Consider the following 115343-nt stretch of genomic DNA (forward strand, 5'->3'; position numbering starts at 1 on the left):
GTGTCCGCTTGTCTGCGTCTCCGGTAAGGGGGGTTCTAAGGTTTGTTCCAAATACCCGCAACCCCTTTTTTCGGATTATTGCACTTTTTCTTCATTTCCTGAATTTTGACTTAAAATCAGCATGTTGATTGGCAAATGATGCGCTGTCTTTGGGTGTTTGGGTACGATTATTGCTCTTACCAAAGGTAAGGGTCGGGATCTTTCTGGGAACCTTTTGAGTTATCCACAGATCGCGCCGCGACTCGACGCTTCTGGGCGACCGTTTGCGCCAACATTCCGGCCTAGATTTGGGTGAATCGGCCTGGAATCGCAGCAACCCGCCAGAATCAAATCAGATTGCCTGCCGTTTTCGGCGTTTTGGCAGCCGCAGCGCCAGCAAACCCAGAATCACAGCCATGTAGAGCAGCGGTTCGACCTGAAACCCTTTGACCAGCCAGATAAAGTGAACCCCGCCCAGGATCACAGCCAGATAGGTCAGCTTGTGAAGGGTCCGCCACTTCGGCCCGAGCTTGCGGATCGAATAGCTGTTCGATGTAACTGCCAACGGCACCAGACACAGAAAGCCGGCCATGCCGATGGTGATATAAGGACGCTTGATAATGTCCGCCCAGATCTGGCTGAGGATTCCGATATCCAGAACCAGCCAGACCAGCAAATGCAGCGATACATATAGAAAGGCCATCAACCCAATGCATCGGCGGAACTTGATCAGGTTCAAACCTGCGTATCTGCGCAAAGGTGTGATCGTCAGCCCGACAATAAGAAGTTGAAGGGCAATCTCCCCCAGCTCATGTTCGAGCGCCTTGATGGGCTCTACGCCCAAACCGCCGGTTTGCGCCAGATACAACAACCACGGCACGGGCAGAACACATAGTATATAGACAGGCCATGTCGGGACCTTGCGGACAAATCCGTTTACCTGATCCACGATATGCGCCACGCCGCCTGCCTTGCCTTAAGTGTCTTTGGTCAGGTCCATGCCAGCATAAAGCGCTGCCACGTCTTCCTCGTACCCGTTGAACATCTCGGTCGGGATGCGTTTGGAAAACAGACCACTGCCAATTGCCCGTTCGGTCGCCTGCGACCACCGCGGGTGATCGACCTGCGGGTTCACATTACTATAGAACCCGTACTCGCGGGCATTGGCCTTGTTCCAGCTTGTCGGGGGTTGGGTATCGGTCAAGGTGATACGCACCACAGACTTGATCGATTTATAGCCGTATTTCCACGGAACAACCAAACGCAGCGGCGCGCCGTTCTGTTTCAGGATGTCTTTGCCATAGACGCCTGTCGCCATAATCGTCAGCGGGTGCATCGCCTCGTCCAGCCGCAAGCCTTCGACATAGGGCCAATCCAGAACCGGATAGGCGACGCCGGGCATCTCGTCCGGGCGCAATGCGGTTTCAAAGGCCACATATTTCGCGCCAGACTGGACGCCCGCCATATTCAGCAGATCGGCCAGTTCGAACCCGTTCCAGGGGATCACCATCGACCATGCCTCGACACAGCGGAATTTATAAAGCCGCTCTTCGATGGTCATCGCCTTCATGATGTCTTCGAACGCATAGGCACCGGGTTTGTCGACCATGCCGTCAAGTTCGACCGTCCAGGGATCAATGGTCAGTGCATCCGCATATTTGGCCGGATCATCCTTGCCGGTGCCGAACTCGTAGTAGTTATTGTAGGAAGTGATTTCCTCAAAGGTGTTCGGCTCCAACCCTTCGGGTGCCGCGCTGGCGCTGCTGCTGATCCCGGCCAAACCGATCCCTGCCAATGCCCCGCCCATGATCTGCCGTCGGTTCATGAACAGCCCCTCGGGGGTCACGTCTTTTTCTGTCAGCGTATTGATCCAGCGGTTGGCCATTCGGGCGCTCCTTACATCTATATATACAGTAGATAGCGCCCGGATCGGGATCGACCAAACGGTAAGCGGCGACATTTCAGCAATCACACCTTATTGTCACCAAAACGCAAAAGGGCCGCAGCAAATGCCACGGCCCTTTCTTACTGTATATATAGTGTCGCTTAGTGAACGGTCGCGTCATCCGGTTTTGGCCGGTTGCTGGCCGCCACCCGATCACCGATGATCAGACCGTCGGCACCTGCCGACACGGGGATCAGATCACCATCCATCACATCCCCGGCCAGGATCATCTCGGCCAGCGGATCCTGAAGCGCGCGTTGGATCACCCGCTTCAACGGCCGCGCACCGAACACCGGATCATATCCTTCATCCGCGAGCCATTGCCGCGCGCCGTCGTCCAGCTGAAGCTCGATCTTGCGACCGGCAAGACGTTTCAGCAAACGGCTGATCTGGATATCGACGATCCCGTTCATGTCAGCACGCGCCAACCGGTCAAAGATGATCGTTTCGTCCAGACGGTTCAGGAACTCGGGCCGGAAGTGCCCGCGCACTGCGTCCATCACATCGCGTTTGGCCTGATCCATATCCCCGCCTTCGGGCAGTTGGCTTAGCGCTTGCGCACCAAGGTTGCTGGTCAAAACGATCAGCGTTTGCTTGAAATCGACCTTGCGACCCTGACCATCGGTCAGCACACCATCGTCGAGAACCTGCAACAGCACGTTGAACACATCGGGGTGCGCCTTTTCGACCTCGTCGAACAACACAACCTGATAGGGTCTGCGCCGCACGGCTTCGGTCAGAACGCCGCCTTCGTCATAGCCGACATAGCCGGGAGGGGCACCGATCAGGCGAGACACGGCGTGTTTCTCCATGAATTCGGACATGTCGATCCGCACCATCGCGTTTTCGTCGTCGAACAAGAACTCGGCCACGGCTTTGGTCAGCTCGGTTTTACCTACGCCGGTTGGCCCAAGGAACAAGAAGCTGCCCAAAGGCCGCGCCTCGTCGTTCAGACCGGCCCGCGCACGGCGCACCGCGTTTGCTACGGCTTTGACCGCTTGGTTTTGGCCAATCACACGGTTGTGCAACTGATCTTCCATGCGCAACAGCTTGTCACGTTCGCCTTCCAGCATCCGGCCAGCAGGAATACCTGTCCAGCGTTCAACCACGCTTGCGATCTGGTCGGGGCGCACGGCCTCTTCCACCATCACGTCGGTTTCGCTTTCCTCGGCCTCGCCCAGCTTACGCTCCAGATCAGGGATCACGCCATAAGACAGCTCTCCGGCCTTGGCCAGATTGCCTTCGCGCTTGGCGATGTCCAGCTCGGCCCGCGCACGGTCCAGCTTTTCCTTCAGCTCGCGCGCGCCCTCAAGACGGTCACGTTCGCCCTGCCATTGCGCAGTCATCGCATCGGCTTTTTCCTGAAGATCGCCCAGCTCTTTCTCAAGCTTCTCAAGGCGATCTTTGCTGGCGACGTCATCTTCTTTCTTAAGCGCCTCAGCTTCGATCTGAAGCTGCATAATCTGACGGTCCAGCGCATCCAGTTCTTCTGGCTTGCTGTCGACTTCCATCCGCAAACGGCTGGCGGCCTCGTCCATCAGGTCAATCGCTTTGTCAGGCAGGAAACGGTCAGTGATATAGCGGTGCGACAGCGTTGCCGCCGCCACCAGCGCAGAGTCGCTGATCCGCACACCGTGGTGCAGTTCGTACTTCTCTTTAATACCGCGCAGGATCGAAATGGTGTCCTCGACCGTAGGTTCCTCGACCATGACAGGCTGGAACCGGCGGGCAAGGGCCGCATCTTTTTCGACATACTTGCGATATTCATCAAGCGTTGTGGCACCGATACAATGCAGCTCCCCGCGTGCAAGCGCTGGCTTGATCAGGTTGGCCGCGTCCATCGCGCCCTCGCCTTTGCCCGCACCAACAAGGGTGTGCATTTCATCAATGAACAAGATCACTTCGCCAGCGGCCTCGGTCACTTCGGTCAGAACGGCCTTTAGGCGTTCTTCGAACTCGCCACGGTATTTGGCGCCGGCAATCAATGCGCCCATATCCAGCGCCAACAAACGTTTGTTGCGCAGGCTTTCGGGTACGTCACCATCGACAATCCGCAGGGCCAGACCTTCGGCAATCGCTGTTTTACCAACGCCGGGTTCCCCGATCAGAACCGGGTTGTTCTTTGTACGACGGCTCAGCACCTGCATGGCGCGGCGAATTTCTTCGTCCCGGCCAATAATAGGGTCGATTTTACCTTCGCGGGCACGTTCCGTCAGATCAAGGCTGTATTTCTTCAGCGCTTCATAGCCTTCTTCGGCGCTGGCGGTATCCGCCGTCCGACCCTTGCGCACATCATTAATGGCAGCGTTCAGCGCTTGCGCCGTCACCTTACCACTGTCCAATGCGTCCTTTGCACCAGATTTCACCATGCACAGCGCCATCAAAACGCGTTCAACGGGCACAAAGCTGTCACCGGCCTTCTTGGCCAGCTCTTCCGCCTCGGCCAAAACCTTGGCTGTTGTATTGTCCAGATATACTTGGGCCGCGTCGCCCGACACTTTGGGCATCTTGCCCATCGACAGGGTTAAAGCTTGGACAACTGCGGGTGCATTACCGCCAGACGCGGTAATCAGATTGGTTGCCAACCCTTGATCGTCATCCATCAACGCTTTGAGAAGATGCTCTGGCATCAGCCGTTGGTGGCTCTCTCTGGTCGCGATGGTCTGCGCTGCCTGAATAAAGCCACGCGATCTCTCCGTGAACTTGCTCAAGTCCATGGTTCTCTCCTTTTCAGTTAAGCGCCCTATGATTTTGACGCCTGAATATCAGCACGTCAGTTTGTGGGCCTTGACCTAAATCAAGTATCTCAAGCCGGTGGTTTCAAGAGGCTCGCTGTATAATACGCAGTTTTTAGTCACGAATTCGAATTCGCGGCTTTCCGCCGGTGTGGATGGGGCAATTGGAACTCTTTGGGCCGCAGTACCGTTTTTATCGCAGAAGACAACGGACCATCCCATCGCACTGATGACAGGTGCTGGAACCAAAAAGGTACGAGACATGCAGACCCGCCCAGTTCAAATGACCGATGTAATCTACAACGCAGCCGAGCAATGCTTTGAGGCATTGGTAACCGTCCACGATATAGACGGCTCTCGCAAATATGCCTGTTCGATCAACGCGCCAATTTCGACGTCCTTCGCGGATGCCGCAGCGGGCTTGCGCAAACAGGCCGAGCGGCGTCACGCGACCCGCAGCGGAATGTTCAGCGAATTGCAGTTTCAATCCACCCCGCCGCGTGGTGGACGGCAGCGTTTCGATCCGAAAACATGGCTTGCGCATATTGCTAGCCTGTCGGGCCTGCGCGCGGCCTGAAACGTTTGATCGGCGGCGCGATACCTGCACCGCCAGAAACCGCACCTGCCTTTTCCGGTTTGCATTATAATGGACATGGGCAGCCTGACACCGTAAAGCACAACCGTTTGCCCCTGCCCGACAACCGGAGTGCCCCCATGTCAGATGATCGCCTTATCGTTGCCCTTGATGTTCCTCACGCTGTCGCGGGGTTGGAGCTGGCGCAAAAGCTCGGCGATAGCGTCGGGTTTTATAAAATCGGGTTGGGGATGCTGACCACGGGTGGGCTTGGCCTTGCCAATGAACTGATCCAAGAGCACGGCAAACGCGTCTTTCTGGATATGAAGCTGTTCGACATTGGCGCAACTGTCGAAGCGGCGGTACGCGGGCTGGCCCAGTTCGATCTGGATTTCCTGACTGTCCATGGCGACCCCCATGTTGTGCGCGCCGCGATGGAAGGTGCCGCAGGATCGCGGACCAAAATCCTTGCCGTGACGGTTCTGACATCGCTGGACCGCGCAGACCTTGATGCGGCATTGATCCAGCAAGGCGACATTCCCGATCTGGTTGCCACCCGCGCCGGTCGCGCGTTCGAGGCCGGTGCAGATGGTATCATCGCTTCGCCGCAAGAAGCGGCGCTGATCCGGGCGCTGCCACAGTCGCAGGGCAAGCTGATTGTCACCCCCGGTGTACGCCCCCAAGGTGCGGCCTTGGGCGATCAAAAACGTGTCGCGACCCCGCATCAGGCCATCAAAGACGGCGCGGACCATATCGTGGTCGGCAGACCGATCTGGCAAGCAAGCGATCCAAGCGCCGCAGCACGCGCCGTACTGGCCGAATTGCCTTAATCCCGCCACCTTTAATCGTTGACTGTGCTTAATGGGTAACAGACCCGGCTTTACTGTCGTAATACGGGAATTCTGCCTTTGTAACCCAAGAATGATATGGCAACCTTACTTTGGTGATACTCCCCGACGAACTGGTTCTTCCTGATGTTCGTCACCTCCCCCCGCTGGTTGCGGGGGGCTCTTTTCCTCCCCCCTCCCCGCGCGTCTTTAAACGACCCCCTCAGATCATCTGTGACATGCCGACGAAAGCGCCGTTGCACGCCGCAAGAAGCTGCAGCCGACGCATACCTCAGCGCGCACGGGCCCCTTCCGCCGATAACGCAATACACTATATACTTAAGTATAAGGCCAACGGGCGCGCCCCGACGCGCCATGTTCAAACCCGACGGCCTGCGGTATGTTGCCAGCACCGTCCCTAAGCCCATATATCCCTTATGCCCGCAGTTTGCCGCGATTGCCTGACCCAGATATCCCCCGCGCGCCGATGTTCGGCTTGCGGCAGCCCCCGTGTGATGTCTCATCCGGAACTGTTTGACCTGTCCATCGCCCATATGGATTGCGATGCCTTCTATGCCTCCGTCGAAAAGCGCGACAACCCTGCGTTGAACGGAAAACCTGTCATTATTGGGGGTGGACGACGCGGCGTCGTCTCGACCGCTTGCTATATTGCGCGAATCAAAGGCGTTAGGTCTGCCATGCCAATGTTTCAGGCGCTCAAGCTTTGCCCCGAGGCGGTGATCATCAAGCCGCGCATGGAAGCCTATGTCGAAGCATCCCGCGCCATCCGCGCGATGATGGAGGAGCTGACCCCCGCCATCCAACCTCTGTCGTTGGACGAGGCATTTCTGGATATGACCGGCACGACCAAACTGCACGGCGCACCGCCTGCCGTCATGCTGGCAAAACTGGTACGGCGGATGAAGACCGAGCTGGGCCTGACCGGATCAATCGGGCTGTCCCATAACAAGTTCCTGGCCAAGGTCGCGTCTGATCTGGATAAGCCACATGGCTTTTCAATCATCGGCCAAGACGAGACGATGGCATTTTTGCACGACAAACCCGTAAGCATGATCTGGGGTGTCGGTGCCGCCACGCTGGCATCGTTGAACAAGGCGGGCATTCAAACATTTTCCGACCTGTTGCGGTGGGAACAAACCGATCTGATCGCGCGGTTTGGCGGCATGGGCGACCGTCTGTGGCACCTTGCGCGCGGCCAAGACAAACGCCGCGTTTCATCCCATGAACCGATGAAATCAATCAGTAACGAGACCACCTTTCACGACGACACATCGGACCCAGAGCTGCTGGACGGCCATCTGTGGCGCATGGCGCAAAAGGTGGCGGACCGCGCCAAGGCAAAAAACCTCGCGGGGCGCGTTGTGGTCCTCAAGCTTAAACGCTCGGATTTTTCGCTGATCACACGGCGTGTGTCACTGTATGATCCGACACAATTGGCGGACCGCATTTACCGCACCGCACGCGGGTTGTTTGATCAGTTGAATGATCCCGGCCCCTATCGCCTGCTGGGTTGCGGGATTTCGGACCTTAGCGACGCCGATGGCGCGGACCTGTCTGGTGACCTGCTGGACCCCGACGCCAGCCGTCGCGGCAAGGCGGAACGGGCGACGGATGCGATTCGCAACCGCTTCGGTGACAAGGCCATCGTCAAAGGCCGCGCGCTGCGCTGATTACTCGGCCGCCAAGGGGACGCGCCCCTGCCCGATCAACGCAATCTCAGCCACAACCGTTTGCAGCGCCTTTTGCACATCCTCGAAATCGTCATTCGGCTGCACGAGGGCCTCGTTCATATACAGCGACCGATCCAATTCGATCTGAACCGCATGCTGCCCGCGCAAGGGGCGCCCGTAAGCCTGGGTAATATAGGCCCCTGCGAAGGGCGTGTTGCGCGTGACATTGAACCCCGCGCTGGTAAATGCGGCCTCGATCCGGTCCACCACATCACTGCTTGCAGCCGCACCGAAACGATCGCCCAGCACGACATCTGGCCGCTTCATCCCTTGTCGTGCCACGCTATCTACCGCCTCGTGAGGCATGGAGTGACAATCAACCAACACAGCCTGACCATGATGCTGATGCGCATCATTCAGCAGCCGCTGCAACATCGCATGGTAGGGCCGCCAATAGGTATCGATACGTTTTTCAGCCTCTTCCAGCGTGATTTTCCCACGATAAATCGCACGGCCATTCGCAACGACACGCGGAATCACCCCAAGGCCGGATGCCACGCGCGGGTTATGCCCCTGCCGGCGCACCCCCTCGATCAGCGCGGGGTCCAGCTCCTCGCTGGCGCGGTTCAGGTCAATATAGGCGCGCGGTGCACCGGCCATCAAAAACGGCGCACCATAATGCGGAGCAGCATTAAACAGCACATCAACGAAAGCATCCTCGGACGAGCGGATCGTATGATCGTCCAAAACGGTGGATTTCAGGAAAGAAGCACTGTAATTGCGCCCCGAATGCGGGGATGCAAACACCACACAAGACAGGTTCTGCTCGGGGTGAATGACGTCGTATGAGGGGTGTGGCATGAAGGGACCTTTCAAAAACCATACTAGCGCAAGTTTTTACAAAGCCAAAACCCCTTGATCATACCTGCGACTCTATTTATAGCCCCCCTATCGGCGCGGAAATTTCGCGCCCCGTTTTTGTTTGGGGCGTCGGTTTTCGTGTTACATAGGGGGTGATTAGCTCAGCGGTAGAGCACTTCGTTGACATCGAAGGGGTCACTGGTTCGATCCCAGTATCGCCCACCACCTAATTCATTGGCCTCGCAATCGCGGGGCTGCCCGCAACCCGGCGCTGGCCCGCGCCACGACACAGGAGAACGACCATGAAGGTTCGCAATTCGCTCCGCTCGCTCAAGAACCGGCACCGTGACTGCCGCGTTGTGCGTCGCAAAGGCCGCGTTTACGTGATCAACAAAACGCAGCGCCGGTTCAAAGCCCGCCAGGGTTAAGAACTGCTTGCAGACAATTAGAAAAGGCCGCTCCTTCGGGGGCGGCTTTTTTGTTTGGGGGATATGGCTTTTAGGCTGCCCTTCCTGTCGTCCGCCCCCAACACCATAATCAGGCGCATGTGACCGAACCGAAGCGGGCAAACATACCGTTTCGCCATATTTGTGATAAAATGCTTCTGTCAAATTTGTGGAACATTCCTGATGAACGACGTAAGCGTGCGAAGAATTGATACCTTGGTATTGCTGCTTACCGGGGCAGTTCTTGCCTATTCAGCCTTGATTTTCATGTCCGCCTATCTGTCCGGATCGGACATGGGCGCATGGGTGTGGAACCGCCATCAAAACCTATTTTCGTGGTATTCCCGCCCTGTATTCATCGTCCCCGCCGCCTATTATGCGTATCGGCGCAAACTCTGGCATATTCTTGGGTTCATGGCACTTCTTCTGACCAGTTTATTCTGGTTTGATGCGCCAACCACGGTACCCCCAGAGGTGCGCGAATACCTGCAATGGGAAGAGCAGTTGTTTTTCACCAACGACAACAAATTGCCTCTGATCGCGCTGACCGTGGGGGCCACGCTCTTTCTGTTCTTGCTGTTCTACGCGTTTTGGCAACGGAACGTTTGGTATGGTCTTGCGCTCATCAATGCCGGAACGCTTCTTAAAATCGCCGTCAGTATCAGCTTGGGGCAAGAGGCGGGTTCGGCGGCCATCGCACCATCACTCAGCAGTTTACTGGTAATCAATCTGATCGCGTGGGGCGTTTATCGACGTACACGCGGCAGTGAACGCCCCTTGCGCTCCCCCTCACACAGCCTAGGTTCTGCACCAGACATAAATGACTGAACCGAGAGGGACCTCCATGACTGATCTGCCCGACTATACACCCCCTGCCGTCTGGGAATGGGAACAAGGCAACGGCGGTAAATTCGCCAATATCAACCGCCCCGTTGCTGGCCCAACCTCGGAGAAAGAGCTGCCCGTGGGCAAGCATCCGATCCAGCTGTATTCGCTGGCCACGCCCAACGGCGTCAAGGTCACTGTCCTGCTTGAAGAGCTGCTGGCCGCTGGCCACAAGGGCGCGGAATATGACGCATGGCTGATCAACATCGGCGAAGGCGACCAGTTCGGGTCGGGTTTCGTTGACGTGAACCCGAACTCCAAAATCCCCGCGATGATGGACCATTCCGGCGACAAACCGCAGCGTATTTTCGAATCCGCATCGATGATGTTGCATCTGGCCGAGAAGTTTGGTGCGTTCTTGCCCAAAGACCCAAGCCAGCGTACCGAATGTATGTCCTGGCTGTTCTGGCAAATGGGCAGTGCGCCCTATCTGGGCGGTGGTTTCGGGCATTTCTATGCCTACGCGCCGGTCAAAATCAAATATTGCATCGACCGTTTTGCGATGGAAACCAAGCGCCAGTTGGATGTTCTGGACCGTCACCTTGCCGACAATGAATATATGGCTGGCGAATACTCCATCGCTGATATGGCGATCTGGGCATGGTATGGTCAGCTGGTGTTGGGGCGTCTGTACGAAGCGGCCGAGTTCCTTGACGTCGCGTCGTATAAGAACGTCGTGAAATGGGCAGAAAAGATCGATGCGCGTCCTGCCGTCACGCGTGGCCGCATGGTGAATCGCCCCTTTGGGGAGCCTGAAATGCAGCTGCACGAGCGTCATGACGCCAGCGATTTCGACACAAAAACCCAAGACAAAATCGGGTCTGATTCCTAAGAATACTGCGTTTTGCCGCCCCTTCGGTGGCAAAACGCGCCCTACTGTTTTACTCAAGAATACTTGATTGTAGAGGTCAAATCTGTTTCTTACTTAAATTGTAAATTTACTAAAACAGATGGATATACTCATGACCCTGACAAAAACCGCTTTTACAGCCGTGCTTTTGGCCTCAGTCGCCATGCCCGCTTTTGCCGAGGGACAGTTGAACCTGTATTCCTCGCGTCACTACGACACAGATGAAAAACTGTATTCCGACTTTACCGACCAGACCGGCATCACCATCAACCGGATCGAAGGCAAAGCCGACGAACTGCTGGCCCGTATGGACGCCGAGGGCGCGAATTCCCCCGCAGATGTTATGATCACGGTGGATACAAGCCGTCTGGCCCGCGCCAAAAACATGGGTCTGCTGCAACCCGTCGACAGCGACATTCTTGAGGATCGTATCCCGGCCAACCTGCAAGACAGCGACAACAACTGGTTCGGCTTTTCGCAGCGTTCGCGGATCATTTTCTATGCCAAAGACACCGTAGATACGCCGCCAATGAACTACCTCGACCTGGCCGATCCTGCGTATAAGGGCAAAATCTGCATCCGGTCGTCCACGAACTCGTACAACCAGACGCTGCTGGCGGCGCTTGTCACCCACCACGGTGAAGAAAAAGCAACCGAATGGGCGCAAGGCGTAGTCGACAACATGGCACGCGCACCCCAAGGCGGTGATACCGACCAACTGCGCGGCATTGTGTCGGGCGAATGTGAAATCGCTGTCTCCAACTCCTACTACTTCGCCCGTGCGATCCGCACCGACGTTTCAGGCGTCAGCGCCGATATCGCTAAAATCGGTTGGGTTTTCCCAGACCAAGACGGCACAGGCGCACACATGAACCTGTCCGGTGCAGGTGTCGCGGCCAACGCGCCAAACCGTGACAACGCGGTGAAGTTCCTTGAATACCTGTCCTCCGACAGCGCGCAGTCCTATTTCTCGGCCGGGAACGACGAATTCCCAGCGGTCCAAGGTGTGGAACTGGCTGACTCGGTCGCCAAGCTGGGTGAATTCAAAGCGGATGAGGTGAACCTGTCGGAAGTGGCAGAAAACATCCCGACTGCACAAAAGATCTTTAACGCGGTTGGCTGGGAATAACCCACGCCCCCTACGGCTAAAGAACAAAAGACCGCGTCGAAGCATCTTCGGCGCGGTCTTTTATTTTTCGGCCCCGGCGGCGGCAGGAACCATCAGATACTCTTAAAATCTTAACGCTGCCGCCCGACCTGCCGGCAGATCAAGATCACCGGCAGCAAGCCCATCGCCACGATCACCAGCGACGGCACTGCAGCACCTTCTAGACGTTCATCACTGGCCAGACGGTATGCCTGCACCGCCAGCGTGTCATAGTTGAACGGCCGCATGATCAACGTCGCGGGCAGTTCCTTCATCACATCGACAAAGACGATCAATAGCGCGGTCAGCAGGCTGGGCGTCAGGATCGGCAGATGCACCCGGCGCAACGTGCCAATCGGCGTTTCGCCCAACGACCGTGCCGCCGAATCCATATTGGCATGCACCATGGCCTGCCCGCCCTCATACGCGCCCAAGGCTGCCGCCAAAAAGCGCACCATATAGGCCGCGACCAATAGCCAGATCGACCCTGTCACCAATAGCCCCGTCGAGATATCGAAAGTGCTGCGCATCCACGCATCCAACGCGTTATCAAACGCCGCAAACGGCACCAGCAGCCCCACCGCGATCACACCGCCCGGCACGGCATAGCCCAACCGCGCCACATAGGCCGCGCCGTTGGAAAGGGTGCCGGGGCGCAACCGCTGAAAGAAGCCTACACAAACCGCTGCCGCCACAGTGACGACCGCCGCAACCCCTGCCAACGTGGCCGAGTTACGGATAAAGCCCATATAGCGGGGGCTGAGCAGATCCTGTTCAGACCCAAGCCCCATGAACACCAAGATCACCACCGGCAGCACCGCGCCAAGCAGCACCGGCACACCGCAGGCCACAAATGCCACCGCCGCCCGCCATCCGGTCAATTGCACCGGCGGCATTGCCACGGCGCGGCGCGAAGGATCGTGGTACTTCGCCTTGCCGCGCTGAATGCGCTCAAGCATCGCAAGCAGCAGTGCAAAGCTGAGCAAGCAAAGCGCAAGCTGCGCAGCCCCTGCCCTGTCAAACAGGGAAAACCAGCTGGTGTAGATGCCCGTGGCAAAAGTCTGGACGCCGAAATAGGCGACAGTTCCAAAATCGGCGATCGTCTCCATCACCGTCAGCAACACACCACCCGCAATGGCCGGGCGCGCCAGTGGTAGGCTGACCTTGTAGAACGCGGCCCAGGCACTGCTTCCCAAGGCACGTGCCGCCAGAAATGTCGTAGCTGACTGCTGCAAAAACGCGGCGCGGGCCAGAAGATATACGTAAGGGTACAGCACCAAGATCAGCATCAGGGCAGCACCGCCCAGTGATCTGATCTCGGGGAACCAATAGTCGCGCGGGCCCCAGCCTGTCACATCACGCAACACCGTTTGCACAATGCCCGGATGGTCCAAGACATGGGTATAGGCATAGGCCAGCACATAGGCCGGAAAGGCCAACGGCAGCACCAGTGCGATCTCGAGGATTTTCACGCCAGTAAAGCGGGTCATCGTGACAAGCCACGCGGCCCCAACCCCCACCGAGAACGTGCCCAAGGCGACAAAAATCACAAGAAGCAGCGTCGTCCCGGCATAGCCCAGCAAAACCGTATCGACCAAGTGCCGCACAGTGTCCGTGCCCCCGACCAATGCGGCCAACACCACTGCAAGCATCGGCAAGGCGCAGGCGGCCGCAATCATGACCGCAACCGTCGCAAGCCCCCGCAACCCGTCACGTGGGGCTTTGACGACAAATTCAGCAGGGGGTTTCTGGTGCATGGTCATAAATTCGGTTTCGACTATTCTAGTCGAGAATACCAGCGGGGTGCGCAAAATTATCGCAGCGCGTGGTGCGACGTGGTGCCGCCTTCGGCGAGGATATTTAAGAGCCAGAGAAGCGGAGCGGGCTCAGTCGTAGCTGCGTTGGTCTTCGATCACGAGGCCGTCTTTGGGCAGGGTGTCGGGGGCCGTGATCACGATTTTGCCTTTGAGTTTCAGCACATTGACCACGGTTTGTGCGTAGGCATCGGCATCGCCGCCGTTGGATTCGATGTGGACGGTCATCACGTCTTGTTCACCGGCACGGCTGGCGACGACGCGGGCTTTGGTGATCTCGGGGTGGTGATCGACAAGGGCGGCGACCTGTTCGGGGCGCACGAACATGCCTTTGATCTTGGTCGTTTGATCGGCGCGGCCCATCCAGCCTTTGATACGCATATTGGTGCGGCCGCAGGGCGATGTGCCGGGCAGGATGGCACTTAGGTCACCGGTGGCAAAGCGGATCAACGGGTAGTCGGGGTTAAGCGTGGTCACGATCACTTCGCCGACTTCGCCAGCGGGCACGGGATTTCCGGTGCCGGGGGTGACGATTTCAACGATGACATTCTCGTCGACGATCATCCCTTCCATCGCTGGGCTTTCATAGGCGATGTTGCCCAGATCGGCGGTGGCATAGCTTTGCAAACAGGTGATGCCGCGGCCCGAGTAATAATCGCGCAAGGACGGAAACAGCGCACCGCCGCCCACGGCGGCCTTGGTGATGCCAAGGGTCACGCCCATCTCATCGGCTTTTTCGAGGATGATCTTGAGGTAGTCTGGCGTGCCTGCATAGGCGGTGGTGCCCACATCACGCGCGGCGATCACCTGCAGCTCGGTCTGGCCGGTTCCGGCGGGCAGAACAGCAGCGCCCACCGCCTGCGCACCGGATTCAAAGATCATGCCAGCGGGGGTCAGGTGATAGCCAAAGCAGTTGTGCACGATATCGCCTGCGCCGATGCCAACCGCATGCAGGAACCGGCCCATGCGCCACCAATCAGGCGCGTTCGACGACGGTTCGTAAATCGGGCCGGGTGATTGGAATACATGGGTAAAGGCGTGCGCAGGCTTGGTCGTGAAGCCGCCAAAGGGGGCCGAAGCCGCCTGTGCCTTGCCAATCTCGGACTTGCGCAGCACCGGCAAAGCGGCCAGCGCATCGGCGCTTGTGATGGTCGCAGGGTCAATGCCGTCCAATGATCCGGCATACCCGGTCAACGCTTTGGCGCGGGCGATTTGGGCGGGCAAAGCCTGCGCCAGATCGGCGGCGCGCGCCTCGGGGCTACGGGTTTCGAGCTGATCAAAGTGGGACGTCTGTGCCATGTTGCTTACTCGCAATTCATATGAAGTTCAGGTTGGCGGCAAAGGTCGGATCAGCTGAGCCAGCGTTTGCGGCGGCGGTAGCTGCGCACGTCGCGGAACGATTTGCGGCCTTCGTCAGACATGCCCAGATAGAATTCCTTAACGTCCTGATTTTCGCGCAGATCAGCGGCAGGGCCGTCCATCACCACACGACCGGATTCAAGGATGTAGCCGTAATGTGCAAACCGCAGGGCCACGTTGGTGTTCTGTTCGGCCAGCAAGAAGGTCACGCCTTCGTTCTCATTAACCGATTTCACAATCTCGAAAATCTGTTCAACAAGTTGCGGCGCGAGGCCCATCGATGGCTCGTCCAGCAGGATCGTTTCGGGGCGGGACATCAACGCGCGGCCAATCGCACACATCTGTTGTTCGCCACCCGAGGTATAGCCCGCTTGGGATTTACGCCGTTCGCGCAGTCGTGGGAAATAGTCATACACCATCTCAAGATCACGGGCGATTGCCGCCTTGCCGTCGTTGCGGGTATAGGCCCCGGTCAGCAGGTTCTCTTCGATGGTGAGGTGTTCAAAACAATGCCGGCCTTCCATGACCTGTACGACACCGCGCTTTACCATCTCGGCTGGGTCCGAGCTGTGCACTGGTTCGTTGCGGTATTTGATCGACCCTTTGGTGACCTCTCCGCGTTCGGAATGCAGCAGGTTCGAGATCGCCTTGAGCGTTGTCGTCTTGCCCGCGCCATTGCCGCCCAGCAAGGCCGTGATGCCGCCCTTGGGGACTTTCAGGCTCACGCCTTTGAGCACCAGAATGACCGAATTATAGATCACTTCGATATTGTTGACCTCAAGAAGGGTCTCGACCTGCGCGTCGGGCGTTGGGGTGGCGTCCAGCATGGGTGTCTCTTTCATAGATGGCGGTTGTCGGGATGCGGCGACGGTGCCGCCGCATCCCAAGTCAAAGGCTTAGCTTAGCAGCCCGGCGTGATACCGGATTCAGCTGCGAATGCGGCCGCGTCTTCTGCGATCAGCGGTGTCAGCACGTCTTGGTCAGACTGTTCGTAGCCTGTGATCAAGCTCCAGCTGTCGGCAGCAGCATCCCACTGGGATACAGCCACGAGGCCGTTACCGCCGTGGTTTTCACAAGAGACTGAGAACTCGGGACCAAAGTTAGGCAGGCCCAATCCGGCCATCTTCGCTTCGGTGATCTCCAATGCTTCCATACCGTCACGCATTTGTGCAGGTGTCAGCGCCTTGGTGTTGTGGATGCCTTGGGCTGTTTTCGCAGCTTCGGCAGCCAGCATCGCCGCGTAAAGACCACGGTTGTACAAAGCTGTACCGATTTGGTCGCCTGCACCGGCCGCTTTGCCCGAACCAACGACATATTTCTGGATGTCGTCAAATACCGGGAAGTCATCGCCCACGTTGTGGAACGTCAACGCTTTGTAGCCGTTGGCTTTTTCGCCAGCAGGACGCACGTCGTTTTCAGAACCGGACCACCAGATGCCCATGAACTGGTCCATTGGGTAACGGATGTTTGCGGCTTCTTGAACGGCAACCTGGTTCATAACGCCCCAGCCGTACATGATCACATTGTCCGGCTTTTCACGACGGATCTGCAGCCACTGCGATTTCTGCTCCTGACCGGGGTGGTCGACGGGCAGCAAGGACAGTTCAAAACCGTGCTTTTTGCTCAGCTCTTCCAGCGTGCGGATTGGTTCTTTGCCATAGGCAGAGTTGTGGTAAACCAGTGCGATCTTTTTACCGTCAAGGCTGCCACCGTTCACGTCCAGCAGATGCTTGATCGCAACCGATGCGCCATCCCAATAGTTCGCAGGATAGTTAAAGACGTTCTTGAACACGGAACCGTCTTTGGCAGATGTCCGGCCATAGCCCATCGAGTGGACAGGAATGCCGTCAGCTGTCGCTTTGGGGATCAGCTGATAGGTGATGCCTGTGGACAGCGGTTGATAGACCAACGCGCCTTCGCCCTTGGTGCTTTCATAGCATTCCACACCTTTTTCGGTGTTATAGCCGGTTTCGCATTCGATCATTCGGATCGGCTCGCCACCAATGCCGCCATCGCGCTCATTCAGCAGTGTGAAATAATCCGCATAGCCATCCGCAAACGGAATGCCGTTAGCGGCGTAAGGGCCGGTGCGATAGCTCAGCGATGGAAAGACAAGCTCTGCCATTGCGGGGCCGGCGGCCAGCGTGACGCCAAGCGCCAGTGTGGTCAGTTTCAGTTTCATGTTCATCGGTGTTTCCTCCCTTGGATATGTCCGATCGTGCCGGGTTTTCCCGGTCGTCTGCTTCGGCAAGGTTTCTCCTCCCCCGCCATGTGCCACCCCCTAGTGCGGGAAGGGCCACAATCTCAGTTTTTCCTTGGCCACGCGCCACAGTTGGGCAAGGCCGTGCGGTTCTGCGATCAGGAACACGATAATCAGGCCCCCGACGATCACAAGCTGCAAATGCGCCACGATATCCGTGGGCCAGCCCAGCCAATCCACGCCAACGATTTTCAGCACCACAGGCAGCAGCACCAGAAATGCGGCCCCGGCAAAACTGCCAAAGATCGATCCCAGCCCGCCGATGATGATCATGAACAGCACGAGGAATGATTTCTGAATGCCGAACACTTCGCCGACCTCGACCGCGCCCAGATAGATGGCAAAGAACAACGCCCCCGAGATGCCGATAAAGAACGACGATACAGCAAAAGCGGTCAGCTTGGCGCGCAGCGGGTTCACCCCGATGATCTCGGCCGCGATGTCCATATCGCGGATGGCCATCCATTTGCGCCCCACCGACCCGCGGGTCAGGTTACGGGCCACATAGGCGCTGAAAATCACAAACATCAGACAGAACAGATAGGTCGCCCAGGCTTGGGTATTCGCACCGGTGATGTTGATGCCCAAGAACGTGCGCTCAGGTGCGCTGATCTGGCCCGACGCCGAATAGTTGTAAAACCACGGCACCCGGTTAAACAGCCACACAAGAAAGAACTGCGCCGCCAATGTTGCAACCGCAAGGTAAAACCCCTTGATCCGTAGTGACGGCAAACCGAACAGCACGCCAACCGCCGCTGTGATAAGGCCGGACAACAACACATGTACCAGCATGCTAACATCCGGAAAACTGGTCATCAGCTTGTAGCACGCATAGGCCCCCACAGCCATGAAACCACCGGTACCAAGGCTGACCTGACCGCAATAGCCCACCAGAATGTTCAACCCGATCGCCGCAATGGCATAGATCAGGAACGGCAGGAAAAGCGAGTTTACCCAATAGTCGTTGATCATAAACGGGATCACGGCAATGGCGATGAACAGCACAAAGTAATAGCGATACCGGTCAAACTTGATCGGAAACGTCTGGCTGTCTTCTGCATAGGTGGAGCTGAAATCCCCTGATTCACGATAAAGCATCAGATGCGCCCCTCATTCCAAATGGTTTTATATCCTGGGGTCCGGGGCAACGCCCCGGTCCGACGATTGCCGTGACTACACCCGTTCAATGATCTTCTCCCCAAACAAGCCCTGCGGACGGAACACGAGGAAAATCAGCGCCAACATATAGGCAAACCAGTTCTCAGTCGCACCACCCAAAAAGGGCGCACCGATCAGGAATTCGAACAGTTTCTCACCCACACCGATGATCAAACCGCCCACAATGGCACCGGGGATCGAGGTGAACCCGCCCAGCATCAACACTGGCAGCGCCTTTAGCGCGATCAGCGACAGGGAAAACTGCACACCCGATTTCGTGCCCCACATGATACCCGCCACAAGGGCAACAAACCCGGCCAGCGACCATACAAGTATCCAGATAAAGTTCAGCGACACACCGACCGACAACGCCGCCTGATGGTCATCCGCCACAGCCCGCATTGCGCGACCCTGCTTGGTGTATTGTGCAAACATCACCAAACCGATGACCAGCAACGCCGCGATGATGCTCGCTACGATATCAAGGTTATCGATAAAGAATCCGTAGCCGAGGAACTCGAACGTGGTCTCGTCGATCCATGTGTTGATGCCTTGCGGCAGGCCCACATCCATCGATTTGATGTCAGACCCCCACATCAGATCGCCAACACCTTCAAGGAAATACGCCAAACCGATGGTCGCCATGAACAGGATAATCGGCTCTTGCCCGACCAGATGGCGAAACACAAACCGCTGCACGGCATAGGCCAGCGCGATCATCACCACCATTGTCAGCAAAATCGCCAGAAACGCCGGAACGTTCCAACCAAAGTGATGCACATCGGTGCCAAATATGGCGTTGATCAAGTGGCTAAACGGCACCTGACCGTCAATGATACCGGCCAAGGTCAAGGCCGCGAAAAGCGCCATAACCCCTTGGGCATAGTTGAAAATACCGGATGCTTTATAAATCAGAACAAAGCCCAATGCGACAAGCGCATAAAGCACCCCCGCCATCAAACCGTTCGCGGTTACCTCTAGGGCAAATGCCAGTTGCTCAGGCATATCAGACCCTCCAATTCGCAAAATTTAGGTCAAAATCAGTCATCATGTGCGACCCCCAAATAGGCGTCGATGACGTCTTGGTTGTTGCGCACGTCATGCGGTGTGCCGTCGCCGATTTTCTTACCGTAATCCATGACGACGACCCGGTCGCTCAGGTCCATGACCACGCCCATGTCGTGTTCGATCAGAACAATCGTCGTGCCGAATTCGTCGTTCACGTCCAGAATAAAGCGGCTCATGTCCTCTTTTTCCTCGACGTTCATGCCTGCCATCGGTTCATCCAACAGCAAGATCGACGGCTCGGCGGCCAAGGCACGGGCCAGCTCGACCCGTTTCTTCAAGCCATAGGACAGGCGCGAAACCGGCGTCTTGCGGATCGCCTGAATCTCAAGGAAATCGATGATTTTCTCGGCGACTTCGCGGTTCGCGGTCTCTTCGCGCTCCGCTTTGCCCTTCCAAAGGGACTGCCAGAACAGGCCAGTTTCCATATGGGTCAAACGGCCGGTCATGACGTTATCAAGAACGCTCATCCCCTCGAACAAGGCGATGTTTTGAAACGTACGGGCAATGCCCTGCTGTGCGACCTGGAACGGTTTCATCGGTGCGCGACGCGCGCCTTTGTACCAAACTTCGCCATCCTGCGGGACGTAGAACCCACTGATCACGTTCAGCATCGAGGATTTCCCCGCGCCGTTCGGTCCGATGATTGCGCGAATTTCGCCTTCGCGAATATCCAGCGAAATGTCCTTGATCGCCTCCACACCGCCGAACCGCAGGGTGATGTTTTTCATCTCCATCACCACCGGGCCGATCTGGCGACCATCCGCTGTGACGTAGCCGTCAGCCTGATCCTTCATGCTACACCCTCTTTCCAAATGGTCTTAAAATCCACTGCGCAACCCCTGCGCCCGAACGCGCCGCTCATGATGTTCATGCTGCGGCCTTCTTGCGATTGTCTGCGAATACTTTGGCATCGCGCACTTCCAATGTGGCCGCAATCGACCCCTTGCGCCCGTCCTCATAGGTCACTTCCGTGACCGTGCTGACGGACGGTGATCCATCATAAAGTGCGTTGATGATGTCTTCGAACTTTTCGCCAATCACCTTGCGGCGCACTTTGCGTGTGCGGGTCAGTTCGCCGTCATCAGCGTCCAGTTCCTTGTGCAGCACAACAAAGCGGTGCACCTGACAGCCCGACAGCATCTCGTCTTCGGCGATGGATGCGTTGACCTCTTCCACATGGCTTTGGATCTGATCCATCACCTGCGGATGCCGCGCCAGTTCCTGGTAGGACGCATAGCCGATATTGTTGCGTTCAGCCCAGTTACCCACCGCCGTCAGGTCGATGTTGATGAAGGCCGTGCATTCGTTGCGACCATTGCCAAAGACCACCGCCTCAAGAATATTCGGAAAGAACTTGAGCTTGTTTTCAACGTATTTCGGTGCAAACAGGCTGCCATCGGCCATCTTGCCAACGTCCTTGGCACGGTCGATGATGCGCAGGTGGCCTGTGCTTTCCTCGATAAAGCCCGCGTCGCCCGTGGCGACCCAGCCTTCGGCATCTTTAGTATCAGCCGTGCTTTCGGGGTTTTTGTAATATTCAACGAAAACACCGGGGCTGCGGTAAAACACCTCGCCATTGTCGGCGATCTTCAGCTCGACACCCGGGCAGGTCACGCCAACCGTGTCACTGCGCACTTCGCCATCTGGCTGCGCGGTGATGAACACGGTCGCTTCGGTTTGGCCATAAAGCTGCTTCAGGTTGATCCCAAGCGAGCGGTAGAAATCGAAAATCTCGGGGCCGATTGCCTCGCCCGCCGTATAGCCCACGCGCACGCGGCTAAGGCCAAGCGTGTTTTTCAGCGGGCCATAGATCATCAACTCGCCCAGACCGTATTTCAAACGGTCCATCAAACCGACGGGTTTGCCATCCAGAATGTCCGGGCCAACTTTGCGGGCGACCTTCATGAAACGGTCAAACAGCCATTTCTTGAAACGGCTCGCGTCCTCCATCCGGATCATCACGCTGGTCAGCTGCGTTTCAAAAACCCGCGGCGGGGCAAAGTAATAGGTCGGGCCGATTTCGCGCAGATCGACATGCATCGTATCAGCGGATTCGGGGCAGTTGGTGCAGAACCCGGTCCACATCGCCTGACCCACGGAAAAGATGAAATCGCCAACCCAAGCCATCGGCAGATAGGCAAGGATGTCATCGGTCTGACGCAGCTTGTCGAATTCAGAGGACGACTTGGCCGTCTCGATGATATTGCGGTTGCTTAGCACAACGCCCTTGGGCTTGCCCGTGGTGCCCGAGGTATACAGCATCACGCCGGTGCTGTCGTAATTCAGCTTGGCCTGACGCGCCTTAAGCTCTTTGATATGTTTGTCACGCGCCTTGCGGCCCATGTCTTGCACGGCAACGTATTGGTTCAATGCGCCGTGGTCATATTTACGCAAACCGCGTGGATCTAGATAGATGATGCGTTCGAATTGGGTCAGCTTGTCTTGGACCTCAAGCACCTTATCGACCTGCTCTTGATCACCCGCCACGACAAACCGCGCGCCACAGTGATCCAGCACATAGGCCATTTCTTCGGCGTTGGCGTCTTGGTACAGCGGCACCGGCACGGCCCCGACCATCTCGGCAGCCATCATCGCCCAATATAGATAGGGGCGGTTACGGCCGATGATGGCGATGAAATCGCCTTCCTTGGCACCCAGCTCAAGCAAGCCAAGGGCAAGCGCTTCGACCTCGTCGCGCGTTTGCGACCAGGTCCAGCTTTGCCAAATACCAAATTCCTTTTCGCGATACGCAGGCGCGTTCGCGAATTGCTCTGCATTGCGATGCAGCAACGCCGGAACGGACTGCGGTCCGTCGGCGCTTACAAGCTTGTAAGCCAAATATCTTCCTCCCAAGTCCTGCTCTTTATCGGCAGGTCGATCGCTGGTGCGATTCTGATGTCGTACCATGATGTTGATCGCAGTCTGTGCGTCAACTTATTCTTAATGATTTCTCAATCCTTACGAATTGTTACAGGGTTCATTTTGCCTGCGCGGGCTTTGCGCAGCCCCAAGGATGGTGATAGCCATTGACCGACGAAAGGGGGATCAGATGCAGTTCAACGACACGCAAACAAGCGCGATGACCGCTGCCGGGCTGAACCTGATCGCCCAAGCGTTAACCATTTACGACGCGGATTTAAGGCTGGTCCTGTGCAATGCGCCGTTCCAGCAAATGTTCAATCTGCCGTCCGCGTTTGTGACTCCCGGCGCGACGTTTCAGGAAACAATCACCCATCTGGCAAAGGCCGGTGAATACGGTGACGTGCCCGACGTCGACGCGTTTGTAGCGGAACGCGTTGTTCAGGCCCGCGCGTTTGAACCGCATTATATGGAACGCACCCGCGCCAATGGCCGCACCATTTCGGTCGAAGGATCACCCCTGCCCCAAGGCGGCTGGGTCACCGTCTATACCGATATTTCACGCACCAAGCAGCAAGAGGCGTTGCTGCGCGCCCGCTCCGACGCGCTGTCTGGGCAAGTGATCGCCCATGCCGAAGAACTGGCCGCGACCAACCGCGAACTGGCCGCGATGAACAGTGCGCTGGAAGAAGCCAAGCGCCAGTTGACCCTGTCAGAGGCGCGCACCCGTCTGACCACCGAAATGATGCCCGCACATATTGCGCATGTGGATGCCCAAGGCCGCTATACCTATTCCAACCGCCGCTTGTCGGCGGTGATGCCCGGACGGCCCACCGAACTGGTCGGACACACAATTCGCGAGATTTTGGGCCCCCAAGCCCACGATAGCATCACGCCGTCCTTGACCCAGGCCTATGCGGGCAAACAATCAATTGTCGAGTTTACGGACGAGGCAAGCGCCCGCCGTATCCGTGGTGCCTTCACCCCCGATCACAACGGCGGCGTCTATATTCTGTCGATGGATGTAACCGAAGAAACGCAAAACCGGACCGCCCTGCAACAGACACGGCGGCGCGAATCCGCAGCGCAGGTTATTTCCGGCCTCGCGCATGATTTCTCGAACTTGCTGACGATCATTCTGGGGCTGCAATCCCGGCTGGGCCGTCTTGAGGCCTTGCCCGCCGCCGCCGCCCCCCTGATCGAAGGCACCTTGGCTGCCGCACGGCGTGGCGGTGCCTTGCTCAGCACGATTGCAGATATGACCGGGGCCCGTCCGCTGCGCCCTACGGCCACAATGATCGACAGCATGCTGTCCGACCTCAGCCTGCTGGCCAAACCCACCCTGCCCAAAGCCGTTGAATTGCACATCAACAACCAAATGCCCGATCACCCAGTGCTGCTGGACAGCGGATTGGTGCAAGACGGGTTGCTGAACCTGATCCTGAACGCCCGCGACGCCTGCGGTATGGCGGGTGTGATCACGCTTGAGGTTCGGCTGGTCCATGACACTTGGGTCGAATTCATCCTTCGGGATGACGGGCCGGGGTTTTCCGCCTCCGCACTGGAACATGGCTTTGCGCCCTTTTTCACCACCAAAGGGGCCGAAGGGTCCGGCCTTGGGCTACCTATGGTCTATGATATGACGAAATCAGCCGGGGGCGATTTGCGGCTGTCGAACACACCCAAGGGCGCGCAAGTTACCATGCGGCTGCCCTACCGTATTGCCGTGCCTGCGACGACAGGTTTGGTGCTGCTTGTCGAAGATGCCGACGATCTGCGCGCCTTGGTGCGTGATATGCTGATGGGCATGGGCCACTCCGTGATCGAGGCATCCAGCGCGGACGAAGCGACCGCCCTGCTTGCCGATTTGCCCGATATATCGCTGGTGCTGTCCGACATCCAACTGATGGGAGAGGCCACCGGCCTTGATCTGGCACAACGCTTGGGGCCTGATGCACCGCCCATGGTATTGATGACATCGCTGCCAGCAGATGACCCGTTGTTTCTAAAGGCGCAAACCCTTGCACCCGTCTTGCGCAAACCGTTTGATGTGAAAGATTTGACCGCGCTGATCACGCCCGAAGGAATGGCCGCCCAATGACCCGCCCCCTTGTCACCATTCTGGACGACGAACCAGAAATCCGCAGCCTGCTGGCCGATGTTCTGGAAGAGGCCGGTTTCGACACCCTCAGCTTTGGCCGCGCCCGCGCGTTCGAGGCGGCACTGGCAACCCATACGCCCGATGTTTGCCTTGTCGATCTGTCCCTGCCCGATACCGATGGGCTGACGCTGGTGCACCGCTTGGCGCTAGAGCGCGGCGCAATAGTCATCATTATCTCGGGCCGCGCGCAGGTTCAGGATCGCGTGACAGGACTTGAGCTTGGGGCCGACGATTATATCATCAAACCATTCGATCCGGCCGAGGTTGTCGCGCGCATCCGCGCCCGCATGCGCAGCGTCAAACCCGCGACGAAAACCGGAAACGTTGCCACTTTCAACGGCTGGACCGCCCATTTCGAACGCTATACGCTGGAAGACGAGGCCGGTACCGAAACCACATTCTCTCACGCCGAAGGCGAGGTTTTGCGCCTGTTTCTGGACGCGCCCAAGCGCCTGATCAGCCGCGCGCAGATGCAATCCAGCCTTGGCGGCGTCGCTTCAGAAAGCTTTGATCGCGCCATGGATGTCCGCATTTCCCGCCTGCGCACCAAGCTGCGCGAAGACCCCAAAAACCCGCAACTGATCAAAACAATTTACGGTGCCGGGTACATCTTTTTAGGTGACGTGACATGGACCTGACCCCCTATCAAATGGGTCCTGATGATCCGGCCTTGGCCGATCTGCTGACCCTCATGCAAGACTGCTTTGCCTATATGGAAGGGCAGATCGACCCGCCCAGTTCTCTTGGAACAGTCACCCAAAGCGCCTTGCAAAAAACCGCATCCGAGGCCGAGATTTGGTGCATCGGCACCCCGCCCATTGCCTGCATGGTCCTGACACCCAAACGCAGCAGCCTGTATCTGGGCAAGGTCTGTGTCGCACCAACCCACCAACGTCTTGGCCTCGCGCGCCACCTGATTGATCTCGCAACAGGCCGCGCCCGCGATATGCGGCTCACCACGCTAGAGCTTCAGACGCGGGTCGAATTGATGGACAATCACGCGACCTTCAAGGCGCTAGGGTTCCGCGAACACGCCCGCACAGCGCATCCCGGTTATGATCACCCGACCAGCATCACCATGCGTAAACCTGTCGCCTAACCGCCCAAGACATTACAATTTTTCGTTGCCTTATACGCGACATGACAGCTAGATTCACAAGATGATCGAATGCCTTCTTTACCGGAACAGCACCGCACAACGACGGTTGTTCTACCGCGTTGAAATCGCGATGAACCTGTTCAGCGAAGTATCCGTAATGCGTGAATGGGGATTGGCCGGTGGGCGGCCCAAAGCCGTTGTGCAATGTTTTAGCAACCTACGCGAAGCATCCCGCGCCGCAGACCGTCACCGAAACCGCGCCGAACGGCGCGGCTATCTTCGCGCCTGATCACTGCAGCTTTCGCAAACCCATAAAACCCCACATCTTCTCTGGCTCTAAAATATCCTAGGGAGTTTGAGGGACAACGTCCCTCATCCCCAAAGTGGATCGCATGTGCCCGAAGGGCACTCAATCAGACGACGCTCTATTCGGCCGCAACGGCCCCCGCGATCCCCTCAACTTTCACAGCCGAGTATTTGAACTCAGGGATTTTCCCATAAGGATCCACAGCCGGGTTCGTCAGAATATTTGCCGCCGCTTCAACATAAGCAAAGGGCAAAAACACCATGTCAGGCGACACCGCACGATCCTCGCGGGCCATAATCTCGATCGCCCCGCGCTTTGTCGACAAACGCACATATTCGCCGGGGGCCACCCCAAGCTTGCGCAAGGTGGATGGATGCAGGGAACAGTTCGCCTCAGGTTCCAGCCCGTCCAATACATGCGACCGACGGGTCATTGATCCGGTGTGCCAATGCTCCAACTGACGCCCAGTTGTCAGGATCATCGGATAGTCCTCATCCGGCACATCATCGGGGGCAATGATGCTTGCCGGTGTGAAACGTGCCCGTCCGTCTTGGCGCGGGAAACCATCGCCAAACACAATATCCTGACCCGGGTCCACCGGGCTCAGCGACGGATAGGTCACCGCGCCCTCTGTCTCCAACCGGTCCCATGTAATATTGTTCAGCGATGTCATGTTCAGCTTCATTTCTGCAAACACCTCGCTGGGGTGCGTATAGGTCCAGTCCAGCCCCAACCGTTTGGCCAATTCAACCTCGATCCACCAATCTTCTTTGGCCTCACCGGGCGGTGCCACGGCGGTACGTCCCATTTGCACCTGACGGTTGGTGTTCGTCACCGTTCCCGTCTTCTCGGCAAAGGCCGATGCAGGCAAAATCACATCCGCGAAATTGGCGGTTTCCGTCAGGAAAATATCCTGCACCACCAGATGATCCAGCTGGGCCAAGGCATCGCGGGCGTGGTCCACATCCGGGTCCGACATCGCGGGGTTCTCGCCCAGCACATACAGGCTGCGGATGTCACCATCATGGATCGCATCCATGATCTCGATCACCGTCAGGCCCTTTTTATTGCTAAAATCACCACTTTTCCAAACCTCGGTAAAGGCTGACCGCACACCATCATCCGAAACCGGCTGATAATCCGGCAAGAACATCGGGATCAAACCCGCGTCCGACGCCCCTTGCACGTTGTTTTGCCCGCGCAGGGGATGCAAACCCGCACCCGGCCGCCCAATTTGCCCTGTCATCAACGCAAGGCTGATCAAACAACGCGAATTATCCGTCCCATGAATATGCTGCGACACACCCATTCCCCAGAAAATCATCGCGGCGTTGGCTCCGGCAAAGGTCCGTGCCACATCGCGCAAGACCTCGGCCTCAATGCCGCAAATCTTGGCCATTTTTTCGGGGGTAAAGGTCTTAAGATGCGCCTTCTCGATTTCCCAATTCTCGGTGTAGGCTTCGATATATTGCTGATCAAACAGCTTCTCTTCAACGATCACATGCATGATTGCATTCAACATCGACACGTCGGTACCTGGGCGGAATTGCAGCATATGCGAAGCATGCCGCTTCAACGCTTGACCGCGCGGGTCCATCACGATCAGCTTGCCACCGCGCTTTGCGAATTGCTTGAAAAACGTGGCCGCGACCGGGTGGTTCTCCGTCGGGTTTGCCCCGATCACAATCGCCACATCAGCGTTTTCGATCTGGTTAAACGTCGCCGTAACGGCCCCCGATCCAACATTTTCCATCAGCGCCGCAACCGATGACGCATGGCACAGCCGCGTACAGTGATCGACGTTGTTGTGACCGAACCCTTGGCGGATGATCTTTTGGAACAGATAGGCTTCCTCGTTGGTGCATTTGGCCGACCCGAACCCAGCAACACCGCGCCCGCCGATCTTTTTCATGCCATTGGCGGCAAAATCCAACGCCTCGTCCCATGACGCCTCGCGAAAATGCGTGTGCCAATTGCCGGGGTCCACATTCAAACCCTTCGCTGGCGCATCATCGCGGCGGATCAATGGCTTGGTCAGCCGGTGCGGGTGGTGGATATAGTCAAACCCAAACCGCCCCTTTACGCACAAGCGGCCCTCGTTCGCCGGGCCGTTGATGCCTTCGACATATTTGATCTTGCCGTCTTTGACCTTCAGCGACACCTGACAGCCCACGCCACAGAACGGGCAAATGCTGTCGACTTCACTGTCGAAATCAGCGCGGTCCCCGACCTGATTGTCGTCAACCACCGTCGCCTCCATCAAGGCCCCCGTCGGACAAGCCTGCACACATTCGCCGCAAGCCACACAAGACGACGCCCCCATCGGGTCTGCCATATCAAAGGTAGGATAGCTGTCATGCCCTCGCCCCGACATACCGATCACGTCGTTCACCTGAACCTCGCGGCAGGCGCGGACACATAGGTTGCACTGGATACAGGCATCCAGATTGACCCGCATCGCCACATGGCTGTCATCCAACAGCGGAATGCGCCCCTCTTCCAACTTGGGAAAGCGGCTGGCCTCAACCCCTTCAAGCGCTGCCATATCCCACAAGTGGCTCGACTTATCATGGGCGACATCCTGCGGCGGCTGATCTGTCACCAGCAGCTCCATCACCATCTTGCGTGCATTCTCGGCGCGCGCATTGTTGGTGGTCACCACCATGCCTTCAGCAGGCTCGCGCAGGCACGATGCAGCCAAAACCCGCTCGCCCTCGATCTCGACCATACAGGCCCGGCAATTGCCGTCGGGGCGATAGCCCGGCTCTGGCGTATAACACAGATGCGGTATCTTCAGACCGCGCCCGTTCGCAACTTCCCAAATGGTCATCCCGGCCTCGGCCTCAACCTTTTCGCCGTCCAGCGTAAATGAAATTGTTTCAGCCATTTGGGGTTCCTCCTGCAACGCGCTTGCTTAGCATAGACCGCATCGAAAATCGACGGCAGTCACAATCCCGACGCCCCACCCCGATTTTGCGCCACGGTTGTTTCCGATACGCGTCCCCCCGCTTCTCTGGCTAAAAAATATCCTCGCCGAAGGCTCCGGCCCTTTCAACCGGTGCCAGCCTTCCCTATCAAAGCTGCAACAGCAAAAGGCGCATCAATGTCCCACATCACCCTTATCCGCCACGGCCAAGCCAATTCAGGTGCCACAGACGAGGCAGGCTATGACAAGCTTAGCCCGCTGGGTCACCAGCAAGCCGCATGGTTGGGCGACCATCTGCGCCATTCTCAGACACATCACACCCGGCTTTATACCGGAACCTTACGTCGCCACATTGAGACGGCCGAGGGGATGAACACCGCGCTGGAGCCCGTCCGCGACGCACGCCTGAACGAGCTTGAATACTTCACCCTAGCCACGATTATGGAACAGCAACACGGCGTGCCGATCCCTGAAGATCAGCACGGGTTCAGCACCCACCTGCCGCTGATATTCGAGACGTGGAAAAACGACGATCTCGAAAATCCTCCCGAAAGCTACGCCAGTTTTGAGAGCCGCATTCAATCGGTCCTTGAGGAAATCGCCGAAGGCGACGGGCCCGCGCTTGTGGTAACATCAGGTGGCCTGATCTCGATGGCGATGGCGCAGGCGATGGGGCTGGGGCTGCCGGCGATGTCACGCATGGCCTTGGCCATCATGAACACCTCAATGCATCGGCTTTTCCCGATTGGGGGCCACTGGTCGCCGGTGCTGTTCAACGCGGTGCCGCATCTCGACACGCCAGACCGGCGCACCGCGCAAACCCATATTTGAAAGGTCACGCAATGCTAAAACTCTATTATGCGCCGGGCACGATTTCGATTGCCGTTGCCCTTACGCTGGAGGAAGCAGGGCTGCCTTATGAGGCGGTAAAGGTCGATTTCAAATCGGCCGAGCAAACGGGGCCCGATTATCTGGCGATCAATGCCAAGGGGCGCGTGCCCGCATTGGTGCTTTCAGATGGCACGGTCCTGACCGAAACCGGGGCGTTGCTGGAGTATATCGCGGATGTGGCCCCGTCAGCAGGGCTGATCCCAACGGACCCCGCCCTTGCCGCGCATATGCGCAGCGCAATGTATTATCTGGCCTCGACGATGCATGTCGCCCATGCCCATAAAATGCGCGGGTCCAGATGGGCCAGCCAGCAATCCAGCTTTGACGATATGACAGCGATGGTCCCCCAGACCATGGCCGCCTGCGCAACATATGTGGAAACGCACCTGCTGCGCGGTGACAGCGTATTGGGGCAAAGCTTCAGTATCGCCGATCCCTATCTGTTCGTGGTCTGCACCTGGCTGGAAGGCGACGGTGTTAGCATCGCAGACTACCCAAAAATTCAAAACTTCATGACAAATATGGAGGCGCGGCAAAGCGTCAAAACCATCCGTGAAAAGGCCATGCTATGACAAAAACGCATCTGTGGGTCCGCGCCGAACAGCGCGACAATGAAACCCGTGTTGGTATCACGCCCGAAGGCGCGGCAAGTCTCCTAGAACGCGGCTTTGAGGTCACGGTTGAAGCATCAGATACCCGCGTGATCCCTACGCAAGCCTATGCGCAGGTCGGGTGCACAATTGCACCGCAGTTCAGCTGGCCTGACGCGCCATCCGACGCGATCATCTTTGGCCTTAAAGAGCTGCCCGCCGACGGCCATCCGCTGACACATCGGCACATCATGTTCGGCCATGCCTACAAGGAGCAATCTGCAGGCCGTATCCTGCTTGAGCGTTTCAAAGCCGGCGGTGGCACCTTGTATGATCTTGAATACCTGACCAATGATGACGGCCGCCGCGTCGCCGCGTTTGGATATTGGGCGGGTTTTGCCGGGGCTGCTGTTGCCGTGAAATGCTGGGCCGCGCAGGCACGTGGCGAAGGCGCCGCACCCATTACCCCATCGGCCAATGCGGATGAGCTGACCCAGGAATTACGCACAGCGCTTGCACCGTTAGATACGGACCATCTGGACGCGTTGGTGATCGGCGCGCTTGGCCGGGTCGGCACCGGTGCCTCCGATCTATGCAAGCGGTTGGATATTCCTGTGACCGGTTGGGATATGGCGGAAACTGCCAGTGGCGGGCCTTTTCCAGAAATCCTGAACCATACGCTGTTCTTTAACTGTATCCTTGCCGGTCCGAACACGCCGGTCTTTGTTCCAAAATCAGCGCTCACCGCCGAAAGACAGCTGCGCGTGGTCGGGGATATCGCCTGTGATCCCGACAGCACGTTCAATCCGGTGCCGATCTATAGCGAAGCAACCAGCTGGGAAGCCCCTGCCCTGCGGGTTCATGAAAACCCGCCATTGGACGTCACCGCGATTGATAACCTACCCTCAATGCTGCCCTTGGAAAGCTCTGAGGATTACGCCGCGCAACTGCTTCCCACGTTGCAGGGGCTTGGGGAGAACACAGCGGTTTGGCAGCGGGCGAAGCGGCTTTTCAATGAGCATCTTTTGGATATTTAAGAGCCAGAGAAGCAAGGGATCTGCAAAAGATATAGCGTCGTCGCGAGACGACAGCGTTGGATTGGTCTAACCGAACAGGCGGAAGTACAGCGCGTCCGGCAGCAGCCTTGAAAAGCGGAACAGCAGCGAGAATGCGAAGGGGAAGCTTTTCTTGAACCGGTCGCTGTTCATGTGATCAAAGGTCTGTTGCGCGGCGTCTTCTGGTGTCATCAGGAACGGCATCTTGAAGTCGTTTTTATCTGTCAGTTGCGTTTTTATGAAGCCCGGGTTGATCACCTGTACCTGAACGCCGGTCTTGCGCAGGTCTGCGTACATGCATTCCGCCAGCGACATCGTTCCCGCTTTGGATGCCGTATATCCGATTGATTTTGGCAAACCGCGAAATGCGGTGAGGCTTGATGTGATGACGATGTGACCGGCATTTTTCTGAACCATACCGGGAACGACTTCGCCCATCACCCGGACGAGGCCGGTCAAATTGACGTCGATCATTGTTGTCGCGTGGTCTGCTTCCCATTCTTGCGCGCCGAACGGCCAATAGGCACCGGCCAGATACACGATGCCATCGACATCACCCACGTTTCGGACGGCGGCGCGGACGCTGTCGATATCTTGCACATCCATGGTCTCAAAACTGGCTTTGCCCGGTAGCGCTTTGACCAGCTCGGCAAGTTTGTCCTCTGACCGCGCAGATACGATCACCTCGGCCCCGGCGCGGCTAAGCTTGTGGGCCAACGCCTCTCCCAGGCCCGCGCTTGCGCCGACCAGCCAGTACCGCTTGCCCTGCCACGATTTCATTGCGGTTCCCTTTTGCGAATGGTCGCGACCAGTTCTGCGACTTTGAACCCGAACTTGCGGAACTGGCTTCGGTTGATCAGCGTCCCTTCGGGCGTCAGGTATATCCAATCGACTGTCTGCAACGTATGCCCGCCCACGTCTTCGGGCAGTGTGATCGGATACCGGATTTGTATCGTCGCCCCTGAGTTACACCCCTTGCCGACACCGGGCACATCGGGTGCTGTCGCGGTAAAGTTTCCGTCGTCGCCCATTTGAATGGTCCAAACGCGATCTTGGGTGGATTTGTCATCATAGGTAAAATGTTCATTGATCGTCGCGATATCGCCGTCCCAGTGCACATTGAAATCCGCGACGAAGGTGCTGGTGACCCGCCCCATCGGGCCAAAGATCACACCTTCGCAAACCATCTCTCCGTCCAGATCTTTGCGCATGTCCAGCACGTTCAGATCGTCGGCGTAATCCTCGGGCCCCTGTGCGGGAAAACCGGCAATGAAGTGGCGAGCCAGCATGACGCACATGACGCATCCGGCACCGATCAAGAAGAATACCAAATCCATTACCTCTTGCCCTTTTCAAGTTCGGTTCCGGCCAACAGCCCAATTGCAAGCAGCTTGAGGATGCAGGGAAGCCCTGCATAAAGCCAGATTAATGTCCTAATGGCCGATTGTGAATGAACTGTGGCATCGCTGCTAAATCCGGACATCTGCAGTATTGGAAGTAGCGTCACAGCGGCAAAAGCAAGTGTGAATTTCGACACAAGGGACCAAAGTCCGAAACCTTCGGCCGCAGAGGGTGAAATTGCTGCCATCCGCGCGGCAAACATCGCGGGCAGCAGCGTCAGATCAGCACCAAGCGCCGCACCAGAGCCAATGCACACCAGTGCGAACAACGCAATATCGCCCGCGCTGAGGAACAATGCGCCCCCGAATGCCACGATCGCAAGCACCATTGCGGCCAGCAAAACCGGTTTTGGTCCATGCCGTTCGGCCAAAAAACCCCACAATGGAGCGGCGGCGGCAGCGGCCAGAAAGAACAGCAGCAACAGCGGACCCTCCCAGCCGGGCGCTTGCAAGGCGCTTTCCACGTAGAACAGGAATAAGGTCGAGGATACCGCCACGGGTGCGGCGTTCAAAAGCGCGATCAGCAACAGCATTCGGGCAACGGGGTCGCGCAGAACAATGGCAAAACCCGGCGCTGCTGGCGCATCAACCTGTTGCCATTCGTTGCGCATCATCACGACCGACGCCAATGCCAGCACGGCAAACCCGACGGCAAAGCCCGCAAAGGGCGCACCCATAAATGCGCCCAACCCCACGGGTGCGACAGAGGCCGCGCAAACACCCAGCAAACCACCGGTTTCACGCCACCGCGCCAACGACAGATGCCCCGCGCCGGGCAGGGATGCAGCTTTGGCCACACCTTGGGCATAGGAACAGATCATCAGAAAGCTGAAGGACGAAAACACACCTGTCAGGGTTACCGCGAACCATGCCAGCGGCGGCAGCGGCGGGGACACCGCGAACAGCGCGTACATCGACACGGCCATCAGGCCGCTCGCAATGGCGACCGCCACTCCGCGATGGTCCCTAAGCCGTTCAGAGAGCCGCCCGAGCAAGGGGTCCTGGACCACATCCAACAGCCGCAAACCAAATAAAACAGAGCCCAACGCCGCGAGAGACACCCCGTATTCGTCAACAAAAAACTTCGGCGCATGAATATAGATCGGCAGCCCCGCTGATGCCAAAAGCGCCGCGAACAGCGCATAGGCTGGCAAGTTATGCGGGGCGGCTTGCGTCAACGTGATACGTCCTGCCGGGGCGGCTCGGGGCGTGGTCTGTATCCGCCGCCCTTCCACCACAGCTTGACCGCTTGCCAGTGGATCAACGCCAACACACGCCGCGCGCCAAAGGGTCTGCGAAGCAGTGACCACATGATGCCCGCATTGGTCAGACGATTGCGCTTGCCGGTCAGCGTCGCGATCAGCCCGCCCTCGGACTGCGTGTAATCAATCCAGATGCCCACACGGTCGTCGCGGATGTCAAAGCGAAAGACATAACTCCCCTCGACCGGTTGAAACGGCGACACGTGAAAAACCTTGGTCGCGTGCAGATGATCATCAGGTTTAATTTCAGACAGGTCGTCGTGATGGCAAAGATAGCTGTGCCGGTCGCCAAATGTATTCGACACCTCGGCAATCACTGTGATCAGTGCGCCATCTTGCCTGTGGCACAGCCAAAAGCTGACGGGGTTGAATACATGCCCCAGAATACGCGGCTGGGCCAATAGTTCGATCTTGGTGACACCCGTGATTTGATGCTGCGCCAGGACATCGCGCACCCATGCAGCACCGCGCCCTGCGCCCTTATCCCCGCCATGGTCGATGTCTTGCAACGACGTTACCCCACGGCCATTTCGAGAAAACAACAGCGGCGTTTCTAGCAGCGCATCAGCATCGACCAAAACATAGTCCACCGAATAGCGAAATGCGTTTTCAACGCTGCCTTTGCGCCCGTGATAGGTGACCCCTGCTATATGATCGACGCCAGCCGTCACTCTGCCGCCAGCGGCACCTGGATATCACCCCGGATCGCGCGCACCACGTCGACCGCGCTAGAGAGACCATCCTCGTGGAAGCCGTTTTTCATCCATGCCCCGCAGAACCAAGTATTGTTGGACCCGTTAAATTCACGCACCTGTTCTTGGGCGTTCAGCGCTGCCATATCATAAACAGGATGGCGCAGGGTGACTTGATCATAGATCAGCTCCTCGCGGATCGGCCGTTTGGTATTCAGGGTCACAAAATGCAAATCATCCATGGGAATGGGTTGCAGTGAATTCATCCAATAAGTCAGGTCAATCCGGTCAGACTGCTGGCCCTTATCCTCGCAATAGACCCACGATGCCCATGTCTTACGGCGCTTGGGCATGATGCTGGTATCTGCATGCAGCACGATATCATTCGGTTGGTATTTGACCGCCCCCAAGGCCGCCTGTTCCTGCGCGCTTGGATCGGACAACAAGGCCAATGTGTCGTCGGAATGGGTTGCGAATACCACCTCGTCAAAAGCTTCCCAATCGCCACCGTTCGATTTCACCTCGACCCCGGCGGGCGTGCGGCGCACGGACTGCACGGCGGCGCTTAGACGGATATCAACGCCCTTCGCACCCAGTGACGTGCCCAAGCGGCTAACATATTCCTGCGACCCGCCCTTGACCGTATACCATTGGTGCTGGCCTGTATGGCTTAGCAGAGCGTGGTTTTCGAAAAAGTCGATCATCGAATATGCTGGGAAATCCATGATCTTTTCAACCGGCGTTGACCAGATCGCGCCCGACAATGGCGACAGATAATATTTGCGGAAATACTCGCCCGCGCCCAGCGAGTTTAGAAAACCTGCGATGGTCAGCGTCCGGTCTTTGGCGATTGTGGTGGCGGTATTATTGAACCGCAAAATATCGCTAAGCATGCGCAGGAATTTCGGGTTCGCCAGATTGCGCCGCTGCGCAAAGATCGAATCCATGGTCATCAACGCATATTCCAACCGCCCGCCGTCAATCGACGCGCCAAAGCTCATGTTGGATTTCACGACCGGCACATCCAGTTCGTCAAACAGTGCGGCCAGATGCGGATAATTGGCATAGTTGAAAACGATAAAACCGGTATCGACGGGTTGATCGCCATTTTTGCCAGCCATCTTGGTGCGGGCATGGCCGCCCAGCCGTGCTTCGGCCTCAAAGATGGTGACGTGATGATCGTCTGCCAACATATGCGCGGCCCCCATCCCGGAAATCCCGGCACCGATAACAGCGATTTTACGTGGGCCTGTCAGCATGCCGTGGCGTGGCGGGTCGATGGCTTCAAACGGCATGATGGGGCAAAATCCAATATATTAGGTAACGTGCATGTAGTTCGAAAAAGACCAAGGCCAACACATAAATGAATTGCTGATCAATTATATTGACGGGTGTCCTTATGATGGGGCCAGCACAAAGCTAGGGCGTGCCATCGTGACCGGGCTTGGCCAGTGGCACAATCGTGCTGTCTTGGTCGGAAACTTCTTCAAAATCAAAGTTGTCCAAGCGGGCAGCACGCTTGCCAGCACGTTCCGCGGCTGTTCCCAACCCTTCTAGATCGGCCCGCGCTTGCCCGAAATGAGTGTTCAGCTTGCCCACACGTTCCACGACAATTTCGACATCGCGGTGCAGCATTTTCAACGTTTTGCGAATGGCACCGGCCTGTTCACGCATACGCGCGTCCTTCAGAATGGCGCGCATGGTGTTCAGCGTGGCCATGCAGGTGGTCGGCGACACGATCCAGACCCGCGCGGCAAAGCCCTCGCGCACCAGTTCTGGGAAATTCGCGTGCAGCTCGGCATAGACAGCCTCGGACGGCAGGAACATCAGCGCGCCATCTGCCGTTTCGCCTTCGATGATATACTTGCTGCTGATCGCGTTGATGTGCGCTTTGACAGCGACCCGCATGGCGCGCGCCGCGTCTTTGACCTCGTAATCCGACTTGGCCTTGCGCAGCGCCTCATAGGCTTCCAACGGGAATTTGCTGTCGATCACGATGGGGCCCGGCGGGTTCGGCAGATGGATTAAACAATCGGCGCGCTTGCCCGAGGAAAGCGTCGCTTGCATCGTATAGCTGTCGCTTGGCAAGGCCTTGGACACGATGTCATTCAGCTGGATTTCCCCGAATGCGCCGCGCGTCTGCTTGTTGCTCAGGATGTCTTGGAGAGACAGCACATCGCCAGAAAGTTTGGTGATGTTGTCCTGCGCCTTGTCAATCGCCGCCAGCCGTTCTTGCAGCTGGGTCAGACTGGTTGTGGTTTGCTTGGATGACCCGTGCAGGGTTTCTGTCATGCGTTCCTGCATTTCGGCCAGACTGCGGGCCGACCGCGCAGCGTTTTCGGCCAGCCGGTCCTGCATCTGCTGCTGAACATGGGCCATCCGCGCCTCGATGCTTTGTACCATCTGGGTTTGCGCATTGGCCTGCGTGTCGGACACGGTTTGCAGGCCACCGCGCAATTGTTCCTGCCCCATGCCAAGCTGCTGCACATGGCCACCCATGACCTGCATCTGCCGCGCTAGGGGCTCGACCATCCGCGCCGATCTACCCGCCGCGCGTACCGCCATGATCAATAGGATCACGACCAAGAGTACGAGCACCGCCGCCCCGACCCCGATCAAAACGCGCGGATCATCCAACGCATAGCTTTGCCCGCCGACCTGGATCACCTGACAGTTCTAACCCCAAGTATATCAACAAGCGTTTTGTTGATCGGTTCGGGCATCGGTAAGCGAGTATGGTCAATACTATCCATTCTGGCTGCGAACACTTCAACGTTCACATTTCTCCCATCTACCAACAGTTCCGTGGAAATGTTCCGTCCAGTTCGAATAGCTTCATCAAGAAGAAATTGAGCTCTCTCAAGAGGCAAGCGAACAACGATTTCCGCAAAACCTCCTCTATCCCAAACCTCTGTTTCGCATCCTACGATTGTACGTGTAGGTTTCCTACGATTAATATCTCTATAATAGGGCATCTCAGGTCCTTCCGAACAGCCGTTCAATATCACTCAGCTTCAGCTCAACATAGGTCGGGCGTCCGTGGTTGCATTGGCCGGAATGGGGGGTTGCTTCCATCTCGCGCAGCAGGGCGTTCATTTCCTCGCCGCGCATCCAGCGGCCTGATCGGATCGAGCCATGACAGGCCACGCGGCTTAGGATCGCCTCGATCCTCGCCTGTACGGTGTTGCTTTCGTTTTGGTCGGCGAGTTCGTCAAGGATGTCCAAGATCATCGCCTTGGCGTTCACCGTGCCTAGGATCGCAGGGGTTTCGCGCACGGCAATGGCGCTGCCGCCAAAGGCCTCAATCGTCAGGCCCAGCTTGGCCAGTTCCTCCGCGACATCCAGCAGGCGCGCGCAATCGGATGCCGACAGATCGACAATCTCGGGGATCAGCAACGCCTGTGCGGCGACGCCGTTTTCGGCCATCTGCCGTTTAAGTTTTTCATAGACCAAACGTTCATGCGCGGCGTGTTGATCGACGATGACCATGCCCGTCGCGGTTTGGGCGATGATGTAATTCTCGTGCACCTGACCCCGCGCCGTACCCAGCGGGTAATCGGGGGTCTCTTGCGGTTCTTCGGTCACTGGATCGGTGGGGGTTTCCACCCGGCCCCACGTGCCAGCCGTCTCGGCAAATCCGGGGGCTTGCGCCTGATAGGCGGCAGTGCGCGCGCCTAGCGAAGGGCGGTCCATCTGATAGACGCGCGCGCCCGTTTGCTCGGGCCGCATCGCCCCCAATGTCGCATCTGCCACCGTGGTCGACGCGCGGTGCCCCGCATCCGCCAAGGCGTGACGCAGACCCGATACGATCAACCCGCGCGCAAGGCCGGGGTCACGAAACCGCACCTCTGATTTGGCCGGGTGCACGTTCACGTCCACCAACGTCGGGTCGCAATCAATAAACAGTGCAGCCGCCGGATGGCGGTCACGGCTGAGAAGATCAAAGTAAGCCCCCCGCAGCGCGCCCACCAGCAGCTTGTCCCGTACAGGGCGCCCGTTTACGAACAGATACTGCGCCACGGCAGTGCCCCGCGAATAGGTCGGCAGGGCCGCAAAACCTGTCAGGTGCAGCCCCTCGCGTTCGGCATCGATGGGCAGGGAGTTATCTGCAAATTCGCGCCCCAAGACCTGTGCCAGACGCCCGTGCAGTGCAGCGAACATATCGCCTTGTTCGGCCTCGGCGCGGAACACTTCGCGGCCCGGCCCGTCGCCGGACACGTCGCGCAAAGTGAAGCGCACGAAAGGTTCGGCCATGGCCAGGCGTTTGATGATATCGGCGATGGCCTGAGCCTCGGCCCGGTCGGTGCGCAGGAATTTCAGCCGCGCGGGCGTGGCGAAGAACAAATCGCGCAAGGTGACGACTGTGCCCCCGTTCAGCGCGGCGGGGCGCACGGGGCCGGTCTGGCCACCATTCACGGTAATCTCGGCCCCGTCTTGGCCAGCCACGCGGCTGGTGATGGTAAGCCGGCCAACGGCCCCCAGTGACGGCAATGCCTCGCCTCGGAACCCGAAGGTGTGGATGTTCAGCAGGTCTGATCCGTCGATTTTGGAGGTCGCATGGCGGGACAGCGCAAGGGTCAAATCCCCCGCCGCGATGCCGCAGCCGTCATCTGTCACGCGGATCAGCGTCTTGCCACCGTCGGCATATTCCACGGTGATCTGGCGCGCGCCCGCATCGATGGCGTTCTCGACCAGTTCCTTGACGGCAGAGGCAGGGCGTTCAACCACCTCGCCCGCTGCGATGCGGTTGATTGCCGATTCATCAAGCTGCCGGATAACCGGTGCTACATCGCGTATATTGGGGTTTGGATGTGCCATAACGCTAGAACTAGCATAGTTGCACGCGATTCTGAAAGTGGCAAAGGAGCGGCGCGTGGGTTGGCACCCACCCTACGGGCGCATTGCCGCTTGGTACCATGCAACGATCTGCGCACGTTCTTCGGCGCGCATATAGCTTAGGTTTGCAGGGGGCATCGCGTGGGTCACGCCCGCTTGCAGATATATCTGTTTTGCCGCTTTGGCGATCTGGTGTTCCGTCTCGAGCCGCACGCCCTTGGGGGGCCAAAGCAGTCCGTCCCAAGACGGCTCTGCCGCGTGGCACATGCTGCACCGGCCCATCACAATGTCATGGACCTCATCAAACCCGTCGGCTGCTGCAAAGCGCAGCGCGGGGCCTGATGCTTCCTCGGATTCAGTAATGCGGAACATGGGCGCTGTGGACAGCCAGATGATCGTGATGAACAAAAGCGCTGTGGCCAACCATGTCCATGTGGGATTGCCCGCGCGTGAATGCAGGCTGTTGAAATAATGGCGGATCGTTACGCCCATCAAGAACACCAGCGCCGCGATCAACCAGTTCATTTCAGACGCAAAGGCCAATGGGTAGTGATTGGACAGCATCAAGAAAATCACCGGCAGGGTGAGGTAGTTGTTATGGGTGCTGCGTTGCTTGGCGATCTTGCCGTATTTCGCATCCGGCGTGCGCCCGGCCTTGAGGTCGGCCACAACGATACGCTGGTTCGGCATGATGATGAAAAACACATTGGCCGACATGATCGTCGCGGTAAATGCGCCCAGATGCAGCAGGGCAGCACGGCCGGAAAACACCGAGGTATAGAAATAGGCCATCCCGACAAGGATCACATAGAGGCCGATCATCAGCCGCGTGTTGTTGTCGCCAAATTTGCTTTTGCAGATCAGGTCATAAACGATCCAGCCAAACGCCAGCGACAGCATCGAAATCGCCACCGCTTGCCAAATGGCCAGATCAGCCACCGCCGGATCGACAAGGTAAAATTCAGCGCCCAGATAGTAGACGAGGATCAGCAGCGCAAAACCTGAGAGCCATGTGGAATAGCTTTCCCATTTGAACCAGACCAGATCATCGGGCATCTGCGCCGGGGCTACGAGGTATTTTTGCACGTGGTAGAACCCGCCGCCGTGGACCTGCCATTCTTCGCCATCCGCGCCGGATTTCAAATTCCGGTCACGGTGCAGCCCCAGATCAAGGGCGATGAAGTAAAATGATGAGCCAATCCAGGCGATACCCGTTATGACATGTACCCAGCGGACAGCGAATTCAATCCAAGCGCCCATGGCGGCCATATCGTACATTTTGGAATCCTTGGTTTGGCGGTTGGAATAGGGCCGCCGGGGGCGCGCTTGGTCGAAAGCGCGGATGCCTCCGGCGGGGATATTTAAGAGCCAGAGAAGACAGAAACCCTCTGGCTGGTTTTTTAGTGTGGCAAGCTGCCTTTGGAGCTGCCTGACATCCCGCCTGAGACTTCTTCGGTCGATTCCTCGGCCAGCTCGTTGGGGAGCAGAAGGTTTAGGACGATGGCGATCAGGGCTGCGGGAAGCAGGCCGCTGGTCATCAGGATTTTAAGCGTTGCTGGCAGGTGTTGAACAGCACCCGGTTCCAATTGCAAGCCCAGACCGATGGAGATGGAAATCGCAAAGATCACCATGTTGCGCCGGTTCCAGTTCACATCGGACAGCATCGACATACCTGCCGCGACCACCATGCCGAACATGACGATCACGCCACCGCCTAGAACCTCGATCGGGATTGTGCGGATGATTGCGCCGACCTTGGGCACAAGGCCGCAGATGATCAGGAAGATGGCACCGATTGTCACGACGTGACGGCTCATCACGCCTGTCATCGCGATCAGGCCGACGTTCTGGCTGAAGGAGGTATTTGGCAGGCCGCCAAAGATACCGGCAACGGCAGTTCCCACACCGTCAGCATAGGTCGCACCCTGGATTTCTTTATCCGTCGCCTCCCGGCCAGCACCACCTTTGGTGACGCCCGATACGTCGCCCACGGTTTCAATGGCCGAGATGAACGCCATCAGGCAAAAGCCGATGACTGCTGCCGCCGAGAATTCAAAACCGTATTTGAAGGGGTTCGGCAAGGCAAAGGCTGCAGAGCGGCCCCAGGAACCTGTAATGGCATCAACGGTCAGCATTCCCACGCCAAGCGCATAGAGATAGCCGACGATCAAGCCGATCAGTACCGCCGAGATTGACAGCATCCCTTTGGTGAAGAACTTGATTCCCAAGGTAACGACAATCACCACGAGGGCCGCAGACCAGTTCAGCAGGCTGCCATATTCCGGTGTGCCAATCGCAGGAACACCGCCTGCGGCGTATTGGATACCGACCTTGACCAAGGCAAGACCGATCATTGTGACCACAAGGCCCGTGACGAGCGGCGGCAGGGCAAAGCGGATTTTACCGATGAACAAGCCAAGGAACGCGTGGAAGATACCACCGATAATCACGCCGCCGAACAAGGCAGCAAGGCCATCCACGCCCTTGCCCGCAACCAGCGGGATCATGATCGGAATAAAGGCGAATGATGTGCCCTGAACAATGGGCAGCCCTGCGCCGATGGGGCCAAGTGTAAACGTCTGCAGCAAGGTCGCGACGCCCGCAAACAGCATCGACATCTGGATCAGATACAGCAGTTCCGGAAAGTCAGGTGAATTGGACCCAAATCCGAAACCGGCGGCCCCCGCAACAATAATCGCAGGCGTCACATTGGACACAAACATCGCCAGAACATGCTGGATCCCCAGCGGAATGGCGCGGCTTAGGGGTGGGGTGTAATTTGGATCGCGCAGCTGTTCTGGCGTCCCGATGGCGTTACTAGTCATATGTATTTCCCTCGTTGAAAAGTGGCCGCAATTTTGCGCGGTCCGTGTTTTTTACCTTAGGTCGTGATCGTATAGGGCGGGTCCAGCGCGAATTCGTCAAGGTTTGCGGTATTCCCAATACGGTCAATTACCGCAAATATGCCGGGCGTTGCCAATGGTGTAAGCACACCATGCCAAGTGCCGCGCGCGAAATTTATGCCCTGATGGGGGGCCGTCAGAAAGGCCCGTGGGGTGCCGGGAATACCATCGTTGTCGGGGGCCGCGATGACCAAAAACGGGGCTGCTGTCATGGGAATAAAGGCTTGCGATCCCTCGGGGTGCCGTTCGAGAAGGTCGAGCGTATAAGGCAGGCTGCGTGCTTGGGCGTTAAAAACGCTGATCCCAGCGCGCCCGTCTGTCCCGAAATCAAGCGTCGCCAGATCGTGGTGTCGGCCACATAGCCCGCCATTGATCATTTTGTCGGGGCTGCCAGACGCATCCACAACATCCCCGAACGGCGCAAAGGCGTCCGCCGTCAACGGCTCAACTTTGATAACGCGGCTCATAAGGACAACGGCATGTGGCGGTTCACATCCTTGTACAGCAGATAGCGGAACGGTTCGCTCCCTGTCGCAACGCAAGCTTGGGGGCAGAACGCGCGCAGCCACATGAAATCGCCCGGCACCACGGGCACCCAGTCGCGGTTTAGCAAATAGTCAGCGGTCCCTTGCAGCACGTATAGCCCATGTTCCATCACATGGGTTTCCGCAAAGGGGATCAACCCGCCCGGCTGGAACGTGACGATGTTCACATGCATGTCATGGCGCAAATCCGACGGATCAACAAAGCGCTGCGTGGCCCAAGCCCCGTCGGTGTCTGGCATCGCAGTTTGGGGCACGTCATTGTCGTGGGTCACGAATGCTTGCGGTGTTTGCAGACCCTCTGCCGCGACATAGCGTTTGCGCACCCAGTGAATCCCGCAAGGTACATCGGCGCTGTTCCAAAGGGTCCAATCCGTAGCGGGTGGCAGATAGACATAGGAACCGGGGATTAGATCAAAGGCGTCATCGCCAATGGTCAGACGCGCCGTGCCATGAGCCACAAGCAGCACCGTTTGGGCATCGGGGTCAGGTTCAGGCGTGTCGCTGCCGCCGCCCGCGGCAAGCTCTAGCGCGTATTGTGCGAATGTTTCGGCGAAACCGCTAAGCGGGCGCGCCAAGACCCAGACGCGTGTGTTGGTCCAGCCGGGCAGAAAGCTGGTGACGATATCGCGCTGCACCGACGCGGGGATCACCGCGTAGGCATCTGTAAACACCGCCGTGCTTTCTGGCGATTGCGACTGATCCGGCAATCCGCCGGGGGGAAAGGCATAGGTCATAGCATGGTTTCCAATCGCAAACGTGCGATGCGTTCGACCTGCAGGCAGGCGGTTTCAAATTCGGTTTGACTGTCATTGGATATCCGCGCCTCAAAGTGACGCAGGATCCCGTCCTTGTCGTGATCTTTCACGGCGATGATGAAAGGAAAGCCGTGCTTGGCGACATAGGCCTCGTTCAGTTCAGTGAACTTTTCGCGTTCCGCATCGGTGAGCGCATCCAACCCAGCGCTGCCCTGCTCCGCCGTGCTTTCTGCGGTAAGGCGTTTGGCTGCGGCCAGTTTGCCTGCCAGATCGGGGTGCGCGGTCAGCACGCCAAAGCGTTCATCGTGGCTGGCCGACCGGAACATACGTGCCAATGCGTTGTGAATACCCGCAACGCTGTTATGCGCGGGGCCAAGCTCCAGATCAAAGGCCCGTTCGGCGATCCACGCGGAATGCTCAAACACGCCGCCGAATTTCGCGACAAACTCAGCGCGGTTCATTTGGTCAATCCGCAGGGGATGCTTTGGCGGATGGGTCGCGCGCCAATGGTCTGCGATATCGATGCGGCGCGGGGTCCAGACACCCTCAAAACCTTTGATATAGTCGATAAACCGTTTCAGCGCCTGAATGCGGCCCGGACGACCAACAAGACGGCAATGCAGGCCGACCGACATCATCTTGGCCGCGCCATCGGTGCCTTCGGCATAAAGCGCGTCAAAGGTATCGCGTAGATACGCGTAAAACTGATCGCCGGAATTGAACCCCTGAGGCGTGGCAAACCGCATATCGTTGCAGTCCAGCGTGTAAGGGATAATCAGCTGATCCCCACCGGCAACCTGCATCCAATAGGGCAGATCATCGTCATAGGTGTCCGAGATATAATCGAAGCTGCCTGTTTCGGCGGCCAAGGCAACGGTGTTGACCGAGCTGCGCCCCGTGTACCAACCGCGCGGGGCAGTACCCACAACTTCGCGATGCAGGCGGATTGCTTCGGCGATATCTGCGCTTTCGGTTTCGGCGTTGTGATCCTTGTAGTCGATCCATTTCAAACCGTGACTGGCAATCTCCCAATCCGCATCTTTCATCGCCTCGACCTGCGCGGGGGACCGCGCCAATGCGCTGGCGACGCCGTAAACGGTTACGGGGATATCAGCACCGGTAAACAAGCGGTGCAAACGCCAGAACCCGGCCCGCGCGCCGTAATCATAAATTGATTCCATGTTCCAATGACGTTGCCCCGGCCAAGGGGCAGCGCCGACGATTTCAGACAAAAAAGCCTCTGATGCGGCGTCGCCATGCAGGATGTTATTCTCGCCGCCCTCTTCGTAATTCACCACGAACTGAACTGCGATGCGGGCACCGCCGGGCCATTGCGCATCTGGCGGTGTGGGGCCATAGCCCTGAAAATCACGAGGGTAGCGGTTCATTGTCCTGTCCTTTGTTCAACGCCGTTCACAGTGCATTGCCAAGCGGACCAATTGCAAGAAACCAACCTGCAAAAAATACAAAAGGCTGACCTGTTCAAAAGGTCAGCCCGTTGCCAGATCCGCGCGTATTGGCCCTGCTCGCTTGTTCTTCGGGAATTCTCGGGCGCTGGCCGATCTGATACTCTTCAAACTGGGCGGGGCTATGGCGCTTAATGTGGACAGGGGCCGCTGATATACACGTGGTACGATCAGTCCTGCCGGTCCCCGTCCTAAAGTCACCATTTTATCATGGCGTGCTCGAATGTCGTTATTCTGTTCCCCGGCGCACAAGCCTCGGACTTATTTGGCCCCGCTGGCAGGCGGCGCATCCAATCACTTGTGACATCCATATAAGCCAAGGATGATTCGCGGGTCAAAACAAAAACGAATCAGTTGGGCATTTTCCTTGCTCAACGCGTGTAACTTGGGCGTATGACAGCCATTGACGCTGTTGGTGCGGCCCCTATCCTGCACTGCGAATAACCAAACGAAAGACCGACCCCATGGCTGACGGCTACCTGACGACCCATGTCCTTGATACTGCGCGGGGGATGCCCGCCAGCGGGCTTGTCATCACGCTGTACCGTATCGACGGGGACAATCGTGCCCGCCTTGCCCAGATGGTGACCAACGCCGATGGCCGTACCAACGCGCCGATCCTGCCAAAAGATCAATTTGCCCCCGGCACATACGAGCTGGTGTTCGAAGCAGGTGATTATCTGGATGCCATCGGAACCCCGCCAGAAACACCACGGTTTCTGGATGAAATCCCGCTGCGTTTTGGCATCTCGGACCCTGACGCGCATTACCACGTGCCGCTTTTGCTTTCCCCGTTCGGCTATTCAACCTATCGCGGCAGCTAACAGCGGCGTGACGTTGGGGGCGTTGTGGTTGCAAAACAAGCATCACCCATGTCATTTTGCACGTCTGATTAAACAGGAAGACGCCCATGTCCACACATGTGACAACCCCGACCGACATCGCGCAAAGCCATCTGCCCCAAGTGACAGAGCCGCGCAATCCGGGCATGCCCCTAGACATGGATTGGGTCCGGTCCGTTCAAGTCAACACATCCGCCGTGGAGCGCCGTGCCACCAGCATCGCCGCGCGCAGGTCTGTGAAGAAAGATCACCAAGCCGCATGGCTGCTGCGCGCCATCACCTGTATCGATCTGACGACATTGTCCGGCGATGACACCGCACGCAGGGTTCAGCGGCTGTGCGCGAAAGCACGGCAACCTGTATCCCCGCAATTGATGAAAGCCTTGGGCATGGAGCCGATCACCGTCGGTGCCGTTTGCGTCTATCATGAAATGATTGCCCCGGCGAAGGCGGCCCTTGCCGGCACCAATATCCCCATCGCCGCCGTATCAACCGGATTTCCCGCCGGTCTGTCCCCGTTCGAGCTGCGCATCAAAGAGATCGAGATGAGCGTGGCCGCAGGTGCCGCAGAAATCGACATCGTCATTTCCCGTCGGCATGTCCTGTCGGGCGATTGGCAAGCACTCTATGACGAAATGCGCGCCTTTCGAACGGCCTGTGGCGACGCACATGTAAAAGCAATTCTCGCAACCGGCGAGTTGGGCAGCCTGCGCAATGTCGCGCGTGCATCACTGGTGTGCATGATGGCAGGGGCGGATTTCATCAAAACTTCGACCGGCAAGGAAAGCGTGAACGCCACCTTGCCCGTGACGCTGGTGATGATCCGCGCCATTCGCGACTATTTTGACCGGACCGGAATCCGCGTCGGATACAAACCTGCGGGCGGGATATCAAAGGCGAAAGACGCGATCACCTATTTGGCCTTGATCAAGGAAGAGCTGGGGGATCGCTGGCTACGCCCCGATCTGTTCCGCTTTGGCGCGTCATCGCTACTGGGCGATATTGAACGGCAGCTAGAGCATCACGTGACAGGCAGCTATTCCGCAAGTTACCGCCACGCAATCAGCTAAGCCGCGTGTGGCGGGTGTTGAATTTGAGTATTTGAAAAAGGGTGAAGCCATGAGCGTTTCCGAAATCTATGAGACCATGGACTATGGGGTAGCCCCGGAATCCGCTGCTGATGCCCTGGCGTGGTTGGTTGATCAGGGCAGCCGGTTTGGCCATTTCATCGATGGCGAGTTCACGAAGGCCAGAGATGACTTTGAAAGCCGTAATCCCGCGAATGGCAACGTATTGGCCAACCTAACGCAAGCGACCCAGAGCGAGGTTGATACAGCCGTTGCCGCCGCACGCAAGGCGCAACCCAAATGGGCAAAGCTGTCTGGCCATGAGCGCGCGAAATACCTGTATGCAATCGCGCGACTGCTGCAAAAGCACAGCCGGTTGTTTGCCGTGCTCGAGACATTGGACAACGGCAAACCGATCCGCGAAGCCCGCGATGTGGATATCCCCTTGGCACAACGCCATTTCTATTATCACGCCGGGATGGCGCAGCTGATGGAAAGCGAATTGCCCGACGCGCAGGCGCTAGGCGTATGTGGCCAGATTATCCCGTGGAACTTCCCTTTACTGATGTTGGCGTGGAAGGTGGCACCGGCGCTGGCCATGGGCAATACCGTGGTCTTGAAACCTGCCGAATACACGTCGCTTACGGCCATGATGTTTGCCGACATTTGCCAACAGGCAGGGTTGCCCAAAGGTGTCGTGAATATCGTGACCGGTGATGGCGCTGTTGGCGAGATGATCGTGAACGCCGAGGTAGACAAAATCGCCTTTACCGGATCAACAGCCGTGGGCCGCCGTATCCGCGAAGCAACAGCGGGCAGCGGCAAGGCACTGACCCTCGAGCTGGGGGGGAAATCGCCCTATATCGTGTTTGACGATGCTGATCTGGATTCAGCGGTCGAGGGGCTGGTGGATGCGATCTGGTTCAATCAGGGGCAGGTCTGCTGCGCCGGTTCGCGGTTGCTCGTTCACGAACCCATTGCGGATCGCTTCTATGCCAAACTGCGCACCCGGATGACGAAACTGCGCGTTGGCAACCCGTTGGATAAATCCATCGACGTCGGCGCATTGGTCGATCCCGTTCAGGTACAACGTGTCACTGACTTGGTCGCATCGAACGACGCTGGCGACGTCTTTACCACAGGCGATATTCCAAGCGAGGGCTGCTTTTACCCGCCCACGCTTATCACCGGCCTCAATCCCGCCGACACGTTGATGCAAGAGGAGATCTTTGGACCCGTTCTGGTATCGACCACCTTCCGCACCCCAGAAGAGGCCGTTGCCGTCGCAAATAACACACGCTACGGCCTTGCCGCGACGATCTGGTCCGAGAACATCAACCTTGCCCTCGATATCGCGCCTAAACTGGTTGCAGGCGTGGTCTGGATCAACGGTACCAATATGCTTGATGCCGCAGCCGGGTTCGGCGGCGTACGCGAAAGCGGCTTTGGCCGCGAAGGCGGCTGGGAAGGTCTGGCCGCCTATACCAAGCCGAAAGGCGACCCAAAGCCCCTGAAAACGCCCGCCCCGATGCAAGGGAAGGGTAGCCCAGAGGGCGGCATAGACCGCACGGCCAAGCTTTATATCGGCGGAAAACAAGCGCGCCCGGATGGCGGTCAATCTGCGCCAGTCTGGGGTAAATCCGGCGGGCAGCTGGGCCACATTTCGCTCGCAGGTCGCAAGGATATCCGTAACGCAGTCGAAGCCGCCCATGCCGCGAAAGGCTGGAGTAAAACAACCGGACATCTGCGGGCACAAATCTTATATTACATCGCGGAAAATCTGGCCGCACGAAGCGACGAATTCGCCAGCAGGCTTGATGCCATGCAAGGCGGCAAGTCCGGCGCAAAAGAGGTCGCCGCGTCCATCAGCCGCCTGTTTACCTATGCCGCATGGGCCGACAAGTATGATGGCCAAGTGCACGGTGTCCCCATGCGCGGCGCAGCACTTGCCATGAAAGAACCGGTGGGCGTCATCGGCGCGATCTGCCCGGATGAGGCCCCCTTGCTTGGCCTAATCTCGTGCATGGCCCCCGCCATCGCCATGGGCAACCGCGTCATTCTGGCCGCCAGCACGCCATTCCCACTATCGGCAACCGATTTCGTGCAAGTGCTGGAAACCTCTGACGTTCCGGCAGGCGTGGTTAACGTCCTTACCGGCCCGCACCCGGACCTTGCCGAAACCATGGCGCGCCATATGGATGTCGATGCGGTCTGGGGCTTTGGTGCAGGGCCGCTCAGCGAGTTGATCGAACAGGCCTCGGCGCAAAACCTCAAACGGACATGGGTCAATAACGGCCAAGCCCGCGACTGGTACAGCACATCCGGCGAAGGACATGCATTCCTGCAGGCATCCACCGAAGTTAAAAACATCTGGATCCCCTACGGCGAATAAATCCTGATATCTTCTCTGGCTTATAAATATCCTCGCCGAAGGCACGCCGGACCGCCAAGGTCCGACAAAACATCATGCGGCGCGTCAGCGCCTCAATTGGGTCACGGCCTAGTTGGCGGCCGTCGTCTCAAGTCCCTCGGGCTGGCCGACAACGACAAACGCCAAACCCTCGGGGTCCAGCAGCTCCCCCGCGACGCGGCGCACATCTTCTTGGGTAACCGCATCAACTTTGTCGTTGCGGGTTGCGATGTAATCGATGGGCAGGCCCAGCATCTGCATCCCAACCAGAATACCCGCAATCTGTTGGTTTCCGTCAAACCGCAGCGGATAAGACCCGGTGATATAGGTTTTGGCATCCTCCAACTCTTGTTGGGTAGCACCATTTTCAGCCATCTTTCTCCATTCGTCGCGGATCACGCTGATCGCTTCTGCAATGCGGTCATTGGCCGAACTGACCGACCCTTGGTAGGTCTCAGCCAAATCCATCGGCACCAGATAGGAATAGACACCATAGGTCAGCCCGCGTTTTTCACGCACTTCGGCCATCAGGCGGCTTTCAAACGATCCCCCGCCTAAAATGTGGTTCATCACGGTGGCTGCGAACCAATCGTCGTCTTTCTGCGCAATCCCCTTTTGCGCAAACAGCGCCACGGATTGCGGCGTGGCGAAATCGACAACCGTGACGCCGGACGGAACATTTACCTCTGCACGCGCGGGCAGCGGTGCACCTGTTTCAGGCAGCCCACCCAGCAGATCATCCAGCAAAATGCCCAATGCCTGAGGGGTGATATCCCCCGCGACCCCGATAAAAATACGATCACGGGCCAGCACATCGCGATGGGCCGCAACCAGATCATCGCGCGTCAAAGCCGTCACCGTCTCAACCGAACCATTCAACGACGAACCATAGGGATGATCACCATAAAGCAGTTCATCCATGGTTTTACGTGCAATATCGCCGGGGTCTTTCGCGCTGGACCGGATGCTCGACAAGACCTGACCACGCACGCGTTCAATCGCGTCTGCATCAAAGCTGGGGTTTTGCAGGGCTTCTTTTAACAACGCCACCGATGCATCCTGATTTTCGGTCAGGAACCGCGCCGATACATTCAGCTCATCATCATTGACGCTGAACCTGAAGCTGGAGGCCAAACCCTCCGCCGCCCGTGCGAATTCCCGCGCGTCCATGCTGCCTGCGCCTTCTTCCAGCAGGGCTGTCATCAAATTGATCGCGCCGCGTTTGTCGACCGCATCAAGGGACGCGCCGCCGCGAAACAAGATGTCTAGCGCCACAAAAGGGATGGACGGCTCTTCGACCAGCCAGGCCTTCAGCCCGCCGGGGGATGTGACCTGTTGAATGTTAACCTCGGCCCGGGCGGGCATGGCCACCAGCAGGGTCAGGATAAATGCGTAAATCAGTCTCATTGGGTCACCTCTTCGCGCATCAGCCATCCTGTGACGGATGCCGCTGGGTTAAAAACGTCGCGGGCGGCTTGCATGATGTCTTCGGCGGTGACCGCCTCAAGGACATCTGGCCAGTCGTGCACGTCCTGCACGCTCAACCCGATTGCCAAGGCACGGCCATAACGGTTGGCCACGCGTTCCGCACTGTCGCGCGAGTATATCTGTTCAGCACGCATCTGCGCCTTGATACGCTTAAGCTGTTCAGGGTCGACACCCTCTTTCAGAAAGGTGGAGATGGCGGCATCCATCGCGTCTTCGGCGGCTTCCAACGTCACATCGGGGCGCGGCACCACGACCAGATCAAAGGTTGTGTCATCCAAAGCCTGGCCTTGGTAATAAGCCGAAGAATAGGTCGCCACCTGCGTATCGAACTGCAGTTTTTCAGCCAGATAGGATGTTGTCCCACCCCCCAGTATTTCTGCCAATATCGTCAAAGCGGCTGCGGTCGTTTGATCCCCCGGATCGCGTTCCGGTGCCAGATAGGACCGGCTGACATATTCCTGCGCGACGCGCGGGTCCCGGAAGATAACGCGCCGTTCAGCAGTTTGCGGCGGCTCCTGGGTGCGCAGCCGCTCTGGCAGGTCGGGATTGGCCGGGATCACGCCGTAATATTTATCGGCCAGACGGTGAACCTCGGCTGGTTCTACGTCACCGGACACCACCAAAATCGCATTGTTGGGCGAATAATACAGCCCGTAAAAGCCAAGCGCATCTTCGAGATCAAGCGTGCGCATTTCATGCATCCAGCCAATAACGGGCGTGCCATACCGATGGTTCAGATATTGCGCCGCGCTCATTTGCTCTTGGAACAATGCGCCGGGGTCGTTTTCGGTGCGTTGATTGCGTTCTTCGATGATGACATCGCGTTCGGTTTCGATGTCTTCATGGGTCAGGCGAATGTTTTTCATCCGGTCCGATTCCATTTGCATCATCAGTTCCAAACGGTCAGCGGCAACACGTTGGAAATATGCGGTATAGTCGTAGCTGGTGAATGCATTGTCACGGCCACCATTCTTGGCCACCGTTGCCGAAAATTCACCGGATTCCATTTTATCCGTCGCTTTGAACAACAGATGCTCAAGGAAATGCGCGACGCCGGATGATCCCTTGGGTTCGTCCGCTGACCCTGCCCGATACCAGACCATTTGCTGAACCGACGGGGATCGGTGATCTTCGATGACCACCACCTCCATCCCGTTGTCCAAGGTGAAATGGGTTACGGCCTCATTCTGTGCTGCAACCGCGAACGAGGCAGGCAATAGGAATGAAACGAGCGCGGCAAAAGCCGGAAATCTGATCATGGTTGGTCCTTTAAGCAGGGTCCTGCACGACCTTACTTACGCCACCCCACGGAACGATCAAGAGACCTAACAGATTTGTAATTACGCCGCAGGCATAAGGCGGCAGCAGGACGCGCGTATTAGATCAATCTGCCGGAGGGGCAGAAGGCGTGCGTGCACCCGCATTGCGCCAGCGTTCAGCTTCGGCCGCGGCATCAAGAGATTGCCCACGATAGACCTGATTGTAGCGATCCGTCGAGACGATTTTGAACTGCGTGAACCGCCCCCTGCGTTTGCGGAATTCGGCGTCTGTTTCAGCCAGATCTTGGCGGATGGTAGGTGCCACGCCAAAGCGGCTGGCCTGTTGGACCAAGGCACCGTCGCTGGCCGGAATGCCGCCCGCTGCAGCCTCGGGGCGGCCACCAAAGGCGACGATACCTTCGGCAATGGCGTTGCGATCTGTCAGATTGGCCTGACCGGGCGTCGGCGGTGGCAAATCGGTATAATTGGCGGGCTCAGCCAAGGGTTTTACAGGCTGGACCATGAATTCATCAGGGCCCATGGCCGATCCACGAATGTCACGCAAACCATCGTTGGCACAGCCAGCAAGCGCTAGCGATATCAAAACAAGAGCGGCGACAATGCGCATGACGGATCTCCTTGAGGTCTGCACATACCTAACGCAGGCAGGCGGCCAATGTCACTGGCCTTTTTTAACGGGTTTGTTGGGCGCTGCCTTGGGATCAGAGGTAAAGAATATCAACCCGATCGCGCCCGCAAAGATAAACACATCCGCGATGTTAAAGACGAACGGGTTGTTGATCCCGCAGCAGGACATGTTCAGAAAATCAAGGACATAGCCATATAGCAACCGGTCCACGACATTGGCCAAGGCACCACCAATCAGCAAGCCTGCGCTGACTTTGGCCCAATAACCCATGGCGTGCCGGTAGGCCCAAACCAGAATACCCACACATATCGCGCAGGCCAGCGCGATCAATATCCACCGGCTGGCATCAGACCCATCGCCAAACAGCCCGAAATTGATACCGCGGTTTTCGCCATAGCGAAAATTGATCAGGGGCGGCAGCACATCAATCGTGCGGATACGGCTTAGCTCCATCATGTGGATCACGATGTATTTGCTAAGCTGATCCAGAATAAAGGCAGTGAAACCCGCCCAGAAAATGATACGCATGCCGACCCTTATAGTTGTGCTTTGACCGTTAGTGCCGGAAATGACGCATGCCCGTAAAGACCATGGCCAACCCTGCTTCGTCAGCGGCGGCAATCACTTCGTCATCGCGCATCGACCCCCCCGGTTGGATCAACGCTGTCGCACCAGCCTCGGCTGCCGTGATCAGACCGTCCGCAAAGGGGAAGAACGCATCGGATGCCACAACCGACCCTTGGGTCAACGGCGCGGGCAGGCCCATGACTTCGGCCATGTCCTGGGCCTTGCGTGCCGCAATGCGCGTGCTGTCAACGCGGCTCATCTGGCCGGCACCGACACCGACGGTTGCGCCGTCTTTGACATAGATGATCGCGTTGGATTTCACGTGTTTGGCAACGGTCCAGGCAAACATCATATCGGCCAGTTCCTGATCCGACGGCTGGCGCTTGGTCACGATTTTCAGATCATCCATGGTGATCCGGCCAACGTCTTTGTCCTGCACCAGATAGCCACCCGACACTTGGCGAAACGCCAGCGCCGCGACCGTCGGGTCCGCCAGACCGTTGGTGGTCAGCAGGCGCAGGTTCTTTTTCTTGGCAAAGATCGCTTTGGCATCATCCGTCGCACCGGGGGCGATCACAACTTCGGTAAAGATTTCGCTGATCGCCTCGGCTGTTTCGCCGTCAAGCGTCTGGTTCAACGCGATGATCCCGCCAAAGGCCGATGTTCGGTCACAGTCAAACGCACGGGAATAGGCATCCACCATCGACGCGCCACGCGCCACACCGCAAGGGTTTGCGTGTTTGATGATCGCACAGGCAGGCCCTTGGGCCGGGTCAAATTCGCTGACCAGCTCGTAAGCGGCGTCTGTGTCGTTGATGTTGTTATAGGACAGTTCCTTGCCCTGATGTTGGGTCGCGGTGGCGACGCCGGGGCGGTTCGATCCATCGGTGTAGAACGCCGCCGACTGGTGCGGGTTTTCGCCATAACGCAGGGTCTGCGCCAAGGTGCCACCAACAGTGCGGCGCCGTGGCGTGCCACCAACCTGTGCTGCCATCCAACTGCTGACCGCCGTGTCATAGGCCGCGGTGCGGGCATAGGCAGTTTGCGCCAACCGCTGACGCAGGGCATAAGATGTTTGACCGTTGTTTTCGCCAAGTTCCTTGATCACCACATCGTAATCTTCGACATCGACGATCACATTCACAAAGCCGTGGTTTTTCGCGGCAGAGCGGATCATCGCAGGACCACCGATATCGATATTCTCGATCACTTCGTCGTATTCAGCACCTTTGGCGACCGTTTCCTCGAACGGGTACAGGTTGACCACCACCAGATCGATTGCGCCGATCCCGTGCTGATCCATTGCGGCGACATGTTCATCATTGTCGCGCAGGGCCAGCAAACCGCCATGCACAACCGGGTGCAGGGTCTTGACGCGGCCATCCATCATTTCAGGAAAGCCTGTAACTTCGGATACGTCTTTCACGGCCAACCCTGCATCGCGCAACGCCTTGGCGGTGCCGCCGGTGCTTAGCAATTCGACCCCGTGGGACACCAACGCCCGCCCTAGTTCGACCAGTCCGGTCTTGTCAGAAACAGAAAGAAGCGCGCGGGATACGGGGTGCAGGTCGGGCATAATGGGGTTCCTTGGGTCAGTCTTGGTCATCATACGGATCGTCTAGCGACAAATCTCGCACGCCAATCGCAGTTTCCTGCGCTTTGGACAAGGACCACCTGACCCGCGTCGCATATGCTGTGGCCCGCCCGGCAAGCAAAATTTGCAAAGATGCACGGGGGCGCAAACGATTGCGCTCAAGGTAAACGCTTGGTTCCAAAGACAGTTTATGGGTACCGTCATGGCGGAACACCCAAATCTCTCCGCTTTTTTGCGCCATCGAAATTGCGGCACCGCCCAGATCAAGGGTCGCGTCCACATCCGGATGCAAGTGAAAACGAATCTCGAACGGGATGCCTTTCAGCTTTACCGCATCCATTTCACGGTCAAACTGGCGCTTTTCGGAATCCTTCATGGCCAACAGCATGTCTTCGCCCGCGACGGCGCGACCATCATAGGTCAATTCGATCGTGCGCGCATGGGTCAAGCCAAAGCCTGGGACATATCCGTTGTGCCCGCCCTGAAATTTCGTGCCATCACCGACGGCCTCGATCTCGACAGGGACATATGTCGGGGCTTCAATCAGCGCCTCTTGGCCCGTGTGGCGATCCGGGTCCGCCAATCGTGCACTGGAATACCCCCCCAGTGACAATGTGGAATGCGACGGCGTCGCGCGCCCCGCCCTGCGCCATTCAGCGCCAAAGGATGCGCCCGACCCACAATTAACAATCAAAGGCCTGCGCCCCGATGTCAGCTCAAACGCGAGGGCAGAGGCATGGGCATTCATCGATTCCGCCCCGCTGGGCGGCGTGCTTGCATCAATGATGACGCTGGTACGCCCGGCAGACAGCCGCGCATAGCCCATCGACAATCCGTCGGGCTGCCGCGTTTTGATCTTGGCCGTCGATAGGGCGTGATCCAGCCACCCTTCGGCACCGCGGCCGCCGCCGTGAAAACGGGCCAGACTGCCATCTGAGTGGCGCAGGGTCCGCAAGGTTGGCGCGATGCGTTCGATCGCGGCCATATGTGCCTTGGGCGTGCCACGCCCTGCATCGCTTAGCGCGGCTGCGGCCCAACTGAGCAACATAAACACCTGAAGCAGTTCTTCGGGGTTGCGCGTTGGCAGCCCGCCCTGTTCGTCGATCCGGGCATCGCATTCACGCGCCAACGCCTTGATCGCCGGATCAGCCAGATGTTCCAGCCCTTCCAGCGAAAGCGCCGCGTAAATCAAGCCGGTCAGCGCCTCAAACCGGGGCAATCCGGGGGCTGCTGCCTGCCAACGACGGGATAGGAAATATGTCTGACCCGCCAACGACCGGTAGAAAGCATCGCTTTCATCCTGTTCTACACCGCGCAACATAAACAGGGCATGGTTGATCCAGCGGATCAGACGCCGCCCGGTCAGATCAGGGGTCCAGCCGATACCGCGCCCTTTGCCGAATTGATCGATCCAGCCCCACAGCCACCTTTGGGCCGTTTCGCGCGCTTTTAGATCACCAACAGCAGCCAGATCATCCAGCCATGCGAACCCGTGCAATTCCTCGGCGAATTCCTGATCCGGGATGGCGACATCCCATAGCGACACGGCATCAGGTGCTTGGATTAAGGTGCCCGAAAACAGCAGATTACCCGCAATGAGTTGCCTGCCACGGGCAAAGGACCCAATCGTGCGCGGCTCGGGCGACGACACGAATCCTTTGGCTTGAACGTTCATCTTGGCCGCTGCGCGCGCGTGCCATCGATTTAAAAACTGCGTCTTTCGCGCGTGAAAACTGGTACTCATCATACTGCTGTCCCTGTACGCTCTGGTGGCGTTTGGAAAACCATACGCGCAGATTTCCCCCAAGTCACCGCATTTTGACGGACAGTTATTACAGCCCTGCCTTTTCAGGCAATACCATCAGCCCGCTTTGCGCAAACACGCAATATAAAAGCCGTCCATGCCGCCAAGGTCCGCCCAGTAATCTGGCCGCAACCGTAGCCCCCCCTCGGAGCTGACCCACGCGGGATCAATGCCGTCGATCTCTAACGCCGTACGGTCGACCGACATATCGGGATGACGCTCCAGCGCTTCGTCCACTTGAACTTCGCCCTCGTCCGGCAGCAGCGAACAGGTGCAAAAGACCAAGCGCCCGCCGGGGTTCAGCAAGGACCACGCGTGGTCGATCATCTCGGATTGCAGCTCGATCAGCTCTCCGAATTCGGAGCCGTCTTTGGCATGGGGCAAGTCGGGGTGGCGGCGGATCGTCCCGGTCGCGGAACAAGGCGCATCAAGCAAAATGGCATCAAACTGCCCCTCGAACCGGCGCGCATCAACGACGACGACCTTGGCTGGCAGGTGCACGCGAGCAAGGTTTTCCCGCACCCGCTGCATCCGTGGTTTTGAGCTGTCGACAGCCGTGACCTGCGCCCCTGCGGCCGCCAATTGCATCGTTTTGCCGCCCGGTGCGGCGCATAAATCCAGCACGGCCTCGCCTTTTTGCGGGGCGAGTATTTTGACGGGCAAGGCAGCAGCGGCGTCTTGCACCCACCAGTCGCCCTCGGCAAAGCCGGGCATTGCGGTCACTTGGCCTGCGTCCTTCACGCGCACCGATCCGGTGGGCAACACCACGCCGCCCACAGCCTCGGCCAAGGCTGCCGGGTCTTTCTTGGCCGTCAGATCAAGCGGCGCACCCGCGAAATGGGCAGCTTCAATGCCTGCCATCGCCTCAGCCCCCCACGCTTCGGTCAATGGGCCGCGCAGCCATTTGGGCAAACGGGGGGATCGCAATGCCTCCCACGCCTCGGGCCCTTCGGTGGCGATCTTGCGCAACACGGCGTTGGTCAGCCCCTTGAGGTGGCCCAGCTTTCCGTGGCTGGCGACCAGTTCAACCATCGCATTCACGACACCATGTGGCGCACCGCCTTGGCATAATTCAACCGTTCCCACGCGCAGCGCGTTGCGCACCGTCAGCGGCGGGTATTTCGACAGATGTTTTTGCAACAAGCGATCCGCACGCTCCATCCCGCGTAGGGTGTCCAGCGCAAGCCGCTGTGCGCGGGCGCGATCATCCGGGGGCAGCTTGTCCAAGGCCCCAGAGGCCAACAGCTCGGACATCAGGCTTTCTTCTCCTAAAATCATATCCAGAAGATAAACCGCACTTCTGCGGGCCTGAACGCCGGTATCTGACATGCGAAACGCCTTTTTGCTTTGACCGCCCGGGTTGTCTGAGCGCATGTACGGCGTATATCAAGGGGGCCGTAGCCTCAAGAGGATGAGATGATGACCAAAGCTGGCCAAAAACCGATGCCAAGCCCGCCCCATGATCCCCAACCCATGCCGGAACCCGGCCCGGATTTGCCGCCCCAGCCAATGCCGGGGCCAAATCCGATGGTTGCCCAAGACCTGCCCCCCGCAGCGCAGCGCGCTTTGGCCGAGGCCGCAGAGCGCCGCAAAAAAGCACAAGAAATGGAACTGCCGCCCGAACTAGGCGGCAGAGACGGACCAGAGCCGGTGCGCTATGGCGACTGGGAGAAAAAAGGAATCGCTGTCGATTTCTGATCGACGGCGATTCGAGCAAAGCAAACGTGCAAAGCGTTTAGGGTTGCTTTGAACCTAAGAGATATTTCAGTCGTTCAGACCCAAGACATCCAACATATCATATTGACCAGGTGCTTTACCCTGCCCCCACAGCGCCGCTTTGATCGCGCCACGCGCGAATACCGCCCGATCAGATGCGACATGCCGCAATATGATCCGCTCGCCCGCTGCTGCGAACAACACGTCATGTTCACCGACGATGTCGCCGCCGCGAATCGCCGTAAATCCGATATCGCCCCGTTTGCGCGCGCCTGTAATGCCGTCGCGACCGCGATCCGAAACATCTGCCAATGCCACGCCCCGCCCTTCGGCAGCGGCTTCGCCCAACATCAGGGCGGTACCCGACGGTGCATCAACTTTCTGATTGTGGTGTGCCTCGATGATTTCGATATCGAAATCTTCGTCCAGCGCGGCAGCGACACGTTTTGTAAGCTGCGTCAGCAGATTGACGCCAAGGCTCATATTGCCCGCACGAACGATCACCGCCTGATGCGATGCGGGTTCAAGCTGGGCGATCTGGGCGTCTGTCATGCCCGTCGTGCCGATCACATGAACCGTACCCGCTTGTGCAGCAATCGCGGCAAATTCCAGCGTCGCCTCGGGCGCGGTAAAGTCGATGACCGCCTGCGCAGGGCCAATCGCGGCTTGCGCATCATCGGTCACAATCACCCCCAAGGCTGCACCGCCCATGGCCACGCCAACGTCCTGGCCCACCCAAGGATGCCCCGTACGTTCAACCGCGCCCACCAACTGCACACGGTCATTGGCAGAAACCTGCCCAATCAACATCTGGCCCATGCGGCCCGAAGCGCCTGTAATCGCGATGCCTGGTGTATTGCTCATGCTGTGCTCCTCTTTCATGCTTGGTTTAGCGCGTGGCGACCTGCTTGGCAAAACCTCAGCGACCCCTTAGATGAAGCATATGGCAAAGAACAGAACACATGAGGGCTCCGGCCCCACTCAACGGCAACTCCGCGTCGGCGAAACCATTCGCCGCGCCTTGTCTGATGTATTGGCGCGCGGCGATGTCCACGACCCAGAACTCAACCGGCTGTCAATCACAGTGGGCGAGGTCCGCGCCTCCTCCGACCTAAAGGTCGCGACGGCATTCGTTTTGCCATTGGGCGGCGAAGGACGTGAAGATGTCCTCAAGCTGCTGGCTCGTAACAAAGGCGAGCTGCGGCGGCTGCTGTCAAAGAAACTGGTCCTGAAATTCGCGCCCGATCTGCGTTTTCAACTGGACGAGACCTTTGACCGGATGGACGACACACGGCGCATGCTGGCGCAAGACGTGGTCCGCCGCGATGCAGAGGCACCCGATTCAGACCCAGACGATACGAGCCAAGACGCGTCATGACACGACTGCTGGCCATTGCTGTACTGCTGGGGTGGACAGCATGCCAAGCTGGCGCGGAAACATGCCGGAACGAGATTTACGAGAACAACAGGTATAGTGTCTGCGAGGTCGATCTGACCCGCGATAAGCTGGGCCTGTTCCTTTATGCCGCCGACGGCAGCCCCTATGGCTATTTCAGCACCTTGGATAAGGCGCTGAAAGAACAGGGCAAACGGCTGGGCTTTGCGATGAATGCAGGCATGTATCACGACAATCGCGCGCCGGTTGGCTATTACCTAGAAAACGGCGAACAAGTGCAACGGGTGATCAGCAACGCGGGGCCGGGCAATTTTGGTTTGGTCCCCAATGGCGTTTTGTGCCTGCGTGCGGGCCGCGCCGATGTGTTTGAGACCAAACGCTTCATGCGCCAAGCCCCCAAATGCACAAGCGCCACCCAATCCGGCCCCATGCTGGTAATCGACGGCAAGCTACATCCAAAGTTTCTGAAAGACGGCACCTCGCGCTATGTGCGCAATGGAGTCGGGACCAGCAAGGATGGGAAGAAAGCATATTTTGTGATCTCGAACGGGGTGGTGAACTTTTATGATTTCGGCGTGTTCTTCCGCGATCGGTTAAAGCTGCCCAACGCGCTGTATTTTGACGGTAATATCTCGCGGATGCGCGCACCTGAATTGGGGCGCAATGACATCGGGTTTAGCCCGCTGGGGCCGATTATCGGCGTTGTGGTCGACCAATAGCGTCGCAAAATAAGAACTTTTATGCCTTCGGCGAGGATTTTTTTCCATTTGGAATGAAGTCGGGCTGGGCAAAGACGACTGCGCTTTGATAGGACGCAGCCAAATCAGATAGGGTTGAAAACATGGCGCGCAGACGCAAGGGACGGGATATTTCAGGTTGGCTGGTGGTGGATAAGCCTGCCGGGCCGACATCGACCACTGTTGTGAACAAGGTCCGCTGGGCCCTGAATGCCAATAAAGCCGGACATGCGGGAACCTTGGACCCTGATGCCACAGGGGTGTTGGCGATTGCACTGGGTGAAGCGACGAAAACCGTTCCCTACATCACGGACGCGTTGAAAGCATACGAATTTACCGTGCGTCTGGGTGTGTCGACCAATACCGATGATGCAGAGGGCGAAGTTTTGGAAACCAGCGACCTGCGCCCCGATGACGATGCGATCAAGGCAGCATTGGCGGCTTTCATTGGTGATATTGAACAGGTCCCGCCGCAGTTTTCAGCCGTAAAGGTGGATGGGCAACGCGCCTATAAACTTGCCCGCGAGGGTGAAGCCATGGAGTTGGCAGCGCGGCCCCTATGGGTGGAAAGCCTGTTATTGACGGACCGGCCCGACGCCGATCATGTGACCTTGGAAATGGTCTGTGGCAAAGGCGGCTATGTCCGGTCGATCGCGCGTGATTTGGGGCAGGCCTTGGGATGTCTGGGTCATGTCCGTGAACTGCGCCGCATTTGGTCGGGGCCATTCGAGGCGAGTGACGGCCTGACAATGGAGCAAATCGAAGAGATGGCCCGCACGGATGCATTGGACGCCCATCTGTTGCCGCTTGAAAAAGGGTTGCAGGATTTGCCCGAGGTAAAAGCCACGCCGGAAGGTGCCGTGCGCATGCGCAATGGCAACCCCGGCATGGTGATTGCCCATAACGTGGAATATGGCGACGAGGTTTGGGCGTCCTTTGAAGGGCGCGCCGTGGCCGTTGGTCGTTTCAAAGCCGGTGAATTGCATCCCTCACGCGTGTTTAACCACCCCCAAGACACGTGATCACCCGCCGCCATATCAAAGGCGACGCGCCATCGGTCGCTGTTTATTCGGACTGTGAAAGATACCGCTACAGCCTAAGCCGGGTATGGAATGCGGCTGGGCCCAAGGTCTTGTTCGTGATGCTGAACCCGTCAAAGGCGACGGAGGTGGCAAATGACCCCACCGTGGAAAGATGCGAACGCCGCGCGCGTGCGTTGGGCTACGGTGCGTTTCAGGTGTCGAATATTTTTGCGTGGCGCGAGACCAGCCCACAGCTGATGCGCAAAGCACAAGACCCTGTGGGGGCGGATAATGATGCGATATTGCTGAAAGCCGCGGCTTGGGCGGATACTGTGATTGCGGCTTGGGGCACACATGGCGCGCATCTGGGCCGTGGCCCCGCCGTTAAGGATTTGCTAAGAAATCAACGTGTACCGATGTTCCATCTGGGCCTGTCCAAAGACGGCCACCCAAAACACCCCCTATATATTTCCTATACGCAACAACCGGTTGCCTGGCTGGATTAGGACCGGGTTAACCGTAAAGTAGTTTCGGTTTTGACCTGAGGCCAGGAATCTGGGCATTTCTTGTTGGGGTGATGCGTCTTGCGCGGGTCAATGAAATTGGAATTCTGCAATGTTGTTCTTGGCCGGTTTAATGGGTTTGGTGGCAGTTGGGGCGGCGGCCTTTGTCGACATTAGCCCCGAGGGGGAAGAGGACGATGATTCCTTTTCCGACGATGCGAACGTGGCAAACGGCCTGATACTCTCAGGCAGTACAGGGGCCGACCTATTAAGCGGCGGTGACGGCGATGATCAAATCGGCGGGAACGAGGGTGATGATCTGATCACGGGCCAAGGTGGGGACGATTATGCACGTGGCGGCGCAGGAAGTGATACGGTCAATGGCGGGGCGGGAAATGACGATCTGCATGGCAACGGCGGCGGCGACCTGATCGAAGGGGGCGGTGACGATGACTGCCTGACCGGCCACAATGGCAACGATACGCTGCACGGCGGGACCGGAAACGATTCGCTGATGGGGTCCGCTGGGGAGGACGTGCTGTTTGGCGATGATGGCGACGACACACTGCTCGGTGGCTTGGACGACGACACGCTAACCGGCGGGCTAGGTGCAGACGCCTTGTTTGGCGGTTGGGGTGATGATCTGATCATTGGGGTCGAGGATAACCCTGATGTGGATGGCATTGCAGACGAGGATACCGGCGATTTTCTGAATGGCGGCGGGGGTGATGATACGATTGTCGCGGGCCTGAATGATGTTGTGACAGCTGGGGATGGCGCGGATAGTATTATCATCGGCGATTGGGTCACCGACGGAAATGCCCCCATGATTGAGGATTTCGAACCAGAGGATGACAGCCTGTTGCTGGTTTGGGATGACCGCGGCGTAGAGGATGAGGAGCCCGAGGTTTCAGTCGATCCGGACCCGGAGCAGCTGGATCAAACATTGGTTCGCATGAATGGGGTGATTGTGGCCTCTGTGAAAAGCGCGGATGTGCTGACCGCCGCCGATGTTTCGATTGTCCCGCTCAGTTCGGCCATCGCAGCCGGGCTTGCCCTGAGCTGATCTGCCGCGACTCACTGTTGCAAATAAGGGTTCACCAACTTGCAAACGGCACATCGCAATAAAGTCTTTGCCAAGCATCAAAAACTTTCCTATACGCGCCCATCGCCCGCTGATTCAAAACAGTGGGGGATGCTCCATGGGCCTGTGCTGGACGACATCCCGGCCTGCGCCATTAATTTAACCTTTTGAAAAGGAGACCCCGATGTCGATTACGCTAGAAGAAAAAGCACGCGTCATGAAAGAATTCGGCACCAAAGAAGGCGACACAGGTTCGCCCGAAGTACAGGTTGCCATTCTGTCCTCGCGCATTGCAACGCTGACCGAGCACTTCAAAACCCACAAGAAAGACAACCACGGTCGCCGTGGCCTTTTGAAAATGGTTGCGACACGCCGGAAGCTTTTGGATTACGTTAAAGGTAAAGATGACGCACGTTATCAAGACCTGATCAAACGTCTGGGTCTGCGCCGCTAATTCAGCGCTGCATTCCTATTGCGAATGAAACCGCACCTTGGTGACAAGGGGCGGTTTTTTCGTTTCAACACCCCTGCCCGACCATTTATGCGCCCCCACACATGTATTAGCCCTCCGATGATCCAGAACACCGTCCGCATCCGGCCATTGAGGCCAACAGACAGCGCCCAAGCCGTGCAGGTGTTTTTCGACGCCATCCACCGTGGCACGGCGGATGTGTATTCGGCGTCGCAGCGGCAAGCCTGGGCAGGGACCCGCCCCGACACAGACGGTTGGCGCAACCGGCTTGTCGGTGTGCAAGGCTTTGCCGCCGAAACCGCCGGAAAATTTCTGGGGTTCATGACAATCGACGAAACGGGTTACATCGACTTGGCCTTTGTCAGCCCCGATGCCATGGGTCAGGGCATTGGGCGTAAACTATACAATGCGGTGGAGCACCGAGCCCGAGAGCTTGGCGTGACCGCCCTAAGCACCCATGCCAGCAAAAAAGCGAGACCGTTTTTTGAACGCATGGGGTGGTCGATTGATTGTGCGCAAACGGTTGAAAAGCGCGACGTCACGCTGACAAATTACAAAATGTCCAAGACACTAGCATAAGCATCGCTCCCCTCGCGCGCCGCACTAAAACCTGCGCGCCCGCCCCCTTCAACCGATCAGGAGGGCGGTAAAAGCGGCATTTCGGCACATATACCCCCCAAATCAACGCTTCTCTTCCCATCGCATGCAAACTCCTGTATGGCCGCACAATCTGAAAGCCGGCGCCCGGACTCCAGCGCCCGACAAAGAAGATACCGGAGTCAGGGGGAATATGCCCCCTACGCAAATGGCCCAACGCGGGCCGAAACAGGAAACGTAGATGTTTAATGTAACGACAAAATCCATGCAGTGGGGCGAAGAAACGCTGACACTGGAAACAGGCAAAGTGGCACGTCAGGCAGACGGCTCGGTTATCGCGACACTGGGCGAAACCAGCGTTATGGCCAACGTCACTTTTGCACGTCAGCAAAAGCCCGGTCAGGACTTTTTCCCGCTGACCGTCCACTACCAAGAGAAATACTATGCCGCCGGTAAAGTACCGGGTGGCTTTTTCAAGCGTGAGGCCCGCCCCACCGAGAAAGAAACACTGACAGCCCGTTTGATCGACCGTCCGATCCGCCCGCTGTTCGTCCCCGGCTTCAAAAACGAAGTTCTGGTGATGTGTACCGTTCTGTCGCACGATCTGGTGAATGACCCCGATATGGTTGCTATGATCGCCGCATCCGCTGCGCTGACCATTTCCGGCGCGCCGTTCCGTGGCCCAATTGCCGCATGCCGCGTTGGTTTTGAAGATGGCGATTACATCCTGAACCCAACCGTTGACGACATGCAGGACCTGCGCCTGAAGCCTGAACAGCGTCTTGATCTGGTTGTTGCCGGTACCAAAGAAGCCGTGATGATGGTTGAATCCGAAGCGTATGAGCTTTCGGAAGAAGAGATGCTGGGTGCGGTTAAATTCGCCCACGAACAAATCCAGCCTGTTATCGACCTGATCATCGATCTGGCCGAAGACACCGCGAAAGAGCCGTTTGATTTCCAGCCTGTTGACTATTCGGACCTGTCCGCTGCCGTCAAAGCCGCTGGCGAAAAAGAAATGCGCGCAGCATTCGCAATTGCTGACAAGCAAGAGCGTACAACCGCTGTTGCCGCGGCCCGCGAAACAATCAAAGCAGCCCTGACAGACGAGCAAAAAGAAGATGCGAATCTTGGTTCCGCTTTGAAAAAGCTTGAAGCGTCTATCCTGCGCGGTGACGTTGTTAAGACAGGCACACGCATCGACGGTCGTAAGACTGACGAAATCCGTGAAATCGTGTCCGAGACAGGTATCCTGTCGCGCACCCACGGTTCGGCCCTGTTCACACGCGGCGAAACCCAAGGTCTGGTTGTGACCACATTGGGTACCGGCGACGACGAACAGTTCATCGATGCGCTGCACGGCAACTTCAAATCCAACTTCCTGCTGCACTATAACTTCCCTCCCTACTCGGTTGGTGAAGTTGGTCGCGTATCCGGCCCTGGCCGTCGCGAAATCGGTCACGGCAAGCTGGCTTGGCGTGCGTTGCAGGCGGTTCTGCCGGCCTCCACCGACTTCCCCTACACCATCCGCGTTGTGTCCGAGATCACTGAATCGAACGGCTCTTCCTCGATGGCGTCGGTTTGTGGTGGCTCCTTGTCCATGATGGACGCGGGCGTTCCGTTGAAAGCACCAGTCGCTGGTGTGGCCATGGGTCTGATCCTCGAAGAAGACGGCTCCTATGCGATCCTGTCCGACATCTTGGGTGACGAAGACCACCTTGGCGACATGGACTTTAAAGTGGCCGGTACCGAAGCAGGTATCACGTCGCTGCAAATGGACATCAAGATCGCAGGCATCACGCCCGAGATCATGGAAAAAGCCTTGGCCCAAGCCAAAGCTGGCCGCGTTCACATCCTTGGCGAGATGAACAAAGCACTGTCCGGCGCGGGTGAATTCTCGGTCCACGCACCACGCATTGAAACGATGCAGATCCCAACCGACAAGATCCGTGAAGTTATCGGTTCCGGTGGTAAAGTGATCCGCGAAATCGTTGAAGTGTCCGGTGCCAAGGTCGACATCAACGACGAAGGCATCATCAAGATCGCATCGCCAAACGGCGACTCGATCAAGAAAGCCTATGACATGATCTGGTCCATCGTGGCCGAGCCTGAAGAGGGTGCGGTTTACACCGGTACCGTCGTTAAGATCGTTGATTTCGGTGCATTCGTGAACTTCTTTGGCAAGCGCGACGGTCTGGTCCACGTATCCCAGATCGAAAACCGCCGCCTGAACCACCCTTCGGATGTTCTGAAGGAAGGTCAGGAAGTGAAAGTAAAACTTCTGGGCTTTGACGACCGCGGCAAGGTCCGTTTGTCGATGAAAGTCGTTGACCAGGAAACTGGCGAAGAAGTTAAGAAAGAGGAAGCCGCCGAAGGTTAATCCTAGGCAGCTTTTGAATAATAAAGCCCCGGTGGAAACGCCGGGGCTTTTTGTTGTGAATGGCCAAAGATATCTGGGCTTTGAAAGCCAGCGCAAACGGTCTATTTCAACGCCATGAACAGCCTCATCATCCATATGCCCGGCAGCACAGAACGCCGCCCGAACGCTGACAAACTGCTGCAGGATTTGCCTAACGCGCAGCTTGTTGACGCCGTCGATGGCCGCGACCCTGCCCAAGTGGCCGATCTTCCTGTGTTTCCTGGAAACCTGCACAAGCCAGCCTATCCCTTTGCGCTGAAGGGTGGTGAAATGGGGTGCTTTGCCAGCCACCGGAAATGCTGGCAGATGATCGTGGATAACGGTTGGGACTATGCGATTGTGGCCGAGGATGACGTGGCAATTTCCCTACCCGACATGGCGCGCAGCCTGACGATTATCACCGCCTATATGACCCCTGAAATGTTCATCCGCTTTCCGTTTAAAAACCGCGAGCAAAAGGGCGCTGTCATTGCAACCGATGGCGATAGCCGACTGTTGCTGCCATGTAGGATTGGCCTGCAAACCGGCTGTCAGGTTGTCGGCCGCGCGGCCGCAAAACGGCTGCTGGCGGCATCCACGCAGATCGACAGGCCCGTTGATACGTTTTTGCAGATGCACTGGGTGACAGGTCAGCCGGTCCATACATTGCTGCCCAACGGGCTAAGCGAAATTGCAGGGCAAATCGGTGGGTCCACCATTCAACAAAAAACCCGCACCAACCAGAAGCTGATGCGGGAGATCAAACGTGCGTGGTACCGCACACAGGTTAAGCTACGGCCACAACGGCCGTAGACTGCCCTTAGCTGGGCGCTTTGGTGGTACGCAGATATGGCAGAACCGTTGTGAACTCGCCAAACTTCGCCTTGGCATCCGCGTCAGACACGGATGTCGGGATAATCACGTCATCGCCCACATTCCAGTTCGCAGGCGTGGCAACGCCCTTGCCGGTGGACATCTGCAAACCATCCAAAGCGCGCAGCACTTCGGCAAAGTTCCGGCCCACGGTCATGGGGTAGGTCATCGACAGCTTTAGCTTTTTGTCCGGCCCGACAATGAACACCGCGCGTACGGTCGCGCTGTCGTTGGGCGTGCGGCCATCGGGCATGTACGCCTCGGCTGGCAGCATGTCGAACGCCTTGGCGACTTTCAAATCTTCGTCAGCGATGATCGGAAAACCAGCCTTGGCTTTGGCAAAACCTTCGATGTCGTTTTTCCATTTCTTGTGCTCTTCGGCACTGTCCACGGAAATACCCATCACCTTGGTGTCCCGCTTGGCCCATTCATCGGCCAATTGCGCCACGGCACCGAATTCGGTCGTGCACACGGGTGTAAAGTCTTTGGGGTGCGAGAAAAGGATCGCCCAACTGTCGCCGACCCATTCATGCAGATTGATCGTTCCCTGATCGGTTTCAACAGTCATATCCGGGATAGTATCGTTGATACGCAAAGCCATTTTGAAGTCTCCTGTCGTTGTTAAATTTCATATTCCATATTGTATATATGTCTTTTTCAGACCTGTGAAAGGCCTCACTTGCAGGTGCGACACTGTGGTGACATGGTGTGCGCAAATGGCAAGGGCAACCCCAAGCCAAAAGATCATAAAAGGAGCTCTCGAATGTTAGAGAAACGCGAATTCTACATCAATGGTGAATGGGTTTCCCCTGCAAAACCGAATGATTATCATGTGATTGATCCCTCCACAGAAGAGCCCTGCGCGATTATTTCCCTGGGGGATCAAGCAGATACAGATGCAGCAGTTGCCGCGGCCAAGGCCGCCCTACCCGGCTGGATGGCCACACCCCCCGCGGATCGCATCGCATTGTTGGAAAAACTGCTAGAGGTGTATCAAGCCCGCTCCGAAGAAATGGCAACCGCGATCAGCACCGAAATGGGCGCGCCCATGGAGCTGGCCCGCACATCGCAAATCGGTGCTGGCACATGGCACCTCAGCAACTTCATCAAGGCCGCGAAAGAGTTCAAATTCGAACAGCCCCTTGGCGATCACGCTCCGAACGACCGCATCATCCGCGAAGCGGTTGGCGTTGCCGGTCTGATCACCCCATGGAACTGGCCGATGAACCAGGTCACTCTCAAGGTCGGTGCTGCCGTCGTTGCGGGCTGCACCATGGTTCTGAAGCCGTCCGAAGAAAGCCCACTGGACGCGATGATCTTTGCCGAGATGATGGACGAGGCCGGTTTCCCCAAAGGTGTTTTTAACCTTGTGAACGGCGACGGTGTTGGTGTTGGCAGCCAGCTGTCCTGCCACAAAGATGTCGACATGATCAGCTTTACCGGCTCCACCCGCGCAGGCACGCTGATCTCAAAGGCGGCTGCTGATACGCTGAAGAAAGTGCATCTTGAGTTGGGCGGCAAAGGCGCGAACCTGATCTTTAACGATGCGGATGATAAGGCCGTCAAACGCGGCGTTCTGCACATGATGAACAACACCGGCCAGTCGTGCAACGCGCCAAGCCGTATGTTGGTACAATCGGATGTGTACGACAAAGCCGTCGAAGAAGCTGGCAAAGTGGCCGCACAAGTCACTGTCGGCCCCGCCTCCCAAGAAGGTCGCCACATCGGGCCCGTCGTCAACGAGACGCAGTTCAACAAGATTCAGGATCTGATCCAGAAAGGTATCGACGAAGGTGCACGCTTGGTCGCCGGTGGTACCGGTCGCCCTGATGGTTTGAACCGTGGCTTCTTTGTTAAACCCACAGTCTTTGCCGACGTGACACCCGACATGACCATCGCCCGCGAGGAAATCTTTGGCCCGGTTCTGTCGATCATGAAGTTCGACACCGAAGAGCAAGCCGTTCAGATTGCGAACGACACGGTCTATGGTCTGACCAACTATGTTCAAAGCCAGGATGGCGCACGTCGCAACCGTTTGGCACGCCAGTTGCGGTCCGGCATGGTCGAAATGAACGGCCAAAGCCGCGCAGCTGGGTCGCCGTTCGGTGGGATGAAGCAATCCGGTAACGGTCGTGAAGGCGGTCTCTACGGGATCGAGGATTTCACCGAAATCAAAGCCGTCTCCGGCTGGGCTGCTGAGTAACACGCCTATCGTTTTAGGGGGCCACCTGTAGCGGGTGGCCCCTTTTCTATTGGTCGCGCGCTATGCGGCCAGAGATTTCCTATCCAGACGTCTTTTGTTAGAAACCATCTACATCACATCAGGGGTTCGCGATGATCTACGCACGACTGCACGGCCGGTTGGGAAATCAAATGTTTCAATATGCTGCTGCCCGTGGGTTGGCGGCGCGTCTGGACGTGCCATTCGCCCTTGATACCCGCCGGGCCAGCCACAAGGGCGAAGGCGTCCTGACCCGTGTGTTCGATCTGGATCTAACCACGCCTGAAAACCTGCCCCCCGCGCAGCACGAACGTCCGCTGGCCTACTATGTCTGGCGCGGCTTTGGCCTCGCGCCCAAAATCTATCGCGAGAAAGGCTTGGGCTATAACCCCGCCTTCAACTCCCTGCCTGACGGCACTTATCTGCACGGGTATTGGCAATGTGAGCGATATTTCGAAAACATAGCCGACGATATTCACGCGGCGTTTGTGCCGCGCCACCCGATGACGCCCCAGAATGCGGAAATGGCCCAGCGGATCGCTTCGGGCCCGTCCGTGTCGCTGCATGTGCGGCGTGGTGATTATCTGGCCTTGGGCGCGCATGGCGTCTGCGATCAAGCCTATTACGAGGCTGCCCTCGCTGCCGTCACTGAGGGGCTCACATCACCAACCGTTTATGTTTTCTCGGATGATCCGCAATGGGCCAAAGACAACCTGCCCCTGCCGTTTGAAAAAGTCGTGGTCGATTTCAACGGTCCCGATACCGACTATGAAGACCTGCGCCTGATGTCCCTGTGCCAGCACAATGTCATCGCAAACTCGTCGTTCAGCTGGTGGGGCGCGTGGCTGAATACCAATCCCGACAAACGCGTCGCGGGGCCGGCAAAATGGTTCAACGATCCTAAACTGAACAACCCCGATATTCTGCCCAGCCGCTGGATCACGGTCTGATCATCCCGCAGTTAGAACGGTGCCTTTGATCTGATCTTGGTCGAATGACCGCCTTGCGGATGATTAAACCGCAGCTCTTCTGAATGCAGCATCATGCGCGGGAAATCCAACGCATCACCTGTCGCATAGAACGGGTCGCCCAGGATCGGGTGCCCCAAGCTTAGCATATGCACACGCAGCTGATGGCTGCGGCCCGTTTTGGGCGATAGGCGAACGCGCGCCGTCGTGCCTTCGTTCTTTAAAAGCCGCCAGTCCGTTTGCGCAGATTTACCCGTTTCATGGCACACCATTTGGCGGGGCCGGTTCGGCCAGTCGACGATCAACGGCAGGTCGATGGTGCCGGTCTTTTCCTCGGGGACGCCCCAAACCCGCGCGACATAGGTTTTGCGGGTCATACGTTTTTCAAACTGCAATCCCAGATGCCGCTGGGCATAGGGCGTCAGCGCAAAGATCATTACGCCAGATGTGTCGCGGTCCAATCGGTGCACCAACAATGCATCCGGAAATACCGCCTGCACCCGCGCGATCAGGCAATCGGCAAGATGCGGGCCTTTGCCCGGAACCGACAACAGCCCGGCAGGTTTGTCGACCAACAACACTTCGGCGTCTTCGTGCAAAACCACCAAAGGATCTTGCGGCGGGGAATAATCTGTTTCCATCCCTGTCCGTCTCAGATGTAGAGTGGATTTTCAACCCATCTGTCACAAAGGACCCGCAATGCATCCCACAATTACCAACATGATCGACGTGGTCGCCAAGGGAGAGGCCGATAAAATCGCGCCCTTGCTGGCCGAGGATGTCACATTCATGCCGCCCACCTATTACAAAACATGGACCGGCCGCGCGCCTGTGGCAGCCGTTTTGGGGCATGTGGGCCAGGTATTCAGCGATTTCAAATACCGCCGCATTATGGGCGAGGGCAGCGATTGGGCGTTGGAATTTCAATGCAAGATCGGTGATCTGGATGCCGTGGGTGTCGATCTGATCACACTGGGCGACGATGGCCTGATCGCCAAATTCGAGGTCGCCATGCGCCCGCATAAATCCATCGGCGCGCTGCGCGATGCGATGAATGCACGGGTGATGAAAGACCCCAGTTTCCTCTCCTTCAAAGACGCGTTGTCATAGCCGCGTTAGGGGGCAGTGATCTGCCCCCTTAGGCCCGCCGCATCTGGCGAAACAACGAGATCGAATAGATCACCAGCGCCGCCCAGATCATCGGAAAGGCGATCATCCGCGCGCGGCCAAAAGGTTCATCGAACACCAGTACGGCGCAGAGAAAGATCATCGTCGGCGCGATGTACTGCAGGATGCCGATTGTGGACAAGCGCAACCGCTTAGCCCCGTTGGCGTACAAAATCAGCGGCACCGCCGTGACCAGACCGCAACCAAACAACATCCATGTGTCATAAGGCGACCCTTGGAAGAAATGCGTTTGGCCCGTGGCGCTAAGATAGCCCAGATAGATCAGCGCCGGGATCAACAGGATCAAGACCTCAAGCAGGAACCCTTGGTTCGGACCAATCGGCAGACGTTTCTTGGCCAAGGCATATAGCCCGAACGTTAGCGTCAGACTAAGTGCGACCCACGGGAATTTCCCCGACTCGATCGTCAAGATCGCTACGGCAACAGCCGCCAACGCGATGGCCGCCATTTGCAGTTTGGAAAGGCGTTCACCCAACAGCAGCGACGCCAACAAGATGCTGAACAACGGGTTGATATAATAGCCCAGCGACGCATCCAGCGCGTGCCCCGAATTGACCGCCCAAATGTAGATGCCCCAGTTCAGCGAAATCAGCCCCGCCGTTACACACGCCATCAATAAAGTACGCGGCGACCGAAACGCCTCGCGCAGCGTTTCAGTGCGGCCCAGCAGGATCAGCACCAAGGCCCCCACCGGTACCGACCAGATGATCCGGTGCACCACAATTTCAGCCGCAGGAATATGTGCAATCGCCTTCATATACAGCGGCAGAAACCCCCACAGCACATAGGCCCCAATCGCAAAGCCAAGCCCTTGTGGCGTGTCCTCTGACGTTGGTTTGTGATCGGCGGAAAGCGTGTCTGGATTGCGCATTTGTGTCTCCTACGCGCCTTGCTTACGCGTCAGGGGAACAGACCGCCACCCTCAAACTTTGACGCGTTCCGACGATGGATCATACATCGGTTTCAGCGACACGTCGGCCTTGATCCGCGTCCCTGCGATGTCGATCTCATAGCTTGATGCCAACACCTGAGCCGGTGTCTCAGCCGGACAAGGCACATAGCCCATGCCGACCGCTGCACCCAGATGGTGGCCATAGGCACCCGACGACAGATAGCCGATAATTTGGCCATCCCGCAAAACCGGCTCGTTGTGATAGAGCAGCGGTTCGGGGTCGGTCAGCTTGAATTGCACCAAGCGCCGCTCCAGCCCGGTTTCCTTTTTGCGCAAAACCGCATCACGTCCGATGAACGCTGGCTTGTCGGTTTTCACCGCAAAGCCAAGACCGGCCTCTAGCACGTGATCCTCGCTGGTGATATCATGGCCGAAATGGCGGAAGCCTTTTTCGATCCGCGCACTGTCCATCATGTGCATCCCGCACAGCTTTGCCCCGATGTCCTGCCCCGCAGCCATCATTGTCTCGAACGCATGGGCGGCCATGTCGGCGCTGACGTACACCTCCCACCCCAATTCGCCCACATAGGTCACGCGGTGTACACGTGCGGTGCCCATCCCCAGCTCGATCTCTTGGGCGGTGCCAAAGGGGTTCACCGCGTTAGAGAAATCATTCGGACTGACCGCCTGCATCAGCTTGCGCGCGTTTGGCCCCATCACGGCCAGCACGGCCTCGCCCGCCGTCACATCCGTGATGACCACATTAAAATCACCCTGATGACGACGCATCCACGTCTCATCTGCCAGTCGTGTCGCGGCAGGGGTGACCACCAGATAAGCCGTGTCCGACAGGCGCGTGATGGTGACATCCGCCTCGATCCCGGCGCGGTCGTTTAGGAATTGCGTATAGACGATCTTGCCCACCGGCACGTCATATTGGCCGCCGCCGATATGGTTCAGGAATGCCATTGCATCGCGCCCTTCGACACGGATTTTACCAAAGGACGACATGTCGTAGAGACCGACATTGCTGCGCACGGCGGCGACTTCATCCGCGACGTTGCCGAAAAAATTCTGCCGCTTCCAGCTGTACTCATACTCTGGCGTCTGTCCGGGGTTTGCGAACCAGTTGGCGCGCTCCCAGCCGGCCAGTTCACCCATGACGGCACCATGCTCCAACAGTTGCGCATGAAACGGGGTTCGCCTGATCCCGCGCGCTGTCGCCTTTTGACGGTAGGGGTAGTGGTCAGCATATAGCAGGCCCAGCGTTTCTTTCGCACGTTCCACCAGATAGGTTTTATTGCCCTGAAACGGTTGCATCCGCGCGATATCCACATCGCCCAAATCAAAGGGTTTTGCCCCCTCGTCCATCCATTGGGCCAGTGCCATGCCCGCGCCACCAGCCGACTGGATGCCGATTGAATTGAACCCTGCTGCAACCCAGACATTGTCCATCTCGGGGGCCAGCCCCAGATGATAGGCATCGTCGGGCGTAAAGCTTTCTGGCCCATTAAAGAACGTATGAATGCCCGCCTCTGCCAGCATCGGCATACGGTTTACGGCGGCCTCTAGTATCGGCTCAAAATGGTCGAAATCCTCGGGCAGTTGATCGAATTCAAAACTGTCGGGAATGCCCTGCATCCCCCATGGTTTTGACACCGGTTCAAACGCCCCCAGCATGATTTTGCCGGCGTCGTATTTGTAATACGCGCATTCATCAGGCACCCGCAGCACCGGCAGTTGCTCAAGCCCTTTGATAGGCTCTGAGACGATATAGAAATGCTCGCAGGCTTGTAGCGGAATACTGGTGCCCAACATGCGACCAACCTCGTGACCCCACATGCCCGCGCAGTTGACCACGTGATCGCAGGTGATCTCGCCTTGGGTGCCATCATCCGTTGTATAGGCAACACCCGTCACCCGCCGCCCGTCGCGCAGCGCCTCGGTCGCTTTGACCCGCTCGAATATCTGCGCACCGCGTTGCCGTGCGCCCTTGGCCAACGCTAGCGCGATATTGCCCGGATCGCCCTGCCCGTCCTTGTCCAGATAAACACCGCCCGTCACACTATCGGTGTTCAGATGCGGATAGCGCACTTTGACGTCATCGGGGCCGATCTCCTCGACATCCACACCAAAGGCACGCGCCATCGCAGCCGAGCGAAAGATTTCCTCGCGACGCTCCTCTGTCAGCGCCACGGTGATGGATCCGCAGCGTTTGAACCCCGTGGCGACGCCCGTTTCGGCTTCTAAATCTCCGTAAAGCTCTTGGCTGTACTTGGCCAATCGCGTCATATTCGCGCTGGCCCTGAGCTGCGCAATCAGCCCCGCCGCATGCCACGTCGTGCCCGATGTGAGCTGCTTGCGTTCGAGCAGCACCACATCTTTCCACCCAAGCTTGGTCAGGTGATAGGCGACGGAGCATCCAATGATTCCTCCCCCGATGATAACAACGCGCGCATGAGAGGGAGGTGCCATAAGATAGTCTCCTTAGACGATTGTGTGACCGGCGGCGCGCAGCCGCTCGGCGATTTCTTTGATGTGGGCAGGGCCGACTTCGCAGCAGCCCCCGACGATAGTGGCCCCTTGATCGATCCATCCCATGACATGATCCGCATAAATTTCCGGCGTCAGATCGCGCCGGGCGCTTAGGGTATCGACGGTGGGTTTGTCGGCCAAAAATTCCTGGGTGATCTTTTCGAACCCGTTGGCATAGGCCCCGAAAGGCAGACCAGCGGTTTTCAGAATATCCAACGCGGGCTTGATCGCTTCGGGCGCCGAACAATTGATCAGCAGCGCGGCGGCTTTGCCCATATGCGGCAGCACATCGGCCAACGGTTCGCCGGACCGCAGGCGCGTTCCATCTTGGTCATCGACCGACAAGGCCACCCAAACCGGCAGACCTGTTTCCAGCGACGCATCCAGAATGCTGCGCGCATGCGAGACAGACACGACCGTCTCGCACAAGATAAAGTCCGACATCGGTGCCGTCATCAACGCTTTTTCGCGGTAAATCCTAAACGCTTCATCATAGTCGGGGTGTAGGTCAGGGCGGTAGCTGGCCTTGATCGGGCCAATCGCACCGGCAACACGCGCGCCTTTGAAATCAGCCGCAGCTGCCTTGGCTTCGGCCATTGCCGCGTCGTTCAACTCTGCAAAGCGGCTTTCATACGGGGTGCCGTCCAACCGGTCGCGAAAAATGGCGTAGGTGTTGGTGGTCGCGATGGTGGCACCCGCTGCGAAATATTCGCGGTGCACGGCCTCGACCATACCGGGGTGGTCGATCATGACCTGCGTGCCCCAAAGCGGTGTTGCCTTATCGCCAGCACGGTGCACCAATTCCTGCCCCATGCCACCATCAAGAAGGGTGATTTCTGTCATAACATCTCCATGCAGCGCGGAATTTTTCAAAAATTCCGGCCCGTTTTCTTGCTAAGAAAACGTTCACGCCCGCAAGCGTTCGTTTTCTGGATCCCACAGCGGTTGATCCGCCTGAACAATTGCACGGCACTTGGTGCCGAAGATGTCCACGTAGACCTCCGTTTCGGGCACAGCAAGGTCGGCCCGCAGCATCCCGAAAGCGATTGATTTATTCACGCGGTATCCCCAATCACCCGATGTGGTTTCACCGACGACCTCTCCGTCGTGCCACAGCGTCGACATATAAGGCGCATCCTGATCGCTGGCTTCGACCACCAGCGTGACAAAGCGTTTTGACACGCCCTGTTGCTGTTCATTTTGCAAGGCCGCTTTGCCCGGAAAATCCTGTGATTTGTCCAGTTTCAGGAAACGGTCCAGCCCACACTCCAGCACGGTGTAATCGGTGGAAAGATCCCCCTTCCACGCACGATAGCCTTTTTCCATCCGCAGAGAATTCAGCGCCCACATCCCAAACGGCTTTGCCCCCGCAACAATCACGGCCTCGTAAATGCTGGGCATGTCAGCGTTGGCTGCGTGGATTTCCCAGCCCAGTTCCCCCGCAAAGCTGACGCGCACCAAGGTGCAGCTCACCCCCGCAACGCTCGCGGTTTGATGGGATAGCCACGGCGCAGACAGATCGGCCTGCGTTTTTAACCCTTCGAATAAGCCACGCGAGTGTGGGCCCGTGACGATCAAGGTCGAATAGTCCCGCGTGTGGTCGGCCAACGCCAAACCGGCATCCAAAGCAGGGCGCAGAACGTCGAAATCGTGCCACTGCGCCGAGGCTGCGGTGATCAGCGTAAAGTCATCATCACCATGGCGCAGGCAAGACATTTCAGTCACCATGCGCCCGCGGTCATCGGCGAAATAGGCAAGGTTCATCCGCCCCACTTTGGGCAGGCCGCCGGTGATGCGCCCTCGCAGCCATTCAGCGGCACCGGCCCCGGACAAACTGAAGCGCGAGAACCCCGGCAGGTCCAACACGCCGACATGGTCGCGCACCGCCTCGCATTCCTCGCGAATGCGCTGTGCCCATGGGCCGTTGCGGTCCCATGTCTGGGTTGCCTCTTCGGATACGTCATCGCCCGGCTGCGCGAACCAATTGGCGCGTTCCCACCCGTTATACGGGCCCATCTGCCCGCCAAGGGCGACAATACGGTCATGCACAGGCGACAGTTTTTTGTCGCGGCCCGCAGGCCAAGCGTGGCGCGGGAAATGCATGGCGTATTCGTGGCCATATACCTCCATCGCTTTTTGGTTCGCGTAATCCTGATCGGTGTAGTCAGTATAACGGCGAGGGTCGGTCGCCCACATATCCCATTCGGTCTGGCCTTGGGTGATCCATTCGGCCAGCACCTTGCCCGCGCCACCACCTTGGGTGATGCCAAAGGTAAACACGCAAGCCTCGAATGCATTGGGTACGCCGGGCATAGGCCCAATCAGCGGCAACCCATCTGGCGCATAGGGGATCGGGCCGTTGATCACACGCGATACGCCAGCAGTCCCCAACATCGGCACGCGCGCCATCGCGTCTTCGATATACCATTCCAGCCGTTCCAGATCGTCGGGGTATAATTGGAATGAGAAATCGTCAGGCATCGGATCATCGGGCTGCATCCAATGGCCTTTGCAGTTCCGCTCATACGGGCCAAGGTTCAAGCCGTACTTGTCCTGCCGCAGATAGTAGGAGCTATCCACGTCGCGCAATAGCGGCACCTTATGGCCGTGCGCTTGGCTCCATTCCTTAAGCTCGGGGATATCATCGGTCAGGAAATACTGATGGCTCATCGTGGCCATGGGGACCGTACGCCCGCCGTAGGGTTTGAACCATTCGCCAACACGCTGCGCGTAATACCCGGCGGCGTTCACCACCTTTTCGCAACGGATATCGCCCTTGGCCGTATGCACGATCCATTCACCGTTTTCGCGGCTGACGCCTGTGGCAGGGCAGAACCGTTCGATTCGCGCACCCATGTCACGCGCACCTTTGGCCAAAGCTTGCGTCAATTGAGCGGGGTCAATATCGCCATCGTCGGGGTCATAGAGGCCGCCGGCCAGATCATGGGTTTCGATAAAGGGGTATTTTTCCTTGATCGCGGCAAGGTCCATCATCTCTAGGTTTAGACCCTGATAATTACCCATGGAACAGGCGCGCTCAAACTCCATCATCCGGTTTTTACCATGGGCCAGACGGACCGATCCGGTGACGTGGTAATTCATCGGATAATCAACTTCTTCCGCCAAGCCTTTGTACAGCTCCAGCGAATAGCGCTGCATGTTCATCACCGCCCATGAGGTGCTGAAACTGGGGCAGTTCCCCGCCGCGTGCCACGTCGATCCGGCAGTCAGTTCGTTCTTTTCCAGCAAGACGCAATCGGTCCAGCCCATCTTGGCCAGATGGTACAGCGATGAAACGCCAACGACGCCGCCCCCGATGATGACAACCCGTGCTGTGGTTGGAAACTCAGCCATCTGTCTTCTCCTCTTGATTGGTGTCGGGCGGGATCTCGTAATAATCCCCCTTATCCGAGACAAAGATGTGCCGCGTCAGGTGCATGCCAGTAGGCCCATCAATCGCACCAAGGGACACTCCGGTGTCGGGGTCCTTATCGGATTTCCAAAACAGGAAGCTGCCACAGGTCGGGCAGAACCCGCGCCGCACGCCGGGGGATGATGTGTACCACTTTGGCGACCCTGATACGTTCAACCCGTCATCCATCACCTGCACCGATGCCCAGTGGTGGCCCGATTGCTTGCGACACTGGCTGCAATGGCATGCTGCGGGATCACGCGCAGCCGCGTCCGCATTGAAAGTGATTGCCCCGCAGAGGCAGCTTCCTTTTAACATGGTCAGCCCCTTCCCGCAGGTGTTGAGGCGGCCCCAAGCAAGACACCATAAATGACAAAGCTCGCGGCCATAACGCGCCGCACCCAAACATTGAACACCGCCCCCATCGCCGCCCGACCCAGCCCCGCGCCAAGCGCGGTAAAGCCGGTATAGCTCAGCGCGGTAAGCGTCAGTGCCGTCGGAACAATCACCACCATCTGTTCCCAGATTGGCACATCCGGTTGAACAAACTGACTGAACGCGGCCAGATATCCGGCCACGGACTTGGGGTTGATTGTGGCAACGGCAAAGGCGCGCAAATAGATGGACCGCGTGGGGCGGTCAGCCACCGTGACCGGTGTATTCGCGTTCATCCATCCACGTATCCCCAGATAGATCAAAAACCCCGCACCAATGAATTTGGCCACGGTAAAAGCCGTCTCGGATGTGGCGATCAAAGCGGTGATGCCAAAGGCCGACAGAACCAGAAACAGGCTGGCTTGGGTCAGAATGCCCAAGACGCCGATCAATGCGCGCCTGAACCCCAAGTTCATGCCGTTATTAATGCAATTGACCGCGTTCGGCCCCGGCGTGGTCACAAACACCACCCAGAACAGCGCAAATATGATCCAGGCCTCAAAGCTCATCAATACACCGGTGGGGCAATGACCCAAATCGCAACAGCGGGGTCGGGGTTGGGGTTTGACCAGCGAAACGGCTCTCCACGAACGCGGAAACTGTCGCCGGGGTTTAGGATGTGGGTTGTGCCGTCAATCTCGAACTCAAGGCTGCCAGAGATCAGATATCCTACCTCTTGGGTGGGGCGTGTGACCAGATCTTTGATCCGGCTAAAGGGCTGAAACGTCGAATGGACCATTTCAAAATCATCGGTCAGATCAGGGGAAAGCAGTTCTTCGACAAGCCCCGCCACAGAGGATCCGATGGGTCTGCGGGCACCTTGGCGCACGATAAACCCGGCCTCATGCGCAGGGGCCGCCGCATGGCGAAACAGCATCGACACGGACACCCCTAGCGCCTGTGCAATATGGCGCAGGTCAGTGATGGAAGGCTCGGACAGGTCGCGCTCGACCTGGCTCATCCAGCCAACAGAACGGTTCAGCGCCTCCGCAAGATCATGCAGCGTTAACCCACGCGCCTTGCGCAAGGCGCGCAGATCGGCACCGAGCGTTTGGGACGTAGAAAGAGGCGCGTGTTGCACTGGGTTGCATCCGTGAAATTACCGTTCGTTTTTTCACGCTGCCCCAGCTTCGTGAAAAAATCCAGAACTATTTCACGGATGCAAAGCAGTTTTTCAAGATCGCTTGGAATTGATCCGCGTCTTCTTGGGTAAAGGCATTGGGTTGATTGCTGTCGATATCGAACACACCGATCAAATCACCCGCTCCATTCCAAACCGGTAATACCAGCTCTGATCGGGTGGAGCTTGCACAGGCGATATGCCCCGGGAACGCATCGACGTCGGCAACCAATTGGGTTTGCCCCGTGCGCGCTGCCGCACCGCAGACACCACGGGAGAACGGAATGACCAAGCAGCCATGCCCGCCTTGATAAGGCCCGATCTTTAGCAATTCGGGTTCAGTCACGCGGTAAAACCCTGTCCAATCGAACCTGTCATCGGCGTGGTGAACCTCGCACGCGACGGTGGCCATCAGGGCAACCGCATCGGTTTCACCATGGGTCAGCGATTGCAGGGTTTCAGCAAGGGTAGCGTAGTCGATTGTCATGTGACACCTTTTGAAACATCGGTTGAAGGGGGGCTGTCTGCCCCCCACACCCCCCGAGGATTTTTATCCATTTGGAAGTTAGGGACGTTCAATCGCGATGGCCGTCCCTTCGCCACCCCCGATACAAATCGCAGCGATGCCGCGCTTCAGACCACGTTTTTCCAGCGCATTCAAAAGCGTGACGATAATGCGCGCCCCCGACGCGCCAATGGGATGGCCCAGCGCGCAGGCCCCACCGTTCACGTTCACGATGTCATGAGACAGGCCCATCTCGTGCATGAAGGCGAGCGGGACGACGGCGAAGGCTTCGTTGACTTCCCACAGGTCGACGTCCTCTTTCTGCCAGCCCAGCCGGTCGAGCAGTTTTTGTGCAGCGGGCACAGGGGCCGTGGTGAAGAGGCCTGGGGCCTGAGCGTGGCTGGCGTGGCCCATGATATGGGCGCGCACGGCTAGACCTTGGTCATTTGCCGCTTTTTCAGAGGCCAGCACCAGAGCGGCCGCGCCATCGGAGATCGACGAAGAGTTGGCCGCCGTGACGGTGCCCCCGTCGCGGAAGGCTGGTTTGAGGTTCGGTATCTTCTCGGGCCGTGCATTTGCGGGCTGTTCGTCGGCGCTGACGGTAGATGTGCCCTTGCGGGTGGTCAGTTCCATCTGCGCGATCTCGTCCTCGAATGCGCCGGAGGACTGCGCCTCTAGCGCGCGCGACAGGGACGCCAGCGCGTAGTCATCCTGAATGGCGCGGGTGAATTGGAACGTCTCGGCGCAATCTTCGGCGAAGGTGCCCATGAGGCGGCCCTTGTCATAGGCGTCTTCAAGACCGTCGAGGAACATGTGGTCAATGACCTGAGCATGACCCAAGCGGGCACCGCTGCGCATCTTGGGCAAGACGTAGGGCGCATTTGTCATGCTTTCCATGCCGCCCGCGACCATCACATTCGTATGACCCAGTGCAATCTGGTCAAAGGCGATCATCGCGGCCTTCATCCCGGAACCGCACATTTTGTTGAGGGTCGTTGCGGGCACTTCATCGCCAAGGCCTGCCTTGAAACCTGCCTGACGCGCGGGTGCCTGACCTTGGCCGGCGGGCAATACGCAGCCCATTAACACCTCGTCCACGGTTTTAGCCCCGGCACCGTCCAATGCAGCCTTGATCGCGTGGCCGCCCAGATCAGCCGCGGTCATATCTGCGAAAACGCCCTGAAACCCACCCATTGGTGTGCGCGATGCACCTGCAATGACAACTTTTTGCACTTTGAACTCCCCCCAAAGACTTAAAAACCGAATCGTAAGACATCTGCCTTATCCCGTTGGGATACTGCATTATCTTTGGGACCAGAATATGAGACTTTCAGCCAGAACAGAAGAGCTACTGCAAGTTGTGACAGTCCTTGATGATCGCATCGACGCGGCTGTCGCGTTAGAATTCAAGGAAAACGTGCGGCAAATTACGGAAACCGCGCCCGCGACAGTGATATTGGACCTAAGCGCAGTGGTGTTTATCGATTCCAGCGGGTTGGGTGCCATCGTGGCCACGATGAAATACCTCGCACCCGAACGTACCCTTGTGCTTGCAGGGCTTACAGCGCCAGTGGACCGTGTCTTTCGGTTGACGCGCATGGATAGTGTGTTTTCGCTTTACCCGACCTTGAGCCACGCCTTGCACGATCAATCGTAACGATGACCGCGGACAACCAAGGGGGCAAATTGAATCGTGGCACCGCGCACGCGGATATATTCGAACTGTCCCTTGCCGGTACCACGCAGGACGTCAGGAATGCCCTGTCGACATGCCGGGCGTTGCTTTCCCCAATCTGCGAAAACCCGCAAAAATTGGATGATATCGAATTGGTGATGGCAGAGACGTTCAACAATATTGTTGAACATGCCTTGGCCGGGCAACAGGGCGACACCCCGATCCATGTTTCCTGCACCCAAGATGGCGATAATATCTCGATCATTTTCAAGGACGCGGGCCGCCCCTTTGCCAACAATGTTCCGCCGCAGCCGAAACAAGTCGGCACAACCGCACATGCGAAATCGCTGCCAGAAGGTGGATTCGGCTGGGGCCTGATCCACCATTTGACGCAGGAAATTTCCTATGCGAGGGTCAAACAGCAAAACGTATTAACTATTGTTATCAATGTGGCGACCCCGACAGCAGCACCCCACCAAAACCCATCATAATAAGGCCATGGAACCGGCCTGCGCTGGCCGCCCTGCCACAAATGGATACGCGGCTTCATGCTTTCACCGCAAAAGTGCCGCTGCGTCATCACAGTTTTGCCCATCTTTGACATCATACGGTAGGTCGTAGCTGCAACAAAGCTTCCCTCAGCATCGTGTTTTTTAGCCCCCACCCAGTACGCGATGCTGAGGACTTACCCCCCAGAAAAAATTGGTTTTCCATTCTGCAGCGCGCTAGGTTCCGTGAAAAGAACAACCGCAACAGGAACAGTTTTATCATGCGCGACTTCCAACTTCCCGGACGGTCCCCCGTTCTGGCGACAAATGGCATGTGTGCCACCTCCCATCCACTGGCCGCCAAAACCGCGATCAACATTCTTGAGCAAGGCGGCAATGCGATGGATGCCGCCATTGCTGGCGCTGTTTTACTGGGGATTTGCGAACCGCAAATGACCGGGATCGGCGGCGATTGCTTTGTGCTTTATTCCCCCGCTGGCAGTGATGAGGTTCATGCATTGAACGGGTCAGGCCGTGCGCCCCAGGCGCTGAACGCTGCGGTTCTGCGTGACGCAGGCGAGACCACCGTGCCTTTGACCAGCCCGCATGCCGTATCAATTCCCGGCGCGATGGATGCGTTTTGCACGCTGTCGAACGATGTTGGCAAGCTGGGCCTTGATACGTTGCTGGCACCGGCAATCCACTATGCCGAGAATGGGGTGCCCGTGGCCGCGCGTGTGGCGTTTGACTGGGCCAATGATGCGGGCACATTGCAGGGCAAGGCGCGCGACGTTTACCTGATGAACGGCAAGGCCCCGCAATCGGGGGCGATCTTCCGCGCGCCCGGCCAGGCCGAGGTGCTGCGCCGTGTGGCCAAAGACGGCCGCGACGCGTTTTACACCGGCGAGATCGCGGAGGACATGGTGGCAGCCCTTGGAAAGCTTGGCGGTCTGCACACGGCTGAGGATTTCGCCAACACCGCCTGCACTTATGGAGACCCCATCGCGGCCACGTACAAAGACCTCGAAGTCTTGGAACATGCCCCAAATGGCCAAGGGGCGACCGCGCTTTTGATGATGAACATGCTGAGCCATTTCGACATCGCGTCGATGGACCCGCTTGGGGCAGAACGTGTGCACGTCGAAGCAGAGGCCGCCAAGCTGGCCTATGACGCACGTAACCGGTTCCTTGCTGATCCCGACCACACGTCGCGTCTGGAACACATGCTTGACCCTGCCACCGCACAGAAATTGGCCGCGCTGATTAACCCGGCCAAGGCGATGGCCGACCCCGCGCCGCTGTCCGAAGCGGTGCACAAAGACACGATCTATATCACCGTGGTCGACAAGGATGGCATGGCGGTCTCGCTGATCTATTCGATTTTCCACGGCTTCGGCTCCGGCATTGCGTCAGACAAATTCGGCATCTTGCTGCAAAACCGCGGCGCGGGCTTTACCCTTGAGGAAGGCCACGTGAACGAACTGCAGGGCGGCAAGCGCCCGATGCACACGATCATTCCCGGCATGATCCGCCAGAATGGCAAGGTGATGATGCCGTTCGGCGTCATGGGCGGGGCATATCAACCCAATGGCCACGCGCGTCTGGTCTCGAACCTGATCGACTTTGGTATGGACCCGCAAACCGCCATCGATGCACCCCGTGCCTTTACCGACAAAGGTGTCTTGAGCGTTGAGAGCGGATATAGCGACGCCGTGCGCGCCAAGCTGTCGGACATGGGCCATAAGGTCGAGATTCCGCAAACAGCTATCGGCGGCGCACAGGCGATCAAACTGCGCAGCGATGGCGTTTTGGAAGGGGCCAGCGACCCACGCAAAGACGGCTGCGCCTTGGGCTATTAACACAAGCGGAGGGCGCGGAAACGCGCCTTCCGGCTTAGTTCAGCTGGAAATGCAGGGGGTATGCGCCATCGGTCAACGGGCCGAACAAATCGGGGATGTCGGGATGTTCAACAGGTTCCCCAGAATAATCCGCAACCAGATTCTGTTCAGACACATAGGCCACGTAATAGCTTTGGTCGTTTTCGGCCAACAGATGATAGTAAGGCTGATCTTTCAGCGGGCGGCTGTCTTCCGGAATCGCTTCGTACCATTCATCGGTATTGGCGAATTCGGGATCGACATCAAAAATCACGCCGCGAAACGGGTGTTTTTTGTGGCGAACGATCTGGCCAAGATGATATTTTGCGCGTGTTCTAATCATAACATTGATGCACCTACCTTTCGTTAGTAGTCCCTTCAAGGGGCATTTGTCCAATGTCCGAGCCCAAAGATAAGGAAACAGTGCGTGAACCTGACGCTGACAGTGCTTGAGATCGTCGCCCCGGTGTTCCTGCTTGCAGGGATTGGATTTGCTTGGGTGAAGCTTGGATTTGAATATCGCATCCAATTTGTCACCCAACTTGCGATGACCCTATCGGTGCCTTGCCTGATTTTTGTGTCCCTCATGAACACACAGATTGACCCCGCCGCGTTGACCGCTTTGTCGCTGGCGACGGTGGTTGCTTATGGGGGTGTCACATTGGTTGCGGCGGCAATTGTCTGGGGCATGGGCCTGAACCGGCGGACCTATCTGGCACCGATGATTTTTGGCAATACCGGCAATTTGGGCCTGCCTTTGGCGCTTTTTGCCTTTGGCGATGCGGGGCTTAGCTATGCTGTGGTTGTGTTTGCTGTGATGGCGATATGGTCGTTTACCTTTGGCATCTGGCTGGTGGCAGGCGCCGGTTCATTCGGCAAGGTCGTGCGCGAACCCTTGGTCTGGGGCACACTGCTGGGCGCGCTGTTTCTGGTGCAAGGCTGGCAAACGCCCAAGTTTATGACAAACACGCTCACCCTCTTGGGGCAGATGGCGATCCCGATGATGCTGATCACCTTGGGTGTTGCCGTGGCGCGATTGACACCCGGCGGCGTTGGCCGCGCTGTTGTGCTATCGGCGATCAAGCTGGTTATTTGTGTCGCCATCGCGTGGACGGCAGGGGTCTATTTTGAACTCGACCGCACGGCCCTTGGCGTTTTGGTGCTGCAAGTCGCCACCCCCGTCGCGGTCACGTCTTACTTGCTGGCCGAAAAATACGGGGCCGACGCGCAATCGGTGGCGGGGCTGGTGGTCGTATCGACATTGATGTCGGTGGCCGCTTTGCCAATTCTGCTGGCGTTTTTGTTATAAATTTTCGGTGGGCGCACCTGCGGAAATCTGGTAAACTGACAAAAATAATAAAACGACAAAAAGCGAGAGGCAAATGAGCAGAACCTTTTGCGCCCTAATAATTGCTGTGTTTTTAGCATCTTGTGGTGGAGGCGGCCCCTCCAATGCCCCAAGGCAGCTGGATAACGCCTGTGCGATTCTTAAGGAGCGCCCGAAATACTACAAAGCTTTCAGGAAAACCGAACGCCGTTGGGGCGTGCCGATGCACGTCCAGATGGCCACGATCCATCAGGAAAGCAAATTCATCGCCGATGCGCGCACACCGTACCGCTATGTCATTGGTGTAATCCCCATGGGCCGTCAGTCCAGCGCCTATGGCTATAGCCAGGCGCTAGATGCCACGTGGGATGAATATTTGCGCGAAGCCGGACGGCGCTTTGCCAAGCGTGACAAGATCGATGATGCCGCCGATTTTATGGGCTGGTACATGACCAAAAGCCGGACCAAGAACGGCATCCCCTTGCATGATGCCCAGAACCAGTACCTTGCCTATCACGAAGGCAACACCGGTTTTGCGCGCCGCACCTATAATTCAAAGCCATGGCTGATCGAGGTCGCACGCAAGGTGCAAATGCGTGCGGATATGTATGAACGCCAAATCGAAGGCTGCCGCCTGCGCCGCTGGTAAATAATAAGGCCCGAGGAACAAATCCTCGGGCCTGTTCGCTTAGCGGTTAACGGCCGGGGCCTTGCCGCTGACATCAAATATACTGTTCGCCAGCGGGACGCCTGTTTCCAGCTCGCCCAGCACAACAGTCGTCTGACTGCCGTTCCCGTTATTGATAACCCACTGACGCAGCTCGACCGGGTTACCGGTGAACTTCAGCTCGATATTGCCATATTCAGGATGTTCGGGATCTTGGGCGCGCACCGTGGTTGACGTGCCATCATAGCTGTGGCCGGTGACCATTCGGGCCTGCCCCAAGTTCACATTCGCGGCCAGAATGATCGAAAGCGGTGTCTTCGACAGCGGGTATGTTTCCGCCGGTTGGTTCGACTTTTTATCGTAGATGACAACCGTGTTGCTGCCTGCAATCACGATGCCTGTATCTGGCGCATTATATTCGAAACGCACCTTTCCGGGGCGTTTGATGTAAATCGTGCCTGTGCTGATCGATCCGTCATCATTGATCTGGGTGAAATCGCCCTGCGCGGTCTTCATCGCGTTCAGATAGCTAGAAATCGCGTTCAAGGGCAGCTTTTCAGCAGCGGCGGGCAATGCTGCCGCCAAACCAAGGCCGAACGCCAAAACAGTGGTGGTCACAAAACGCATCTAAGTATTCCTATTGTTATTCAGGTGCCTCACCCCAGACATAGGGTTTCGTGCGATGATATGCGATATCACGCGGCATGATATCGCCTAACACCCCTTGAAACAAAACGGGGTCGGCTTGTTTCCAAGCCAACCCCGCATCCAAGTCATTCGTTCCGGTCAGCCTTGCTCGGGCACCAGAATTTCGCGTTTGCCAACATGGTTTGCAGGGGAAACAAGGCCCTGCTCTTCCATCTGTTCGACCAGACGCGCCGCTTTATTATAGCCGATCGCCAGTTTGCGCTGGATATACGAGGTCGAACATTTGCGATCTTTGATCACGATGGCAACGGCGGTGTCATACAACGCGTCTTCGCCATCGGTGTTGCCACCCAAACCCAAGACAGCATCGATGCTGCCCTCTTGATCGTCAGCCGGGCCTTCAACCACACCCGAAACATAGTCCGGTTCGCCGTAAGCCTTAAGATGGTTCACGATTTCCTCGACTTCTTCGTCGGATACGAACGGCCCGTGACAACGGACAATTTTCGATCCGCCCGCCATGTACAGCATGTCACCCATACCCAGCAGTTGTTCCGCGCCCATTTCACCCAGAATGGTCCGCGAGTCGATTTTCGACGTTACCTGAAACGAAATACGCGTCGGGAAGTTCGCCTTGATCGTGCCGGTAATAACATCGACCGACGGGCGCTGCGTGGCCATGATCAGGTGGATACCCGAGGCACGCGCCATCTGCGCAAGCCGCTGAATGCAGGCTTCGATCTCTTTGCCCGCGACCATCATCAGATCGGCCATTTCGTCGACGATGACAACGATATAGGGCAATGTCTCGGGCTTGAATTCATCCGTCTCAAAGATCGGCTCGCCGGTGTCTTCGTCAAAACCGGTTTGCACAGTACGGCTGAACAATTCGCCCTTGGACAGCGCTTCGCGCACGCGGCCATTATAGCCTTCGATGTTGCGGACACCCATCTTGGACATCTTGCGATAGCGTTCTTCCATCTCGCCCACTGTCCATTTCAGCGCGACAACAGCCTTTTTCGGGTCGGTCACAACAGGGGACAGCAAATGCGGGATACCGTCATAGACGGACAGTTCCAGCATCTTGGGGTCGATCATGATCATCCGGCATTCTTCGGGCGTCAGCTTGTACAGCAGTGACAAGATCATCGTGTTGATCGCCACCGATTTACCGGACCCCGTAGTACCCGCAATGAGCAGGTGAGGCATCTTGGCAAGGTTCGCGACCACAGGATCACCGCCGATATCCTTGCCCAAGGCAAGCGGCAGGCGCATGGTGCTATCGCCAAAATCACGGGCCGACAGGATCTCGCGCAGGACGACCTTCTCGCGGTTTTCATTTGGCAGTTCGATACCGATAACGCTGCGGCCGGGCACGGTGGACACACGCGCCGACAGCGCCGCCATCGACCGCGCGATGTCGTCGGCCAAACCAATCACGCGGCTGGCTTTCAAACCCGGCGCGGGCTCAAGCTCGTACATCGTGACAACGGGGCCGGGGCGTACGGCGACGATTTCGCCCTTCACGCCATAATCATCCAGCACGCTTTCCAACATACGCGCATTTTCTTCCAGCGCGTCGTCACTCAGGTGCAGTCTTTCAACAACATCCGGGCTTTCCAGTAGGTTGAGCGGCGGCAGTTCAAAACCGGGATGCGTATCCTCAAAGGTCAGGCCCGGCTGCGCCTCGGCTTGGGCCTTTTTGCTGGGTTGAATCACTTTGCGAACCGGTTGCTGGACAACTTTTCGCGGGGTTGCCACCGGGATTGTCATCGCGTCATCGGCGACGGCATCTTGCAACGGCAGGGCTTCGGCTTCAGCAAAGGCCGCGTCGGCGGCAACGTCGATTTCCTGCTGTGATACGCCCGAAGCCGTCAATGGCGGCTCAGTACGCGCTGCACCTGTCAACGGTGGCTCTTCACGCAAATGGCTGCGCGGGGTCGCGTCAAGAACCAGCGGATCAGGGCCACGACCGCGACCACGGGTCAGCGGTGCCGTTGTGGGTGTGTGCACGGCGTTGGCCGTACGAACACGGCTTTTGATCACGTCAGCGATCTTTGATTTGATCCGGTCATCACTAGGCGCTTGATCGATTTCAACATCCGACCAATCCTCGACCAGCTCTGGTTCCGGCATTGGCGCGGTGCGTTTAACCAGCGCGGGCATCTTGGCCAACAGCCCCGTTTTTGGTGCCACTGTGGGGGCGTCATCCGCTGCGCTGTATTGCATCTGCGAGGCTGCAAATTCCGCGTTTTCCTCTGCCTCAATCCGACTGCGCTCACGACGTTCGGATTGGCGCGCTTGCACCTTTTGCGCGGCCACAACCGCGCCCGACGCACCGCGGCCCAGCAGGTTCATCAGGCCCGCATAGACCATGATCACACCGACCAGCATAAAGCGGAAAATGCGGCTCAGCTCGGCCTTGGTGAACCCCATGACAAAGGCACCAAGCGCAAGGATCGCCGCCCCCATCAACACCGACATCATTTTGATCGTAAAGATTGACCCGATCGGCAAGATAGTCAGGATCGCACCCATCACCGTATCGCCAAACAACCCGCCCAAACCAAAGCTGTGGGTCTGAAGCCACTGCGCGTCAGGGGTCAAAGTCGCCCCGTAAATCGAACACAGTGCGACCGCGATAGGCGCAAAGATCAAACGGCCCATCGCACGTTCAGCGCCACGGTGCAGCGCAAACCGCACGCCCCAAGCCAGCAGAATTGCCGCAACAGCCCAAGCGCCCCAGCCCACGATCATGAACAACGGGGCCGCCAGCGATGCGCCCATCCGGCCCAGCCAGTTTTGCGCAGGCGCGTCGGTGGATACCATCCAATTGGGGTCGTCAGGGGTGTAGCTGCCGATCATCATGGCCGCCATCAGACCCAGCACAATAAGCCCAACACCCAGCAATTCCTTGCCACGTTTTTCAATCGCCTCGGCCATTTTGCTGTCTAGTAGGGGATCACGTCCGCGTGTCTGATATGCCATTGCTCTGTTCCCTCGTCTTATTTCGGATAGAGACAGTCGCGGATCGCTTCGATCCCGCGCGTTGTCTCTTTTATTGGGGCGACCATGGCCACCCGTATATATGTCTTGCCGGGGTTTTCCCCGTTTACGGTTTGCGCCAGATAACTGCCTGGCAATACCCGCACACCGGTTTCGCGCCACAGTTTTAGCGCTGCGGTTTCGTCAACCTGAACCGGTAGCCACAGAAAGAACCCCGCCTCGGGGCTGGCATATCCCGGCACATTGCCCAAGATGCGGTCGGCGACCTCGTATTTCTCGACGTATAGCGCGCGGTTTTGCGCCACGTGTTCCTCGTCTGCCCAAACGGCAGCGGCGGCGGCTTGCAACGGCAGGGGCAAAGGCGCGCCTGCATAATTGCGCAGCTGCTTGATCTCGCGCATCGTGTTCGGCCCGCTCGCGACAAAACCTGACCGCAATCCGGGCAAGTTCGACCGTTTTGACAGCGAATGAAAAATCACAACGCGGTCGGGGTCAGCACCGATTTCTTGGGCAACCTGCAAGGCCCCAACGGGCGGCGTATCGCGGTAAATCTCGGAATAGCATTCATCGGCGAAAATCTTAAAATCGTATTTTTCTGCCAGCGCCAGCAATTCCGTCCAATATTCACGGGTCGCCACCGCGCCCTGCGGGTTCGCGGGCGAACAGATATAAGCCGCCGTGGTCCGGTTCAGCAACTCGGCCGGCAGGCCGGCAAAATCTGGTAGATGACCGGTTTCCAACGTGGCCGGCACCATGATCGGATCAGCCGCCGCGGAAATCGCCGCGATCATGTAAACCTGATAAAACGGGTTCGGCATCAAGATCGCAGGCTTTTGGCCATTCTTGGTTTCGGGGCAAACCGCCATCACGGCGTTGTACAGGCCCTCGCGTGTGCCGTTCAGCGCCATCACTTGCGTATCCGCATCCACCGTCACATCATAACGGCGCTTGATCCAATCGCGGATGGCACCGCGCAATTCCGGCGATCCGTCATTAGGTGGATAGCTGTTAAACCCAGCTGCGTTTTGCGCAATCACATCCGTTACCCACGCTGGAAACGCATGTTTCGGCTCTCCGATGGTCATATGAATAGGCACACCGCCGCCTTCATGCGCATCAAGCAATGCACGTAGACGCGGCCACGCATGGGCCGGAAGGTTCGAAAACCGCTCGGGGTACAACATCAAAACTGCCTCGGGTTCGGGATCATAAGCGCCCCGTTTCTTCCAAACTACCCAAGGGCTTGCCTCACGTCCAGAGAATCTAGGACATCAGGCGGCTTTTGTGTCTTTTAGGCCAATGCCTCTTGCGCAGCGGCTGCAAGGCGCAGCAGACGTTCTTCGCCTCCCGGCGCGCTCATCAACGTAATACCGCAAGACGGCGTGCCGGTTGGCAGTGTCACTGCGCAGCCCCCCATCAGATTGCCGATCCGCGTGTTGCGCAATGTCATCAGGTTGGACGACACATAATACTCGTGATCGCTCTCGAGCCGCTCCAGCTTTGGTGGCAGGATCGGGGCCGTGGGCAGTGTTACTGCGTCAAAGCCAGCGGTCGCGCGGGCATACGCCTTGCGTATACCGTCTAGCTTGGTCCAAGCGGCGATATAGTCCGGGCCGGAGTGGCTTTTGCCCAAGCGGAACCGTTCAAGAATTTCTGCATACATGGCGTCTGGATTATCTTCGATGACATCGCGCCACAGGCCGTAAGCTTCGGCGGTGTACAAACAACCGCTCAGCGGCATCGCGTCTTCCAGCTCTGGAAACTCAAGCGTGTCGACAATGGCACCGGCGTCTTTTAGCCGCTCAACAGCCGCGTTGAATGCAGCGGCTGGCGCGTCCTCGACGCCGTCCATTGCGACGGTGCGCAACACAGCCAAGCGCCGCCCTTCAAGGTCGGCACTGGATAAATCAGCGGGTTTGCCGCCCTCAAGTGCGGCCAGCAACAGGCCCGCATCCTCGACCGAGCGGCACAAGGGCCCCACGGTATCAAACTGCTTTGCGAGCGGTACAACGCCCTCCAACGACACACGGCCCGCCGTGGTTTTCAGCCCCACCAGATCGTTCCACGCCGCAGGAATACGGACGGAACCGCCCGTGTCAGACCCAATCGCAGCAGCAGCCAACCCGAAGGCAACAGATGCCGCCGCGCCTGACGACGACCCACCCGAAACGGCCCCATGATCATTCACGCAGGGCGGCGTTGCCGTTGACGGATTGTACCCCAACCCCGAGAATGCCAGCTCGCTCATGTGGGTTTTGCCAAGGCAAACCAACCCCATCGCCGTGGCATTTTTCAACACCTCTGCATCGTGCTCCGGCACGCGCCCCGTCAGCAACTGTGACCCCGCTTCGGTTCCGACCCCGGCGGTATCGAACAAGTCTTTCCAACTGATCGGGACCCCGTCCAAGGGTGATATACGTTGCCCGGCCTTTGCGCGGTCCGACGCTGCACGCGCCTCGGACATGGCACGGTCGGCGGTGACGCGGGCATAGATGCGATCGCGCAACGGGTGCGCTTCGATGGCATCCAGATATGTTTTGCACAAGGCGACCGGATCAATCTGCCCCTCTTCAATGCCCCGTCCCAAATCTGCCGCAGTCATTGTCAGCCAGTCTTGCATATCGTTCCCTCGTTTATCCGGTGAAACGGACGGTAGCGGCGGTTGCACGCATGGACAATCCCTGACGCAAGACCATATTGAAGGTCATGGAATTTGACACAGATATCGCAATCGTTGGCGGTGGGCTGAACGGCCCCGCCTTGGGTTTGGCACTGGCCCAGATCGGGCTGCGGGTCACCATTATTGACCGGCTGAAAAGCGACGTGCGCAAAGACGCGGGTTTCGACGGGCGATCCTATGCGATGGCGCTGACATCGACACGGTTGCTGGACGGTATCGGCGTGTGGGGCGACGTGGCAGAAAACGCGCAACCCATGCTTGAGATCAAGGTGACCGACGGGCGCGCAGGCGAAGGACCATCGCCGTTTTTCATGCATTTTGACCACGCCGAGATTGAGGAAGGCCCGATGGGCCACATGGTCGAAGACCGCCATTTGCGCCGCGCATTGATCGACGCGACCCAAACGACCGAGAATATCACGCTGCTGAATGGCGAAGATGTCATCGCGCAGAATGTGGACGCATCAGGCGTTACGTTGACATTGGCCAGCGGCAAGACCGTACGGGCAAAGCTGCTGGTTGGCGCGGATGGGCGTGGTTCAGGCACCGCGATGCGCGCGGGGATCAAACGGATCGGCTGGGGTTACGGCCAAACGGCACTGGTCTGCGCGATTTCCCACGAAAAACCCCATGGCGGGGTGGCGCATCAGTTCTTTATGCCCCCCGGCCCGCTTGCGATTTTACCGCTGACCGAAAATCGGTCTTCTATCGTGTGGAGCGAAACCACAGAAAACGCGGCGCGGATCAATGCCTTGCCCGATGGCGCCTATCTGGATGTCTTGCGCCCAAGGTTTGGTGATTTTCTGGGTGAAATCTCACTCGCCGGGGCGCGCTACACCTATCCGCTGAGCCTGTCATTGGCGCATTCCATGGTCGCTGATCGCGTGGCGTTGCTGGGGGATGCGGCGCATGGGGTCCACCCTATCGCGGGCCAAGGGCTCAATGCGGGGATGCGCGACGTCGCGGCCTTGGCCGAGGTCATCGCTGATGCACTGCGCCGTGGTCAGGACGTGGGAAGTGCGACGGTTTTGGATCAATATCAAATCTGGCGGCGCTTTGATAACACCGCGTTGGCATTGGCGACTGACAGCTTTAACCGGTTGTTTTCGAACGACAGTTCACTACTGCGAATTGCCCGTGATGTGGGAATGGCAGCCATCAATGCACTGCCCGGTGCACGGCGCGGATTTATCCGCGAAGCGGCGGGGCTAACAGGGGAACTGCCCCGCTTGATGCGCGGCAAGCCACTCTAGCCGGTTAGTCTATCACCCGTGCTTCATCGACCAGCATGACCGGAATGCCATTGCGGATCGGATAGGCCAGCCCTGCCGCCTTGGAAACCAGTTCCTGCTTTTCGGCATCATAGCTCAGCGTGGTTTGCGTGCGTGGGCAAATCAGCGCCTCTAACATACGGCGGTCGAATTGCACTTCTTCACTGCTCAATTCATCATCTCCCCTTCATGGCCACCACGCAGGGTGTATTCAATCAATGTCAGCAGCGTTTCGCGGCGCGTCGAAAGCGACGGTGCCTCAAGCAGGGCCTGCTTATCCTCGGATTCAAGGTCCAGCATCATCGACAGTGAATTGATCAGTAATTCATCATCGGCTTCTTTTAATGTATCCCAATCCGCCGACAGGTTGCGCGCGTCGAAATAGCGGCCCAGCGTATCAAGAAAATGATCGCGGTCGAAATCCACGTCTTCTTCGTCTTTGCCCAGATCGCGTTCAAACCCGTCCCAGCTTACGTCGCAGCGGCGGTAAGGCGTGAACCCTTCGACCTCTTGCACCACGCGGAAGCGCGACACGCCGCCCAGCGTAATCATATAACGGCCATCTTCCGTTTCGGAGAACTGGGTAATCCGGCCCGCGCAGCCAATGGTTTGCAAGCCCGGGCCATCACGCCCCGGCACAACATTCGGCTGGACCATGCCGATCAAGCGGCCAGACGTTTTTAGGCTGTCCTCGATCATCTGAAGATACCGCGGCTCAAAAATATGCAGCGGTAGCCGCGAACGGGGCAACAACAATGCCCCGCCCAGCGGAAAAATCGCGATCGTATCTGGTAGCTCTGATTGCTTTATCATGAGGCTCTATCTAGTGCGTGAAACACCTTAAGCAAATATCATTGAGCTAAGCTTGCGACGGCCGTTCAGCGCAATCGGGTCATTCGCCTTGAGCGCATCGAATATGGTGAAAAGCTGTGCCTTGGCGGCCCCGTCATTCCATTCACGGTCCTTGCCAAACAAAGTTAGCAACTGGTCAACGGCCCCCTGTACCTCTCCGTGCGCATAAAGAGCCGTGGCCAGATCAAGCCGCGCTTGCAGGTCATCGGGGTTGGCATCCACAGCCGCTTGCAACTCGGCAACCGGGCCAGCACCGGCGGCCTGCTTGGCCAGTTCCAGCTGCGCATGTGCTGCTTCAAGCTCGGGTGATTTTGAAATCTCAATCGGTGCGCCGTTTAGATGCGCCTCGGCCTCGTCCAGCTTGTCCAGCGCGATATAGGCGCGCACCATACCGCCATAGGCACCTGCGTGGTTCGGATCTTCGCCCAGAATGGCCGCAAAGGTGTCAGCGGCATCCTGTGCGGCACCCTCGGCCAGCATGTCTTCTGCCGCCGCTACGGCCTCGTCTAGTGCTGCACCGGGGGCCTCCCCGCCGCTGGCCTTGATCACACGCTCGATAAAGGCTGCGATCTCGGACTGTGGCTGTGCGCCTTGGAAACCGTCAACCGGTTGGCCCTTGTAGAAGGCATAGACCGTCGGCAGCGATTGAATTTGCATTTGCCCGACGATTTGCTGGGCCTCGTCCGCGTTGATCTTGACCATCTTGACCGCGCCCTTGGCTGCCAGCACAGCGTCTTCCAGCATCGGGCCAAGCGTCTTGCAGGGGCCGCACCACGGTGCCCAGAAATCAACGATCACCGGAACGTCTTGCGATGCCTCCACAACATCGGCCATGAACGTCGCCTCGGTTGTGTCTTTAATCAGGTTCGCGTCTTGCGCAGGCGAAAGGTTCAAATCCATCATATCAATATCCTCACTTGGGGTTGCTCTCTATATGTGAGCACGCCCCGCTAATTCAAAGGTCGAATGTCGCAAAGACCGGCACGTGGTCGCTGGGTTTTTCCCAACCGCGCACATCGCGCAAGATTTTGCTGGAATGCGCCGCGTTGGAAATATCCGGCGTTGCCCAAACGTGGTCAAGGCGCCGGCCCTTGTCTGCCGCATCCCAGTCTTTGGCACGGTACGACCACCAACTGTACAAATTACCCTCGGGGATGTCTTGGCGCGTTATGTCAACAAAGCCGCCCGCGTCTTGGGTTTCGGCCAGCTTTTCCACCTCGATCGGGGTGTGGCTGACGACCTTAAGAAGTTGTTTATGCCCCCATACGTCATCCTCGCGCGGGGCGATGTTCAGATCACCAACAAGGACAGATTTCTGCGGCTTGTCGCTGTGAAACCAGTCCCGCATATCGGCTAGGTAATCCAGCTTTTGGCCGAATTTTTCGTTCACTTCGCGGTCAGGCACATCGCCGCCAGCGGGAACATAAAAATTGTGGATCGTGACACCATTTTCCAGCTTGGCCGCGACATGACGCGCATGGCCCAACGTCGCAAAATCCTGATCGCCGGCATCCTCAAGCGGCAAACGCGATAGAATGGCGACGCCGTTGTACCCCTTTTGACCGCGGGCAACCATGTGGGTGTAGCCTGCCGCATGGAACGCTTCGGTCGGAATTTTATCAACCGGGCTTTTACATTCTTGCAAGCACAGCACGTCCGGTCCGTGTTCTTGAAGCAGCTTCAACACCAAAGGTTCGCGCAGTCGAACCGAGTTAATATTCCATGTCGCTAGCGTAAATGGCAAAGAACCGTCCCCCAAATCAGATCGCGCGTACCCTAACGCGAAACCGTCCGTGGCCACCATGGCGAATTGATCGGGACGTCAGACAAAAAAAGACCGGGCACAAAGGCCCGGCCTAGTCCAACAGGGAGGTATGTATCATATCCCGGATACATTAGTCGGGTTCAAACCGATTGGCGGGTCATGAAAACCCCGCCGCTCGGGGATATAACGGCGCGCGGGCCGCTTTGGTTCCAAGCTCAGGAAATTAATCTATAACCACCTGATTCAGTTACCAAAATTCGTGCGTTCGAGGGGTCAGGCTCGATCTTTTGACGCAAACGATAGATATGCGTTTCAAGCGTGTGCGTGGTGACGCCCGCGTTGTATCCCCATACCTCGTGTAGCAAGGTATCGCGCGGCACGACGCCAGCAGCAGACCGGTACAGAAACTTCAAGATGTTGGTTTCTTTCTCGGTCAGGCGAATCTTTTTATCGTCCTCCGTCACCAACAGTTTCGCAGAGGGTTTGAACGTATAGGGGCCAAGCTGAAAAATCGCTTCTTCGGATTGTTCGTGTTGGCGCAGTTGCGCGCGGATGCGGGCCAGCAGAACCGGAAACTTGAACGGCTTGGTGACATAATCGTTGGCACCCGCGTCCAGACCCATAATCGTATCGGCGTCGCTGTCATGACCAGTCAGCATCAAAATCGGGCTTTTCACCCCTTGGGTACGCAGGTCACGGCACAAATCGCGCCCGTCGATATCAGGCAGACCAACATCAAGGATGACCAGATCATACAGCGCCTCGGCGGCCCGTGATTTCGCGTCGGCCCCATTTGCAGCCTCGAAAACGTCAAAGTCTTCGGTCAGCAATAGTTGCTCGCTCAGCGCGTCGCGCAGGTCGTCGTCGTCATCCACAAGCAGGATTTTCTTCAACTGGGCCATATTCACTCATCCTCTTTGACTGTCCTAAAGGTGTGTTCACAAACCTGTGTGACAAGGGGCACAGCCAATTATTCACAGGACCGTGCACAAAACACGGCAAATGTTTCAATTCGGGGGCAACTCACTTAAGTATCTTAAAATAACCGAAGCGAAAGATTACAAGAAGATGGCATTTAGCCCTGACATCACCGAACAACTGGCCCGCGCGCGGGCAGACTTGCGCATGGGCGTGCCAGTTGTTTTTCTTGGGCCGGCCCCTGTTCTGGTAATCGCCGCCGAAACACTGACCCCGCAACGCCTGTCCAGCCTTCTGGCGCTTGGTGGTGAACCGGTTTTGGCAATCACAGCGCGCCGCGCCGAGACGCTTAAGGCACGTGCGTATGATGGTACGCTGGCCCGCGTGCTGCTGCCGCCCGATGCAACACCTAGGTGGGTGCAAGCGATAGCAGATCCTGCCGACGATCTGCGCAGCCCGATGAAAGGGCCGCTGAAATGCGCACGCGGCGGGGATGCCACAGCCCACGGTGCCGCGCTACAGCTCGTCAAGTCGGCGCGCTTGTTGCCCGCGGCAATTGTGCTGGACCTTCCCGATGCCGCCGAGTTCGCAGCCACCCACGGGCTGACAACGCTGTTGTTGCAAGCCGCCCTGCCCGTGCTTGCCATCCGCAGCCCCTTGCACCCTGTGGTTAACGCGCGCCTCCCGATAGAGGCGTCCGAGGCTGGCAGGCTGCATATTTTCCGGCCCGATGATGGCGGCGAAGAGCATTACGCCATCGAAGTTGGCCGCCCTGATCGCGCCAAGCCCGTGTTGGCACGGTTGCATTCTGCTTGTTTTACCGGCGACGTGATGGGCAGCCTGAAATGCGATTGCGGGCCGCAACTGCACGCCGCACTTGCCCAAATGGGGGCCGAGGGGCACGGCGTTTTGCTATACCTGAACCAAGAGGGTCGCGGTATCGGGCTGGCGAACAAAATGCGCGCCTATTCTTTGCAGGATCAAGGGTTTGACACTGTAGAGGCAAACCACCGCTTGGGCTTTGAGGACGATGAACGCGATTTTCGCCTCGGGTCCGACATACTGAAATCATTGGGTTTTTCCGCTGTCCGCCTTTTGACGAACAACCCCCGCAAGGTCGAGATGATGGAGGCGAGCGGTGTCAAAGTTGCCGAGCGCGTTGCGTTAAAAGTTGGTGAGAACCGCCATAACACCGCATATCTTGCGACCAAGGCGGCCAAGTCCGGGCATCTTCTGTGACACCTGACGATATGGTTTTGACCCCTATGGGGTTGCGGTTTCAGGGCACGGTCTATCCCTGCACCATAGGCAAAACCGGCATCACCTCGCATAAAAAGGAAGGGGACGGTGCAACCCCGCGCGGCATCCACCGGATCGTCGGTATGCTCTATCGCCCTGACCGGATGGCCCAACCCACCGACTGGGCAAAGCCGATTGGGCCGCTCGATTTATGGTCCGATGATGTGAATGATCGCGACTATAACAAGATGGTACGCGCGCCATACTCGCACCGCCATGAACAACTGCGCCGCGCTGATCCATTATATGACCTGATCATTCTGACCGATTGGAACTGGCCCTACACCATAAAGGGACGCGGTTCGGCAATCTTTATTCACCAATACCGCAGGCCCGGATTCCCGACCGAAGGATGCATTGCCCTATCACGGACGCATCTGCATCGAATTGCCCCAATGATCAAACATCACACCCGGTTGATTATTGCGTAGGGTGGGTGCCAACCCACCACCGCCTTAATCCACCACACGCTGTTAACCAGCCACCCGTTCACCAAATATCGCCGACCCGACGCGCACATGCGTCGCACCCAATGCAATCGCTTTCTCGAAATCACTGCTCATCCCCATTGAGAGACCATCCAGCCCGTTGCGCGCGGCAATCTTGGCCAGCAGCGCGAAATGCAACGCCGCTTCCTCATCTACCGGCGGGATGCACATCAAGCCACGCACCGGCAGATCAAGCCCCTGACATTTCTTAATAAACGCATCGGCTTGCGCTGGCATGACGCCGGCCTTTTGATCTTCTTCACCGGTGTTCACTTGGATAAACATATCGGGGCATTGACCAAGCTCTTGCGCCAAACGGGCTAGGCTTGTGGCCAGTTTCGGGCGATCCACCGTGTGAATGGCGTCAAAAAGCGCCATCGCGGCCCGCGCTTTGTTAGATTGCAGCGGCCCGATCAAATGCAGATCGATCCCATCGAAATGCTGTTTGAATTCAGGCCATTTACCTTCGGCTTCTTGCACGCGGTTCTCGCCAAAGCAGCGATGCCCCTGTTCCAGAACATCCTGAACCCGCGCATTTGGCTGAACTTTGCTAACCGCGATCAACGTAACGCTGCCCGGTGCGCGGCCCGCGTCTTTTTCAGCTTTTTCAATTCGTGTGGTGATGTCGTGCAAGCTCATTTTTCGCCCTCTGTTTCTGGACGCACAGAACAACAGCTTTGCACAAAAGAAAAGGGGCAGACCAAAGGCCTGCCCCAAATCGATAAGTATTCAGATCAACTTAGAAGTTGAAGCGAACACCCAGATCGGCGCGTGTGTCACCGGACAGACGCTTGGCAATACCACCACGCAGCGATGTACCACCGCCCAGGTTGTGGTTAAAGTCGATGCCGTAGCCTGTGTCTGGTTGGCTTTCCGCATCAGCAACATATGCTTCTACGTTTGTAGCTGCGCCAACGTCAAAGCTAGCTGCCAGAACGATGTGGTCACCGTCTGTGCCGTTGTCAGCATAGGCCAGTGTGAAGTCTGCTGGACCTACTGTACCACCGATTGTGGCGGCCATTTCGGTGTCTGTCGCCAATGAGGAGTCTTGTGCGGCCAGAGCGATAGTGAAGCCACCCATGGAGTAGGAAACGTGACCAGCAACGCGATCATTGTCGTCCGAAGCGGACAGGTGCAAGCCCCAGTCGCCCATGGAGTACATCAGTTCGAAACCGTTTGCACCGGCTGCGCCGTCACCACCGGACGAGTAAGCATCGCCGCGGAAGTTGTATGCAGTGTAGTCATAACCCAGACCGGTCAGACCCAGATCGATTGGGTACATGCCAGGCATGAATTCCAGAGCGCCGAAGATGTTACCAACACCAACTTCCAGACCACCGGTGCGCGCAAAGAAGCGAACGCCGTTGATGCCTGTGCCGGATGGGCTGTTGGTGTTGTCTGTGTTGTTTTGCTGGATGCGAGCACGTGCACCGAATGTGACGCCCGCGTCAGATTCTGCAGTTGTGTCGATTTGCAAACGGAAACGGCTTGTGACGTCTGTGGAGTCGCCAGTTGCTGTGTCGTTATAGACCACACCAAAACGGGCGTAGCCGCCAAATGTTACGTCTGCTGCTGCTACGCCGGCGGTCGCGACCAGGGCTGTTGTAGCGAAGAGAACTTTTTTCATGAGTTATCCCTCGGTTTGAATTCATATGCCCAGACCGGGGAATCCGGAAAGGGTATGACGGGTGTTTTCCGCCTTTGCCCCTGTTTTGGCAAGGATCGTGCTTGGCTTTGAGGCAATGTTGGAGACTCTGATGCAGCTTTGCCACAGTGCTGGGCTCCCCTCGCACCCCAGAACCGCGCTGCCGCGCTGCGCCACGCCGCGCTTAATGCCTTATACTATTGACGTGATTACATTGCGCTTGCCGATACTACCTTGCTTGTTTAGACCAGTGTCCAAATAGGCAAAGGACGGCTGGAATGGCGCACGCTTCGGTATTTAAATGCACAATCGCCTTTATGGCGCTAGCAACGTTAGGTGCCTGTGGCGGCTTCGGCTTTGGCCCGCCAACAGGTCAGTCGGCTGAAGAAAGAGCGGGTGCCAACGTTCCGGGTAGCATCGAGACAAACACCGAGAATACGATCTGGTCGATTTTCAACCGCAAGAATACCGACACCAGCGTATCTGTTAACAAATACCTGTGGTCCGCCTCTCTTGAAGTTCTGAACTTTTTGCCGATCCAGTCGATTGATCCCTACACCGGTGTGATTGTCACAGGATACGGCACGCCCCCCGGCGGCAGCCAGTCCTACCGCGCGACCGTGCTGATTGATGATCCTGCACTTGATGGGCGGTCTTTGAACATTGCGCTGCAAACACGCGGCGGCCGCATGGTAAACAAGGCGACAGCACGCGCCGTTGAAGATGCCATTCTAAGCCGCGCGCGCGAGATGCGGATTGCCGATAACAAGTACTAAGCCCGCACTTAACACATTCTCCATTCCAACGCCGGGCCACGCGCTAGTCGCTCGCTCGGCGTTTTTCGTTTGATAAGGTCTGCCAAGATGTCCCGCTATTCCCCCGCCGAAATCGAATCCCGCTGGCAAGCCGCCTGGGAAAAAGACGATATATTCAAAGCTGTCCGCTCTGCCGACAAGCCAAAGTATTACGTGCTTGAGATGTTCCCCTATCCGTCGGGGCGCATCCACATGGGTCACGTGCGCAATTATACGATGGGCGACGTCATTGCGCGCTACAAGATCGCGACGGGCCACAACGTGCTGCATCCGATGGGCTGGGACGCCTTTGGGATGCCCGCCGAAAATGCGGCCATGGCCATCGGCGGTCACCCCAAAGACTGGACATATGGCAACATCGCCGACATGCGCGGCCAGATGAAACCGCTGGGCCTGTCCATCGATTGGTCACGCGAATTCGCCACCTGCGATCCGGAATACTACGGCCAGCAACAGGCGTTGTTCCTTGATTTCCTCGACGAAGGATTGGTCTACCGCAAGAACGCAATCGTCAATTGGGATCCGGTCGATATGACCGTTCTGGCCAATGAACAGGTCGAGGCGGGTCGCGGCTGGCGGTCTGGCGCTTTGGTGGAACGCCGCGAGCTGACGCAGTGGTTCTTCAAAATCTCGGATCACTCCGAAGAATTGCTGAACGCGCTCGATACCCTTGATAACTGGCCCGCCAAGGTCAAACTGATGCAAGCCAACTGGATCGGCAAATCGCGCGGTCTGCAATTTGCCTTCTCGACCATCGATGCGCCGGACGGTTTTGACCGGATCGAAGTCTATACCACCCGGCCCGATACGTTGCTTGGTGCCAGCTTTGTCGGCATTTCGCCCGACCACCCGCTGGCCAAAACGCTTGAGAAAGACAACCCAGACATCGCCGCGTTCTGCGCAGAATGCCGCAAGGGTGGCACGACCGAAGAAGCGATTGAAACCGCGGAAAAGCTGGGGATGGATACCGGCCTGCGCGTGCGTCATCCGTTTGATACATCCTGGGAACTGCCGATCTATATCGCCAACTTTATCCTCATGGACTATGGCACAGGCGCGATTTTCGGCTGCCCCGCCCATGACCAGCGCGATTTTGAATTTGCGACGAAATACGGCCTGCCGATCATATCCACTTTCCTGCCAACCGAGGATTCCGATCCAAAGGTCGCCGAGGCCTTCGTTCCAGCGAAATCCGAGCGTGTCTATTACAATGGCGGATTTGCCGGCGAGAAATGGCAAACCGGCGACGAGGCTATCGCGACAGCGATTGAAGCATGCGAGGCGCAAGGCGTCGGCCAAGGCGTGACCAAATACCGCCTGCGCGACTGGGGTCTGTCCCGCCAGCGCTATTGGGGTTGCCCTATCCCCGTGGTGCATTGCGACGCCTGCGGTGTGGTTCCCGAAAAGAAAGAGAACTTGCCGATCGAGCTGCCTTATGACGTCAGCTTTGATGTGCCCGGCAATCCGCTGGACCGCCACCCGACATGGCGCGACTGCGCCTGCCCGTCTTGCGGTGCGCCCGCAAAGCGTGAAACCGACACGATGGACACCTTCGTTGATTCCTCGTGGTATTTCGCCCGCTTTACCGCGCCCCATGCCGATACACCGACAGTTATGGAAGACGCGGAATACTGGATGAACGTCGATCAATATATCGGCGGCATTGAACACGCGATCCTTCACCTGCTGTATTCGCGCTTCTTTGCCCGTGCGATGCAGATCACCGGCCATTTGCCTGAAAAAGCTATTGAGCCGTTCGACGCCTTGTTCACCCAAGGGATGGTAACGCATGAGATTTACCAAACCAAAGGCGAAAACGGCCGCCCCGTCTATCACCTGCCCGAGGACGTCACCGACGGCAAACTTGCCGATGGCACAGCGGTGGAGATCATCCCGTCAGCGAAAATGTCAAAGTCGAAAAAGAACGTCGTCGATCCGCTGGGCATTATTGCCAGCTATGGTGCAGATACAGCACGCTGGTTTGTTCTGTCTGATTCCCCCCCAGAACGGGATGTGGAATGGACAGCCTCTGGTGCTGAGGCGGCGTATAAGCACCTTGGCCGCGTCTGGAACATCTCGAACCGGATCACCGAAATGGCGCAAGATGCCAGTGGTGACGGCGACGACGACCTGCTGCGTGCCATGCACAAAACCATTCACGATGTGACAATGGGCGTCGAATCCTTTGGCTTTAACGCGGCCATTGCCAAGCTTTATGCCTTTACCGCGACCCTACATAAATCCAAGGCCGGACACGCCGCACAGCGCGAGGCGATCATGACCCTAGCACAGCTTATGGCCCCGATGACCCCGCACCTGTCCGAAGAAATCTGGGCAGCGCAAGGCGGCACGGGTCTGGTCACCACAGCCCCATGGCCAAAGGCATCGGAAAAGATGCTGGTCGATGACACCGTGACGCTGCCGATCCAGATCAACGGCAAACGGCGCGCCGAAATTCAGGTGCCCGCCGACATGTCGAAAGAAGAGGTTGAAAAGATCGCGCTCAGCCACGAAGCTGTTATTCGTACCCTTGATGGTGCCACGCCGAAAAAGGTGATCGTAGTGCCCGGACGGATCGTCAATGTCGTTGCCTAACCGCCGCCTTATGCTGGCGCTGCCCTTGTTGGCGCTGGCTGCTTGCGGGTTTCAACCCGTCTATGGCCCCGGCGGGACCGGTACAGCCTTGCAAAACAGCGTTGCGGTGGACGCGCCCGACGATGCGTTCACCTATACGCTGGTCCGCGAGATCGAAACGCGGTTGGGCCGCCCTGCTGCGGCTAAGTATGGCTTGGCCCTGACCGTGACCACCAGCGAGGAAGGTCTGGCAATTGATACGGCCGACAACACCAGACGGTACAACCTGATTGGCAAAGCCGACTTTGCCCTGCGTGACCTTGGGACGGGGCAAATAGTGACATCTGGCAATGTTGAAAACTTTACCGGCTATTCCGCGACCGGGTCCACCGTCGCGACCCTTGCCGCTGAACGTGATGCGCAAATACGTCTGATGACGATGCTGGCCGATCAGATCGTAACACGGCTTTATGCGGCTGACCTGACCCAATGAAACTGCCCCCCCGCGACGCCACCGCCTATTTCAAGAAACCTGATCCCAACAAGACAGGTTTGCTGATTTATGGCAGCGATGCGATGCGTGTGGCGCTGAAACGGCAAGAGTTCCTTAAGGCGTTGCTGGGCCCAAACGCAGAAGAAGAAATGCGGCTGACCCGTATCCAAGCCGCCGACCTGCGCCGCGACCCACCGATGCTGCTGGATGCGTTAAAGGCGGTTGGTTTCTTTCCCGGCCCCCGCGCCGCCTTTGTCGAAGATGCGAACGACAATATCGCCAAGATCCTGATCGACGCGCTGGCAGATTGGCAGCCGGGCGATGCGCAGATCGTGGTCACCGCTGGCGATCTCAAGAAAACCTCAAAGGTGCTTAAGGCGTTCGAGGCGCATAAAACCGCCTTTGCCACGCCGATCTATGACAATCCCCCCGACCGTGCCGAGATTGAGCGTATATTGGCCGAGGCAAAGCTAAGCCCCGAACCCGATGCCATGGGATCGCTAAGCGAGCTTGCCCGCGTGCTGGACCCCGGCGATTTTCGGCAGATGGTCGAAAAGATCACCCTATACAAAATCGGCGACGCTGGCCCGCTGACCGCCGAAGACGTTGGCAATTGCGCGCCCACGTCCACCGAAGCCGAAGTTGACGATATTCTGCATGTCGTGGCCGAAGCCCGCGCAGGTGATATCGGGCCGGTAATGGCCAAGCTGCAAGCGCAAGGTGTGAACGCCGTGACCCTGATCATTATGGCCACCCGTCATTTTCGCACGCTTTACCGCATCGCCAGCAACCCCGGCGGCCAAATCTGGGGTGTCCGCGATCGTGACCGCGCCATGCGGCAGGCCAAAAGCTGGGGTGCGGTCAAACTGGAAACCGCGTTGACCGTGTTAACCGATACCGACCTGACGCTGCGATCAGCAGGCCAACATGCCCCGACGATGGCACTGGTGGAGCGGGCATTTATCCGGCTGGCAATGTTGGGCGCGCAACGCTAACTATGCCCCAAAGTCTTGGGAGGGACACGTAAATGTACAAAGTCATCGGAGCCACCAAATCCCGCGCGCTGCGCGTCATGTGGATGCTGGAAGAACTGGGCCAACCTTACGAACACGTCGTCTGCGGGCCACGGTCGGACGAGGCAAAGAAATACAACCCGTCCGGCAAAATCCCTGCATTGGTTGATGGTGATGATGTCCTGACAGATTCCGTCGCGATCATGCAGTATCTGGCCGACAAACACGGCAAGCTGACCGCCCCCGCCGGCACACCTGCCCGCGCGCGTCAGGATGCCATGACCTTGTGGCTGATTGATGAGATGGACGCGATCCTGTGGGCCGCGGCCAAGCACAGCTTTGTCTTTCCGGAAGAACAACGTGTTCCCGAGATCAAGCCAAGCCTGAAAGCCGAATTCGCACGTTCCGCCAAGGTGTTGTCAGAGCGGCTGGAAGGCCCGTTTTTGATGGGCGATGAGATCAGCGTGCCCGATCTGCTGGCCACGCATTGTATCAACTGGTCCATCGGTGCGGGGTTTGACCGCGTGGATGACAAACTGGGTGCTTGGGCGAAATCCATGCGCGACCGCCCCGCGTTCAAGGCTGCGGCAACGAAAGAAGGCTAGCCCTTTTGCGCCCAGGCGGCGGCATGTTGCCCCGCCCAACGGCCTGTCGCAAGGCAGGCCGAAATAAGGTACCCGCCTGTTGGTGCTTCCCAATCCAGCATCTCGCCAGCGACGAAAACGCCGGGGCGATTGTGCAGCATTAGCGCATCATCCACGGCGTCGAATTTCACCCCACCCGCCGTCGAAATCGCCTGATCCGTCGGGCGCAATCCGTCGTGTTTGACCGGTAGCGCCTTAAGCAGTTTGGCGAGCGCCTTGTTATCTTGTGGCAAGGGCCGCGCCATTTCTTGCAAAACAGCGATCTTAACCGGATCAAGCTTGAGCGCTTTGCGCATGAAGTTTGCCGTGCTCATCTTGCCGCGCGGTTGGTCCAGCTTTACGGTCAACGCCTCGACCGTTTGATCGGGCAGCAGGTCCAGCATCAGCGGATGCCCTTCGCGTACGCCGCGCGACACGGTATAGACCCCGCCGCCCTCGAACCCGTGGCGCGAAATCATCGCCTCGCCCCGCGAGCGATACGTGCCAGACTTAAGCGCGATGCCCTTGAGCGCGGTGCCGAAATGCGGCTCCATGTGCGACGACCAGTCCATCGCGATGCCAGCGTTAGCGGGCGCGAATGGGGTAAAGGGGGTATCGGTGGCCAGAACCTTGGCCCATTCACCGGTTGACCCAAGCCGCGCCCAGCTGGCACCGCCCATGGCCAAAACAGTGACATCAGGTTGCAACATCTGCGTGCCCTCGGGCGTATCGAACACCAGCTTGCTGTCATCCCATCCGGTCCAGCGCCAGCGCGTGTTGAGTTGAACACCAACCTCGGACAGGCGAACAAGCCACGCCCGCAACAGCGGTGACGCCTTCATCACGGTTGGAAAAACGCGGCCCGTTGATCCTGTGAACACCTCTTGCCCCAACCCCGTGGCCCATGCCTGAACTGCGTCCCCGTCAAACGCTGATATAATCGGCGCAAGCGGGTCTTTTGCGTTCGTGAAAGCGTTCATGAAAGTATCGCTGGATTCGACCTTGGTCAGGTTCAGCCCGGATTTTCCCGCCATCAAAAACTTACGCCCGACCGACGGTTTGTGATCGCAGACCGTGACCGACATCCCTGCGTCTGACAGCATTTCCGCGGCCATCAGCCCGGCAGGGCCCGCGCCAATTACGACAGCCTGCTTTTGTGTCTGTGCTACAGTGGTCATAGGGATACCTTTGCGGAAAATACGGAACTAAAGACTTGCCTTAACCCGAGTGAAGGCCGATTGCACGATGATGTGGTTAAATGACCCCAAGCAGGAGCACCCGAATGCGACTTTTCATTATTTTGACGACTTTGATCGCCCTAAGTGCATGTGGCGTGCCCTTCGTCCCGTTCATCTGACGACCTATACCCTAGCCGTCTGACGATCCGGGCTGCGGTGCGCACATTGCTTTGATGCCCGCCGCGATCTCGGGTGCTGCAGCAACCGTGTCAGCCGCGATCTGTTGGGCCGTCTCCAGCAGGTCTTCTGCCTCGACAATCCGGTCGATCAGCCCAAACAACAACGCATCCTCTGCGGTGATCTTTTGGCCGCCCATCAGGATCAGCTTGGTCCGTGCAGGCCCGATGAGCGCCGCCATGCGCCCAGGGTCACTGGGCTGCGGCAAAAACCCAAGCTTCATCACCGGATAGAAAAACTTGGCCGTGGTCACTGCAATGCGCAGATCACTGGCCAGCGCCATCCCCATCGCACCACCAGCCAACGTGCCGTTCATCGCGCAGATGCTAAGCCCCGGCAGCGCCGCAATGGCCCCCGATAGCCGTTCCCAGATATCCGATGTGGCAAGGCCCGCGCGGGCTTCGTCCAGATCGGCACCTGCGCTAAAAACCTTGCCTTGGCCGGTCAGGATCACGGCGCGTGCCGCCTGTGCGTCTTCCATAAACTCGGCCAGTGACACCAGCATGTCATGGGTCAGGGAATTGGCCTTTTCGGGCCGGTCCAGGGTTGCCGTCCAGATGTCACCCTCGCGAGAGAAATCGATCATATCAGCCCGATCTCTTTGCGCAGGTTCTCGTCACGCAGGGATATTTCTTCGCCACAAAAGCGATCGGCGGCGGGGCTGCACATCCAAAGCAGCGCACGCGCTGGCCAATCGGCAGGAATATGATCTTCCCACGCCAGTTCGCTCACGGGGTTGATGCCGCTTGCCTTGATCTCGCGTTGCATTTGGGTGGCGACGGTGCCGGGCGACAAACCGATGACACGAATGCCGTTGGCGCTTTCCTCAAGATGGGCGGATCTGCCCAGCATATTCACCGCAGCTTTGGACGCGCAATAGGCGCTCCATGCCTCGATCGCGCTATGTGCAGCACCTGAACTAACTGTCAAAATCGTACCGCCACCGGCGTCTTTCATCACAGGCAACGCGGCACGCATCCCATTATAAACACCCTTGAGGTTGATATCGATGGCCTGCCCCCATTGGTCCGGGTCAGAACTGGCCAGATGCGTGATCGGATCAATCACGCCCGCATTGTTGATCAGCACATCCAGACGCCCGAACGCCTGCACCGTTTTATCAACGGCCGACGCCATTTCGCCAAAGCGGGCAACGTTGCAGGGGATCGCGATGGCCTGATGGCCAATCTCGCCCGCGAGGTCCGCGATGGCATCTTGAGACCGGGCCAACAGAACAACATTCGCCCCCGCTTTGGCGAAACTACGTGCAGCTTCTGCACCAATGCCACGGCTTGCGCCTGTGATCATCACTGTCTTGCCTGTCATTTCCATGTCGATACTCCCATATCTCAGCGTTTTACGGCTCGTAAATTTACCAATCAAATGTATTTAGTCGATACTTAGCACCTGCATAAACCGATACCAGCCCAAAGCCCAACCTTGGCCAAAAGCTGCTTTGCCTTGTATGGTGGCCAATGCCAATTATCTATGAGGCGCAGGTTAACCGGTGCCGGTACGCATTCGACAAAGGAATTTTCACGATGATCCGATTTCACACCATTTTGGGCGGCTCCGCCTTTGCCCTTTTGTCGACCGTACAAATCGCATCGGCAGATATCACCCCCAATGATGTATGGCAGGACTGGCGCAGCCACATGCAAGGTATGGGATACCTGCTGACCGCCACCGAAATCACAAGCGGCGACACGCTGACCATCAGCGACATGCAAATGGAACCGGTAAATCAGGGTGAACAAGGGCAAGTATCGGTGTCCCTAGGGAGCATCACCCTGGAACAGAAAAGTGACGGTAGCGTCGCCGTGTTGCTGCCCGCCGCGATGCCGCTCTCCTTTGCAGTCACACCCAAAAATGCAGGCGCTGAGCGCGTTAATATGATGCTTACCCTCGACCAGTCGAACCACGAAATGACGGTCAGTGGCACGCCAGCCGATATGACCAGCATCTATACCGCTGGCACTGTGGGGCTGGTGTTGGATCAACTGACGGTGGGGGATGACACGCTGGACGCGGACACTCTCCAGCTGAGCATGGCGATGCAGAATGTTAACAGCAGGACGGACAGCACATTGGGCGCGATGCGCGATTACGCGCAGACTGCGACGATCGGTTCTGTGACCTATGACCTGAAGTTCAAGAACCCTGACGAACCCGCGACCGCCATGGCACAAGGCACGTCCGCGGACGTAACCCTTAAAACCAACGGCGTTTTACCGCTGGCGCTGGCGCAGGTCAGCGATATGGCAGGGCTGTTGCGGGCGGGTATGGATGTTGTGGGCACGATAACGGCGGGCAACAGCACCACGACCCTGAACATTACGGACCCAAATAGCGGGGACATGGCCGTGGCGGCCGCCGCCGAAAACGGGACGCTAACCTTTGAAACCAGCGCCGAGGGGATCAGCTATGCTGGCACCCGCGAAGGCATGACGGTTTCAGTGCAGTCGACTGAATTTCCGTTTCCATTGTCCTTTGCGATGGAAAATGCCGCCTTTAACCTAAGCGCGCCTGTGATGAAGTCAGAGACACCGCAGCAGTTTGCATTGGGCCTGAACCTGACTGACTTCACGATGTCGGACATGGTCTGGGGGATGCTGAACCCCCAAGGCACCTTGCCCCGCGACCCGGCGTCGGTCGCGCTGGATTTGACGGGAACCGCGACCATGTTGGCCGATTATCTGGATATGCAAAACGCCGGACAACTGGCCGGCACTATGGAAATGCCCGCCCAACCGGAAAGCGTTAAGCTGAATTCGCTGATCATCGACGCCCTTGGAGCGCGATTGACAGGCTTTGGTGCGGCGACCTTTGAAAACCCAGGCCCCACGGCGCAGGATAGCGGCCCAAAGCCTACGGGGGCGGTCGACTTCAAGCTGGTGGGCGGGAACACCCTTTTGAACACACTGGTCGATTCAGGGCTGCTGCCCGCGCAAACCGCAATGGGCGCGCGTATGGTCATGGCGATGTTTGCTGTACCCGGCGACGGGGATGACACGCTTGAAACGAAAATCGAATTCACCCGGTCCGGCGCAATTCTGGCGAATGGCCAACGCATCAAATAGACCGCTCTGCCCCTGCTGCGCGCCCCGCTCCCTTGCAGATGGGGACCGGGGCCGCTAGCTACGCTTTGAAAGCTCAAGGAACATCCACATGTCGCAATCCATTGATTCGCTGACCAAAGCGCTCTTGCACGCAGCTAAAAACGCTGGCGCTGACAGCGCTGACGCCATGGCCGTGCGCGGCACGTCGGTCAGTGTCGACGTGCGGGGCGGCGCGCTGGAGCAGGCAGAACGGTCCGAAGGTGTCGATATCGGCCTGCGTGTTTTCGTGGGCAAACGGTCGGCCAATGTGTCCGCCTCCGATACATCCGCCCGTACGATTGACGAAATGGCCACCCGCGCCGTTGCCATGGCGAAAGAGGCCCCCGAAGACCCCTATTCCGGTCTGGCTAACCCTGATCAGTTGTCCACAAGCTGGGACATTGACGCGTTAGAACTGTCCGACCCAACCCCCGAACCGTCGCCGCAGACATTGCAAGATGACGCGGCACGGGCCGAAGCGGCTGGTTTGGCCGTCAAAGGTATCTCGCAGATACAATCCGCCAGCGCGGCATATGGTGAACAACAGGTTTATCTGGCTGCCAGCAATGGTTTTGAGGGCGGGTATACCCGCACGGATCGGGGCCTGTCCTGCGTCGCGATTGCAGGCAGCGGCACCGCGATGGAGCGTGATTATGATGGTGACAGCCGCATTTTTCAGGCCGATTTGCGCAGCCCCGAAGCCATCGGTACCCGGGCTGCGCAGCGTACCCTCGAACGGATGGACGCACGCAAACCGCCGACAGGTGCGTATCCGGTTTTGTTTGACGAACGCATTTCCTCGACCCTGATCGGGCATCTTTTGGCCACGATCAACGGGTCCGCCATCGCGCGCGGTGCATCGTGGTTGCGGGATGCGATGGGCGAACAGGTGTTGCCTGACGGCCTTTCGATTATCGAAAACCCGCATCGCCCCCGCACATCGGGATCGCGCCCCTTTGATGGCGAAGGGCTGCCCACAAACCGGCGCGTTATCGTTGAAAACGGCACCTTAAAAGGCTGGACACTTGATCTGGCGACGGCCCGCAAGCTGGACATGGCCCCAACAGGCAATGCCGCGCGCGGCCCCGGATCAAACCCCAGCCCTGCTGTATGGAACATTGAACTGACCCAAGGCGACGCGACCCGCGACGACCTGATCAAACAGATGGGGACCGGGCTGCTTGTCACCTCGATGATCGGGTCGACGATCAACCCGAATACCGGCGATTATTCGCGCGGCGCGTCCGGCCTGTGGATCGAGAATGGCGAAATCACCCATGCCATCAATGAATGCACCATCGCAGGCAATTTGCGCGAGATGCTGGGCAGCATTATCCCCGCAAACGACGCGCGCAGGCATCTTAGCCGCGTTGTGCCATCGCTTCTGGTTCCGGGAATGACCCTTGCCGGTGCGTGATCTTGACCTTTTGATCGATTGTGCCCGCAAGGCCGGTCAAATCGCCACATCCTTTGCCGGGAAAACGGCGCAACGCTGGGACAAGCCCGACGACGCTGGTCCCGTGACCGAGGCCGATCTGGCGGTGAATGCGATGATGCATGAAACACTGACGGCGGCCCGCCCCGACTATGGCTGGCTGTCCGAGGAAAGCGAAGACGGCGCAGGGCGGCTTGACCAATCCCACGTGTTTATTGTCGATCCGATAGACGGCACGCGCAGTTTTATCGAGGGGGCCGATACGTGGTCGCATTCCCTTGCCATCGCTAGGAACGGCGAAATCACCGCCGCTGTGGTGTTTCTGCCCAAGCTCGACCGGCTTTATGCCGCGTCACTGGGCGGCGGTGCCACGTTGAACACTCAACCGATTGTTGCCTCCCAAACCCAAGGCCTTGAAAACGCGACGATACTTGCGACAAAACCTGTCATGGCCGAACAACACTGGATCGCAGGCGATCCCGGCTTTAAACGCGCGCATCGCCCGTCGCTGGCCTACCGGTTGGGGCTGGTGGGCCAGGGTCGGTTCGATGGCATGGTCACATTGCGCAAAAGCTGGGAATGGGACATCGCTGCCGGTGCGTTGATCGTGACCGAGGCAGGCGGGCAGTGCACCGACAAATCCGGGGCATCTTTACGGTTTAACAACCCTGATCCACGACTAAATGGCGTATTGGCGGCTGGTACATCGATCCACGCGGATTTGCTTGCCAGCCTTGCCCAGACGTGACCCATTGCCTTAGATAACGGCATCGGCATTCATCCGAGAACAAAGGACTGCACTATGACCCAACGCCTACACCTCGTCTTTGGCGGAGAACTGGTTTCGCCAACCGGAACAGCGTTTAAAAATGTAGATGACATTCACGTGGTCGGCATTTTTCCGAACTATGCCAGCGCCTATGACGCTTGGAAAAACGAGGCACAGCGCACGGTCGACAACGCACATATGCGTTATTTCATCGCGCATCTGCACCGCCTGCGCGACGAAGAAGCCGCAGCATCCTCGACCGAAGAACTGGGCTAACCCCTTATGGCGCGGTCGCTTGGGCTGGCAGCGTATCGCGCCTATTCCGGGCGGGGTTCCCCGTCGCCGTTCACCCCTGTGGCGGATCGCCCGGAGGATGAACTGGTGTGGTGCCATGCGCCCGAACCCGGCAGCTTGCTGGCCATTCAAGACCTAGCCACACGCTTGTGCCGCAGCCGGTCTGGCCTGCGTGTCTTGATCACCCTGCCAAAAGGTATTGCCGGGGCCGAACGTTCGGCATCCCCACATGCGGACGTGATCATTGATGTTTTGCCCGATGACCACCCGGCGTCCGTCGCGGCGTTTATGGACCACTGGCAACCCAATGCATGTATCTGGGCGTGGGGCGAACTGCGCCCCAACCTTGTTCTGGCGGCGGCCCAACGAAACTGCCCGTTGTTTCTGATTGATGCCGACAGCGGCGGATTTGACGGACGGCGTGACAGGTGGATGGGCGATCTCACCTTCGATCTGCTTTCTCATTTCTCGGCAATTTTTGCCCGCTCCGAGGCCGGTTTTACACGGTTAATCCGCCTTGGGCTGTCGCGCGATAGCATTGAAATGACCTCTGCGCTGCAGCCGGGGGGGCAGGCGCTCCCTTGTATCGATTCCGACATGGCCGATCTGTCTGCCGCGTTGGTCGGGCGCCCGGTTTGGTTTGCCAATCAGATATTGGAAGACGAGCTTGCCACCGTCCTAAGGGCGCATCGGCAGGCGCTGCGCTTGTCTCACAGATTGCTGTTGATTGTGATGCCCGCTGATCCTGCTCAGGCCGACAGTTTTGCCAAGACCATGACCGAACAAGGGTTCAGGGTTTTTAGGTGGGGGGATGCGGGGTATCCGGACAGCTCCACCCAAATCATGCTGGCAGATGATCCGTCTGAAATTGGGCTTTTCTATCGTTTGGCACCGGTGTCTTTTCTGGGCAGTTCCCTGCACAGCGGCCCCGGCGGTTGTGACCCGTTCGAGGCCGCGGCCCTTGGGTCTGCGGTATTATATGGCCCCAAGGTTCGGCGGTTCTTGCCGTCCTACACCCGCCTCGCCGCAGAGGGCGCGGCGCGGATCGTGAATGATGCAACTGCCCTAGCGACCGCAGTCAGCCGTTTGATCGCACCCGATCAGGCAGCGG

Annotated in this window: 107 protein-coding genes and 1 tRNA gene (1 of these 108 running past the window's edge); 49 read left to right on the forward strand and 59 right to left on the reverse strand. The window is 57.8% G+C overall.

Features of this window, described 5'->3' with window-relative positions:
* Positions 1–331: 331 nt before the first annotated feature.
* The 3 genes from msrQ to clpB form a co-directional block, all read right to left on the reverse strand.
* Positions 332–931, reverse strand: coding sequence for a protein-methionine-sulfoxide reductase heme-binding subunit MsrQ (gene msrQ / locus WNY39_RS07475; RefSeq protein WP_342845394.1), 600 nt, complete (start codon positions 929–931; stop codon positions 332–334).
* Between the two features lie 24 nt (positions 932–955).
* On the reverse strand, positions 956–1864 hold the full coding sequence (gene msrP, locus WNY39_RS07480) for a protein-methionine-sulfoxide reductase catalytic subunit MsrP (RefSeq protein WP_342844963.1): 909 nt from the start codon (positions 1862–1864) through the stop codon (positions 956–958).
* Between the two features lie 161 nt (positions 1865–2025).
* The gene (clpB, locus tag WNY39_RS07485) at positions 2026–4641 is read right to left on the reverse strand and encodes an ATP-dependent chaperone ClpB (RefSeq protein ID WP_342844964.1); all 2616 of its coding nucleotides are present in this window, start codon (positions 4639–4641) and stop codon (positions 2026–2028) included.
* A gap of 280 nt (positions 4642–4921) precedes the next feature.
* Here clpB and WNY39_RS07490 point away from each other — a divergent pair, with 280 nt between their 5' ends.
* The 3 genes from WNY39_RS07490 to WNY39_RS07500 all read left to right on the forward strand — a co-directional run bounded on the left by WNY39_RS07490 (position 4922) and on the right by WNY39_RS07500 (position 7751).
* Positions 4922–5236: an orotidine 5-phosphate decarboxylase gene (locus WNY39_RS07490; RefSeq protein ID WP_342844965.1), complete on the forward strand. Its 315-nt coding sequence runs from the start codon at positions 4922–4924 to the stop codon at positions 5234–5236.
* A 137-nt stretch (positions 5237–5373) separates the two neighbouring features.
* Entirely contained in the window at positions 5374–6063 is a 690-nt protein-coding gene (pyrF, locus tag WNY39_RS07495; RefSeq protein ID WP_341232517.1) for an orotidine-5'-phosphate decarboxylase, read from the forward strand.
* A 434-nt stretch (positions 6064–6497) separates the two neighbouring features.
* Positions 6498–7751 (forward strand): DNA polymerase IV, encoded by a 1254-nt coding sequence (locus WNY39_RS07500; protein WP_342844966.1) that lies wholly within the window; start codon positions 6498–6500, stop codon positions 7749–7751.
* Here the strand turns inward: WNY39_RS07500 and WNY39_RS07505 are convergent, their stop codons facing one another.
* A complete protein-coding gene (locus WNY39_RS07505; RefSeq protein ID WP_342844967.1) occupies positions 7752–8612 on the reverse strand; it encodes an N-formylglutamate amidohydrolase in 861 nt (286 codons plus the stop codon). It lies immediately after the preceding gene.
* Positions 8613–8762: 150 nt separating this feature from the next.
* On the opposite strand from WNY39_RS07505, the gene WNY39_RS07510 reads away from it, so the two are divergent.
* The 5 genes from WNY39_RS07510 (at position 8763) to WNY39_RS07530 (ending at position 11922) form a co-directional block, all read left to right on the forward strand.
* Positions 8763–8837: transfer RNA gene (locus tag WNY39_RS07510), tRNA-Val, on the forward strand.
* Between the two features lie 77 nt (positions 8838–8914).
* Positions 8915–9040, forward strand: a complete 126-nt coding sequence (gene ykgO, locus WNY39_RS07515; RefSeq protein ID WP_005850168.1) for a type B 50S ribosomal protein L36 — start codon at positions 8915–8917, stop codon at positions 9038–9040.
* A 285-nt stretch (positions 9041–9325) separates the two neighbouring features.
* Positions 9326–9886 (forward strand): hypothetical protein, encoded by a 561-nt coding sequence (locus tag WNY39_RS07520; RefSeq protein WP_342844968.1) that lies wholly within the window; start codon positions 9326–9328, stop codon positions 9884–9886.
* Positions 9887–9902: 16 nt separating this feature from the next.
* On the forward strand, positions 9903–10775 hold the full coding sequence (gene yghU, locus WNY39_RS07525) for a glutathione-dependent disulfide-bond oxidoreductase (RefSeq protein ID WP_342844969.1): 873 nt from the start codon (positions 9903–9905) through the stop codon (positions 10773–10775).
* 130 nt (positions 10776–10905) lie between these two features.
* Positions 10906–11922, forward strand: a complete 1017-nt coding sequence (locus WNY39_RS07530; RefSeq protein ID WP_342844970.1) for a Fe(3+) ABC transporter substrate-binding protein — start codon at positions 10906–10908, stop codon at positions 11920–11922.
* A gap of 110 nt (positions 11923–12032) precedes the next feature.
* Here WNY39_RS07530 and WNY39_RS07535 read toward each other — a convergent pair whose 3' ends face one another.
* The 8 genes from WNY39_RS07535 to WNY39_RS07570 all read right to left on the reverse strand — a co-directional run bounded on the left by WNY39_RS07535 (position 12033) and on the right by WNY39_RS07570 (position 22437).
* On the reverse strand, positions 12033–13697 hold the full coding sequence (locus tag WNY39_RS07535; protein WP_342844971.1) for an iron ABC transporter permease: 1665 nt from the start codon (positions 13695–13697) through the stop codon (positions 12033–12035).
* Positions 13698–13826: 129 nt separating this feature from the next.
* Entirely contained in the window at positions 13827–15053 is a 1227-nt protein-coding gene (locus WNY39_RS07540) for a phenylacetate--CoA ligase family protein (RefSeq protein ID WP_342844972.1), read from the reverse strand.
* A 50-nt stretch (positions 15054–15103) separates the two neighbouring features.
* Positions 15104–15940, reverse strand: a complete 837-nt coding sequence (locus WNY39_RS07545; protein WP_341232526.1) for an ABC transporter ATP-binding protein — start codon at positions 15938–15940, stop codon at positions 15104–15106.
* Positions 15941–16014: 74 nt separating this feature from the next.
* Positions 16015–17295: an ABC transporter substrate-binding protein gene (locus tag WNY39_RS07550; RefSeq protein WP_342845395.1), complete on the reverse strand. Its 1281-nt coding sequence runs from the start codon at positions 17293–17295 to the stop codon at positions 16015–16017.
* Positions 17296–17394: 99 nt separating this feature from the next.
* Positions 17395–18471 carry a branched-chain amino acid ABC transporter permease gene (locus WNY39_RS07555; RefSeq protein ID WP_341232527.1) on the reverse strand — a complete coding sequence of 359 codons (1077 nt, stop codon included), beginning with the start codon at positions 18469–18471 and terminating at the stop codon, positions 17395–17397.
* A 75-nt stretch (positions 18472–18546) separates the two neighbouring features.
* Positions 18547–19536: a branched-chain amino acid ABC transporter permease gene (locus WNY39_RS07560; RefSeq protein ID WP_342844973.1), complete on the reverse strand. Its 990-nt coding sequence runs from the start codon at positions 19534–19536 to the stop codon at positions 18547–18549.
* Between the two features lie 35 nt (positions 19537–19571).
* Positions 19572–20393, reverse strand: a complete 822-nt coding sequence (locus tag WNY39_RS07565) for an ABC transporter ATP-binding protein (protein ID WP_219580385.1) — start codon at positions 20391–20393, stop codon at positions 19572–19574.
* 73 nt (positions 20394–20466) lie between these two features.
* Positions 20467–22437 carry an AMP-binding protein gene (locus WNY39_RS07570; protein ID WP_342844974.1) on the reverse strand — a complete coding sequence of 657 codons (1971 nt, stop codon included), beginning with the start codon at positions 22435–22437 and terminating at the stop codon, positions 20467–20469.
* Positions 22438–22648: 211 nt separating this feature from the next.
* Here WNY39_RS07570 and WNY39_RS07575 point away from each other — a divergent pair, with 211 nt between their 5' ends.
* From WNY39_RS07575 to WNY39_RS07590, 4 genes are all read left to right on the forward strand, one after another.
* Positions 22649–24559 (forward strand): PAS-domain containing protein, encoded by a 1911-nt coding sequence (locus WNY39_RS07575; protein WP_342844976.1) that lies wholly within the window; start codon positions 22649–22651, stop codon positions 24557–24559.
* Positions 24556–25257 carry a response regulator transcription factor gene (locus WNY39_RS07580; RefSeq protein ID WP_341232531.1) on the forward strand — a complete coding sequence of 234 codons (702 nt, stop codon included), beginning with the start codon at positions 24556–24558 and terminating at the stop codon, positions 25255–25257. The genes WNY39_RS07575 and WNY39_RS07580 overlap by 4 nt, the downstream gene beginning before the upstream one ends.
* Positions 25248–25718 (forward strand): GNAT family N-acetyltransferase, encoded by a 471-nt coding sequence (locus WNY39_RS07585; protein WP_342844977.1) that lies wholly within the window; start codon positions 25248–25250, stop codon positions 25716–25718. The genes WNY39_RS07580 and WNY39_RS07585 overlap by 10 nt, the downstream gene beginning before the upstream one ends.
* Positions 25719–25779: 61 nt before the next feature.
* The gene (locus WNY39_RS07590) at positions 25780–26007 is read left to right on the forward strand and encodes a WGR domain-containing protein (protein ID WP_341232533.1); all 228 of its coding nucleotides are present in this window, start codon (positions 25780–25782) and stop codon (positions 26005–26007) included.
* Positions 26008–26143: 136 nt separating this feature from the next.
* Here the strand turns inward: WNY39_RS07590 and fdhF are convergent, their stop codons facing one another.
* Positions 26144–28912 (reverse strand): formate dehydrogenase subunit alpha, encoded by a 2769-nt coding sequence (gene fdhF / locus WNY39_RS07595; protein ID WP_342844978.1) that lies wholly within the window; start codon positions 28910–28912, stop codon positions 26144–26146.
* Positions 28913–29128: 216 nt separating this feature from the next.
* Here fdhF and WNY39_RS07600 point away from each other — a divergent pair, with 216 nt between their 5' ends.
* From WNY39_RS07600 to WNY39_RS07610, 3 genes are read left to right on the forward strand one after another with little or no spacing between them, the layout of a single operon-like run.
* Positions 29129–29782 (forward strand): histidine phosphatase family protein, encoded by a 654-nt coding sequence (locus tag WNY39_RS07600; protein ID WP_342844979.1) that lies wholly within the window; start codon positions 29129–29131, stop codon positions 29780–29782.
* Positions 29783–29793: 11 nt separating this feature from the next.
* The gene (locus tag WNY39_RS07605; protein ID WP_342844980.1) at positions 29794–30414 is read left to right on the forward strand and encodes a glutathione S-transferase family protein; all 621 of its coding nucleotides are present in this window, start codon (positions 29794–29796) and stop codon (positions 30412–30414) included.
* Complete coding sequence (locus WNY39_RS07610) at positions 30411–31469, forward strand: saccharopine dehydrogenase (RefSeq protein ID WP_342844981.1); 1059 nt, start codon at positions 30411–30413, stop codon at positions 31467–31469. The genes WNY39_RS07605 and WNY39_RS07610 overlap by 4 nt, the downstream gene beginning before the upstream one ends.
* A 66-nt stretch (positions 31470–31535) precedes the next feature.
* On the opposite strand, the gene WNY39_RS07615 is transcribed toward WNY39_RS07610, so the two are convergent.
* The 12 genes from WNY39_RS07615 to puuE form a co-directional block, all read right to left on the reverse strand.
* Positions 31536–32267 (reverse strand): SDR family NAD(P)-dependent oxidoreductase, encoded by a 732-nt coding sequence (locus WNY39_RS07615; RefSeq protein WP_342844982.1) that lies wholly within the window; start codon positions 32265–32267, stop codon positions 31536–31538.
* Positions 32264–32824 carry a DUF3833 family protein gene (locus WNY39_RS07620; protein WP_342844983.1) on the reverse strand — a complete coding sequence of 187 codons (561 nt, stop codon included), beginning with the start codon at positions 32822–32824 and terminating at the stop codon, positions 32264–32266. The genes WNY39_RS07615 and WNY39_RS07620 overlap by 4 nt, the downstream gene beginning before the upstream one ends.
* The gene (locus WNY39_RS07625) at positions 32824–34065 is read right to left on the reverse strand and encodes an MFS transporter (RefSeq protein ID WP_342844984.1); all 1242 of its coding nucleotides are present in this window, start codon (positions 34063–34065) and stop codon (positions 32824–32826) included. The genes WNY39_RS07620 and WNY39_RS07625 overlap by 1 nt, the downstream gene beginning before the upstream one ends.
* The gene (locus WNY39_RS07630; RefSeq protein ID WP_342844986.1) at positions 34062–34820 is read right to left on the reverse strand and encodes a DUF1365 domain-containing protein; all 759 of its coding nucleotides are present in this window, start codon (positions 34818–34820) and stop codon (positions 34062–34064) included. The genes WNY39_RS07625 and WNY39_RS07630 overlap by 4 nt, the downstream gene beginning before the upstream one ends.
* On the reverse strand, positions 34817–36136 hold the full coding sequence (locus tag WNY39_RS07635) for an FAD-dependent oxidoreductase (protein WP_342844987.1): 1320 nt from the start codon (positions 36134–36136) through the stop codon (positions 34817–34819). The genes WNY39_RS07630 and WNY39_RS07635 overlap by 4 nt, the downstream gene beginning before the upstream one ends.
* Before the next feature lie 124 nt (positions 36137–36260).
* The gene (rmuC, locus tag WNY39_RS07640) at positions 36261–37508 is read right to left on the reverse strand and encodes a DNA recombination protein RmuC (RefSeq protein WP_342844988.1); all 1248 of its coding nucleotides are present in this window, start codon (positions 37506–37508) and stop codon (positions 36261–36263) included.
* A gap of 309 nt (positions 37509–37817) precedes the next feature.
* Complete coding sequence (gene mutL, locus WNY39_RS07645) at positions 37818–39659, reverse strand: DNA mismatch repair endonuclease MutL (protein WP_342844989.1); 1842 nt, start codon at positions 39657–39659, stop codon at positions 37818–37820.
* Between the two features lie 72 nt (positions 39660–39731).
* Positions 39732–40955 carry a urate hydroxylase PuuD gene (locus WNY39_RS07650; RefSeq protein ID WP_342844990.1) on the reverse strand — a complete coding sequence of 408 codons (1224 nt, stop codon included), beginning with the start codon at positions 40953–40955 and terminating at the stop codon, positions 39732–39734.
* Between the two features lie 122 nt (positions 40956–41077).
* On the reverse strand, positions 41078–42502 hold the full coding sequence (locus WNY39_RS07655; protein WP_341232546.1) for a nucleobase:cation symporter-2 family protein: 1425 nt from the start codon (positions 42500–42502) through the stop codon (positions 41078–41080).
* Positions 42503–42558: 56 nt separating this feature from the next.
* Positions 42559–43047 carry an ureidoglycolate lyase gene (locus WNY39_RS07660; RefSeq protein ID WP_342844991.1) on the reverse strand — a complete coding sequence of 163 codons (489 nt, stop codon included), beginning with the start codon at positions 43045–43047 and terminating at the stop codon, positions 42559–42561.
* Positions 43044–43859, reverse strand: coding sequence for a bifunctional allantoicase/(S)-ureidoglycine aminohydrolase (locus WNY39_RS07665; protein WP_342844992.1), 816 nt, complete (start codon positions 43857–43859; stop codon positions 43044–43046). The genes WNY39_RS07660 and WNY39_RS07665 overlap by 4 nt, the downstream gene beginning before the upstream one ends.
* Entirely contained in the window at positions 43856–45268 is a 1413-nt protein-coding gene (gene puuE / locus WNY39_RS07670; protein ID WP_342844993.1) for an allantoinase PuuE, read from the reverse strand. The genes WNY39_RS07665 and puuE overlap by 4 nt, the downstream gene beginning before the upstream one ends.
* A gap of 542 nt (positions 45269–45810) precedes the next feature.
* Between puuE and uraH the strand changes: the two genes are divergently transcribed.
* From uraH to WNY39_RS07685, 3 genes are all read left to right on the forward strand, one after another.
* Complete coding sequence (uraH, locus tag WNY39_RS07675) at positions 45811–46170, forward strand: hydroxyisourate hydrolase (RefSeq protein ID WP_342844994.1); 360 nt, start codon at positions 45811–45813, stop codon at positions 46168–46170.
* Positions 46171–46256: 86 nt separating this feature from the next.
* A complete protein-coding gene (gene deoC / locus WNY39_RS07680) occupies positions 46257–47258 on the forward strand; it encodes a deoxyribose-phosphate aldolase (RefSeq protein WP_342844995.1) in 1002 nt (333 codons plus the stop codon).
* Positions 47259–47307: 49 nt separating this feature from the next.
* Complete coding sequence (locus WNY39_RS07685; RefSeq protein WP_342844997.1) at positions 47308–49647, forward strand: aldehyde dehydrogenase family protein; 2340 nt, start codon at positions 47308–47310, stop codon at positions 49645–49647.
* A 108-nt stretch (positions 49648–49755) separates the two neighbouring features.
* Here the strand turns inward: WNY39_RS07685 and WNY39_RS07690 are convergent, their stop codons facing one another.
* The 7 genes from WNY39_RS07690 to WNY39_RS07720 all read right to left on the reverse strand — a co-directional run bounded on the left by WNY39_RS07690 (position 49756) and on the right by WNY39_RS07720 (position 58355).
* Complete coding sequence (locus tag WNY39_RS07690) at positions 49756–51072, reverse strand: pitrilysin family protein (protein WP_342844998.1); 1317 nt, start codon at positions 51070–51072, stop codon at positions 49756–49758.
* Positions 51069–52412, reverse strand: coding sequence for a pitrilysin family protein (locus tag WNY39_RS07695; RefSeq protein WP_342844999.1), 1344 nt, complete (start codon positions 52410–52412; stop codon positions 51069–51071). Before WNY39_RS07695 ends, WNY39_RS07690 begins: the two co-directional genes overlap by 4 nt.
* Positions 52413–52536: 124 nt before the next feature.
* On the reverse strand, positions 52537–53040 hold the full coding sequence (locus WNY39_RS07700) for a DUF3035 domain-containing protein (protein WP_342845000.1): 504 nt from the start codon (positions 53038–53040) through the stop codon (positions 52537–52539).
* 51 nt (positions 53041–53091) lie between these two features.
* Entirely contained in the window at positions 53092–53589 is a 498-nt protein-coding gene (gene lspA, locus WNY39_RS07705; RefSeq protein WP_342845001.1) for a signal peptidase II, read from the reverse strand.
* A gap of 28 nt (positions 53590–53617) precedes the next feature.
* Complete coding sequence (purH, locus tag WNY39_RS07710) at positions 53618–55204, reverse strand: bifunctional phosphoribosylaminoimidazolecarboxamide formyltransferase/IMP cyclohydrolase (RefSeq protein WP_342845002.1); 1587 nt, start codon at positions 55202–55204, stop codon at positions 53618–53620.
* A gap of 16 nt (positions 55205–55220) precedes the next feature.
* Entirely contained in the window at positions 55221–56969 is a 1749-nt protein-coding gene (locus tag WNY39_RS07715) for a heparinase II/III family protein (RefSeq protein WP_342845003.1), read from the reverse strand.
* A 114-nt stretch (positions 56970–57083) separates the two neighbouring features.
* Positions 57084–58355 (reverse strand): RsmB/NOP family class I SAM-dependent RNA methyltransferase, encoded by a 1272-nt coding sequence (locus WNY39_RS07720; protein ID WP_342845004.1) that lies wholly within the window; start codon positions 58353–58355, stop codon positions 57084–57086.
* Positions 58356–58445: 90 nt separating this feature from the next.
* Here WNY39_RS07720 and WNY39_RS07725 point away from each other — a divergent pair, with 90 nt between their 5' ends.
* Positions 58446–58724, forward strand: a complete 279-nt coding sequence (locus WNY39_RS07725; RefSeq protein WP_342845005.1) for a DUF1674 domain-containing protein — start codon at positions 58446–58448, stop codon at positions 58722–58724.
* Positions 58725–58790: 66 nt separating this feature from the next.
* On the opposite strand, the gene dapB is transcribed toward WNY39_RS07725, so the two are convergent.
* A complete protein-coding gene (gene dapB / locus WNY39_RS07730; RefSeq protein ID WP_342845006.1) occupies positions 58791–59606 on the reverse strand; it encodes a 4-hydroxy-tetrahydrodipicolinate reductase in 816 nt (271 codons plus the stop codon).
* Between the two features lie 79 nt (positions 59607–59685).
* Here dapB and rbfA point away from each other — a divergent pair, with 79 nt between their 5' ends.
* From rbfA to WNY39_RS07775, 9 genes are all read left to right on the forward strand, one after another.
* Positions 59686–60120 (forward strand): 30S ribosome-binding factor RbfA, encoded by a 435-nt coding sequence (rbfA, locus tag WNY39_RS07735; RefSeq protein WP_341232562.1) that lies wholly within the window; start codon positions 59686–59688, stop codon positions 60118–60120.
* Positions 60117–60857, forward strand: a complete 741-nt coding sequence (locus WNY39_RS07740) for a phosphodiester glycosidase family protein (RefSeq protein ID WP_342845007.1) — start codon at positions 60117–60119, stop codon at positions 60855–60857. The genes rbfA and WNY39_RS07740 overlap by 4 nt, the downstream gene beginning before the upstream one ends.
* Positions 60858–60979: 122 nt before the next feature.
* Entirely contained in the window at positions 60980–61897 is a 918-nt protein-coding gene (gene truB, locus WNY39_RS07745; RefSeq protein ID WP_342845008.1) for a tRNA pseudouridine(55) synthase TruB, read from the forward strand.
* A complete protein-coding gene (locus WNY39_RS07750; protein ID WP_342845009.1) occupies positions 61894–62403 on the forward strand; it encodes a DUF1643 domain-containing protein in 510 nt (169 codons plus the stop codon). Before truB ends, WNY39_RS07750 begins: the two co-directional genes overlap by 4 nt.
* Before the next feature lie 130 nt (positions 62404–62533).
* Positions 62534–63466 (forward strand): calcium-binding protein, encoded by a 933-nt coding sequence (locus WNY39_RS07755; protein ID WP_342845010.1) that lies wholly within the window; start codon positions 62534–62536, stop codon positions 63464–63466.
* Between the two features lie 202 nt (positions 63467–63668).
* Complete coding sequence (rpsO, locus tag WNY39_RS07760; RefSeq protein WP_093916536.1) at positions 63669–63938, forward strand: 30S ribosomal protein S15; 270 nt, start codon at positions 63669–63671, stop codon at positions 63936–63938.
* Positions 63939–64055: 117 nt separating this feature from the next.
* Positions 64056–64535, forward strand: a complete 480-nt coding sequence (locus WNY39_RS07765; RefSeq protein ID WP_342845011.1) for a GNAT family N-acetyltransferase — start codon at positions 64056–64058, stop codon at positions 64533–64535.
* A 259-nt stretch (positions 64536–64794) separates the two neighbouring features.
* Complete coding sequence (gene pnp, locus WNY39_RS07770) at positions 64795–66930, forward strand: polyribonucleotide nucleotidyltransferase (RefSeq protein WP_341232568.1); 2136 nt, start codon at positions 64795–64797, stop codon at positions 66928–66930.
* A gap of 114 nt (positions 66931–67044) precedes the next feature.
* Complete coding sequence (locus WNY39_RS07775) at positions 67045–67761, forward strand: glycosyltransferase family 25 protein (RefSeq protein WP_342845012.1); 717 nt, start codon at positions 67045–67047, stop codon at positions 67759–67761.
* Between the two features lie 7 nt (positions 67762–67768).
* On the opposite strand, the gene WNY39_RS07780 is transcribed toward WNY39_RS07775, so the two are convergent.
* Entirely contained in the window at positions 67769–68422 is a 654-nt protein-coding gene (locus WNY39_RS07780) for a peroxiredoxin (protein WP_341232570.1), read from the reverse strand.
* Between the two features lie 162 nt (positions 68423–68584).
* Between WNY39_RS07780 and WNY39_RS07785 the strand changes: the two genes are divergently transcribed.
* Both WNY39_RS07785 and WNY39_RS07790 read left to right on the forward strand, forming a co-directional pair.
* Positions 68585–70024 carry an aldehyde dehydrogenase family protein gene (locus WNY39_RS07785; protein WP_341232571.1) on the forward strand — a complete coding sequence of 480 codons (1440 nt, stop codon included), beginning with the start codon at positions 68585–68587 and terminating at the stop codon, positions 70022–70024.
* A gap of 131 nt (positions 70025–70155) precedes the next feature.
* Entirely contained in the window at positions 70156–70992 is an 837-nt protein-coding gene (locus WNY39_RS07790) for an alpha-1,2-fucosyltransferase (RefSeq protein WP_342845013.1), read from the forward strand.
* A gap of 11 nt (positions 70993–71003) precedes the next feature.
* Here the strand turns inward: WNY39_RS07790 and WNY39_RS07795 are convergent, their stop codons facing one another.
* A complete protein-coding gene (locus WNY39_RS07795; RefSeq protein WP_342845014.1) occupies positions 71004–71651 on the reverse strand; it encodes a pseudouridine synthase in 648 nt (215 codons plus the stop codon).
* A gap of 58 nt (positions 71652–71709) precedes the next feature.
* Between WNY39_RS07795 and WNY39_RS07800 the strand changes: the two genes are divergently transcribed.
* Positions 71710–72120 carry a nuclear transport factor 2 family protein gene (locus tag WNY39_RS07800; RefSeq protein ID WP_342845015.1) on the forward strand — a complete coding sequence of 137 codons (411 nt, stop codon included), beginning with the start codon at positions 71710–71712 and terminating at the stop codon, positions 72118–72120.
* 28 nt (positions 72121–72148) lie between these two features.
* Here WNY39_RS07800 and rarD read toward each other — a convergent pair whose 3' ends face one another.
* The 9 genes from rarD to WNY39_RS07845 form a co-directional block, all read right to left on the reverse strand.
* Positions 72149–73069 carry an EamA family transporter RarD gene (gene rarD / locus WNY39_RS07805; RefSeq protein WP_342845016.1) on the reverse strand — a complete coding sequence of 307 codons (921 nt, stop codon included), beginning with the start codon at positions 73067–73069 and terminating at the stop codon, positions 72149–72151.
* 51 nt (positions 73070–73120) lie between these two features.
* The gene (locus tag WNY39_RS07810; protein WP_342845017.1) at positions 73121–75565 is read right to left on the reverse strand and encodes an FAD-dependent oxidoreductase; all 2445 of its coding nucleotides are present in this window, start codon (positions 75563–75565) and stop codon (positions 73121–73123) included.
* A gap of 12 nt (positions 75566–75577) precedes the next feature.
* On the reverse strand, positions 75578–76468 hold the full coding sequence (locus tag WNY39_RS07815) for a homocysteine S-methyltransferase family protein (protein ID WP_342845018.1): 891 nt from the start codon (positions 76466–76468) through the stop codon (positions 75578–75580).
* A gap of 63 nt (positions 76469–76531) precedes the next feature.
* Positions 76532–78979, reverse strand: coding sequence for an FAD-dependent oxidoreductase (locus tag WNY39_RS07820; RefSeq protein ID WP_342845019.1), 2448 nt, complete (start codon positions 78977–78979; stop codon positions 76532–76534).
* Positions 78972–79355: a GFA family protein gene (locus WNY39_RS07825; RefSeq protein WP_342845020.1), complete on the reverse strand. Its 384-nt coding sequence runs from the start codon at positions 79353–79355 to the stop codon at positions 78972–78974. The genes WNY39_RS07820 and WNY39_RS07825 overlap by 8 nt, the downstream gene beginning before the upstream one ends.
* Before the next feature lie 2 nt (positions 79356–79357).
* A complete protein-coding gene (locus tag WNY39_RS07830; RefSeq protein WP_342845021.1) occupies positions 79358–79981 on the reverse strand; it encodes a LysE family transporter in 624 nt (207 codons plus the stop codon).
* Entirely contained in the window at positions 79981–80553 is a 573-nt protein-coding gene (locus WNY39_RS07835) for an XRE family transcriptional regulator (protein ID WP_342845022.1), read from the reverse strand. Before WNY39_RS07835 ends, WNY39_RS07830 begins: the two co-directional genes overlap by 1 nt.
* A gap of 67 nt (positions 80554–80620) precedes the next feature.
* Complete coding sequence (locus tag WNY39_RS07840) at positions 80621–81079, reverse strand: GAF domain-containing protein (RefSeq protein ID WP_342845023.1); 459 nt, start codon at positions 81077–81079, stop codon at positions 80621–80623.
* A gap of 78 nt (positions 81080–81157) precedes the next feature.
* Positions 81158–82330 carry an acetyl-CoA C-acyltransferase gene (locus WNY39_RS07845; RefSeq protein ID WP_342845024.1) on the reverse strand — a complete coding sequence of 391 codons (1173 nt, stop codon included), beginning with the start codon at positions 82328–82330 and terminating at the stop codon, positions 81158–81160.
* A gap of 88 nt (positions 82331–82418) precedes the next feature.
* Between WNY39_RS07845 and WNY39_RS07850 the strand changes: the two genes are divergently transcribed.
* From WNY39_RS07850 to ggt, 3 genes are all read left to right on the forward strand, one after another.
* Positions 82419–82754, forward strand: coding sequence for an STAS domain-containing protein (locus tag WNY39_RS07850; protein WP_341232584.1), 336 nt, complete (start codon positions 82419–82421; stop codon positions 82752–82754).
* A 29-nt stretch (positions 82755–82783) separates the two neighbouring features.
* Entirely contained in the window at positions 82784–83263 is a 480-nt protein-coding gene (locus WNY39_RS07855) for an ATP-binding protein (protein ID WP_342845025.1), read from the forward strand.
* 278 nt (positions 83264–83541) lie between these two features.
* The gene (ggt, locus tag WNY39_RS07860; protein WP_342845026.1) at positions 83542–85119 is read left to right on the forward strand and encodes a gamma-glutamyltransferase; all 1578 of its coding nucleotides are present in this window, start codon (positions 83542–83544) and stop codon (positions 85117–85119) included.
* 34 nt (positions 85120–85153) lie between these two features.
* Here the strand turns inward: ggt and hspQ are convergent, their stop codons facing one another.
* Entirely contained in the window at positions 85154–85480 is a 327-nt protein-coding gene (hspQ, locus tag WNY39_RS07865; protein WP_341232587.1) for a heat shock protein HspQ, read from the reverse strand.
* Between the two features lie 84 nt (positions 85481–85564).
* On the opposite strand from hspQ, the gene WNY39_RS07870 reads away from it, so the two are divergent.
* The gene (locus WNY39_RS07870; protein WP_342845027.1) at positions 85565–86446 is read left to right on the forward strand and encodes an AEC family transporter; all 882 of its coding nucleotides are present in this window, start codon (positions 85565–85567) and stop codon (positions 86444–86446) included.
* Between the two features lie 73 nt (positions 86447–86519).
* Positions 86520–87113: a lytic transglycosylase gene (locus tag WNY39_RS07875; protein WP_342845028.1), complete on the forward strand. Its 594-nt coding sequence runs from the start codon at positions 86520–86522 to the stop codon at positions 87111–87113.
* A gap of 39 nt (positions 87114–87152) precedes the next feature.
* Here WNY39_RS07875 and WNY39_RS07880 read toward each other — a convergent pair whose 3' ends face one another.
* The 4 genes from WNY39_RS07880 to WNY39_RS07895 form a co-directional block, all read right to left on the reverse strand.
* Positions 87153–87758, reverse strand: a complete 606-nt coding sequence (locus WNY39_RS07880; protein ID WP_342845029.1) for an outer membrane lipoprotein carrier protein LolA — start codon at positions 87756–87758, stop codon at positions 87153–87155.
* 159 nt (positions 87759–87917) lie between these two features.
* The gene (locus tag WNY39_RS07885) at positions 87918–90767 is read right to left on the reverse strand and encodes a DNA translocase FtsK 4TM domain-containing protein (RefSeq protein WP_342845030.1); all 2850 of its coding nucleotides are present in this window, start codon (positions 90765–90767) and stop codon (positions 87918–87920) included.
* 17 nt (positions 90768–90784) lie between these two features.
* A complete protein-coding gene (locus WNY39_RS07890) occupies positions 90785–91969 on the reverse strand; it encodes an aminotransferase class I/II-fold pyridoxal phosphate-dependent enzyme (protein WP_342845031.1) in 1185 nt (394 codons plus the stop codon).
* Between the two features lie 107 nt (positions 91970–92076).
* Complete coding sequence (locus WNY39_RS07895; protein ID WP_342845032.1) at positions 92077–93405, reverse strand: amidase family protein; 1329 nt, start codon at positions 93403–93405, stop codon at positions 92077–92079.
* 86 nt (positions 93406–93491) lie between these two features.
* Here WNY39_RS07895 and WNY39_RS07900 point away from each other — a divergent pair, with 86 nt between their 5' ends.
* Complete coding sequence (locus tag WNY39_RS07900; RefSeq protein WP_342845033.1) at positions 93492–94718, forward strand: FAD-dependent monooxygenase; 1227 nt, start codon at positions 93492–93494, stop codon at positions 94716–94718.
* A gap of 4 nt (positions 94719–94722) precedes the next feature.
* Here WNY39_RS07900 and WNY39_RS07905 read toward each other — a convergent pair whose 3' ends face one another.
* The 5 genes from WNY39_RS07905 to WNY39_RS07925 form a co-directional block, all read right to left on the reverse strand.
* A complete protein-coding gene (locus WNY39_RS07905; RefSeq protein ID WP_341232595.1) occupies positions 94723–94908 on the reverse strand; it encodes a Trm112 family protein in 186 nt (61 codons plus the stop codon).
* On the reverse strand, positions 94905–95549 hold the full coding sequence (locus tag WNY39_RS07910; protein ID WP_341232596.1) for an LON peptidase substrate-binding domain-containing protein: 645 nt from the start codon (positions 95547–95549) through the stop codon (positions 94905–94907). The genes WNY39_RS07905 and WNY39_RS07910 overlap by 4 nt, the downstream gene beginning before the upstream one ends.
* A gap of 27 nt (positions 95550–95576) precedes the next feature.
* Entirely contained in the window at positions 95577–96491 is a 915-nt protein-coding gene (locus WNY39_RS07915) for a co-chaperone YbbN (protein ID WP_342845034.1), read from the reverse strand.
* Positions 96492–96543: 52 nt separating this feature from the next.
* A complete protein-coding gene (locus WNY39_RS07920; protein ID WP_342845036.1) occupies positions 96544–97332 on the reverse strand; it encodes an exodeoxyribonuclease III in 789 nt (262 codons plus the stop codon).
* Between the two features lie 236 nt (positions 97333–97568).
* Positions 97569–98255, reverse strand: coding sequence for a response regulator transcription factor (locus WNY39_RS07925; RefSeq protein WP_093916504.1), 687 nt, complete (start codon positions 98253–98255; stop codon positions 97569–97571).
* A gap of 166 nt (positions 98256–98421) precedes the next feature.
* Here WNY39_RS07925 and ribA point away from each other — a divergent pair, with 166 nt between their 5' ends.
* Together ribA and WNY39_RS07935 are read left to right on the forward strand one after the other, a co-directional pair.
* Positions 98422–99510, forward strand: a complete 1089-nt coding sequence (ribA, locus tag WNY39_RS07930; RefSeq protein ID WP_342845037.1) for a GTP cyclohydrolase II — start codon at positions 98422–98424, stop codon at positions 99508–99510.
* Positions 99507–100001: a L,D-transpeptidase family protein gene (locus WNY39_RS07935; RefSeq protein ID WP_342845038.1), complete on the forward strand. Its 495-nt coding sequence runs from the start codon at positions 99507–99509 to the stop codon at positions 99999–100001. Before ribA ends, WNY39_RS07935 begins: the two co-directional genes overlap by 4 nt.
* A gap of 42 nt (positions 100002–100043) precedes the next feature.
* On the opposite strand, the gene WNY39_RS07940 is transcribed toward WNY39_RS07935, so the two are convergent.
* Together WNY39_RS07940 and WNY39_RS07945 are read right to left on the reverse strand one after the other, a co-directional pair.
* The gene (locus WNY39_RS07940) at positions 100044–100697 is read right to left on the reverse strand and encodes a YggS family pyridoxal phosphate-dependent enzyme (protein WP_342845039.1); all 654 of its coding nucleotides are present in this window, start codon (positions 100695–100697) and stop codon (positions 100044–100046) included.
* Between the two features lie 100 nt (positions 100698–100797).
* Positions 100798–101685: a porin gene (locus tag WNY39_RS07945; protein WP_342845040.1), complete on the reverse strand. Its 888-nt coding sequence runs from the start codon at positions 101683–101685 to the stop codon at positions 100798–100800.
* A gap of 296 nt (positions 101686–101981) precedes the next feature.
* On the opposite strand from WNY39_RS07945, the gene WNY39_RS07950 reads away from it, so the two are divergent.
* From WNY39_RS07950 to WNY39_RS07970, 5 genes are all read left to right on the forward strand, one after another.
* Positions 101982–102479 carry a DUF3576 domain-containing protein gene (locus tag WNY39_RS07950; RefSeq protein WP_342845041.1) on the forward strand — a complete coding sequence of 166 codons (498 nt, stop codon included), beginning with the start codon at positions 101982–101984 and terminating at the stop codon, positions 102477–102479.
* Positions 102480–102566: 87 nt separating this feature from the next.
* Positions 102567–105113, forward strand: coding sequence for a leucine--tRNA ligase (leuS, locus tag WNY39_RS07955; RefSeq protein WP_342845042.1), 2547 nt, complete (start codon positions 102567–102569; stop codon positions 105111–105113).
* The gene (gene lptE, locus WNY39_RS07960; RefSeq protein ID WP_342845043.1) at positions 105100–105585 is read left to right on the forward strand and encodes an LPS assembly lipoprotein LptE; all 486 of its coding nucleotides are present in this window, start codon (positions 105100–105102) and stop codon (positions 105583–105585) included. Before leuS ends, lptE begins: the two co-directional genes overlap by 14 nt.
* Positions 105582–106580, forward strand: coding sequence for a DNA polymerase III subunit delta (gene holA / locus WNY39_RS07965; protein WP_342845044.1), 999 nt, complete (start codon positions 105582–105584; stop codon positions 106578–106580). The genes lptE and holA overlap by 4 nt, the downstream gene beginning before the upstream one ends.
* 32 nt (positions 106581–106612) lie before the next feature.
* Positions 106613–107203: a glutathione S-transferase family protein gene (locus WNY39_RS07970; RefSeq protein ID WP_341232607.1), complete on the forward strand. Its 591-nt coding sequence runs from the start codon at positions 106613–106615 to the stop codon at positions 107201–107203.
* On the opposite strand, the gene WNY39_RS07975 is transcribed toward WNY39_RS07970, so the two are convergent.
* The 3 genes from WNY39_RS07975 to WNY39_RS07985 form a co-directional block, all read right to left on the reverse strand.
* Positions 107200–108399 carry a TIGR03862 family flavoprotein gene (locus WNY39_RS07975; protein ID WP_342845045.1) on the reverse strand — a complete coding sequence of 400 codons (1200 nt, stop codon included), beginning with the start codon at positions 108397–108399 and terminating at the stop codon, positions 107200–107202. The two genes, WNY39_RS07970 and WNY39_RS07975, sit on opposite strands and share 4 nt — an antisense overlap.
* Before the next feature lie 190 nt (positions 108400–108589).
* Positions 108590–109222 carry an enoyl-CoA hydratase/isomerase family protein gene (locus tag WNY39_RS07980; RefSeq protein ID WP_342845046.1) on the reverse strand — a complete coding sequence of 211 codons (633 nt, stop codon included), beginning with the start codon at positions 109220–109222 and terminating at the stop codon, positions 108590–108592.
* Positions 109219–109968, reverse strand: coding sequence for an SDR family oxidoreductase (locus WNY39_RS07985; RefSeq protein WP_342845047.1), 750 nt, complete (start codon positions 109966–109968; stop codon positions 109219–109221). Before WNY39_RS07985 ends, WNY39_RS07980 begins: the two co-directional genes overlap by 4 nt.
* A 209-nt stretch (positions 109969–110177) precedes the next feature.
* Between WNY39_RS07985 and WNY39_RS07990 the strand changes: the two genes are divergently transcribed.
* The 5 genes from WNY39_RS07990 to WNY39_RS08010 form a co-directional block, all read left to right on the forward strand.
* The gene (locus WNY39_RS07990; RefSeq protein WP_342845048.1) at positions 110178–111716 is read left to right on the forward strand and encodes a DUF2125 domain-containing protein; all 1539 of its coding nucleotides are present in this window, start codon (positions 110178–110180) and stop codon (positions 111714–111716) included.
* A gap of 88 nt (positions 111717–111804) precedes the next feature.
* The gene (locus WNY39_RS07995) at positions 111805–113151 is read left to right on the forward strand and encodes a TldD/PmbA family protein (protein WP_342845049.1); all 1347 of its coding nucleotides are present in this window, start codon (positions 111805–111807) and stop codon (positions 113149–113151) included.
* A complete protein-coding gene (locus WNY39_RS08000; protein WP_342845050.1) occupies positions 113138–113917 on the forward strand; it encodes a 3'(2'),5'-bisphosphate nucleotidase CysQ in 780 nt (259 codons plus the stop codon). The genes WNY39_RS07995 and WNY39_RS08000 overlap by 14 nt, the downstream gene beginning before the upstream one ends.
* Before the next feature lie 54 nt (positions 113918–113971).
* Positions 113972–114214, forward strand: coding sequence for a DUF4170 domain-containing protein (locus WNY39_RS08005; protein WP_037228020.1), 243 nt, complete (start codon positions 113972–113974; stop codon positions 114212–114214).
* 6 nt (positions 114215–114220) lie between these two features.
* Positions 114221–115343 carry the 5' portion of a glycosyltransferase N-terminal domain-containing protein gene (locus WNY39_RS08010; protein ID WP_342845051.1) on the forward strand. Its footprint extends 107 nt past the window's final position, so the window shows 1123 of its 1230 coding nt (coding positions 1–1123); its start codon is at positions 114221–114223; its stop codon lies beyond the right edge, outside the window.

The organism is Sulfitobacter sp. AS59 (genome assembly GCF_038899995.1).
GTDB lineage: Bacteria > Pseudomonadota > Alphaproteobacteria > Rhodobacterales > Rhodobacteraceae > Sulfitobacter.

Bases quoted from the DNA above. Each gene is read 5' to 3' on its own strand.
- msrP (WP_342844963.1), bottom strand. From the start codon at position 1,864: ATGGCCAACCGCTGGATCAATACGCTGACAGAAAAAGACGTGACCCCC.
- clpB (WP_342844964.1), bottom strand. From the start codon at position 4,641: ATGGACTTGAGCAAGTTCACGGAGAGATCGCGTGGCTTTATTCAGGCA.
- WNY39_RS07490 (WP_342844965.1), top strand. From the start codon at position 4,922: ATGCAGACCCGCCCAGTTCAAATGACCGATGTAATCTACAACGCAGCC.
- pyrF (WP_341232517.1), top strand. From the start codon at position 5,374: ATGTCAGATGATCGCCTTATCGTTGCCCTTGATGTTCCTCACGCTGTC.
- WNY39_RS07500 (WP_342844966.1), top strand. From the start codon at position 6,498: ATGCCCGCAGTTTGCCGCGATTGCCTGACCCAGATATCCCCCGCGCGC.
- WNY39_RS07505 (WP_342844967.1), bottom strand. From the start codon at position 8,612: ATGCCACACCCCTCATACGACGTCATTCACCCCGAGCAGAACCTGTCT.
- ykgO (WP_005850168.1), top strand. From the start codon at position 8,915: ATGAAGGTTCGCAATTCGCTCCGCTCGCTCAAGAACCGGCACCGTGAC.
- WNY39_RS07520 (WP_342844968.1), top strand. From the start codon at position 9,326: ATGTCCGCCTATCTGTCCGGATCGGACATGGGCGCATGGGTGTGGAAC.
- yghU (WP_342844969.1), top strand. From the start codon at position 9,903: ATGACTGATCTGCCCGACTATACACCCCCTGCCGTCTGGGAATGGGAA.
- WNY39_RS07530 (WP_342844970.1), top strand. From the start codon at position 10,906: ATGACCCTGACAAAAACCGCTTTTACAGCCGTGCTTTTGGCCTCAGTC.
- WNY39_RS07535 (WP_342844971.1), bottom strand. From the start codon at position 13,697: ATGCACCAGAAACCCCCTGCTGAATTTGTCGTCAAAGCCCCACGTGAC.
- WNY39_RS07540 (WP_342844972.1), bottom strand. From the start codon at position 15,053: ATGGCACAGACGTCCCACTTTGATCAGCTCGAAACCCGTAGCCCCGAG.
- WNY39_RS07545 (WP_341232526.1), bottom strand. From the start codon at position 15,940: ATGCTGGACGCCACCCCAACGCCCGACGCGCAGGTCGAGACCCTTCTT.
- WNY39_RS07550 (WP_342845395.1), bottom strand. From the start codon at position 17,295: ATGAAACTGAAACTGACCACACTGGCGCTTGGCGTCACGCTGGCCGCC.
- WNY39_RS07555 (WP_341232527.1), bottom strand. From the start codon at position 18,471: ATGCTTTATCGTGAATCAGGGGATTTCAGCTCCACCTATGCAGAAGAC.
- WNY39_RS07560 (WP_342844973.1), bottom strand. From the start codon at position 19,536: ATGCCTGAGCAACTGGCATTTGCCCTAGAGGTAACCGCGAACGGTTTG.
- WNY39_RS07565 (WP_219580385.1), bottom strand. From the start codon at position 20,393: ATGAAGGATCAGGCTGACGGCTACGTCACAGCGGATGGTCGCCAGATC.
- WNY39_RS07575 (WP_342844976.1), top strand. From the start codon at position 22,649: ATGCAGTTCAACGACACGCAAACAAGCGCGATGACCGCTGCCGGGCTG.
- WNY39_RS07580 (WP_341232531.1), top strand. From the start codon at position 24,556: ATGACCCGCCCCCTTGTCACCATTCTGGACGACGAACCAGAAATCCGC.
- WNY39_RS07585 (WP_342844977.1), top strand. From the start codon at position 25,248: ATGGACCTGACCCCCTATCAAATGGGTCCTGATGATCCGGCCTTGGCC.
- WNY39_RS07590 (WP_341232533.1), top strand. From the start codon at position 25,780: ATGATCGAATGCCTTCTTTACCGGAACAGCACCGCACAACGACGGTTG.
- fdhF (WP_342844978.1), bottom strand. From the start codon at position 28,912: ATGGCTGAAACAATTTCATTTACGCTGGACGGCGAAAAGGTTGAGGCC.
- WNY39_RS07600 (WP_342844979.1), top strand. From the start codon at position 29,129: ATGTCCCACATCACCCTTATCCGCCACGGCCAAGCCAATTCAGGTGCC.
- WNY39_RS07605 (WP_342844980.1), top strand. From the start codon at position 29,794: ATGCTAAAACTCTATTATGCGCCGGGCACGATTTCGATTGCCGTTGCC.
- WNY39_RS07610 (WP_342844981.1), top strand. From the start codon at position 30,411: ATGACAAAAACGCATCTGTGGGTCCGCGCCGAACAGCGCGACAATGAA.
- WNY39_RS07615 (WP_342844982.1), bottom strand. From the start codon at position 32,267: ATGAAATCGTGGCAGGGCAAGCGGTACTGGCTGGTCGGCGCAAGCGCG.
- WNY39_RS07620 (WP_342844983.1), bottom strand. From the start codon at position 32,824: ATGGATTTGGTATTCTTCTTGATCGGTGCCGGATGCGTCATGTGCGTC.
- WNY39_RS07635 (WP_342844987.1), bottom strand. From the start codon at position 36,136: ATGCCGTTTGAAGCCATCGACCCGCCACGCCACGGCATGCTGACAGGC.
- mutL (WP_342844989.1), bottom strand. From the start codon at position 39,659: ATGGCACATCCAAACCCCAATATACGCGATGTAGCACCGGTTATCCGG.
- WNY39_RS07650 (WP_342844990.1), bottom strand. From the start codon at position 40,955: ATGTACGATATGGCCGCCATGGGCGCTTGGATTGAATTCGCTGTCCGC.
- WNY39_RS07655 (WP_341232546.1), bottom strand. From the start codon at position 42,502: ATGACTAGTAACGCCATCGGGACGCCAGAACAGCTGCGCGATCCAAAT.
- WNY39_RS07660 (WP_342844991.1), bottom strand. From the start codon at position 43,047: ATGAGCCGCGTTATCAAAGTTGAGCCGTTGACGGCGGACGCCTTTGCG.
- WNY39_RS07665 (WP_342844992.1), bottom strand. From the start codon at position 43,859: ATGACCTATGCCTTTCCCCCCGGCGGATTGCCGGATCAGTCGCAATCG.
- puuE (WP_342844993.1), bottom strand. From the start codon at position 45,268: ATGAACCGCTACCCTCGTGATTTTCAGGGCTATGGCCCCACACCGCCA.
- uraH (WP_342844994.1), top strand. From the start codon at position 45,811: ATGGCTGACGGCTACCTGACGACCCATGTCCTTGATACTGCGCGGGGG.
- deoC (WP_342844995.1), top strand. From the start codon at position 46,257: ATGTCCACACATGTGACAACCCCGACCGACATCGCGCAAAGCCATCTG.
- WNY39_RS07685 (WP_342844997.1), top strand. From the start codon at position 47,308: ATGAGCGTTTCCGAAATCTATGAGACCATGGACTATGGGGTAGCCCCG.
- WNY39_RS07690 (WP_342844998.1), bottom strand. From the start codon at position 51,072: ATGAGACTGATTTACGCATTTATCCTGACCCTGCTGGTGGCCATGCCC.
- WNY39_RS07695 (WP_342844999.1), bottom strand. From the start codon at position 52,412: ATGATCAGATTTCCGGCTTTTGCCGCGCTCGTTTCATTCCTATTGCCT.
- WNY39_RS07700 (WP_342845000.1), bottom strand. From the start codon at position 53,040: ATGCGCATTGTCGCCGCTCTTGTTTTGATATCGCTAGCGCTTGCTGGC.
- lspA (WP_342845001.1), bottom strand. From the start codon at position 53,589: ATGCGTATCATTTTCTGGGCGGGTTTCACTGCCTTTATTCTGGATCAG.
- purH (WP_342845002.1), bottom strand. From the start codon at position 55,204: ATGCCCGACCTGCACCCCGTATCCCGCGCGCTTCTTTCTGTTTCTGAC.
- WNY39_RS07715 (WP_342845003.1), bottom strand. From the start codon at position 56,969: ATGATGAGTACCAGTTTTCACGCGCGAAAGACGCAGTTTTTAAATCGA.
- WNY39_RS07720 (WP_342845004.1), bottom strand. From the start codon at position 58,355: ATGTCAGATACCGGCGTTCAGGCCCGCAGAAGTGCGGTTTATCTTCTG.
- WNY39_RS07725 (WP_342845005.1), top strand. From the start codon at position 58,446: ATGACCAAAGCTGGCCAAAAACCGATGCCAAGCCCGCCCCATGATCCC.
- dapB (WP_342845006.1), bottom strand. From the start codon at position 59,606: ATGAGCAATACACCAGGCATCGCGATTACAGGCGCTTCGGGCCGCATG.
- rbfA (WP_341232562.1), top strand. From the start codon at position 59,686: ATGGCAAAGAACAGAACACATGAGGGCTCCGGCCCCACTCAACGGCAA.
- WNY39_RS07740 (WP_342845007.1), top strand. From the start codon at position 60,117: ATGACACGACTGCTGGCCATTGCTGTACTGCTGGGGTGGACAGCATGC.
- truB (WP_342845008.1), top strand. From the start codon at position 60,980: ATGGCGCGCAGACGCAAGGGACGGGATATTTCAGGTTGGCTGGTGGTG.
- WNY39_RS07755 (WP_342845010.1), top strand. From the start codon at position 62,534: ATGGGTTTGGTGGCAGTTGGGGCGGCGGCCTTTGTCGACATTAGCCCC.
- rpsO (WP_093916536.1), top strand. From the start codon at position 63,669: ATGTCGATTACGCTAGAAGAAAAAGCACGCGTCATGAAAGAATTCGGC.
- WNY39_RS07765 (WP_342845011.1), top strand. From the start codon at position 64,056: ATGATCCAGAACACCGTCCGCATCCGGCCATTGAGGCCAACAGACAGC.
- pnp (WP_341232568.1), top strand. From the start codon at position 64,795: ATGTTTAATGTAACGACAAAATCCATGCAGTGGGGCGAAGAAACGCTG.
- WNY39_RS07775 (WP_342845012.1), top strand. From the start codon at position 67,045: ATGAACAGCCTCATCATCCATATGCCCGGCAGCACAGAACGCCGCCCG.
- WNY39_RS07780 (WP_341232570.1), bottom strand. From the start codon at position 68,422: ATGGCTTTGCGTATCAACGATACTATCCCGGATATGACTGTTGAAACC.
- WNY39_RS07785 (WP_341232571.1), top strand. From the start codon at position 68,585: ATGTTAGAGAAACGCGAATTCTACATCAATGGTGAATGGGTTTCCCCT.
- WNY39_RS07790 (WP_342845013.1), top strand. From the start codon at position 70,156: ATGATCTACGCACGACTGCACGGCCGGTTGGGAAATCAAATGTTTCAA.
- WNY39_RS07795 (WP_342845014.1), bottom strand. From the start codon at position 71,651: ATGGAAACAGATTATTCCCCGCCGCAAGATCCTTTGGTGGTTTTGCAC.
- WNY39_RS07800 (WP_342845015.1), top strand. From the start codon at position 71,710: ATGCATCCCACAATTACCAACATGATCGACGTGGTCGCCAAGGGAGAG.
- rarD (WP_342845016.1), bottom strand. From the start codon at position 73,069: ATGCGCAATCCAGACACGCTTTCCGCCGATCACAAACCAACGTCAGAG.
- WNY39_RS07810 (WP_342845017.1), bottom strand. From the start codon at position 75,565: ATGGCACCTCCCTCTCATGCGCGCGTTGTTATCATCGGGGGAGGAATC.
- WNY39_RS07815 (WP_342845018.1), bottom strand. From the start codon at position 76,468: ATGACAGAAATCACCCTTCTTGATGGTGGCATGGGGCAGGAATTGGTG.
- WNY39_RS07820 (WP_342845019.1), bottom strand. From the start codon at position 78,979: ATGGCTGAGTTTCCAACCACAGCACGGGTTGTCATCATCGGGGGCGGC.
- WNY39_RS07825 (WP_342845020.1), bottom strand. From the start codon at position 79,355: ATGTTAAAAGGAAGCTGCCTCTGCGGGGCAATCACTTTCAATGCGGAC.
- WNY39_RS07830 (WP_342845021.1), bottom strand. From the start codon at position 79,981: ATGAGCTTTGAGGCCTGGATCATATTTGCGCTGTTCTGGGTGGTGTTT.
- WNY39_RS07840 (WP_342845023.1), bottom strand. From the start codon at position 81,079: ATGACAATCGACTACGCTACCCTTGCTGAAACCCTGCAATCGCTGACC.
- WNY39_RS07850 (WP_341232584.1), top strand. From the start codon at position 82,419: ATGAGACTTTCAGCCAGAACAGAAGAGCTACTGCAAGTTGTGACAGTC.
- ggt (WP_342845026.1), top strand. From the start codon at position 83,542: ATGCGCGACTTCCAACTTCCCGGACGGTCCCCCGTTCTGGCGACAAAT.
- hspQ (WP_341232587.1), bottom strand. From the start codon at position 85,480: ATGATTAGAACACGCGCAAAATATCATCTTGGCCAGATCGTTCGCCAC.
- WNY39_RS07875 (WP_342845028.1), top strand. From the start codon at position 86,520: ATGAGCAGAACCTTTTGCGCCCTAATAATTGCTGTGTTTTTAGCATCT.
- WNY39_RS07880 (WP_342845029.1), bottom strand. From the start codon at position 87,758: ATGCGTTTTGTGACCACCACTGTTTTGGCGTTCGGCCTTGGTTTGGCG.
- WNY39_RS07885 (WP_342845030.1), bottom strand. From the start codon at position 90,767: ATGGCATATCAGACACGCGGACGTGATCCCCTACTAGACAGCAAAATG.
- WNY39_RS07890 (WP_342845031.1), bottom strand. From the start codon at position 91,969: ATGTTGTACCCCGAGCGGTTTTCGAACCTTCCGGCCCATGCGTGGCCG.
- WNY39_RS07895 (WP_342845032.1), bottom strand. From the start codon at position 93,405: ATGCAAGACTGGCTGACAATGACTGCGGCAGATTTGGGACGGGGCATT.
- WNY39_RS07900 (WP_342845033.1), top strand. From the start codon at position 93,492: ATGGAATTTGACACAGATATCGCAATCGTTGGCGGTGGGCTGAACGGC.
- WNY39_RS07910 (WP_341232596.1), bottom strand. From the start codon at position 95,549: ATGATAAAGCAATCAGAGCTACCAGATACGATCGCGATTTTTCCGCTG.
- WNY39_RS07915 (WP_342845034.1), bottom strand. From the start codon at position 96,491: ATGATGGATTTGAACCTTTCGCCTGCGCAAGACGCGAACCTGATTAAA.
- WNY39_RS07925 (WP_093916504.1), bottom strand. From the start codon at position 98,255: ATGGCCCAGTTGAAGAAAATCCTGCTTGTGGATGACGACGACGACCTG.
- ribA (WP_342845037.1), top strand. From the start codon at position 98,422: ATGGCATTTAGCCCTGACATCACCGAACAACTGGCCCGCGCGCGGGCA.
- WNY39_RS07940 (WP_342845039.1), bottom strand. From the start codon at position 100,697: ATGAGCTTGCACGACATCACCACACGAATTGAAAAAGCTGAAAAAGAC.
- WNY39_RS07945 (WP_342845040.1), bottom strand. From the start codon at position 101,685: ATGAAAAAAGTTCTCTTCGCTACAACAGCCCTGGTCGCGACCGCCGGC.
- WNY39_RS07950 (WP_342845041.1), top strand. From the start codon at position 101,982: ATGGCGCACGCTTCGGTATTTAAATGCACAATCGCCTTTATGGCGCTA.
- leuS (WP_342845042.1), top strand. From the start codon at position 102,567: ATGTCCCGCTATTCCCCCGCCGAAATCGAATCCCGCTGGCAAGCCGCC.
- lptE (WP_342845043.1), top strand. From the start codon at position 105,100: ATGTCGTTGCCTAACCGCCGCCTTATGCTGGCGCTGCCCTTGTTGGCG.
- holA (WP_342845044.1), top strand. From the start codon at position 105,582: ATGAAACTGCCCCCCCGCGACGCCACCGCCTATTTCAAGAAACCTGAT.
- WNY39_RS07970 (WP_341232607.1), top strand. From the start codon at position 106,613: ATGTACAAAGTCATCGGAGCCACCAAATCCCGCGCGCTGCGCGTCATG.
- WNY39_RS07975 (WP_342845045.1), bottom strand. From the start codon at position 108,399: ATGACCACTGTAGCACAGACACAAAAGCAGGCTGTCGTAATTGGCGCG.
- WNY39_RS07980 (WP_342845046.1), bottom strand. From the start codon at position 109,222: ATGATCGATTTCTCTCGCGAGGGTGACATCTGGACGGCAACCCTGGAC.
- WNY39_RS07985 (WP_342845047.1), bottom strand. From the start codon at position 109,968: ATGGAAATGACAGGCAAGACAGTGATGATCACAGGCGCAAGCCGTGGC.
- WNY39_RS07990 (WP_342845048.1), top strand. From the start codon at position 110,178: ATGATCCGATTTCACACCATTTTGGGCGGCTCCGCCTTTGCCCTTTTG.
- WNY39_RS07995 (WP_342845049.1), top strand. From the start codon at position 111,805: ATGTCGCAATCCATTGATTCGCTGACCAAAGCGCTCTTGCACGCAGCT.
- WNY39_RS08005 (WP_037228020.1), top strand. From the start codon at position 113,972: ATGACCCAACGCCTACACCTCGTCTTTGGCGGAGAACTGGTTTCGCCA.